Source organism: Chitinophaga sp. 05T412 (assembly GCF_056396465.1).
Genome location: NZ_JBFTLN010000002.1, coordinates 1 through 115343 on the forward strand (window position 1 = coordinate 1; position 115343 = coordinate 115343).

Annotated in this window: 99 protein-coding genes and 3 tRNA genes (1 of these 102 running past the window's edge); 37 read left to right on the plus strand and 65 right to left on the minus strand. The window is 46.3% G+C overall.

The features are described from left to right. Positions 1 to 169: 169 nt before the first annotated feature. Genes AC1DFM_RS03490 through AC1DFM_RS03500 form a run of 3 tightly spaced genes read right to left on the minus strand, consistent with a single transcriptional unit; the run spans position 170 to position 3816 of the window. Complete coding sequence (locus AC1DFM_RS03490) at positions 170 to 1120, minus strand: DUF6607 family protein (protein ID WP_477075336.1); 951 nt, start codon at positions 1118 to 1120, stop codon at positions 170 to 172. Positions 1121 to 1138: 18 nt separating this feature from the next. Then, positions 1139 to 1732, minus strand: a complete 594-nt coding sequence (locus AC1DFM_RS03495) for an HmuY family protein (protein WP_477075337.1) — start codon at positions 1730 to 1732, stop codon at positions 1139 to 1141. A gap of 11 nt (positions 1733 to 1743) precedes the next feature. Beyond that, the gene (locus AC1DFM_RS03500) at positions 1744 to 3816 is read right to left on the minus strand and encodes a TonB-dependent receptor plug domain-containing protein (RefSeq protein ID WP_477075338.1); all 2073 of its coding nucleotides are present in this window, start codon (positions 3814 to 3816) and stop codon (positions 1744 to 1746) included. A gap of 332 nt (positions 3817 to 4148) precedes the next feature. Between AC1DFM_RS03500 and AC1DFM_RS03505 the strand changes: the two genes are divergently transcribed. From AC1DFM_RS03505 to AC1DFM_RS03515, 3 genes are read left to right on the plus strand one after another with little or no spacing between them, the layout of a single operon-like run. Further along, positions 4149 to 5666 (plus strand): sensor histidine kinase, encoded by a 1518-nt coding sequence (locus AC1DFM_RS03505; protein WP_477075339.1) that lies wholly within the window; start codon positions 4149 to 4151, stop codon positions 5664 to 5666. A 2-nt stretch (positions 5667 to 5668) separates the two neighbouring features. Then, complete coding sequence (locus tag AC1DFM_RS03510) at positions 5669 to 6193, plus strand: response regulator transcription factor (protein WP_477075340.1); 525 nt, start codon at positions 5669 to 5671, stop codon at positions 6191 to 6193. Between the two features lie 12 nt (positions 6194 to 6205). After that, entirely contained in the window at positions 6206 to 6727 is a 522-nt protein-coding gene (locus tag AC1DFM_RS03515; RefSeq protein ID WP_477076030.1) for a Crp/Fnr family transcriptional regulator, read from the plus strand. Here the strand turns inward: AC1DFM_RS03515 and AC1DFM_RS03520 are convergent. From AC1DFM_RS03520 to AC1DFM_RS03540, 5 genes are all read right to left on the minus strand, one after another. Continuing rightward, entirely contained in the window at positions 6724 to 7101 is a 378-nt protein-coding gene (locus tag AC1DFM_RS03520; protein WP_477075341.1) for a hypothetical protein, read from the minus strand. The genes AC1DFM_RS03515 and AC1DFM_RS03520 overlap by 4 nt on opposite strands. 9 nt (positions 7102 to 7110) lie before the next feature. Further along, positions 7111 to 7794: a hypothetical protein gene (locus AC1DFM_RS03525; RefSeq protein ID WP_477075342.1), complete on the minus strand. Its 684-nt coding sequence runs from the start codon at positions 7792 to 7794 to the stop codon at positions 7111 to 7113. A 213-nt stretch (positions 7795 to 8007) separates the two neighbouring features. Next, complete coding sequence (locus AC1DFM_RS03530) at positions 8008 to 9450, minus strand: ArnT family glycosyltransferase (protein WP_477075343.1); 1443 nt, start codon at positions 9448 to 9450, stop codon at positions 8008 to 8010. Positions 9451 to 9628: 178 nt separating this feature from the next. Continuing rightward, positions 9629 to 12016: an ABC transporter permease gene (locus AC1DFM_RS03535; protein WP_477075344.1), complete on the minus strand. Its 2388-nt coding sequence runs from the start codon at positions 12014 to 12016 to the stop codon at positions 9629 to 9631. A 147-nt stretch (positions 12017 to 12163) separates the two neighbouring features. Continuing rightward, entirely contained in the window at positions 12164 to 14236 is a 2073-nt protein-coding gene (locus tag AC1DFM_RS03540; RefSeq protein ID WP_477075345.1) for an alpha-N-acetylglucosaminidase, read from the minus strand. 94 nt (positions 14237 to 14330) lie between these two features. Between AC1DFM_RS03540 and AC1DFM_RS03545 the strand changes: the two genes are divergently transcribed. Beyond that, positions 14331 to 16880 carry a cation-translocating P-type ATPase gene (locus AC1DFM_RS03545; RefSeq protein ID WP_477075346.1) on the plus strand — a complete coding sequence of 850 codons (2550 nt, stop codon included), beginning with the start codon at positions 14331 to 14333 and terminating at the stop codon, positions 16878 to 16880. A gap of 27 nt (positions 16881 to 16907) precedes the next feature. Continuing rightward, a complete protein-coding gene (locus tag AC1DFM_RS03550; protein WP_477075347.1) occupies positions 16908 to 17882 on the plus strand; it encodes a 2-hydroxyacid dehydrogenase in 975 nt (324 codons plus the stop codon). Positions 17883 to 17889: 7 nt separating this feature from the next. Here the strand turns inward: AC1DFM_RS03550 and AC1DFM_RS03555 are convergent, their stop codons facing one another. After that, the gene (locus AC1DFM_RS03555) at positions 17890 to 18378 is read right to left on the minus strand and encodes an ABC transporter permease (protein ID WP_477075348.1); all 489 of its coding nucleotides are present in this window, start codon (positions 18376 to 18378) and stop codon (positions 17890 to 17892) included. Then, a complete protein-coding gene (locus AC1DFM_RS03560; RefSeq protein ID WP_477075349.1) occupies positions 18317 to 18658 on the minus strand; it encodes a hypothetical protein in 342 nt (113 codons plus the stop codon). The genes AC1DFM_RS03555 and AC1DFM_RS03560 overlap by 62 nt, the downstream gene beginning before the upstream one ends. A gap of 166 nt (positions 18659 to 18824) precedes the next feature. Between AC1DFM_RS03560 and AC1DFM_RS03565 the strand changes: the two genes are divergently transcribed. Next, positions 18825 to 20081, plus strand: a complete 1257-nt coding sequence (locus AC1DFM_RS03565; protein WP_477075350.1) for an acetyl-CoA C-acetyltransferase — start codon at positions 18825 to 18827, stop codon at positions 20079 to 20081. A 43-nt stretch (positions 20082 to 20124) separates the two neighbouring features. On the opposite strand, the gene AC1DFM_RS03570 is transcribed toward AC1DFM_RS03565, so the two are convergent. The 18 genes from AC1DFM_RS03570 to AC1DFM_RS03655 form a co-directional block, all read right to left on the minus strand. Further along, entirely contained in the window at positions 20125 to 21267 is a 1143-nt protein-coding gene (locus AC1DFM_RS03570; RefSeq protein WP_477075351.1) for a redoxin domain-containing protein, read from the minus strand. A 200-nt stretch (positions 21268 to 21467) separates the two neighbouring features. Next, complete coding sequence (locus tag AC1DFM_RS03575) at positions 21468 to 22031, minus strand: DUF1543 domain-containing protein (protein WP_477075352.1); 564 nt, start codon at positions 22029 to 22031, stop codon at positions 21468 to 21470. A 34-nt stretch (positions 22032 to 22065) separates the two neighbouring features. Then, a complete protein-coding gene (locus AC1DFM_RS03580; RefSeq protein ID WP_477075353.1) occupies positions 22066 to 22614 on the minus strand; it encodes a hypothetical protein in 549 nt (182 codons plus the stop codon). A gap of 3 nt (positions 22615 to 22617) precedes the next feature. Further along, positions 22618 to 25269 (minus strand): GH116 family glycosyl-hydrolase, encoded by a 2652-nt coding sequence (locus AC1DFM_RS03585; RefSeq protein ID WP_477075354.1) that lies wholly within the window; start codon positions 25267 to 25269, stop codon positions 22618 to 22620. A gap of 27 nt (positions 25270 to 25296) precedes the next feature. Then, the gene (locus tag AC1DFM_RS03590) at positions 25297 to 26928 is read right to left on the minus strand and encodes a RagB/SusD family nutrient uptake outer membrane protein (protein WP_477075355.1); all 1632 of its coding nucleotides are present in this window, start codon (positions 26926 to 26928) and stop codon (positions 25297 to 25299) included. A 5-nt stretch (positions 26929 to 26933) separates the two neighbouring features. Then, entirely contained in the window at positions 26934 to 30152 is a 3219-nt protein-coding gene (locus AC1DFM_RS03595; RefSeq protein WP_477075356.1) for a TonB-dependent receptor, read from the minus strand. Between the two features lie 234 nt (positions 30153 to 30386). Then, on the minus strand, positions 30387 to 31412 hold the full coding sequence (locus tag AC1DFM_RS03600; RefSeq protein WP_477075357.1) for a FecR family protein: 1026 nt from the start codon (positions 31410 to 31412) through the stop codon (positions 30387 to 30389). Between the two features lie 66 nt (positions 31413 to 31478). Beyond that, positions 31479 to 32045, minus strand: a complete 567-nt coding sequence (locus tag AC1DFM_RS03605; RefSeq protein WP_477075358.1) for an RNA polymerase sigma-70 factor — start codon at positions 32043 to 32045, stop codon at positions 31479 to 31481. Positions 32046 to 32170: 125 nt separating this feature from the next. After that, positions 32171 to 33271 (minus strand): redoxin domain-containing protein, encoded by a 1101-nt coding sequence (locus AC1DFM_RS03610; protein ID WP_477075359.1) that lies wholly within the window; start codon positions 33269 to 33271, stop codon positions 32171 to 32173. Positions 33272 to 33277: 6 nt separating this feature from the next. Further along, positions 33278 to 34693, minus strand: coding sequence for a RagB/SusD family nutrient uptake outer membrane protein (locus AC1DFM_RS03615; RefSeq protein ID WP_477075360.1), 1416 nt, complete (start codon positions 34691 to 34693; stop codon positions 33278 to 33280). Between the two features lie 11 nt (positions 34694 to 34704). Then, on the minus strand, positions 34705 to 37977 hold the full coding sequence (locus tag AC1DFM_RS03620) for a SusC/RagA family TonB-linked outer membrane protein (RefSeq protein WP_477075361.1): 3273 nt from the start codon (positions 37975 to 37977) through the stop codon (positions 34705 to 34707). A gap of 90 nt (positions 37978 to 38067) precedes the next feature. Further along, positions 38068 to 39201: a FecR family protein gene (locus AC1DFM_RS03625; protein ID WP_477075362.1), complete on the minus strand. Its 1134-nt coding sequence runs from the start codon at positions 39199 to 39201 to the stop codon at positions 38068 to 38070. A gap of 52 nt (positions 39202 to 39253) precedes the next feature. Beyond that, positions 39254 to 39826 (minus strand): sigma-70 family RNA polymerase sigma factor, encoded by a 573-nt coding sequence (locus AC1DFM_RS03630; RefSeq protein ID WP_477075363.1) that lies wholly within the window; start codon positions 39824 to 39826, stop codon positions 39254 to 39256. Between the two features lie 146 nt (positions 39827 to 39972). After that, positions 39973 to 41538: a RagB/SusD family nutrient uptake outer membrane protein gene (locus AC1DFM_RS03635; protein WP_477075364.1), complete on the minus strand. Its 1566-nt coding sequence runs from the start codon at positions 41536 to 41538 to the stop codon at positions 39973 to 39975. Positions 41539 to 41559: 21 nt separating this feature from the next. Beyond that, complete coding sequence (locus tag AC1DFM_RS03640; protein ID WP_477075365.1) at positions 41560 to 44928, minus strand: TonB-dependent receptor; 3369 nt, start codon at positions 44926 to 44928, stop codon at positions 41560 to 41562. A 305-nt stretch (positions 44929 to 45233) separates the two neighbouring features. After that, entirely contained in the window at positions 45234 to 46409 is a 1176-nt protein-coding gene (locus tag AC1DFM_RS03645) for a FecR domain-containing protein (protein WP_477075366.1), read from the minus strand. A 69-nt stretch (positions 46410 to 46478) separates the two neighbouring features. After that, the gene (locus AC1DFM_RS03650; protein ID WP_477075367.1) at positions 46479 to 47069 is read right to left on the minus strand and encodes an RNA polymerase sigma factor; all 591 of its coding nucleotides are present in this window, start codon (positions 47067 to 47069) and stop codon (positions 46479 to 46481) included. Positions 47070 to 47148: 79 nt separating this feature from the next. Continuing rightward, on the minus strand, positions 47149 to 48054 hold the full coding sequence (locus AC1DFM_RS03655; RefSeq protein ID WP_477075368.1) for a YheT family hydrolase: 906 nt from the start codon (positions 48052 to 48054) through the stop codon (positions 47149 to 47151). 104 nt (positions 48055 to 48158) lie between these two features. Here AC1DFM_RS03655 and AC1DFM_RS03660 point away from each other — a divergent pair, with 104 nt between their 5' ends. From AC1DFM_RS03660 to AC1DFM_RS03675, 4 genes are all read left to right on the plus strand, one after another. Further along, positions 48159 to 48980: a helix-turn-helix domain-containing protein gene (locus tag AC1DFM_RS03660; protein ID WP_477075369.1), complete on the plus strand. Its 822-nt coding sequence runs from the start codon at positions 48159 to 48161 to the stop codon at positions 48978 to 48980. A 63-nt stretch (positions 48981 to 49043) separates the two neighbouring features. Continuing rightward, a complete protein-coding gene (locus AC1DFM_RS03665) occupies positions 49044 to 50246 on the plus strand; it encodes an MFS transporter (RefSeq protein ID WP_477075370.1) in 1203 nt (400 codons plus the stop codon). Then, the gene (locus AC1DFM_RS03670; RefSeq protein ID WP_477075371.1) at positions 50243 to 50704 is read left to right on the plus strand and encodes an amidohydrolase family protein; all 462 of its coding nucleotides are present in this window, start codon (positions 50243 to 50245) and stop codon (positions 50702 to 50704) included. The genes AC1DFM_RS03665 and AC1DFM_RS03670 overlap by 4 nt, the downstream gene beginning before the upstream one ends. Further along, positions 50634 to 51317, plus strand: a complete 684-nt coding sequence (locus AC1DFM_RS03675; protein ID WP_477075372.1) for an amidohydrolase family protein — start codon at positions 50634 to 50636, stop codon at positions 51315 to 51317. The genes AC1DFM_RS03670 and AC1DFM_RS03675 overlap by 71 nt, the downstream gene beginning before the upstream one ends. Positions 51318 to 51358: 41 nt before the next feature. On the opposite strand, the gene lepB is transcribed toward AC1DFM_RS03675, so the two are convergent. After that, complete coding sequence (gene lepB / locus AC1DFM_RS03680; protein WP_477075373.1) at positions 51359 to 52549, minus strand: signal peptidase I; 1191 nt, start codon at positions 52547 to 52549, stop codon at positions 51359 to 51361. A 330-nt stretch (positions 52550 to 52879) separates the two neighbouring features. Between lepB and AC1DFM_RS03685 the strand changes: the two genes are divergently transcribed. Beyond that, complete coding sequence (locus AC1DFM_RS03685; protein WP_477075374.1) at positions 52880 to 53857, plus strand: sugar phosphate isomerase/epimerase family protein; 978 nt, start codon at positions 52880 to 52882, stop codon at positions 53855 to 53857. A 103-nt stretch (positions 53858 to 53960) separates the two neighbouring features. After that, on the plus strand, positions 53961 to 55172 hold the full coding sequence (locus tag AC1DFM_RS03690) for a tetratricopeptide repeat protein (protein ID WP_477075375.1): 1212 nt from the start codon (positions 53961 to 53963) through the stop codon (positions 55170 to 55172). A 209-nt stretch (positions 55173 to 55381) separates the two neighbouring features. Here AC1DFM_RS03690 and AC1DFM_RS03695 read toward each other — a convergent pair whose 3' ends face one another. Continuing rightward, positions 55382 to 56053, minus strand: coding sequence for an ankyrin repeat domain-containing protein (locus tag AC1DFM_RS03695; protein ID WP_477075376.1), 672 nt, complete (start codon positions 56051 to 56053; stop codon positions 55382 to 55384). 140 nt (positions 56054 to 56193) lie between these two features. Here AC1DFM_RS03695 and AC1DFM_RS03700 point away from each other — a divergent pair, with 140 nt between their 5' ends. The 7 genes from AC1DFM_RS03700 (at position 56194) to AC1DFM_RS03730 (ending at position 63790) form a co-directional block, all read left to right on the plus strand. Further along, the gene (locus tag AC1DFM_RS03700; RefSeq protein WP_477075377.1) at positions 56194 to 56829 is read left to right on the plus strand and encodes a (2Fe-2S)-binding protein; all 636 of its coding nucleotides are present in this window, start codon (positions 56194 to 56196) and stop codon (positions 56827 to 56829) included. Further along, positions 56826 to 57803: an FAD binding domain-containing protein gene (locus AC1DFM_RS03705; RefSeq protein ID WP_477075378.1), complete on the plus strand. Its 978-nt coding sequence runs from the start codon at positions 56826 to 56828 to the stop codon at positions 57801 to 57803. Before AC1DFM_RS03700 ends, AC1DFM_RS03705 begins: the two co-directional genes overlap by 4 nt. After that, positions 57800 to 60007 carry a xanthine dehydrogenase family protein molybdopterin-binding subunit gene (locus AC1DFM_RS03710; RefSeq protein ID WP_477075379.1) on the plus strand — a complete coding sequence of 736 codons (2208 nt, stop codon included), beginning with the start codon at positions 57800 to 57802 and terminating at the stop codon, positions 60005 to 60007. The genes AC1DFM_RS03705 and AC1DFM_RS03710 overlap by 4 nt, the downstream gene beginning before the upstream one ends. A gap of 27 nt (positions 60008 to 60034) precedes the next feature. Beyond that, positions 60035 to 61171, plus strand: coding sequence for an XdhC family protein (locus tag AC1DFM_RS03715; protein ID WP_477076031.1), 1137 nt, complete (start codon positions 60035 to 60037; stop codon positions 61169 to 61171). Next, positions 61171 to 61764 (plus strand): nucleotidyltransferase family protein, encoded by a 594-nt coding sequence (locus AC1DFM_RS03720; protein ID WP_477075380.1) that lies wholly within the window; start codon positions 61171 to 61173, stop codon positions 61762 to 61764. Before AC1DFM_RS03715 ends, AC1DFM_RS03720 begins: the two co-directional genes overlap by 1 nt. A 321-nt stretch (positions 61765 to 62085) precedes the next feature. Continuing rightward, positions 62086 to 62967, plus strand: coding sequence for a phytanoyl-CoA dioxygenase family protein (locus tag AC1DFM_RS03725; RefSeq protein WP_477075381.1), 882 nt, complete (start codon positions 62086 to 62088; stop codon positions 62965 to 62967). 10 nt (positions 62968 to 62977) lie between these two features. Continuing rightward, the gene (locus AC1DFM_RS03730) at positions 62978 to 63790 is read left to right on the plus strand and encodes an SDR family NAD(P)-dependent oxidoreductase (RefSeq protein ID WP_477075382.1); all 813 of its coding nucleotides are present in this window, start codon (positions 62978 to 62980) and stop codon (positions 63788 to 63790) included. A gap of 51 nt (positions 63791 to 63841) precedes the next feature. On the opposite strand, the gene AC1DFM_RS03735 is transcribed toward AC1DFM_RS03730, so the two are convergent. Further along, positions 63842 to 64621: a DNA-formamidopyrimidine glycosylase family protein gene (locus tag AC1DFM_RS03735; RefSeq protein ID WP_477075383.1), complete on the minus strand. Its 780-nt coding sequence runs from the start codon at positions 64619 to 64621 to the stop codon at positions 63842 to 63844. A gap of 337 nt (positions 64622 to 64958) precedes the next feature. On the opposite strand from AC1DFM_RS03735, the gene AC1DFM_RS03740 reads away from it, so the two are divergent. Further along, entirely contained in the window at positions 64959 to 65708 is a 750-nt protein-coding gene (locus AC1DFM_RS03740; RefSeq protein ID WP_477075384.1) for a murein L,D-transpeptidase catalytic domain family protein, read from the plus strand. Between the two features lies 1 nt (position 65709). Here AC1DFM_RS03740 and AC1DFM_RS03745 read toward each other — a convergent pair whose 3' ends face one another. The 8 genes from AC1DFM_RS03745 to AC1DFM_RS03780 all read right to left on the minus strand — a co-directional run bounded on the left by AC1DFM_RS03745 (position 65710) and on the right by AC1DFM_RS03780 (position 76084). Beyond that, complete coding sequence (locus AC1DFM_RS03745) at positions 65710 to 67272, minus strand: L,D-transpeptidase family protein (RefSeq protein ID WP_477075385.1); 1563 nt, start codon at positions 67270 to 67272, stop codon at positions 65710 to 65712. A 163-nt stretch (positions 67273 to 67435) separates the two neighbouring features. Next, positions 67436 to 68020 carry a hypothetical protein gene (locus AC1DFM_RS03750; RefSeq protein ID WP_477075386.1) on the minus strand — a complete coding sequence of 195 codons (585 nt, stop codon included), beginning with the start codon at positions 68018 to 68020 and terminating at the stop codon, positions 67436 to 67438. Positions 68021 to 68246: 226 nt separating this feature from the next. After that, positions 68247 to 70790 carry a phosphocholine-specific phospholipase C gene (locus tag AC1DFM_RS03755; RefSeq protein ID WP_477075387.1) on the minus strand — a complete coding sequence of 848 codons (2544 nt, stop codon included), beginning with the start codon at positions 70788 to 70790 and terminating at the stop codon, positions 68247 to 68249. A gap of 196 nt (positions 70791 to 70986) precedes the next feature. After that, on the minus strand, positions 70987 to 71409 hold the full coding sequence (locus AC1DFM_RS03760; protein ID WP_477075388.1) for a hypothetical protein: 423 nt from the start codon (positions 71407 to 71409) through the stop codon (positions 70987 to 70989). An 88-nt stretch (positions 71410 to 71497) separates the two neighbouring features. Then, a complete protein-coding gene (locus AC1DFM_RS03765) occupies positions 71498 to 72628 on the minus strand; it encodes a hypothetical protein (RefSeq protein WP_477075389.1) in 1131 nt (376 codons plus the stop codon). Positions 72629 to 72696: 68 nt separating this feature from the next. Then, positions 72697 to 74418 carry a peptidase associated/transthyretin-like domain-containing protein gene (locus tag AC1DFM_RS03770; RefSeq protein WP_477075390.1) on the minus strand — a complete coding sequence of 574 codons (1722 nt, stop codon included), beginning with the start codon at positions 74416 to 74418 and terminating at the stop codon, positions 72697 to 72699. Positions 74419 to 74520: 102 nt separating this feature from the next. After that, the gene (locus AC1DFM_RS03775; RefSeq protein ID WP_477075391.1) at positions 74521 to 75501 is read right to left on the minus strand and encodes a FecR family protein; all 981 of its coding nucleotides are present in this window, start codon (positions 75499 to 75501) and stop codon (positions 74521 to 74523) included. Positions 75502 to 75511: 10 nt separating this feature from the next. After that, positions 75512 to 76084, minus strand: a complete 573-nt coding sequence (locus AC1DFM_RS03780; protein WP_477075392.1) for an RNA polymerase sigma-70 factor — start codon at positions 76082 to 76084, stop codon at positions 75512 to 75514. A gap of 288 nt (positions 76085 to 76372) precedes the next feature. Between AC1DFM_RS03780 and AC1DFM_RS03785 the strand changes: the two genes are divergently transcribed. Beyond that, positions 76373 to 76870, plus strand: coding sequence for an OmpH/Skp family outer membrane protein (locus AC1DFM_RS03785; RefSeq protein WP_477075393.1), 498 nt, complete (start codon positions 76373 to 76375; stop codon positions 76868 to 76870). A gap of 137 nt (positions 76871 to 77007) precedes the next feature. Here AC1DFM_RS03785 and AC1DFM_RS03790 read toward each other — a convergent pair whose 3' ends face one another. Together AC1DFM_RS03790 and AC1DFM_RS03795 are read right to left on the minus strand one after the other, a co-directional pair. Continuing rightward, entirely contained in the window at positions 77008 to 77301 is a 294-nt protein-coding gene (locus tag AC1DFM_RS03790; RefSeq protein WP_291916871.1) for a GNAT family N-acetyltransferase, read from the minus strand. 177 nt (positions 77302 to 77478) lie between these two features. Next, entirely contained in the window at positions 77479 to 78351 is an 873-nt protein-coding gene (locus AC1DFM_RS03795; protein WP_477075394.1) for an SMP-30/gluconolactonase/LRE family protein, read from the minus strand. 115 nt (positions 78352 to 78466) lie between these two features. Between AC1DFM_RS03795 and AC1DFM_RS03800 the strand changes: the two genes are divergently transcribed. Both AC1DFM_RS03800 and AC1DFM_RS03805 read left to right on the plus strand, forming a co-directional pair. Continuing rightward, the gene (locus AC1DFM_RS03800) at positions 78467 to 79447 is read left to right on the plus strand and encodes a DUF2157 domain-containing protein (RefSeq protein ID WP_477075395.1); all 981 of its coding nucleotides are present in this window, start codon (positions 78467 to 78469) and stop codon (positions 79445 to 79447) included. Beyond that, positions 79434 to 80597 (plus strand): hypothetical protein, encoded by a 1164-nt coding sequence (locus AC1DFM_RS03805; RefSeq protein WP_477075396.1) that lies wholly within the window; start codon positions 79434 to 79436, stop codon positions 80595 to 80597. Before AC1DFM_RS03800 ends, AC1DFM_RS03805 begins: the two co-directional genes overlap by 14 nt. 49 nt (positions 80598 to 80646) lie before the next feature. Here the strand turns inward: AC1DFM_RS03805 and AC1DFM_RS03810 are convergent. The 5 genes from AC1DFM_RS03810 to AC1DFM_RS03830 all read right to left on the minus strand — a co-directional run bounded on the left by AC1DFM_RS03810 (position 80647) and on the right by AC1DFM_RS03830 (position 83785). Continuing rightward, a tRNA-Gly gene (locus tag AC1DFM_RS03810) sits at positions 80647 to 80719 on the minus strand. A gap of 64 nt (positions 80720 to 80783) precedes the next feature. After that, positions 80784 to 80859 (minus strand) — tRNA-Gly (locus AC1DFM_RS03815). A gap of 229 nt (positions 80860 to 81088) precedes the next feature. Beyond that, positions 81089 to 82315, minus strand: a complete 1227-nt coding sequence (locus tag AC1DFM_RS03820) for a PepSY-associated TM helix domain-containing protein (RefSeq protein WP_477075397.1) — start codon at positions 82313 to 82315, stop codon at positions 81089 to 81091. A 167-nt stretch (positions 82316 to 82482) separates the two neighbouring features. Continuing rightward, positions 82483 to 82683 carry a hypothetical protein gene (locus AC1DFM_RS03825; RefSeq protein WP_477075398.1) on the minus strand — a complete coding sequence of 67 codons (201 nt, stop codon included), beginning with the start codon at positions 82681 to 82683 and terminating at the stop codon, positions 82483 to 82485. A gap of 82 nt (positions 82684 to 82765) precedes the next feature. Next, the gene (locus tag AC1DFM_RS03830; protein ID WP_477075399.1) at positions 82766 to 83785 is read right to left on the minus strand and encodes a glycosyltransferase family 2 protein; all 1020 of its coding nucleotides are present in this window, start codon (positions 83783 to 83785) and stop codon (positions 82766 to 82768) included. Positions 83786 to 83903: 118 nt separating this feature from the next. Here AC1DFM_RS03830 and AC1DFM_RS03835 point away from each other — a divergent pair, with 118 nt between their 5' ends. Further along, positions 83904 to 85052, plus strand: a complete 1149-nt coding sequence (locus AC1DFM_RS03835) for a sensor histidine kinase (protein ID WP_477075400.1) — start codon at positions 83904 to 83906, stop codon at positions 85050 to 85052. 81 nt (positions 85053 to 85133) lie between these two features. Next, positions 85134 to 85220, plus strand: a tRNA-Leu gene (locus tag AC1DFM_RS03840). A gap of 150 nt (positions 85221 to 85370) precedes the next feature. Here AC1DFM_RS03840 and AC1DFM_RS03845 read toward each other — a convergent pair. Further along, a complete protein-coding gene (locus AC1DFM_RS03845; RefSeq protein WP_477075401.1) occupies positions 85371 to 85976 on the minus strand; it encodes a DUF2335 domain-containing protein in 606 nt (201 codons plus the stop codon). 2 nt (positions 85977 to 85978) lie between these two features. Then, the gene (locus AC1DFM_RS03850; RefSeq protein WP_477075402.1) at positions 85979 to 86227 is read right to left on the minus strand and encodes a hypothetical protein; all 249 of its coding nucleotides are present in this window, start codon (positions 86225 to 86227) and stop codon (positions 85979 to 85981) included. A 370-nt stretch (positions 86228 to 86597) separates the two neighbouring features. On the opposite strand from AC1DFM_RS03850, the gene AC1DFM_RS03855 reads away from it, so the two are divergent. The 4 genes from AC1DFM_RS03855 (at position 86598) to AC1DFM_RS03870 (ending at position 89967) form a co-directional block, all read left to right on the plus strand. Continuing rightward, on the plus strand, positions 86598 to 87845 hold the full coding sequence (locus tag AC1DFM_RS03855) for a DUF2130 domain-containing protein (protein WP_477075403.1): 1248 nt from the start codon (positions 86598 to 86600) through the stop codon (positions 87843 to 87845). 12 nt (positions 87846 to 87857) lie between these two features. Further along, complete coding sequence (locus AC1DFM_RS03860; RefSeq protein WP_477075404.1) at positions 87858 to 88475, plus strand: HAD family hydrolase; 618 nt, start codon at positions 87858 to 87860, stop codon at positions 88473 to 88475. A 206-nt stretch (positions 88476 to 88681) separates the two neighbouring features. Continuing rightward, on the plus strand, positions 88682 to 89317 hold the full coding sequence (locus AC1DFM_RS03865) for a DUF4136 domain-containing protein (RefSeq protein WP_477075405.1): 636 nt from the start codon (positions 88682 to 88684) through the stop codon (positions 89315 to 89317). A 29-nt stretch (positions 89318 to 89346) separates the two neighbouring features. Further along, positions 89347 to 89967, plus strand: coding sequence for an outer membrane beta-barrel protein (locus AC1DFM_RS03870; RefSeq protein WP_477075406.1), 621 nt, complete (start codon positions 89347 to 89349; stop codon positions 89965 to 89967). A 76-nt stretch (positions 89968 to 90043) separates the two neighbouring features. Here the strand turns inward: AC1DFM_RS03870 and AC1DFM_RS03875 are convergent, their stop codons facing one another. Then, positions 90044 to 91060, minus strand: coding sequence for an FAD:protein FMN transferase (locus tag AC1DFM_RS03875; protein WP_477075407.1), 1017 nt, complete (start codon positions 91058 to 91060; stop codon positions 90044 to 90046). Between the two features lie 134 nt (positions 91061 to 91194). Then, on the minus strand, positions 91195 to 92373 hold the full coding sequence (locus AC1DFM_RS03880; RefSeq protein WP_477075408.1) for an acyl-CoA dehydrogenase family protein: 1179 nt from the start codon (positions 92371 to 92373) through the stop codon (positions 91195 to 91197). Positions 92374 to 92713: 340 nt separating this feature from the next. Here AC1DFM_RS03880 and AC1DFM_RS03885 point away from each other — a divergent pair, with 340 nt between their 5' ends. Then, positions 92714 to 92998 carry a YciI family protein gene (locus AC1DFM_RS03885; RefSeq protein ID WP_477075409.1) on the plus strand — a complete coding sequence of 95 codons (285 nt, stop codon included), beginning with the start codon at positions 92714 to 92716 and terminating at the stop codon, positions 92996 to 92998. Between the two features lie 87 nt (positions 92999 to 93085). Here AC1DFM_RS03885 and pyrF read toward each other — a convergent pair whose 3' ends face one another. Beyond that, the gene (pyrF, locus tag AC1DFM_RS03890; RefSeq protein ID WP_477075410.1) at positions 93086 to 93907 is read right to left on the minus strand and encodes an orotidine-5'-phosphate decarboxylase; all 822 of its coding nucleotides are present in this window, start codon (positions 93905 to 93907) and stop codon (positions 93086 to 93088) included. 230 nt (positions 93908 to 94137) lie between these two features. Then, positions 94138 to 95235, minus strand: a complete 1098-nt coding sequence (locus tag AC1DFM_RS03895) for an Mrp/NBP35 family ATP-binding protein (protein ID WP_477075411.1) — start codon at positions 95233 to 95235, stop codon at positions 94138 to 94140. A 174-nt stretch (positions 95236 to 95409) separates the two neighbouring features. Here AC1DFM_RS03895 and AC1DFM_RS03900 point away from each other — a divergent pair, with 174 nt between their 5' ends. Both AC1DFM_RS03900 and AC1DFM_RS03905 read left to right on the plus strand, forming a co-directional pair. Further along, positions 95410 to 96027: a carboxypeptidase-like regulatory domain-containing protein gene (locus AC1DFM_RS03900; RefSeq protein WP_477075412.1), complete on the plus strand. Its 618-nt coding sequence runs from the start codon at positions 95410 to 95412 to the stop codon at positions 96025 to 96027. Positions 96028 to 96094: 67 nt separating this feature from the next. Beyond that, the gene (locus AC1DFM_RS03905; RefSeq protein WP_477075413.1) at positions 96095 to 96982 is read left to right on the plus strand and encodes a 3-hydroxyacyl-CoA dehydrogenase family protein; all 888 of its coding nucleotides are present in this window, start codon (positions 96095 to 96097) and stop codon (positions 96980 to 96982) included. Between the two features lie 105 nt (positions 96983 to 97087). Here the strand turns inward: AC1DFM_RS03905 and AC1DFM_RS03910 are convergent, their stop codons facing one another. Both AC1DFM_RS03910 and ribD read right to left on the minus strand, forming a co-directional pair. Continuing rightward, positions 97088 to 97690: an IMPACT family protein gene (locus AC1DFM_RS03910; protein ID WP_477075414.1), complete on the minus strand. Its 603-nt coding sequence runs from the start codon at positions 97688 to 97690 to the stop codon at positions 97088 to 97090. A 29-nt stretch (positions 97691 to 97719) separates the two neighbouring features. After that, positions 97720 to 98733 (minus strand): bifunctional diaminohydroxyphosphoribosylaminopyrimidine deaminase/5-amino-6-(5-phosphoribosylamino)uracil reductase RibD, encoded by a 1014-nt coding sequence (gene ribD, locus AC1DFM_RS03915; RefSeq protein ID WP_477075415.1) that lies wholly within the window; start codon positions 98731 to 98733, stop codon positions 97720 to 97722. A gap of 135 nt (positions 98734 to 98868) precedes the next feature. Between ribD and prmC the strand changes: the two genes are divergently transcribed. Beyond that, positions 98869 to 99732: a peptide chain release factor N(5)-glutamine methyltransferase gene (gene prmC / locus AC1DFM_RS03920; RefSeq protein ID WP_477075416.1), complete on the plus strand. Its 864-nt coding sequence runs from the start codon at positions 98869 to 98871 to the stop codon at positions 99730 to 99732. Positions 99733 to 99830: 98 nt separating this feature from the next. On the opposite strand, the gene AC1DFM_RS03925 is transcribed toward prmC, so the two are convergent. The 3 genes from AC1DFM_RS03925 to pepT all read right to left on the minus strand — a co-directional run bounded on the left by AC1DFM_RS03925 (position 99831) and on the right by pepT (position 102275). After that, positions 99831 to 100226 carry an ExbD/TolR family protein gene (locus AC1DFM_RS03925; RefSeq protein ID WP_291916927.1) on the minus strand — a complete coding sequence of 132 codons (396 nt, stop codon included), beginning with the start codon at positions 100224 to 100226 and terminating at the stop codon, positions 99831 to 99833. Positions 100227 to 100237: 11 nt separating this feature from the next. Continuing rightward, positions 100238 to 100954: a MotA/TolQ/ExbB proton channel family protein gene (locus AC1DFM_RS03930; RefSeq protein ID WP_477075417.1), complete on the minus strand. Its 717-nt coding sequence runs from the start codon at positions 100952 to 100954 to the stop codon at positions 100238 to 100240. 73 nt (positions 100955 to 101027) lie between these two features. Next, entirely contained in the window at positions 101028 to 102275 is a 1248-nt protein-coding gene (pepT, locus tag AC1DFM_RS03935) for a peptidase T (protein ID WP_477075418.1), read from the minus strand. 195 nt (positions 102276 to 102470) lie between these two features. On the opposite strand from pepT, the gene metE reads away from it, so the two are divergent. Both metE and AC1DFM_RS03945 read left to right on the plus strand, forming a co-directional pair. Further along, on the plus strand, positions 102471 to 104768 hold the full coding sequence (metE, locus tag AC1DFM_RS03940) for a 5-methyltetrahydropteroyltriglutamate--homocysteine S-methyltransferase (protein ID WP_477075419.1): 2298 nt from the start codon (positions 102471 to 102473) through the stop codon (positions 104766 to 104768). 20 nt (positions 104769 to 104788) lie between these two features. Next, positions 104789 to 105010 carry a cysteine-rich CWC family protein gene (locus AC1DFM_RS03945; RefSeq protein ID WP_477075420.1) on the plus strand — a complete coding sequence of 74 codons (222 nt, stop codon included), beginning with the start codon at positions 104789 to 104791 and terminating at the stop codon, positions 105008 to 105010. Between the two features lie 106 nt (positions 105011 to 105116). Here the strand turns inward: AC1DFM_RS03945 and AC1DFM_RS03950 are convergent, their stop codons facing one another. Then, positions 105117 to 105545 carry an FKBP-type peptidyl-prolyl cis-trans isomerase gene (locus tag AC1DFM_RS03950; protein ID WP_477075421.1) on the minus strand — a complete coding sequence of 143 codons (429 nt, stop codon included), beginning with the start codon at positions 105543 to 105545 and terminating at the stop codon, positions 105117 to 105119. Positions 105546 to 105650: 105 nt separating this feature from the next. On the opposite strand from AC1DFM_RS03950, the gene AC1DFM_RS03955 reads away from it, so the two are divergent. Beyond that, positions 105651 to 106817, plus strand: coding sequence for an exo-beta-N-acetylmuramidase NamZ family protein (locus AC1DFM_RS03955; protein WP_477075422.1), 1167 nt, complete (start codon positions 105651 to 105653; stop codon positions 106815 to 106817). A 121-nt stretch (positions 106818 to 106938) separates the two neighbouring features. After that, positions 106939 to 107868 carry a methionyl-tRNA formyltransferase gene (fmt, locus tag AC1DFM_RS03960; protein WP_477075423.1) on the plus strand — a complete coding sequence of 310 codons (930 nt, stop codon included), beginning with the start codon at positions 106939 to 106941 and terminating at the stop codon, positions 107866 to 107868. A gap of 114 nt (positions 107869 to 107982) precedes the next feature. Here fmt and AC1DFM_RS03965 read toward each other — a convergent pair whose 3' ends face one another. From AC1DFM_RS03965 to hemH, 7 genes are all read right to left on the minus strand, one after another. Beyond that, on the minus strand, positions 107983 to 108966 hold the full coding sequence (locus tag AC1DFM_RS03965) for a DPBB and LysM peptidoglycan-binding domain-containing protein (RefSeq protein WP_477075424.1): 984 nt from the start codon (positions 108964 to 108966) through the stop codon (positions 107983 to 107985). Positions 108967 to 109271: 305 nt separating this feature from the next. Further along, entirely contained in the window at positions 109272 to 110681 is a 1410-nt protein-coding gene (locus AC1DFM_RS03970; protein ID WP_477075425.1) for a methyltransferase RsmF C-terminal domain-like protein, read from the minus strand. Between the two features lie 53 nt (positions 110682 to 110734). Further along, the gene (locus AC1DFM_RS03975) at positions 110735 to 112201 is read right to left on the minus strand and encodes an NAD(P)(+) transhydrogenase (Re/Si-specific) subunit beta (protein WP_477075426.1); all 1467 of its coding nucleotides are present in this window, start codon (positions 112199 to 112201) and stop codon (positions 110735 to 110737) included. Between the two features lie 119 nt (positions 112202 to 112320). After that, positions 112321 to 112632, minus strand: a complete 312-nt coding sequence (locus AC1DFM_RS03980) for an NAD(P) transhydrogenase subunit alpha part 2 (protein WP_477075427.1) — start codon at positions 112630 to 112632, stop codon at positions 112321 to 112323. A 34-nt stretch (positions 112633 to 112666) separates the two neighbouring features. Further along, a complete protein-coding gene (locus tag AC1DFM_RS03985; RefSeq protein ID WP_477075428.1) occupies positions 112667 to 113797 on the minus strand; it encodes a Re/Si-specific NAD(P)(+) transhydrogenase subunit alpha in 1131 nt (376 codons plus the stop codon). Between the two features lie 61 nt (positions 113798 to 113858). Then, positions 113859 to 115205 (minus strand): protoporphyrinogen oxidase, encoded by a 1347-nt coding sequence (gene hemG / locus AC1DFM_RS03990; RefSeq protein WP_477075429.1) that lies wholly within the window; start codon positions 115203 to 115205, stop codon positions 113859 to 113861. Between the two features lie 9 nt (positions 115206 to 115214). Continuing rightward, positions 115215 to 115343: the end of a ferrochelatase gene (hemH, locus tag AC1DFM_RS03995; RefSeq protein ID WP_477075430.1), read on the minus strand. 918 nt of this gene lie beyond the right edge of the window; only the last 129 of its 1047 coding nucleotides appear in the window; its start codon lies beyond the right edge, outside the window; it ends in the stop codon at positions 115215 to 115217.

Consider the following 115343-nt stretch of genomic DNA (forward strand, 5'->3'; position numbering starts at 1 on the left):
GGGAAGTGGGAAGTATCAAAAAAATGGACCATGCCCATTAGAAACTGGGGCATGATCCTAAATCAGTTTTTAACTATTTTTGATAAAAGAGTGAGAATCTAACTTTTAATTTGATCCCCCGATTTTTAAGTTTACACACTTAGTGAAATAGTCCCTCTTATCCACTCGTTTATCGTTGTAAACTCAACTCCGTTTTTGTAGCGAACTGTTGTAACGTTACATTAATCTCTTTCTCCAACGCTTCGCCTGTTAACTCCTTGCGGAAAGCTTTCTGCTCCAGCGTCATCATCACTTTATACAGCGGCTCGTTGTTCACTTTGTGTTGCAGGTTAATCACACTGTTAACGCCGTATACCTTATCCCAGCTTTTGCGTACTACTGCCCAGAATGCTTTGTTTTGTTCCCACCATTCTTTCGCTTTTGCACATTTCTTTTCGTCAGTACGGTTATAAGTGTTCAATCCCTTTTCTCCTACCAATACCTGATCTTTTCCGTTGCTGCGGATAATCTTGGCGTTATCCTGCTCATGCACAGATCCCGTAGCGGTAATTTCATAGTGATTAATACGGTGTAGCACATTATAGTCCTTGCGGGTAGTATACTCCCGGCGCGGCAATGGTGCATCGCTGGCGGCTTCCCAATAATGGCGGCCATCTGCATGTACCCAGGAAGCGGAGCCTTCATAACGCGGTTCGTCATCTACCCCATATACTTTTTGTGTCCATTGTCCTTTTACTTGTGCAGCAAGCAACGTCACCTTTTTCCATTCATTGTCCTGTTGATAAGCCAGCAACTGCTGATTTTCATATTGCCAGTCTTCCGTCCAGTGTTTAATCACCATGCTGTCTGCAATCAGCAAATGCTGCAATACAATACGGTTACGGTCTTCCGCCGCCACCGTCACATATTCAACAGCATCGGTAATTTTATGGTATCCTTTGGGTTTATAGCTGGTATCTGCAGGAAATGTTTCGGTGTATTCGAAGGTAACTTCCTGACAGCCGCACATGTTTTTAATAGCCGCTTTATCCTGGGCCAGTTTATCGTTACTTTTTTGCTGGGCGGTAGCGCTCAACGCTAAACAAGTGGCAGCAATGGTTAATCTGGTAATGTGTTTCATGATACTATACTGTTAATACTATTTGAAATTGCGGGAACCGTCGGCCTGGTATACATACCGGAAATTGTAGTAGCGACGTTCGGATTTATCATCTGGCGTGGCAGGTGAATTTTTGTAATAGCTGGTCACTTCCAGTTTGGCGTAATTACCTGCAGCCGTTTTCAGCACAATGATAGCGCCCGTAATTGGCGTGATGATATGGGTATCCATGTTATAGGAATACCAGCCGGTAATGGCTTTGGTGGCGGCCGCATCTGTTTTGTAGCCTGCTGCTGGCGCTTCCAGCAGGTTCTTATATACACCAGTAACCACCTGCCCTTCTCCTTTACCCGGACCGCTGCTGCCGCCGTTGACAATCACCGTGGTAGCCTTAAATCCGATATCCCATTTGGTGGTAGCGGAATCACTGTTAGGAATCACCTTATTCTCTGCCAGGCTATAAAGTGTATACACGTCTTTTCCGGCCGCATCTCCATCTATATTAATTGCCGCTTTCGACTGCAAGGTTACTACCGGCGGCGGCGCAGGCGTGACCTTATCATCTTTACTACAGGACGACAGTACGAAGAAAGACAGTAGCAGGACGCCTGCTGAAAGAAATTGCATTTTCATATAGGTTCTTATTATTTATTGTTAGTGTGAAAAAAATTCCAGGTAACACCCAGCGAATAAATCCGGCCAGGCATGGTAGCAATATGTTGTGCGTCTGTATAATTAAACAAATTTTCCAGGGTGGCTTGTAACCGCAATTGCTTACGGAACAACGTTTTGGCGGCCGCCAGGTTAACGGTAGCGTAGCCGGGCACAAATTCACTTTTCAGATCAGGCGTGTTATTGCCATTCTCATCTGTAAAGCCGTATTTGCTACGGTATAGTACCCTGGCATTGGCATCAATACCCAAACGGGGCTGGATATACGCAATTTTAAAATTGCCCGAATGCGGCGAGCGGTTAAACAATCCAAAGTATTCGCTTTTAGCCAGGGCGCGGGTTTCTCCGGTGCCGGCATCTTTGGTATATACTTCTCCTTTTTTTACTTTTTTAAACAGTTCGTTATCTCTGGACCGGAGATATTGATAACCACCTGATAACTGCCAGTAGCGGCCTATCTGCTGCGATAACAACACTTCCGCACCCGAGGTGGTAATACTTTTCAGGTTCACATAGCTATACACCGCCAGGTCATTGGTTTTTACGGCAATCACCCGGGTATCGATCAGGTTTTTTACATCATTGTAAAAGAAGTTTACTTTAATACCCGTGGCGGAAAACAGCTTCCCTTCTACCCCTATATTATAAGACCAGGAGCTTTCTGCATCCAGGTCGTGCATCTGGGCGGGATCAATTTTCACTTCTTTGATCTGTCCCTGTTGCTGCATTTCTTTCAGGATATCTGCGGCCAGTTTGGTACCTGCTACGGTATAGCCAACAGCGGCATTGTTGAAATGCAAATACAGCTGCCGGAAGTCTGGCGCCCGGTAACCACGGCCCACCGCGCCGAGTATACGCCAGCGGGAGTTGATGTTATAGGACACCGATACTTTAGGACTAAACTGTGAAGGATACTGGTTATGTGTATCAAATCTTCCACCGGCCAGAATATTCCATGCAGCTGATGGTTTCCAATTTTCCTGTAGAAAAATATAACCTGAGTTAAACGCCATCCTCTCGTCATACCGCGTGGCTTCCAGCGATTCATGTACATAGCCGACGCCTCCTGTCAGCTGATGCTGCGCATTCAACTGCCAATCCGCCTGGTATTCCGGCTTCAGGTATTGTTGTTTAAAGAAAGATAAGTCATACACCGATTTATCCTGTTGGTAACGCATCTCTTCATTCGTCGAATACCGGGAGTAATACAGTCGTAATACCTGCTTAAAATCCTTTCCCGGCGTATGGCTTATCTGTGCGGAAGCATTCATATCTTTCTCCTTACCAATATCATCTACGATCCCTTTGGTATCATTAAAGTAGCTATTGTAGCGTTGTTCATAGTACCTGCCGGAAAGCGTGGTATGCCATTTGGGCGACCAGTCGTGCTGCCAGCGCGATTGCGCCGTCACCGTTTTAAAAGGTGATACCGTTGGCGCGGTAGCGCTACCTAACGTATAACCGTCACTGTTATAGGTACTCACGCCGGCGGTAAACGAACCATTCTTATAAGGGATGCGGGTATTGCCATCCAGCGTATACGTATTATTGGAGCCATAGCGCGCGCCAATGCTGGTGAAGCCGTTTTGTTTATTGCTGCTGGTAATAATATTAATCACACCGGCCAGCGCATCACTACCATAGAGAGAAGACACCGGGCCTTTAATAATCTCTATTCTTTCTATATTACTCACTACAATACGCGACAGGTCGAAAGTGCCGGCTGTTCTGCCGATCAGCGGTTCGCCATCCAGCAGAATCAACGTATACTCCGCTTCGAGGCCCTGCATCTGCACACCGGTGCCATGATTCGATGTAATAAACAATCCTGTTTGCTCGGCCAGTACCTGTTGTAATAATACAGCGCCCATCGACTGCAACTGCTGTTTGTTGATGACGGTAACCGGTACAGGTACCTTATCTATTAACTGCTCGTTGCGCGTAGCGGTAACTACTACTTCGGGCAGTATTTTAGTGGTATCTGTTTGGGCAAAAAGAGTCCCTACCCGCATCAAGCAGGCGATCAGGAGTAAATATCTAAACATCTTAAAGCTTATCTGAAATTGTGACGCAAAAGTAAGGGGCCACCCAAAAAAGTCTTTACGAGTTCGGGAAACAAATTTGCGAAATCCGGAAAATTGAACGACCGCTTCACAACACGCAAAAACATTCGGTGAAGCCAAACCGCAGTGTACAAAAAAAATACGCGCCATTCCCCACATCCAAAGTCACCCAAAATGACGGTGTTAATAAAATCATTTTGAGACTGCGCCGGACATTAGGAAACAGTTAACATCCCTTTTTTTGCAACGTGCATATTATTCCAACCGGAATCATTAAATTTATATTGCACCGAAGAAAAGGGTCATATAATGGTATGATTAACACGAATCAAAATAATTATATAGGGTTCGAAGTGCTCTTTAATCATGCCACCATTGGCATCCTGGTAGCCGATAGCCATAGCGACATCGTGATGGCTAACCCCTTCCTTCTTAACCAATTCGGCTACACGAAAGAAGAAATCACTGGCCAGAAAGTCAGCCTCCTGCTGCCTTGCGACGAGAAAGAACACATTGCACTGCGAAAGAATGGCACCAGGTTCCCGGTAGAAATCAGCCATGGCGAACACAACACACCGGAAGGATTGCTAACCATTACTTACGTCATCGATATTTCTGACCGGAAAATCTCTGAACAAACCCGGCAACAGCTCGATCAGCAGAAAAAGGAAGCCGCCATTAAAGATGGTACCCTCCAGCGGATGAACAGCTTCCTGAACAGCCTGTGGAGCAATGCCGGCGCCATGATCATTGTGATCAACCCTGATGGATTTATCAAATGGTTCAACCCCGCCGCCGAAAGAATACTCGGTTACAAAGCCAGCGAAGTGATAGATGTGTGTACCCCCCTCATGCTGCATGACCAACAGGAAGTGGCCCTCCGGGCAGAAGAGTTTTCCCGGCAGCTGCAACAACCGGTAGAACCCGGTATGGAAACACTCATTATCAAAGCGAAACTCAACATACTGAACGAATACGAGTGGAGTTATATCCGGAAAGACGGCACTTCCTTACCTGTATCACTGACGGTATCCGCCATCCGCAACGGCAGCGAAATCACCGGTTACATCGGCGTTGCCATCGACCTGTCACGCATCAAGGAAGCGGAATCTGAACTGCGGATATCCCTGGAAAAAGAAAGAGAACTGAATGAACTGAAATCCAGATTCGTGTCGCTCGCCTCCCACGAATTCCGGACACCCCTCAGCGCCATCCTTTCCTCCGTATACCTGGTGTCCAAGTACGAGGGCACGGAAGATATCCCCAAGCGCAGTAAACACATTCAGCGGATCATATCTTCCGTAAATATGCTGACAGACATCCTGAACGACTTCCTTTCCGTAGGAAAAATAGAAGAAGGGAAAATTCAGGTCCGTTACAGCACTTTTGATACTGCCAAACACGTCGGTAATATTCTCGGTGAAATGGATGGCCTCAAAAAACCTCGACAAAACGTTTATTATGCACACCACGGTACACCACAAACCAACCTGGACCCTACGTTATTGAAACACATTGTGATGAACCTGGTGTCCAATGCCATCAAATTCTCCCCCGAAGGAGGCATCATTTCCATCCGTACACAAGGTACCCATGACTCCTTCCTGCTATCGGTAAAAGACCGGGGAATCGGTATTTCTGCAGAAGACCGTCAACACCTGTTTGAACGCTTCTTCCGTAGCCAGCAGGTGGCCAACATCCAGGGCACCGGCCTTGGTTTACACATTGTAGCCAGGTATGCGGAACTGATGAATGGCACGGTGGCCTGCAACAGTACGCCGGAAAGTGGCACAGAGTTCATCATCTCCCTTCCTCTCCCCCAAAACCAATGAACATGGAAAAAATACTGCTGATAGAGGATAATCCTGCTATCTGTGAAAATGTGGCTGAGATACTGGCGTTAGCAAACTACCAGGTACTCACCGCCGCCAATGGAAAAGAAGGTGTATCTATGGCCCTGGAACACCTTCCGGATCTCATTGTATGCGACATCATGATGCCGGTACTCGATGGATACGGCGTATTGCATATGCTCCATAAAAATAAAGCCTTACAAACCACGCCCTTTATTTTTCTCACGGCCAAAGCAGAAAGAACAGATATGCGGAAAGGCATGGAACTGGGCGCCGATGATTACATCACCAAGCCCTTTGAAGGCACGGAGCTGCTCAGTGCTATTGAAAGTCGCCTTAAACGATGTGCTGAAATAAAACATACCCCTGCCAATGGCCTGCAGGGCTTTAATATGCTGCTGGCAGCCAGCAGTGGCGCCGACCAGCTATCGCTGCTGAAAGAAGACCGCAATACCCATCATTATAAAAAGAAACAAAGTATTTATGCTGCCGGCAACCGCCCGTAATATTTATACTACCTGCTACAGGGAAAAGTAAAAACCTACAAACGCAATGATGAGGGCAAAGAACTGATCATTGGTCTCTATAACGAAGGCGATTTCCTCGGCTATAACACGCTCCTCGAAGGCGGCAACTACCAGGAAAATGCGGAGGCTATGGAAGACACTGCCCTGGCCTTGATTCCCCACCATGATTTCGAACAGCTCATCAGCAGCAACCCGGAAGTCCTGGGAAAATTTATCCGGCTGCTCTCCCGGGAAATGGCAGAAAAAGAACAACAACTGATTGGCCTGGCCTATAATTCGCTGCGCAAAAAAGTAGCGGAAGCATTAATTATGCTGGAGAAAAAATATAATACAGCGGGCAATAAAAATTTTACGATAGATATCAGTCGCGAAAATCTTGCAGCAGTGGCGGGAGTTGCCAAAGAGTCGCTGATACGCACCCTGGGCGATTTCAGGGATGAAAGACTGATTGCATTGAAAGAGGGGCAAATAGCGGCGTTGTCGGTGAAGAAACTTTCCGAAATGATTAATTAATTTTCTTTGGCGATAAATAAGAGGAAGGCAACTTTCACTTTTTCATGACCAGCCATCATACCTTTTACATCATTTTCCAATACAGAAAAAGTATGCGGCGCCGTAACGCCTTCCGGCTGTTGCTCCAGCCAGCTAAGCTGTTCCCCGATCTCATGCCGGAGCAGGATCATCGACTCTTCGCGCGCCAGCATGGTGAGCTGAAACTCTTCCGCCTCTTCTATAAAAGAACGACGGCTGGTTCCCCGCAGCGCGGCGGCCAGGCGATTAATCAGAGAAGCATTGTCTTCCCGCAAGGTTTTCAGTATCCGGATCCATGTCCTGCAAACTTCCTGGTACTCAAGATAGGGTGGATCACGCTGCAGTTCGTAAGACATTTTTGTTCGCTAGTTGTAATAGGTTTGAAGTCCATTTAAATTTTTATCGGATTCCCATCTCTTCAACAACTGGCAAAGGTTTTTCTGTATAAAATATAACTGCTTAATATCTGCCTGCAAAGCGGCCAGTTGCCCGGCCGGTCCTTGTGGAATCGCATATTCTTTTTCCACTACGTCCTCCATCAGATGCACAATGGACTTGCTTTGCAAAACAAATTCCTTTACCAGTTTATATACCTTACTGATATGATCATGTCCCTGTTCGATAAACACATCTCCTTTCTTTGGTTTCAATACCGGTTTTAATTCTTCTTTCAGGTTGCGTAATACAACGCTATGATATACTGATACTTCCCGGTAATAATGGATAAACAGTTCATTAAAATCCTGTAAAACACCCGGGGTAGGGCTGGCCATTTCCTGCATCTTCGTATAAAAATCTTCCATTCTGGCCAGCACCTGCGCGGCCTGTGGGATCGCCCGGTGTGTTATATAATCATCTACATCTTCGGCATGACCTGTATTATAATCTAACACCTTCAACTTCATATCCAGCAGGTTTTTCACCCCCGACTGCCGGTTGTATTGCCTGAAAATATGATTCCCGTATTTGCGTAAATGCTTGATGGGAAAAAAGAGAAAACCTTCGCAAAATTTGCGTTGCCGGGAAGTAGGTGTGAGTCCACTAAACATGAGTTGCATTTTTTATGTGCGGATAAAGAGTATCACCGCCAGTGAACGGTGATACTTTATCAACAGCACATCTCCGTCATTCATTAATTATTTTCTTTGGTGATCCAGGTGGATGTCCAAATGCTACAGTAAAACTACCTCCGTTTGAATTGCTGAACAATGATGGGCGTTATCCGGCCCATTGATGTTGATCATTTTTTGAGATGACCACGGTCATTGCCTGCCCAAAGGCGGATGATAATCCAGGCAGCGGAATACCAGGAACTTCCGCACCACACGGCCTTGTTGCCGTACTACAATAGGCGACAGCTGGGTAACAGAACTGAAATAAGGCGCCAGTTTTTTTACAAATGCCAGTTCGTCAACGGCATCATTTACATCCGTGAGGGAGTTAATAAAGAGGGCATTCCTCCCTTTAAGGGCATTTACATCCGTTCCTATGAAATCAAATTGCAGGGCGTTTTCCCCGATAATATTCCTGGAATACACCATACGTCCCAGGTACAAATTGAGCATGGCACTGGTTTTATAATCATCTGCCGAAAAGATAAAATCGTCGGGATAGGTAGCCGCCAGCTCCTTCACCCCGTCACCTAATCCACGCCAACCTATCATGGTATCATCAGAATGAATAGGGACCGGGTAAAAAAGAACCTCCACTGCCAACGCCAGATGCACCACCAGTGAACAAATCCACTGCCAGCGGATATACCGCATCGTTACCCAGGTGCTGACCCAGATAATCCCTGTGATATAGGCCGGCATCATCCAGTTGATTTTTATCCAGTAAACAGGAGATATTAATAAGAAGATCCAAAAAAGCGGTACAAAGAAACATAACAGGAACAGCTGCGGCGCAGGAATACGGGTGATCCGCCAGGTATATTTACGTGCAAATTTATAGCAGTAATACAGCAGCACGCCTAACAAGACAGGCAACAAAATGGCTGCCTGATGCCCGATCACGCCCAGGAAGTCGAGCGGATGAAACTCCACACCCCCTACTCTTTCGGATGATTGAAAACGGAAAGACGCAAACTGGTTATTCACATTCCAGATCACCACCGGTAAAATTGTCACCCCAAATGCCAGGATACTCGCCAAAAACCAGGGCGACCACAAATACCGCCGGTGCGGCTTACTCAGCAACAGGAACAACACCGCTCCCGCTGGCAGCAGGATAGCCGTATACTTACTATCAAAAGCCAATCCCATGGCAATACCGGCGTATATCCAATATGCTTTACGCGACTCAAATACCGCCCGGTATATCGCTATCAGCGAAATACACCAGAAAAATAATAAGGGAACATCTGGTGTGGATACTAATGATAAGATGGTCACCATCAGCGTGGCATACAGCAGCAACAGGCTATTCCAGGCCCGTGTTGGAGAAAGAAAGCAGCGCGACAACCGGTAAAAAGCCACCAACGTACCCAGGGTAACCAACGTATCCGCCAGCTTGATCACAAATACATGTCGCCCAAACAGGTCGGTAAATGCCCTTAAAATCCATGCAATAGCGGGTGGATGGTCAAAGTAAGAAAGTGCGAAATGCTGCCCATAGAAATAGTAATACGCATCCTGTGGCATCGCGCCCATCACCCCTATAAAAGAAAGCCTTAATAAAATAACTACCGCTATGGCAAATGCCATCCACCTGTGGGTGGTGATATAGGTAAAAAAACGATTCCCCTCCGCTGATTCCCGCATATGTAACGCTGACAGTTCTATAAATGACAGTGCCACCCTTCCCACAATCTCTATGCCGCTTGATAAGCTGACATGCCCTATTTAACCATATTTAACACTGCCATTGCTGCTGCCATCGGCATCAATCTGCTCTTAAACTCTCTACCGGGTTAGCACTGCCTGCCCGTAGTGCTTGTAAACCCACTGTAGCAAAGGCAATCAACAAGGCGCCTATAGCTGCCAGCGCAAACAACAGCCAGCTGACTTGTACATGGTAGGCAAAATCACGCAGCCAACGTTCCAATAAATACCAGGCTACCGGCGTAGCCACCACAATAGATAAAATCACCAGTATGAGGAAATCCTTTGACAACAACGCCACAATACTACCCATGCTGGCACCCAGCACTTTGCGGATACCAATTTCTTTAGTGCGTTGCTCCGTGATATAAATGGTTAATGCCAGTAAGCCCATCACGGAAATAAAAATGGAGATCACGGTAAATACATAAATGATATATCTCACCCGGTTATACCCGCTAAACAATTGTTGAAAATTATCATCCAGGAAAGAATACCGCAAAGGGATTCCCGGTTCCACCGTTCCCCATAACTTTTGAATATCAGCCAGGGTTTTATCCAGGTTGGCCGTATTCACTTTCACCATCAGCGCGCCACCCGACTGATACGAACAATGCGCATTGGAAATGCTGTACAACGTTGGCCGCACATAACTATCAAACCCCTGCACCTGAAAGTCCTTTACTACCCCCACTATTTCATAGGGTACACTATCACATTCGGCATAACTGATCCTTGATCCTATAGGGTCCTTTACTCCCAGTGCTTTAGCGGCCGACTCATTGATAACAGCCGTGTTGTCCTGGTCTTCCGGATGTGCATCACTAAACATTCTGCCCAGCAGTACCTGCATCCCCAGTGTGAGGAAATAATCACTGCTTACCCGTACAGAAGTAAGCATTTTAGGCTCTCCTCCGTAGGTGAAAGTGGTGGAAGAAGTATCTACATGTTCATTACCCGGTACCGCTGTAGTTTTAGATACGTTTTGCACACCAGGAATCAGCAGCAGCCGGGTTCTGGTTCGTGCAAAATTTTCTTCACGGGTAGATTGCATGGCTTCTATCTGCACCACCTGGTTGGGATTGAAACCAATATCACGGTGCTTCATGAAATTCATCTGGTGCGCCATTACCAGCACACTGACAATGAAAAACACCGATACTGCAAACTGCACTACAATCAGCGAATGACTGAAACGCCTGCCGGTAACGCCCATGCTGAAGTTGCCTTTCAGCACACTCACAGCACTCTGCCGTGCAAACATCACCGCCGGATATAAACCGGAAATCAACACAATAGCGATCAACGCTACCCCACATTGCCATAACATATCAAACGACTGCATTTGCCGGAAGAAAGACAACGACAAACCAAAAGTTTTGTTGAACACGGGCAATGTCAGCATACACAATATCGCGGCTAACATCAGTCCTAGCAGGCATTGCAGGGATACCTCTGTCAGAAATTGTGCAAGCACCTGCGAACGACTGGACCCCATCACTTTTCGTACGCCCACTTCCCGTGAACGCTGTAATGTTCTTACCAACGACAGGTTACTCGAATTCAGTGCGCCGCTCAACAACAACAAACCCGCCAGCACGAAAAGAATCATCGTGGTTTTAAAAGAGCTTTTACCAAAGCGGGGGAAGTTGTGAATATTCTTCACTGCATCTATCAGCAAAGACGGCTTATGTCCTGCCTTCAGATATTCCGCGTAAGATTGCGCGCCTGTTTTCTCATGAAAATCGTAGAATGTATGATTTACTTTATCCTCCAGATCAGCCACCGTCATATCCTTACCTAAACGCACATACGAAACATAGGACATATTGCCCCAGCCGTTGAACATCCTGGGATTTCGCATGATGGCGGAAGCTTTGAAATGCGCCGGCGTTTCTGGTATCGCTATAATACCGGTCACCGTAAACGGCACTTCGTTGTACATCATTATCACTTTGCCAATAGGATTGCTCTTCCCAAATAGCTTATGGCTCAATTCCTCCGTAATAAGCGCTGATCCTGGTTGCAGGAAGGCAGTAGCGGCATTGCCGGCTAACAATCGATAGGGAAATACTTGTAAAAACCCACTGTCCGCCATGACCACATCTTTCTGGAATATTTTCTTATCCCCGTAACTCATGAGTGCTTCATAGTTACCGCTTGGCTGTATCCGTGTATACGCCACTATCTCTGACATATGCTCCTGCAGCAACGGCGCCAGTGGTGCCGGTGCCTGATTGTTCGCAAAATTACTCTCCGAGTGCTTAGATATCCGGTAAACCCGTTGCAGAGAAGAATCCCATTGATCATAACTCAATTCATAATTCAGGTAAAGTAAAATAATGAGGAAGCTGGCTAAGCTGATCGCTAAGCCTCCGATGTTAACAAAGGATGTAAATCTGTTTTTCAACAGGCTTCTGAATGCTGTTTTACAATAGTTCCTGAACATTTTCATGGGCGTTTGAAGAATAGAAATAAAAAAAGTGCCGGAATCCGGCACTTCTGATTATCAACACTTTAAGTAAACTAAAAATGAACTTTCATGTCCGCTTTCAATGTATAATGTTCATTTCTGAACAAGACAACGTCCGCTACACTATTGCTCCGCCCATTGTTTCTCCCACTGGAAGAATGCCGGCGCTGGTGTGTTTTTACCTTCCAGTTGATCCGTTAATGCCGCAATATACATTTTCCAGCGAGGCAGGTAATAACTGCGCATCAGTCCACCCCACTCCTTATTGGCATATTCATGCAGGTCGGTATCCGGATTATCGGGGCCCCAGTAAGTGATCTGTGTTTTGGCGTTACGCACCAGCAGTTTCTTTTCTGCCGGTGTTTGCCCTAAGGTCTGCGCTGCATTCACCCAGGTATCCAACCGGAAATGTTTGTTACCACTCAGCAGGAGATCCTGTTGCTGCATCAGCGCCAGGAAACGCGCAGCAATTTGCTTAAACGCTGCAAGGTCTTTTTTCTCAAAAGCGGCTACMATCTCTGCATAAATTTCTTCCCCACGATTGGCATTTACCTGCCGTTGAAAATCGATCGCATCAATTTCGTAGGTAGCGTTATTCTTCATGGCCGGCGCGGCTTTCAGGAAAGTAGCCACCGCGGCTGCAAATGCTTTGGTATCGTAATTACGCTTACGGGTACCCCAGGTAGATACCGGTACATCCTTTAATGTAGGACGCGCACAGAATACAGATTCGTTAGGGCCTTCCTGGTATTGTGGAAAACTGCTGTAAGCAGTAGTCACCAATCCCTGCCAGGCCGTCTGTAATTGCGGATTGTCACTGCCATAACGGTAACGTACATATGATTTTATCCAGTCTTTCACATCTACTTTATCTGCATGCCAGGCCAGTTCCAGGATCAGGTCATAAATAACCGGGTTGTTATGAATACCCTCCGGCATAATGCCCACACCTTTAAACAATGACCCATATGGGCTATGTGCTGCGCGGAATGTCTCATCTGCAAAACGTTGCAGCTTACCATACAATCCCAGCTTTTCACCGAAGTTATTCACACTGCACCAGATGAATGGCGTGCCTTCATATCCCTTGCGGGTTTCCCAGTTGGCCGTATTTTCTCCAAATAATTCCTGTACCAGCACCTTAGACTTATCAAGCCCTGCTAATAACGCTCCTGAAGGGTTTGCCTGCCAACCCTGCAATACCCAGGTGCTACCCGGAAAATGTTGTTGCATGGTTTGCTGAATCACGCCAGCAGCAGCGCTCACATCTACCCCTTTGCTGATACCTCCTTCGTGAAAAGGATCGCCAGCGAAGAAATGGATGTTACTACCGTATAATTTTTTCAACTCTTCATAGTAAATGCCCGCAATTTTGGTGAAGTTGCTGTCGCCGGGAATGAGGAAATCCGGGCGCTGAAAGCCACCCGCCCATTTACCCTGCTCTACTACTTTTATTGGCATCTTTTCTTTCAGATTCACCGGTATCATGCCATAGAAGCCCTGCATGACCGGAGCAATGCCCAGCCCGTTCATGCGCGCCAGTATCTGTTTTTCCAGCGCGGTTTGCTGGTCAATCATTTGTTGCGTTACGGGCCCTCCCCAACCTTCGAGGTTGCCCATGAGCCACCAGGCAGTAAAGCCCGGCCCTGCTACAAAGCGACGCGCCTCTTCAGGGGAGTAGCCCAGGCGTTCCAGTGTATGTTGCCAAACAGCTTCCGTACCCATAGTGGCCAACATTACGTTCACCCCGTTGAGTGCCATCCAGTCCAATTCATGTTCCCAGTCTTTCCAGTTGTAGTAACTCATGGTATAACTGATGGTACAATAGTTCAGCGCATAGCGGTAATCATACGTGGTGTTGATACGTACCGGCTCCTTCACCGCCGGCAATGGTGCTACCGGCGACAAGTTATCTCCCATATGTGACATCGAACGATGGCAGTAGTATTTCAGGTACCAGTTCAGCCCGGCAGCAGCAGCGCTGGGGCTGGAAGCACTAATCTGTACCTGCTTGCCCGGTGTGGTAATTTCAAACTGATCTTTTCCATTTTCAGCTGGTATACTTTTCAACACCAGCGATTTGGCCAGCCAGGGAACACGGCGTTGCGCCAATTGCTGCACAGCGGGAAAATCTTGTGCAAATACACTGGTAGACAGGCATAGGAATAGCCCTGCCAGCAAATTTTTACCTTTCATTTGTTTCACTGTTATGATATAAAGAAGGTAAATGTAATGATCAATTGCCTTAATTCGTAAATTTAGTATCGCACTGGTCTTCAAAACAACTTATATGGCAGGAAATATTAATTTACCAGAACATATTAAGGGACTGAATGATGCGGAAGTAGCCGCCTCCAGAGAAAAATACGGCAGTAATACCCCTCCTGCCCCTACCACCAATCCGCTCTTACATCTGATAAAGGAAATACTGGGAGAACCCATGCTATTATTGCTGATAGCAGTAACTGTTATCTATTTTGTGATGGGGGAACTGGGAGAAGCCTACTTTATGCTGGTAGCTATTGCGCTGGTATCAGGCATCTCCTTTTACCAGGACAGCCGCAGCCGTAAAGCATTGGAAGCCCTGGAAAAAATAAATGAACCACTCAGTAAAGTGATCCGGAATGGCGAACTGAAAAGCATTGCCACCAGCGATATTGTTACCGGCGATATGCTCCTGATATCAGAAGGCAACACCATCAATGCCGATGCCATCATCATACATGCCAACGATTTTTCCGTGAATGAGTCCGCCCTCACCGGCGAAGCCTTTGCTGTTTTTAAACAACCGGATGGAGAAGATAACCGGGTATATAGCGGCACACTGGTGGTATCCGGTCTTGCAATCTGTGAAGTGCAACAGGTAGGCGCCCAAACAAAAATCGGCCAGCTGGGCGCTGCCATCCTCAATATTAAAGAAGAACCAACGCCTTTGCAACAACAGATTGAACAATTTGTGAAATGGATGGCAGTAGCAGGCATTGCCGTTTTTCTGGCGGTGTGGTTGTTTAATTTTATTCGCAGTGGCAGCTTAACCGATAGCCTGCTGAAAGGCTTAACACTGGCGATGTCCATTTTACCGGAAGAAATTCCCGTGGCCTTTGCCACCTTTATGGCGCTGGGTTCCCGGCGACTCATGCAAATGGGCATCATCGTAAAAAAAATCCGCACTGTAGAAGCACTGGGCAGCGCCACTATCATCTGTACAGATAAAACGGGTACCATCACAGAAAATAAAATGAGCCTGCCCGCCATTTATCGCGGGGCAGACCAAACTTTATATGGGGAAGACGAATTGCCGTTGGATGTATTGACCATAGCCATGTGGGCCAGTGAACCGGTTCCTTTTGATCCCATGGAAAAAACACTGCACCGGCTATACGAAAAAATGACTTCCGCGGATGAACGGCCTGACTATAAAATCGTACATGAGTATCCATTAGCAGGCAAACCGCCTATGATGACGCATGTGTATGAAAACAATGCCGGTCATCGCATCGTGGCGGCGAAAGGAGCGCCGGAGGCGATCATCGCCGTTTCTCATCTCCCGGAAAAAACAAAAAACGAGATGATAGAACAGGTGCGTACACTGGCTCAACAAGGTTACCGGGTACTCGGCGTTGCTACATCCGACTTTACCGGCACCCAATATCCCGATACGCAACAGGAACTTCCCTTTTCCTTTGTGGGATTACTGGCCTTTTATGATCCGCCTAAAGCCAACATTAGCGAAGTGTTCAGCAAATTCTATGAAGCAGGCATCGTCGTTAAAATTATTACCGGCGACAATGCCGTTACCACCTGCGCCATTGCACAGCAGGCAGGCCTGAAAAACGCCGGCAAAGCCATTGATGGAGAAGTCCTGATGCAAATGGATGCTGCTCAAATGCAACGGACTTTATTGTCCGTCAATATATTCACCCGCATGTTCCCGGAAGCCAAACTGGCGGCTATCAATGCGCTCAAAGCCGATAAAGAAGTAGTAGCCATGACCGGAGACGGCGTAAACGACGGCCCTGCCCTGAAAGCCGCACACATCGGCATTGCTATGGGCAAAAAAGGTACAGAGATCGCCAAACAGGCGGCTGCATTGATCCTCGTAAATGATGACCTCAGCGGCATGGTAGACGCCATTGCCGTAGGCAGAAGGATTTATACCAATATCAAAAAAGCGGTGCAGTATATCATCTCTATTCATATCCCCATCATCCTCACGGTATCGCTCCCGCTGTTCCTCGGCTGGATATATCCTAATATTTTCACGCCGGTACACGTGATATTCCTGGAGATCATTATGGGCCCCACCTGCTCCATTGTGTATGAAAATGAACCCATGGAAGAAAATGCTATGCGGCAGCCACCACGGCCTATTACACAAACCTTTCTCTCCTTCCGGGAAATGAATATCAGTATCCTGCAGGGACTGCTGATTACTGCCGGTGTACTCAGCGCCTACCAGTGGAGTGTAGCACAGGGTTATGACGAAACACATACCCGCAGTATGGTGTTTACCACATTGGTATTGGCCAATATTTTCCTGACACTGGTGAATCGCTCCTTTTACTACTCTTTCATACACAGCATGCGCAATCACAACAAACTAATGGTAAGCGTTATTATCATTACATTGGCACTGCTGGCGGTCATGCTATACGTCCCGCCTGTGGCACAATTTTTCAGCATCAACGCGCTACAACTACCGCAGTTATTGATATGTGCAGGCATTGGCGCTGTAGCGGTATTATGGTTTGAAGGCTGGAAATGGTGGAAACGAAGCACACGGCCAGCCCGCAAACAACAACGGGAAACACTGTCCGCAGCGGGCGCAGGAAGCATATAATCAACATCTCACAAAAGAAAAACAGACATGAAAGTATTCACAACAAGAGTTATTCCGGAAGAAGGGTTGCTGCTACTGCAGCGTGCAGGCATTACCGTTAAACAGTGGGCTGAAAGAAAAGAACTGACGCTGGAAGATATGATTGCGCAATGCAAAGACCAGGACGCACTACTCTATGCCGGCGGCAGACACATAGATCGCCCTTTTATGGAACATGCCCGGCACCTGAAAGTCATTAGTTTGCTATCAGTAGGCTATGATAATGTAGACCTGAAATCCGCTACAGAATTAGGTATACAGATCACCAATACACCCGGGGTGCTGAGCAATGCCACCGCCGACACCGCCTTTTTATTAATGCAGGCAGTAGCACGGAAAGCATTATATCAACATAAAAGAATATTAAACGGCGACTGGGGATTTTCCACACCTACCGCAAACCTGGGCATTGATATAGAAGGAAAAACGCTGGGCATCTGGGGACTAGGCAATATAGGAACGGTGATGGCTAAACGCTGTAAGGCCGCTTTCGATATGAAAATCATTTACTGCAACCGCCATCGCAATGAAGCGGCCGAAAAAACATTGGGCGCCACCTTTGTTTCTTTTGATGAACTGCTGGCACAAAGCGATGTAATCAGCGTACATACCAGTCTCACGCCGGAAACCAAAGACAAATTTAACCGCGAAGTCTTCCGGAAAATGAAGCCCACCGCTATTTTTATCAACGCCGCCAGAGGAGGTATTCACAACGAAACAGATTTATTGTTTGCTTTACAGGAAGGGCTCATTTGGGGTGCAGGACTGGACGTGACCAATCCTGAACCTATGCAGCCGGATAGTCCCTTGCTGAATATGCCTACAGTAGCCATTTTACCACATATCGGCTCTGCTACTGTGGAAACAAGGAATGCCATGTCGCGCATTGCCGCAGAAAATGTATTAGCTGCTTTAGATGGCCGGCCGGTACCGAATCCGGTGAACCATCTTTATTCGCTTTAACTATTATTCATTCTTCAGACTGAGCACGGGGTTGGCCAAATGCGGCGCGTACGGAATTCACACTGATAGTCAATATCACCATACCGAACGTGATCACCGCAGGCAGCAGGAAGTGGCCCGTCCCCAGCGTTAGCCGGAAAGCAAATTCCTGTAACCAGCTATGCATCACATACCACGTCACCGGAATGGCGATGAACAAAGAGATCAGCATCAGGCGGACAAATTCTTTCATAAACAACCACAGAATAGCGCTTACGCTGGCACCCAATACTTTCCTTACCCCGATCTCCTTTTTGCGCTGCGCCGCCATAAAAGACACCATACCCAACAAGCCAATACAACCCACCAGGATGGCCAGCGAAGAGAAAATACGGATCAGGTTTAACAATACTTCTTCCGCCCGGTACATACTGCGGATATTATCATCCAGGAAGTTATATGACCAGGAGTATGCAGGATACACTTCCTTCCAGGCCGCTTCCATTGCCGGTAACAACCGGCTGGCGCATTTTTGGCGAGAAAATCAGGAAATACTTTTTCCACTGAGGGATGCCCTGAGAATAATCTTCCTTTCCCTCTATTGTCATGGATACAATCCGGAAAATCCGGTCTTTATCCCGGTGAAAATTATCGAAGCTCAAATGATAATACAGCAGACAAAAAATCAACATGGCACCGGTAAATCCAGCGGTCAATCCTATCAGGTTGATGATAGCAAAAGACTTATTATGTTGGATATTTCTCCAGGTGGTTTTAAACCAGTTAACGTGCATCATGCGGTAATGATTTAGAATGTAGCGCAGGCGACATAAAGCAGGCCAATATACAAATCCGCCACCAGCTTAGTTCATTAATTCTTATCCTGTCCACATACGGACAAACAGGTCCATAATTGAACAACGCCTACCGGTTTTTCAGTAACTTTAGTAAAAGCACCTCTCTATGAAAAAAGTCGCTATCATTGGCGGACAACGAATCCCTTTCGTAAAGTCTTTCAAAGAGTATAACCATATCAGTAACCAGGAAATGTTGACCGCCGTTTTAAACGCGCTGGTGAATCGTTACCAGCTGGCGGGCAAACGCCTGGGCGAAGTGGCATTGGGCGCCTTACTCAACCGCTCCACCGAATGGAACTTTGCCCGGGAATGCGTATTAGGCACCGCCCTTGATCCCCATACCCCTGCCTACAATTTACAGCGCGCCTGCGGTACCAGTCTGGATGCTGCTATACAGCTGGGCCTGCGGATCGGATGCGGACAAATAGATACCGGCATCGCCGGCGGCAGTGATACCAACAGCGATATTCCCTTACTGTTTAAACAACAACTGGCCTGGAAACTGACAGACCTGCGTGCCGCTAAAACACTCGGGGCGCGACTGAAAATATTAGCCTCCATCCGTTTCAAAGACCTCTCCCCCGTATATCCTTCTATCGTAGAACCCAGAACAGGTATGTCTATGGGACAACATACCGAGAAAATGGTGGCGGAATGGGGTATCACCCGGGAAGCGCAGGACGCCCTGGCCTATCAGAGTCATATGAACGCCGCCAAAGCTTATGCAGAAGGCTTTTTCAATGACCTGATCTTCGAATTCAAAGGCGTGAAAAAAGATACCATTGTACGTGGAGATACTACGCCGGCTAAACTCGCGGCGCTAAAACCCGCATTTGATCCCAATGGCAACCTTACCGCCGGCAACAGCACGCTATACACCGACGGCGCCTCCGCCTTATTGCTGGCCTCGGAAGAATATGCACAGCAACAAAACTGGCCCGTGATGGCGCATCTCGTAGATGCAGAAACAGCCGCGGTAGATTATGTAAATGGAGAAGGATTACTCATGGCGCCTACTTATGCCGTAGCGCGCATGCTAAAACGCAATCACTTAAAGTTGCAGGACTTTGATGTGTATGAAATTCATGAGGCCTTCTGCGGACAAGTACTCTGTACCCTCAAAGCCTGGGAAGACGCCGCCTACTGCAAAAAATTGGGTTGGGATACACCACTGGGCAGCATCGACCGTAGTAAGCTAAATACCAAAGGCGGCAGTGTGGCTATCGGTCATCCTTTTGCGGCTACCGGTACACGCATTCTCGCACAGGCCGCAAAAATATTACAGGAACGTGGGAGTGGAAGAGCCCTGGTATCTATCTGTACCGCAGGCGGTATGGGTGTGGTGGCTATCGTGGAACGATAATGTTTTATTACGACAGACACCACACCGGAAATGGAAATATAATTTAGTGCAATACTTTTTCCAGCTCTTGTTCCAATGCTTCACCACGCAGGTTGGTAGCAATGATACGTCCTTCAGGATCTAACAGGAAGTTTTGCGGAATAGAATTGATCATATACAATTTTGCGATATCGCTGCTCCAGTATTTCAGGTCACTCACATGATGCCAGGTAAGCCCATCCTTTTCAATAGCAGCGGTCCATTTAGCCTGATCACCGGTTTTGTCGAGGGATACACCCAGGATGTCAAAGTTTTTATCTTTGAAACGGTTGTATGCTTTTACTACATTCGGATTTTCTGCACGGCACGGACCACACCAGCTGGCCCAGAAATCGAGCAGTACATATTTACCGCGCAGGTCAGAAAGTTTCATGGTTTTACCATCAGGACCCGCAGCGGTAAAATCGGGCGCTACCCGGTTAACAGACAGGGCTGCAGAAGCTTTCAGGATAGATGCTGCTTTCTGTCCAACACTGGTGGCGCGTAATGCCGGTGAAAATTTATCGTATATTTTTTGAGTGCCTTCTACATCCTTTACGCGGCCATCCATCGTTTTCAAGAGCGCTACCAGACTCACGTAATAGTCAGCGTGTGCGAGCATGAATTTCTCCTGAGTTGCGTGCTGCTCATCCATCAGTTTTTGAAACATCGTGCTCAAAACATAGTAGCCGGTGGTATCTCTGGGCACCGCCATCATCATGTGCTGAAATTCCGTACGCAGCGAGTCTATCGCCTTGGTTTGTGGTGCTACCAAAGCGTTCAGCTCATCCTGTTGCTTTGTAAAAACAGAACCTTTAATTTCCGCGCCATCCAGCAGGTTGTTAGTACCGGCGGTTTTCTGCGTGAATTTCATTTTATCTGTTGGGGTAATATACAGCAAGCGGTGGCCAATGTGCTTAGGCTCATTCTTCAGGCGGATACTCAACATGGCTTCTGCGGTATCCTTCACTTCATAATTCAGCGTAAACGCTCCTTTTTCCACCAATGCGGAGTCTAAAGGATTAAAGCCATAACCGGCCGATTTAAGCAGATAGATATATTCGTTGTTGAAATCAGCAGGCACTTTACCTGATATGGTAGCCTTTTTTTGTGCAAATGCACCAGAAACAGCCAGGGTGACCAGGCCGCTAAGGAGAACTCTTTTCATTTGTGGTTGGTTGGTTTTGGCCGAAAGTAGAAAAAGGGGGGCAACGCTTCAACCGCTTAATGACAGGCGGTTGTACCGGCGTACCGCCGGAATTACGAATTACGGATTCCGAATTACGGATTTGTGGGGAGATATCAGCGAATATTATCACTCGCGTTTACCATCTCCCCACAAATCCGTAATTCGGAATTCGTAATTTTCTAAATCTTACTAAGCTGAAAATACCCAAGATGTAATTCATCTTCTCCGACATTCACAGCCGGGGTTATCTCCAACGTATATCGTTCTTTCAGCTGCGCTGGCAAAATATCTTTTACCACATAAACATCATCCACATCTACCCCATATTTATCATCTACATGGGAAGTGGCGGTTCCAAAAGTAGTATGCTTAAAAAAAACTGTTTCTTTAGATGCACGAATGGCTATACCAATATCCTTTTGTACACTGAGCATTTTATAATGAAACTCTTCCATTTCATTAGGTTTATAACCTCCCAGGTTCAAAAAGAATAATTGCATATCCTGCTGTGTCGTTGCCGTTGCCGGCTTCTCTACCACCCGGATCTGATGCCCGTCTACCATAGTCACTTCTCTCCAGCCATCAATATGTAATTTTCCTTTTGCTTCCGGCCAAAACGCCAGCATATCAGGAATCAGGTCTCTCAGTTGACTGCCAATACCAAAAAAAACATCGTGTTGCTCGGTGTGACGCCCTTCAGGCGTACATCCCAGCAGCAACATAAATAATTTTAACTCCGCCATGATAATAGATTATGGGGCGGAAGTTAGCATTATTTTACTTTGCTTGCATCGCGGCCCGCATCGTCTGTTCCTTATCGGCACTCCAGTATTTACAATCCAGATTAATGAACACAGATGAATAAGCCAGCGTAGTATTGGTTTTCAATACTACCACTTTAAACAAACCGGCAGTTTTATCCATCTTCGCAAAAACCGAATCATGTAATAAGGTTTGCACCGACTGTCCCTTAAAAATCTGTTGCAAGGTATCCCGGTAACCAGTAGCACCCGGCACAAATGATAACTCCTTATCCAGGTAAAGGATAGGGCTTACATGCGTGCCTTTATTCAGTTGCTGAATGGTGTAATCGGCCACCTCCGGCAATGCCGCGTTGGTATTGATATACACCATCCCCGGAGCCGACTGAAACGGAAATGCCTTATCGGCAATAATAATCCAGTTACGGTGCCCCAGCAACGGCAACACGCTATCCAGCTGGGTTTGCCAGGAGGCAGCAGCGGCAGGAGTCGATGCCGGCGTATTTCCCGGCTTGCAGGAAAACAAACATAAAACGGCAACGGCTATCTGAAGTAATGATTTCATGGGTCAGGCAATTGTAATTTGAAGTGATTGTCCCGCTTGTACACGCACAGGAGCAGATAATTGTATGGTCACCCATCCGTTTTCTTCTGTAAAGGTGACAGGGGTTTTCTGACCAGCCACACTCACCTTCTTCGCTCCGGTATGTGCAAAGCGCAACGTTTGGAGCGACAAGCTACCATACTTTAACAACAGGGTATGATGACCATTCTTTTGCGTATAAGTACCCCATCCTTCTGCAGTCACAAAAGGTGATTTGAAATTTTCTTTATTCATGGCAGGTGCAAAAGCAATGTATCCTTTAGGGCCATGGTATTGGAAACCGGTAGCCGTTACAAAGGTGCCATAGCTGGCCATTGCACGTGCATAGTGATCACTGCACTCTATCTCATTAAATGGATTGCGTTTAAACGCATGGTAACGATCGTGTACTGCACGTGTGAGGGTCAGCGCTTCCTCCGTCATTCCTTCCGCCATCATATGCGACGCCACCTGATGCTCAAAGCCCGTCATGCATTCATTGAAGTAGCCGAGCTGCCACGCATCTTTCACGCCGAAAGGATATTGCTCGTTATGTGGGTTGGTGTTCAGAATCATACCACCTTCACCTGCCAGCGCATAAGGACGGCCACCGGGATGTGCCGCGATGTACGGACCTACATCCGCTTTGTAGTTGTATTTGTACAACGCCTTTAATGCTGACATTGTTTTTGCTTTATCAATCACGCGGTCCATGCCCACCTGGAATGCCCAGCTCTGGCCATATACCTGATCAATATGACAAGTGTTATAAGAACCAATCACAGAACGTCCTTTTACTTTGTCCGGCTGATGAATAAAGTATTCGCCGTTGAACAGCTGGGATTCCATATTGCGCTTTCCCTTCTCCACATAATCATTACACATGGCGGCAAACTCGGTATCCTTCACTTCCGTAGCCATGAGGGCAGCGGCTTTTACGGCGGCAATGCACAAGCCTACAATCCATGCAATTTCTCCATCCCAAACGGCATCGAGGGTATTTTCCATCGGCGTATCTTCCATACCATCACCGTTGCGGTCCTGGTGAATAATAAACAGCGATGCTTTTTTAATATTCACCCAGTTGCCTTCCAGGAAGCTGCGGTCCTTACTCATCTGGTGCTCACGGTAAATGCGTAATACGGTACCGGCTTGTCCGTCAATAGCAGGGCGCCTTTCCGCTTCTCCTCTGAAAAGTATACCGCCATCTGCCATGAGTCCGATGCCCAGATCCACCCGCTGCCGGGTATCTCTTTCCAGTGCAGGGAAGATGCGGCCCACCGCCTGTGCATATTGCCATACGTGTGTACAGGTGCCTTCACAGGCGCCCACGCCTTCCCAGGCATAGAAGCGGCCGTTGCGGAAACGATGTGCGGTAGTAGTAGCCAGTGTGGAGATATTCATAAAAGTACGCTCCATAAACCACCATGGCAATGTAGCATCGTACCAGGTATCTTTCCACAAACGGCTTTCACGGTATAAGCGGGCATAGTTCTTCTGCACATAGCTCATTACTGCGGCGGCATCGCTGAAGTGATTGGTATAATAACGGCCGGTATCTTTTACCTGGGTAAACCAGAGATTTGGCGTATACCAGCTGATGGCGAAATCATTTCGTATAGACTTTCCCGGTAGTATCTTATTTTGAATGGCCACGCTACCGGTTAGTTTCTCATGAATGGGCTTCACTACCGGTTTTGCTGAGGTAGCTTTAAAATCAGCGGCTGATAATTCACCTTGTGGCAACAGCGGATTCACTTGTACGTTTGTACCAAAGGCGGCCAGGCAAAGGTTACCATAGTCGTATAATTTGCTGAACTCCTCATTGCTGCCATTTTTCACACGCACGGTGGCATGTACGCCTTGCCAGCCTTTTTCTTTCACCACGGTATTGGTGCGCTCATGATCAGCGCCGGCGCTATAGATAGCTGCTTTATTTTCCAGCCAACCCAACACGGTAGCGGTAACCGGTGTAGTACCTTTGTTAATAATTTTGTAAGATAGGATAGTCACTGGCAAACCAGAGTCATCTTCATTTAACGGAATGAACGGAGAAAAGGCTTCCAGCGTTACTTCTACAGGCAACGCCGGATCTGTATACCGGATCAGGGCCATCGGATAAGTAGCTTCAAAGGTTATTTCCGGCCAGCTTGCCTCATCAAATTTGCGTATAATCGTTTGATTGTTGTAAGTCAGCTGCAGCGCAAATCCCTGATCTAACGGACGAATGTTCTTTGCCGGCTCAATATAACAGGCTCCATCGCGGGAACGAACTTTCTTGCCACCATTGAGTACGTCGGCATGGAAATCAACCGTTTTAGGTTCTATACCTTCCTGGTTTCTGTTGAAAATATCCCATAGCCATAAACGCCCGTCGCCGCCCAGATATAGCGTACCGCACATAATACCACCTACCGGCATTCCGATATATTGCAGTTCGTTTTTGCTTTTGCGATAAGTGGTAACAGTCCCCCGTTCATATAACGACGCTATCCAGGCAGCATCCGGCTGACGGGTGGTCAGCAGATAATGAGGGGTGTCCGCAATAGCGCGCCCCACTACCGGAAGACGTACTGTCAATGCGCCGGCCATCGTTAATCCAATGTTTCGTAAGAATTTTCTCCGTTCAATTCCCATAGATGTAGTTTTAAATTTGGGCTGTTTCTATTTCCAGGCACTTGTTTGTACCAGGTTTTTGTTTTTATCAATAGCTTCCTGTGGAATAGGCCAGGTATAATGCTTTGCCGGATTAAACGTTCTGTCCTGTGCTTTGAATGCCGGTTGTGTCCAGTCGCCAATAGGCGCTTTCTCGTTCTGGTTAATACCATAAGCCGGTTTATTCAATACGGTTTCAGCTGTCTTCCAACGTAAAATATCGAAATACCTTTTATGCTCCGCCACAAACTCATGACGGCGCTCTTCTCTGATTTTATCACGCATCGCCAGCTGATTGCCCAGCAAGGCATCTACGCCAGGCAAGCCCGCACGGGCACGCACCTGATTCATGGCGGTCACAATCAGCTGATTACCCGGGTCATATTCGTTCAACGCTTCTGCCAGTATCAACAATGTTTCTGCATAACGATATAAAGGAAAATTCATGTAAGCATGTTCCGGATTTGGATTATCCGGCTCTGCAAATTTCAGATACATAAAACCAGTTAAGCCACCGCCTTCATTGTTCATCTTTTCCGGCTTATTATAGGCAGGATGTGGCTCGTAAGGCGCATAACTACCATTAGGACGTAAACAAGGTACTCCCGGTAGCAGGAACGTCTTTTTCAGGCGGCTGTCGCGGTTTTCCCAGGGATTGTTTTTGTCGTACTTCGCAGATGTTTGTATGCTCTTACCATCTGTGCATTCATATGAATCCACGAGATCGCGGGTGGGGCAAAAACTGGCCCAGCCTTCACCGGTAATAGAGCAACCGGTAGGCAATGCCAGCACCGGCAACATATTGGTAATTTCATTCTGAATATACTGGAACGCCAGGATCACTTCCTTATTGGCATTGTTGGCTTCATGTGTAAACAGATAGGAATAATCTTTTTCAAGATCATAGGCGCCGGTATTGACCACATCCTGGGCCGATTTGGCGGCTTCTTTCCATAACAAAGGATCATTTACTCCTCCGTGAAACTGTTTATAACTGGCCATATAGAGATACACGTTGGCCCGCAGCATCATAGCTGCTGCTTTATTAATACGCCCGGTATTAGCACCAGTATAAGTATCTGGTAAGAAGGAAATGGCACTGTCTACATTGGTGACTACGTAATCCAACACGTCCTGCTTAGGACTTTTAGCCACATTCGCATTTTCCAGTGTCAGCGGTTTTTCTTTGATCAGTGGAATATCGCCATACAGCTGTGTMATACGGAAATAGCGCAAAGCCAGTATAAAGCGGGCTTCACCCAGGTATTGCTTTTTCTTAGCCGGATCAATGGTCATTTTGGAAAGCTGATCGATGGCTGTTAAAGCGCGACTGATATAATCATACCGCCATTCTTCTTTAATATAGGCATCTGTGGCCGCCTGGCTACCCTGGCAAATGTATCCCATTCCTCCCTCGCCCCAGGCGTTGGTCATTACAGAATTATCACTGCTGCAATCACGCCAGAAATCACGGCTATCAGGCAATGCAGCGTATAACGCATTCACGCCCTGTTCCGCATCCGTGGCGGTTTTCCAGAAGGCGTCTGATGTAGCACTGGCCAAAGGCGACCGGTCCAAAAACTTAGAACAACTTTGCAGCGTGGCTGCTATTACTAATATAAATAAGCAAATCTTTTTCATAATCATCAGAATTTTAAATTCACACCAAATGCCCATGTTTTCGACAACGGATAGTATCCACCTTCCGGATCAAATCCTTTGTAGCCGCTGAAAGTCGCGAGGTTCTGACCAGAAACAAATACCCGCAGGTATTTTATCCGCAGCCGGTTCAATACTTCCTTTGGCAGGGTATAACCCAGCTGTACATTCTGTAATTTCAGGAAGTCTGATTTGCGCAGCCAATAGTTAGAATACTTCGTATCATTGGAAGTATACTGAATAGACAAGCGCGGATAACTGGCATTGGGATTGTCTGGCCGCCAGGCGTCCTGGTGCATGGGGCGGGCATTCTGCGATAAATAAAAAGCCCAGCCTTCAAAGCCACTCATATAGCGGTAAGTGTTCAACATACCGTACATATTTGCGGAAAAATCAAAGTCTCTCCAGCCCAGGTTGAGATTCAACGCATACATCACCGGCACTTTGGTATTCAGTATTACACGGTCGTTACCATCAATGATATTATCGCCATTCTGATCTTTGTATTTAATATTTCCGGGGAAAACATTCGGTCCCTGGTTAGGGCTCTTTGCAATTTCATCTGCACTCTGGAACAAGCCAATAGCCTGTAAACCATAAGGCAACTGGTACTGACCATTTTCTGCGGTGTAAGTATCGTTATCAATCCACGGGCCGGTTCCCGCCAGGTTAGTAATTTGATTTTTAGAGAAGCTCACATTAGCCGTCACGCCCCAGCTAAAGTCGCCTTGTCTGTCTTTGTAAAATACAGAAGCATCTAATCCGCGGTTGCGCATAGCCAGCAGATTGGTATATGGCGCATTCATACCAAACTCCAGTGATACCGGTGCACGATACAAAATTTTATCGCGGTTATTGATAAAGTAATCTACCGTGAATCCTACTTTATTTTCCAGGAAACTGGCGTCCAAACCTATGTTGCCCAGTTTGGCTTCTTCCCAGGAAAGATTTTTATTTACCGCAGTATCCACAAAAGCACCCGGTACAATGGCATTATTGAATCCATAAATATTAGGCACAAAGTTGAGGATAGATGCGGTAGCATAGCTGCCCACTTTTTCTGCATCTCCCAACACGCCCCAGGAAGCCCTTAATTTCAATTCTGTGATCCAGTTAAAACGATCAGCGATGAAGTCTTCGCGATGAATATTCCATCCGGCAGAAAACGAAGGGAAAACGCCCCAGCGATGCCCGGGTGCAAACCGGGAAGATCCATCTCCACGCATGTTGGCTTCCACCAGGTATTTGCCGTCGTAATCGTAGTTGATACGGCCAAACACTGATTGTATGGCCACATCGTTGGCAGTACCGCCATTCTGTTTATTCAGCGTCCCCATGTCGAGTACATCAATTCCCGCGAAGGGCATTCCATCTCTGGATGCATAAAAATTACTGCTGTTATATAATTCCTGCGAATAACCCAGCAACCCTTTAAAGTGATGGCGTCCCAGGCTGTAAGCATAATCTGTAGTGAATTGCAGCGTATTACGATAACTGGAATTAGTGCTGTTCTTTAAACTGTTCACCTGATTTTTAGTAGCCGCAATATTGCCATTATCATCATACAGGTAGTAGGTATTTAAGCGGCTGGATATCCAGTCGTCATAACTATACTTTGCATAATTACCTGTAATATTCCAGTTCTTCAGCGGAGTATAAGTAATGCCGAAGATGGCCATCAACTCTTTCACTTTMGTTTTATTGATGCCTCCTTCATTTACGCCGGCAATAGGATTCCCGGCCATAGAGGAGCCAATACCATATTGTCCGGTAGCAGATGTAATGGGAGAAATGGGAGAAATGCGCGCCGCCTGCGTTTGCCAGTTGTCGGTGCCTCCCTGTGGTGTTGTAAGCTGTGTTTCGGTGTATTGAATATTCGTAGATACGGAGAGGTTATCCCGCAGTTTGATGGAGAGATCCGGTCTAACTGTATAGCGGCGGTAATCATTGTTCGGCAATGTGCCATCCTGGTAATCATAAGAACCTGATACGCGATAGCTGATGTTATCCTTTTGTCCGGAGATAGATGCGTAGTTGTTGTTGATCAGCGTATTTTTTTTGTAGATGTCTTTATACCACCTGTTATCCGGCAGCTTCCCCGATTTCAAATCGTCTTGTCCTTTTTGTCCGTATACAGGTGCTTTCCCATCATTCACCATGGCTTCATCCCACAGTTTCATATAATCCGCCGCGCCTACAAAATCGAGGCGAAATTGTGGTTGCTGTACACCCACGCTGGAAGAGATATCTATCACCGGTTCTTTGCTGGCGCCACCTTTCTTGGTGGTAATCAGGATCACGCCATTCGCGGCGCGTGATCCGTAGATTGCCGCGCTGGCAGCATCTTTCAGCACAGATACGTTAGCAATATCATTAGGATTAAGGGTATAGATATTACCAGGAATACCGTCTATCAACACCAGTACGCCGGAACTGCTACCGATGGTAGATGTTCCCCGGATATTGATAGCCGCACCGGAACCTACGGCGCCAGTGCTTTTGCTGATATTTAATCCCGGTACTGTTCCTGCCAGCAACTCCTGTGTATTGGTCACTGGTCTGGATTTGAAGGCCTGCGCTACATTCACGGTACCTACGGAGCCGGTCAGGTTGGCTTTTTTCTGGGTACCATAAGCCACTACCACCAGCTCATCCAGTTTACTGGTAGATGTTTGTAATACGATGTTTATGGTGGTACGTTGATTCACAGATATCTCCTGTGGCGTAAACCCTATCAGGGAAAATGTTAGCACCGCATCATCCGGGGTACTCAGACTGTAGCTCCCTTTCTCATCGGTGAGTGCGCCTTTACCGGTGTTTTTATTGAGTATGGTTACACCCGGTAGCGGCAATCCCTGTCCATCGGTTACCTTGCCGGATACCGTGATTACTCCTTGCTGCTGCGGCCCCGGCTCTATGAGTACCAAACCGGATGGCCGTATTTCAAAGCCGAAGCCGGTACCGGCCAACACGGTCCGGAGTACGTCTTCCAGCGAAGCGTCCTTTACTTTTAAACTCACCGTTTTATTTTCCGGCAGCTTATTATCATTATAAAACAACCGGTAATCCGACTGTGTCATGATCAGTTGTAATACCTCCTTAAGGGATGCATTCTTCACATTCACATTTAATTTCTTTTGCGAGAAGGCAACTGATGCATGCACCTGCAGCAGGGCAGCAATCATCAATACTGCTGTAATTTTCATAATTCGCAAACACTTGCGGAAACAATGGTGGTATAATACCCTTTGTTTCCTGTGGTCATTTTTCATAAGTTTGTATTGAATTGTGGAGGCAATAGACGCCCTCTCCTTACAAGCAAGGAACGTCTGTTTCTGATAAACAATTTTCGGGGGGGAATGGCGCAATCATTCTCCCCTTTTTATTGTACGGTGTTGGTTATACTAGTGGCATGACATACCTGATTTTGGTGGTGAAACTTATTTGCTGCTAATCTTTAATACACTGCTGGCCTGATCATAACGGTAAATAAACTGTCCGGAAGTACGGCTTAACACCTCCATTACTTCCTGAATTTTTTCTCCCTTTATACTTCCTGTAAATTCAAGTTTTTTCAGTCGTGGTTGTTCAAATACAACAGTGATATTATACCACCTCTCCAGCCGGGTAGCCAGACTGGCAAAGGATTCCCTGTTAAAAGAAAGGGTATTATCTTTCCATACAATCTCTTTAACGTCTTCTTTTTTATTACTCCAGAGTGGCTGCCAGGTGGAGGTAAATCCATTCCCCGGCTGACGGGTCAGTATCAGCTTCTGTCCCGGCTTCAGTAACGCCTGCCTTGGTTTGGCATCTTCCTGAAATTGTAATTGCACGCTGCCGCTGATCAACGCGGTTTCCACTATTGCTTCATCGGTATAAGCGCGCAAATTAAAGGAGGTGCCCAATACCTTTACGGTAGCACCTTTTACCTTTACTTCAAATGGTACGTTGGCCTGTTGGGCTACATCGAAATAGGCTTCGCCTTCCAGCCGCAATAAACGGTCATGGACACCGTAGTTGTCGTCGTACACCAGTTTGCTCCCCGCATTCAGCCATACTACGGAGCCATCCGGCAATCTTACCTGGCTACGGGTACCACGGTTAGCCACCACTTCATGCAGGGCAACCTGTTGCTGATGGGTATAAAATAACCACACACTTCCAATAGCTGCCAGCAACAGGAATCCTGCTGCCCAGGCAAAGCGGCTGCGCCAACGCCTGACAGGAGTGACTACCGGCGCAGGGGTGATTTCAGGCAGCCGCTGCTCCAGCATAGCCAGTAAACGTTGTTGTTCTTCCGCGCTCACAATAGGCACTTCCTGATGCCATACCCGCTCCAGCGCATTCACGGTAGGGGTTATCTCCGGGTGCGCGGCAGACAAGGCGTCCAGCTCCGCGAGTTCTTCCGGAGTGGCTTCACCATTTAGTTTGCGTGCGGTTAATATCCAGTATCGTTCAATGGGCATTGATAATTACTTCGTCTTAATCATAAGACAAAACAACCGGAACAATCACCTAAAGGAAATAGAAAATTATTTTACAAGATGTGCATCCACTGCCGCATGAATCCGCTGAAAGGCAATAGCCAGCTGGCTATCAATGGTGCGGACAGAAATACTGAGGATCGCCGCTATTTCTTTATATTTCAAACGTTCCTCTTTGGCCAGCTTAAAGATTAGCCGGCATTTGGAGGGTAATTTATCAATGGCTTCCTGCATGGCCTGTGTCATTTCACCGGCAATCAGCTGTTGCTCCGGGTTAATAGTCCCCAGTGGTTCCAGCAATACTTCCATTTCTTCAAAAGCATAAAAAGTAATCCGGTCCCGCTTCTGCAGGTAATTCATACAGGCATTCCGTACACTGGTAAAAAGATATACGCGGAGATTATCGATTCTAAGGAGTTCCGACCGGTTACTCCACAATGCCGCGAAAATATCCGCTACAATGTCTTCCGCTGCGAGGGAGTCTTTCACAAAAGAATGCGCAAACTTCGATAACCCCGGCATTAAATGCAGGTATAACGCCTTGAAAGCATTACTATCATTGTTCAATGCAATATTTTCCTGCCAGGTGTTGATCATAACGAGCGTGACAGGCAATATAGGTAACCTTTAGGCAGATTGTACCTACTTGTTAAACCAGCGTCACGAAATGTGAAGAAATCATCACCGCATAAAAAAAGCGGCGTTCTGTGAAAGAACGCCGCCGGAATAAGGACAAAACATTATAATATTTCTTTCAACTTTTCTTCTAACGCCGCTCCCCTCAAATCTCTACCGACAATCTTCCCACTGGGATCAACGAGGAAATTGGTAGGCACTGCACTTACCCCGTACAATTTTGCAGCAGGGTTTTTCCAACCGCTCAAATCTGAAACGTGTGTCCAGGTGAGATGATCTTTATCAATAGCTGCTTTCCATTTCTCTACATTGTCATCCAGTGATACCCCCAGCACCGTAAATCCTTTGGCTTTATATGCTTCAAAAGCTTTGACCACATTAGGGTTTTCAGCGCGACAAGGACCGCACCAGCTCGCCCAGAAATCGATCAGTACATATTTACCTTTGAAATCTGCCAGTGACACCGTTTTGCCATTGACATCCTTCATTGAAAAAGCCGGCGCCGTTTTTCCTTCTGCGGTTTTGGCAGCTACGGCCAGGAAGGCCTGAATGTTTTCACCAAACAAAGATGCTTTTGCTACAGGTCCCATCTTATCATACCATTCCTTTGCTTCTTTATCTCTGCCGGGACCGCTGTGAAAACGCCCCACCAGGTAAGCTTCCAGCACAGTGTTATGCTTAGTATCCAGGTAATATTTTACAATACTATCTCCTGTTGCATCTAATGCCCTGAAGCCAGCATTTACTTTTGCCACCGTTATTGAGTCAGGCTTGCCGCCATTGGCTTTCCGGGAAGCATCGTACATTTCGTTCAACTGCGTAGCCACAGGAAACAATGTTTTCAAGGCACCATCAAATGCGCCCCAGTCCTGTTGTGCCGCCCCGGCAGTTACCACGGCGTTTCCCAGTTGCATATCTGCGGACACGATAGTGGCTACTTTATCTTTCTCCAGCATCACGGAAAGATAAGAGGAACTGCCGGCAGTATGCAGGAAATATAAGTTGGTGCCAGTAGTTTTCACAGAAAAGGAAAACTGCCCGTTTTTAATTTCGGCCGAATCTTTCACTTCTTTCTGATGGTAATCATAGCTTATATACACTTTGCTATTTTCGCCATTTTGAATGGTTCCCCGGATCACGGACTGTGCCTGGGTTACGGCAGATAAAGATAAAAGCGCCGCAGTTGCGGTCATTAGTTTTTTCATATGCGGTTAGTTTGTGTAACCAGCGTTCTGCTGGATAGCTGTATTGGTGTTTAATTCGTATTGAGGTACTGGCCAGAGGATGGCAGTGGATTTCCAGGTAGGTTTTACCCCCCGCAATACTTCATCTGCCTTATTGGTGCGGATCAGGTCAAACCAGCGGTGTCCCCATTCTGCAAATAGTTCTATTCTCCGTTCCTGCGCAATGGCTTTGAGTAAAGCATCTTTGGCAATCGCCGGCGACAATAACGGCAGCCCTGCACGGGAGCGGATACTATCCACATCTGCAATAGCAGGTGTCAGGTTACCAAGTTGTGCATTGGCTTCTGCACGGATCAGGTATTGCTCCCCTAACCGGAATACAATTTCATACTCTGTGGCGTTTGCCGGCACCGTAGAGCTACCCACCCTTACTTTATATTTAGCGGGATACTGATACGTTTTACCATTGTATTTTTTGATGCCTACCCAATTGGCCAGACGTTTGTCGGTTGCTTCAAAAGCGGCGGACAATACGGAATCCAGGGCGTACTTCGGAGCAGAAGAACTACTCGTATCCGGAATAAACATATTACCGGTAAAAGTATTGACGCCACGATTGAGTACCGGCATCAGCTCCCAGATAGCTTCCCCACTTTCTTTCAGAAATACATTATTCAGATCTGCTACTAATGTATACGGCCCTGCAATGACTTCTCCTGCCTTCGCTGCAGCTTCCGTATATTTACCCCGGTACAGATAAGCTCGTGCCAGCAAAGCAGATGCTGTAAAGCGGTTCGGTCTTACTTTGCCGGTAGTTGGATAGGATGCTTGCAACAAACCTTCCGCCAACTTGAGGTTGGCGATAATAGTATCATATACTACAGCCACTTCTGCGCGTGGCAGGTTACTGTTCATCTGATAATCCGTCGCTTCCGTTAAAGGAATTTTACCATACAGATTGGTCAGCTGGAAATAGATGAATGCGCGCAGGAAATACGCCTCTCCGAGCAATTGGGCATTCATCCCCGCACTAACACCGTTAGGCGCCTGCAGGCCCTTCAAAATAGCATTTACACGGTATAGCGACGCATACCCATACTGCCATAAATATTCTGCCGCTGAATACGACTGAAAAGTTATCTGGTTAGTAAAGAACTCCTGGTCGGCGCCACTAAAACTGTATATTTCATCTGCCAATAAGCCACTATACACACTCAAGGTACCATTGGCAATACGGGCAGCATTTGTCCCCATCATATCCTGATACACACCGGATACCGCCGCCAGGGCATTCGCATCGTTTGCAAATAAACGATCTGCCGGCACCACATCTTTTGGAGGATCAGCGTCCAGAAATTTCTTGCAGGACACCATTGTTACACAACATAATAGCAATACTATGAGCAGGCTGTTCTTTTTCGTATATACGTTCACGTTTTGCATCTTTTAATCATTTACAAGGATAACTGAATACCGGCAGTATACATTTTTAACGGTGGCTGGAAAATGCCCTGTGTTTCCGGATCAAAGCCCAGGTAGTTGGTAATGGTGAGCAGATTTTGCCCCTGCAGATAAATACGGCAGTTACTCAACTTTAACTTCGACATCCACGCCGATGGCATATTATACGCCAGGTACACATTTTTCAGACGGATAAACGAAGCATCCCCCCAGGCTTGGGTAGAGTTCATATAGTTGTACCATACCGACGAATAAGTAGTGGCACGGGGAACATTAGTGGCATCTCCCGCCTTCTTCCACCGGTCCAGCGCTATCACATCAAAATTGCTCATAGCACCGATATTACTCCACGCATTGTTCAGATAATTAAATCCGGATTGTTTACTATACTGGAAAAACACATCCAGTTGCCAGTTCTTGTACCGCAGCGTATTTTGTAACCCTCCATAGTATGCGGGTGTTCTGGTACCCAGTACTATCCGCTTATTGAAGTCCATACTGGTAAACTGCGGTATACCTGTTTTATCATCCAGTCCTGTAAATTCATATCCTTTTGACACCTGCAAAGGTTGACCTATAGCATAGTTATAGCGATAGGAAGAACTTTCCAGTCCGGGGTAACTCACCAGCTTATTTTGTGGAATAGTGAGATTAAAGGAAGTAGTCCATTTAAATGATTTATGGGATAAATTAGTGGTACTTACTTCAAATTCCCAGCCCTGATTACGTGTTACGGCAGGTAAATTATATTGCACGGAAGTGAACCCGGTAGAAAATGGCAGGTTATAGCCCACCAACTGGTTGGTGGTTCGGTTACTGTAAAAATTGATATTGACCAGCAGCTTATCCTGCAGAAAACCTGTTTCCAGTGCTACATCAGTTTTCGCAACTTTTTCCCAACCAAAAGTTGAATTCGCCAGCCGGGAAGGCGCCAGCGTGCTCACACCATTATAACTGTTGCCAGTCACCGTCCAGCTGGACATATAACCATAGTCGCCAATCATATCATTACCAGTAGTGCCATAACTGGATCTCAGCTTACCAAAACTCAAAAATGGCAAATGGTCTTTTACAAATGATTCTTCACTGAAGATCCAGGCCGCTCCCAATGCGCCAAAATTGCCATAGCGGTTTTCCGGTGCAAAACGGGAAGAACCATCCCGCCGCGCCGTGGCATTCACTACATACTTACCCTGCAGATTATAAGTCAACCGGCCGAAAAAAGATTGATAGCGATAATCATTATACCCGGCATTGGGATTGCCATAAGAGGAAGAAGCCACCAGCGAAGTAGCCCCCTGCATAGACCCCATCGTTTCCTCAGAAGAATAACCTGTGGCCGTGATGTAGTAACCATCAGAAGTACGTTTCTGCCACGTGGCGCCTACCAATGCTTTCAGGCTACCGCTCCCCAGCTTAAGCTGATAATCCACCTGTGGTTCAATGATAAACCCTTTACGCTGCGTGTTCCCAAAAGTGGCAGAAGATTGTTTATAGTAGCGGGGGTCCAGAGAAGATAATGGATTCGCCAGGTATTGGTCCATGCTATTCTGGTTATATCCCAGGTTCACTTTTGCCTGCAGGTTATCCAGGATGGCATAACGCATGGTAACATTGCTGTTCAGGTAAGCCGCCTTATTATTATAGCGTTGCAACAAATTCGCCGCCGGATTACTTCCCATATCCCAGTTCATTTTTCCGTCTGCCTTATATAATGGAAAATTGGGAGGCAGGTTGTATATAGTTGACAAATCGCCGGAAAAATTTTTATCATCATCATTCGTGTAATTTGCCGCGAAAGCAAGATTGAATTTTGAATTCTCTGAAGTGAAATCGTAAGACGCATTGAATGCGATGCGCTGATCACGGCCGTTTCCCGGATTCACGGTAGTTTCCTTATAATAGCTGCTACCCAGCATAAAACGATTTTTACTATCGCCACCACTTAACGTCACCTGTGCATTGGAAACATGCGCAGTTCCTCCTATCAAATATTTTTGCCAATCGGTATAGGCGTGCTGGTCATAAGTAACCAGATCAGGCGCGTTGGCGGCGGTGGGTTGGATATTATCGTTGGCAAAAGCCTCTTTTCTGAGTGCAAGATATTGATCGGTATTCAGCATATTCAGCATGTGCGTTACTTTTCCAGCACCTGCATACACATTGGCATTCACCGCCAGCTTGCCATTTCGTTTAGCCTTCTTTGTGGTAATAAGAATAACACCATTCGCACCTTTTGAACCATAGATAGCAGTGGCATCTCCATCTTTCAAAATTTCTATGCTGGCAATATCATCCGGACTGATACTGTTGAGCGGGCTCCTGGAGCCTTGTACCGGCGTACCCAGCGCATCAAACTGATTCAGCGGTACAGAGAAAAAAGGTACCCCATCTACAATATATAAAGGCTCATTACGGGTTACATACGGACTATTTTCCCCAATGGAATTCTGCCCACGGATTTGCACCGCCACATTAGCACCCGCTTTTCCGCTGGTAGCCGTAATCATCAGCCCCGGCGCCCGGCCTTGCATAGCCAGCAACGGATTACCTACGGGTTGTTCTTCAAACACGGCACTGTTAATACGACTAATAGCACCAGTATTATAACGCTTGGTAGTAGTACCATATCCCATGATCACTGTTTCATCCAGCACACTGGCAGCACGCGATAATTTTATATGAATCACTGGTCTTTTACCAATGGCAATATGTTGTGGTACGCAGCCCAGGTAGGTAACATCCAGTGCAGCATCTTCCGAAATACCTGCCAATACATATTCACCCTGTGATCCGGTACTGGTGCCTGCATTACTGTTGCTTACCTTGATAGTAACACCCGGCAACGGCGTACCTTCTGTGTCTGTTACAGTACCAGATAAACTAAAAGCAGCAGCATTCGCCTGGTTATCTGCTACTTTCCTGTTTAATACAATCACCTGGTTTCTCCTGATTTCATAGCTGATGTTCCTGTTGGCGAGTACATAATTCAATACTTCTTCCAGTGTACCATTCTTAAAATCAAGTGTTACTTTCTCCTGGTCATCCAGCAACCGGCTATCGTAAAAAACGGTGAGCCCTGTTTGGTTTTTGATTGTTTTAAAAATGCTTTCTAAAGTCAGCTGTTGTCCTGAAACATGGACCCTTCTTACTTTTCCGCCCGTTTGTGCATATACAACGGTGCATACTAAAACGGAAAGCAGTGCAGTGATACTACCAACTGCCAACGACTGCCGGAGCCTTCTCCGCAGTGAGTTTCTTCCCATAAAATAGATTTTGGTTTAATCCGAAATAATCAACATCGGATTAACTACAAATGAACAGATGCTTCGGGTGAACGGTAGTAACAAACTTTTTTAAGGCAAGCTAAAATGTAACTGGTTGCCGTTAAAATAATAGCGTAGGTGTGTAGATGTTTGCAGGTCCTGTAAAAATTCCGGCAACTTATTTTTCTCTACCATGCCGGTAACCGATGTATTGGCCACCGCTGGCTGATCAAATACTATTTTTATATCAAACCATCTTTGCAGTAATGGCTGCATCTCCAATAAAGTAGTATGATGAAAATAAACGATTCCCTTCATCCAGCTCAATACTTCTCCTTCATCGAATCCCTGCACGGTCAATGGACTTTCGCCATGATATACGGACTCCGTACCAGGTTTTAAGGGTACCTTTTTATTGCCAGCGCCCATTACAATCACAGCGCCTTCCACCAGCGAAGTAGTTTCGCGGGTGCTGTAGGTGTTAATATTAAAAGCCGTACCCAACACCTGTATCGTCGTGTGCGGCGTATGTACGATGAATGGCAGGTCGCTGTTTTTAGCGACCTTAAAATAAGCTTCCCCTTCGATATATACTTCCCGCTGACGCCCGGAAAAAGCAAAAGGGAAACGCAACCGCGTAGCGGCATTCAGCCATACTTCTGTACCATCTGACAACGTAAGCTGGTAATCTGCGGCTGCAGGTACCAACAGCGTATTCATAGCGTCATTACCACTGCCGGTATAGGCAAGTCCATGCTCACTATTTTGTAACTGCACACCACCGGATTGTAATTGCTGAATAGCGCTATCGCCGGTTAATGCAAGGGCTGTTTGTCCGGCTATCAACAGTTGTACCGCCTGCGGTTTCGCCGGCGTATACTGATGGGCCAATGGCGCCACCACCCGCGCCGGCTTCAACAGCTGATAAAGCCCCGTTGCCACCAGCAACAACAATACCGCCGCTGCCATACGGATCAACCACCGATAACGGTGCCGTAAGTTATCCGATGCCCTGGCTACCGGTGCCGCAACTGTTTCCTGCACCGCGTGTAGCCGCGCTAACTCCTCCACAGGGTCCAGCTCAAATGCAAAAGTAGTAGCATCCAATACCACCGATTCCTCCTGTAGAGACGCCCACATCTCCCGCGCAGCGGCATCTGTAGCCAACAGGTGGGCCAGCTCCTCCGAATCAGATTCGGACAAGGTGCCGGTAAGTTGTTCCATGAACAAAATCCGTATGTGTTCGCTACTCGTGGCCATTACAGTTATACTACAATTAAAAGGTGCTATCGGGTGAATCCGTCCCACTAATTTTTATCCTCTCCCGCAAAAATCTCAATGCCAGCTTCAAATGTGTTTTCAACGAATTAACAGAAATACCCATATCATCCGCTGCATCCTGATACTTTTTTTGTTGCAGATATACCAAACGAAAAGCTTGTTGCCGTTGTACCGGTAACTCACTTATTACATTTATTACCTGCTGATATATTCCGGGAGAGCGGGTTTCCGGAATCATATCCCGCTCCAGTTGCAGTCCATACGCTTCCAGCTCCCGTTGTTGATAGGCTTGCTTCTTCAGTAAGTTAAGGCATCGGTGTTGCACTGCACGGAAAAGATATCCCTTTATTTCCCCATGCAACTGCCGGTACAACTGCTTATCCCACATTTCCAGGAAAAATTGCTGCACCAGGTCCTTGGCCTGCTGTTCATCCTGTAAAAGAAAATACGCATTCGTACATAGCATCCGGTAATACTTCAGGAAAATAGCGTCATACGCTGATTTATCCCCTGTATTTAACTGCTGTAACAATAATATGTCCTGCTGCTCCTCCATGACTGGCTCCACATCCTGAGTACACTGGTTGGTTGGTTTTGCGGGATAAATGTAGTAAAAAAGGAATCAGGTAGTAGCTACCTGATATAAAAAAGACCTGTCAACACGTGACAGGTCTTTTAATTGTCTGGTAAACAATCAATGTAGCGTTAATTGTTTTATTGGGTTGACCACTCCTTATTCTGCTTCAGCTTTGTATTCTCCAGCTCCAGTTGAGGAATAGGTAATACTTCATTTCTGCCCGGCACAAAATTCCGTTTAGGCAGGATAGGCGCAAAAGCGGCGGCAGCGCGGCCTGTTCTCACCAGGTCAAAGAAACGATGTCCTTCTCCGGCCAGCTCCAGTCTTCTTTCCAGGAATATGTTATCAAAGGTGGCAGGAATAGGCCCTAATCCTACACGCGCTCTTACGGCACTCAGCAACGCATAGGCACGCGTGCCCGCGCCGCTGCCTTCTCCGGCATTTACACGGGCTTCTGCTTCCATCAGATAAGTATCTGCCAAACGGATTTCATATAGGTTTTGTGGAAAGTTCAGCACCATGTCACCACCACCGGTAGAAGCATTGGATGCTCTGCCGGCAAACTTATTCAGGAAGTACCCCGTGTTGTCAAAGCTGGGGTCATAAGTTACTTTCTTCGCTTTAACAAGGCTATCCATATCCAATACGGTGGCCGCAAAACGTGGATCATAATGAATGGCGGCATACAACTCTTTACTTACCAGCAGGAAGCCCCATCCCGAAACGTAATCAGGCGCATCTGATGCTGTTTTGACATAGGATCTTGGACCACACAGGATATTCAGCATATTACCTTCGGTTTTCGGTACACCATCTCCCCAGTTACCGCCGGAAATAGAAGTATAGGAAACCTCGAAAATAGATTCGCTGTTGAATTTGCTGGCGTCATCTGATTTCCAGAGCGATGCAAAATCTTTCAACAGATTATAGTTATACTTTGCACTGGGCTGTCCGGGTGTTTCACCATTTACTTCTTTCAATTCAGCAGCTGCGGCTGTCCATTTCTTTTCGTATAAATATACCTTGCCCAGCAACGCATGCGCAACACCTTTACCAACACGACCAGCTTCTCCTATACGTGGTGGCACATCCGGTAAATTGCTTTCTGCAATCGCATCTTTTAAATCCTGTTCAATTTGTTTGTATACGGCTTCCGGTGCTACCTGCAATACATTATACATCTGATCTGCCGGTACCGGCTCTGTAAACAACGGGAGATCTTTAAAAAGTCGCACCAGGTCAAAATAAAAATGTGCACGCAATATCTTCGTTTCCGCTACATATCTTTTCTTCAGGTTGTCATCCATCGTTACACCCGGTAACTTGCTCAGCAGCGTGTTGGCACGGAATATACCAGCAAATCCTTTCTTCCATAATTCCTCCTGTGCCCCAAATGCCGGTGTTAGTGTAAAACGGGTTAACACCTGGAGTACATTGATATCCGTAGCACCACCACCACCTGTCCAATGGTCATCAGACATGGCATCCATAGCGCCTACTTTGGTAGTATAGTTACCCGCCTGCCAGCCTACTACATCGTATACCGCTACCAGTCCGTTAAAAGCTTCCTGCTGGTTTTTATAATAGTTGGATTCCAGGAAACTTCCTTTGGGTGATACATCCAGGAATTTATTGCTGCATGCGCCCAATAACTGCATGCCGGCGACAACTGCCACTATATATTTAAAGTTTCTTTTTTTCATTTTTGATCAGCTTTAAAATTATCAGAAAGTAACATTCAAACCACCCATGAAGGAACGCGCCTGTGGATAGATACCACGGTCGATGCTCAACGCATCAGTACCACCAATCTCCGGATCATAACCGGTGTATTTGGTAATGGTCAACAGGTTTTCGCTCATCACGTACACCCGTATTTTCTGTAAGCCTATTTTTTTAGTCACCCTGCCTGGCAGTGAGTAACCAATCTGCAGGGTTTTAATTCTGAAGTAACTGCCGTCTTCCAGGTAGTAAGCGGAAGCCCTGGTATAGTTGTGATTTTTATCTTCTATACTCAGGCGGGGTATGGTATTGCTGGTACCTTCACCGGTCCAGCGATCCAATATTTTGGTTTGCCAGTTGGCAGTAGAGATATCGAGACGACGTAAGCCCTGGAAAATTTTATTGCCGCCGGCACCCTGTCCGAATACAATCACATCAAACCCTTCGTAAGCAGCGCTGATGGTAGCGCCATAGGTCCACGTAGGTGTTGGATTGCCGATAAATTTACGGTCCTTGTCTGTAATGGTTCCGTCGCCATCCAGATCCGCCCAGCGGAAATCACCCGGCTTGGCGTCTGGTTGAATTTTTCCACCGCTTTTATTTACCCAGGCATCTACCTCTCCCTGATTCTGGAAAATACCTAACGACTGATAACCGTAAAAAGAGTTGAATGCTTCCCCAATTTTCGTCTTCACAATATCATTCATCCCCTGGAAATTAAGGATCTTATCATTCAGCGACTCTACCCCATTGCCGAGGAAAGTAACCTTATTCTTCAGGTGAGATACGTTTGCATTGGCAGAGAAATCCACTTCACCCAATTTTGCACGATAACCTAACTCCAGTTCCAGACCACGGTTCTCCATACTACCCACGTTGGCCGCAGGATTATCAATAGCACCTATGTACAAAGGAATACGGGGTTTCATCAGGATGTCTTTGGTCTTTTTATTAAACCAGTCGAATCCAACAGTAATATTGCGAAGTACCGTAGCTTCAAAACCAATATTGGTCTGACTGGTAGATTCCCATTTCAGATTCGGATTGGAAGGGGCATTGGGACTATATCCAACTGCATATAAAGGCTTACCATCTACTCCAATAAAAGTATAGTTTCTGCCACTACCAATAGTTGCCAGAAAAGCACCATCACCAATATCATCACTACCCACGGTGCCATAACCGCCACGGAACTTCAGAAAGTCTACTACTTTATTTTCCGGCCAGAACGCTTCTTTGGAAGCTACCCAACCAACGGAGTACGAAGGGAAAATACCATAGCGGTTATTGGCACCGAAGCGGGAAGATCCGTCCCGGCGTACAATCGCTTCTGCCAGATATTTTTCACCGTAGTTATAGTTTAATCTGCCGAAAATGGAAGATACTTTATGTTCTGTTCCCTCACTACCATCAGAAATGCGGTTCGTTGCAGCCGCCTTAAAGTTCAGGGATGCATCTGCAAATGTTTCTGCAGGAATATCGTAGAACGTTACGTTAATAGATTTAGAGCGGTTCTCCATGTAAGCACCCTGGCCTGCAAGTAAAGTAACATTATGTAAGCCAAAGTTTTTGGTATAGGAAACGGTATTCTCCAGGTTAAAATTATAGTTCTGATTTTGCCCGCGCTTAAAGTTGGTGCGCGGTGTAATGCTGGAAGTATTCAGGTAAGAAATAGGGGTAAATGTTTCATCTCCATAGAAAGATAATTTTGCACCAATAGTAGAACGGAATCTCAAGCCTTTAACGGGCTCCATTTCCAGGTAAGTATTACCTACCACATTGTGTGACCAGTTATAATTGCCCAAACGGGTAGAAATATAAGCCAGTGGATTGGCAATTTCCTGTGTTACAATATCGGAGATACCATAGAAACCTCCCTGTGCATCTTTCCTGGCACCCAGATTTTTATACTTGGTCAACGCTGCTTCCGCCGGATCAGTTACAATAGCAGGGGTAATAGGATCAAGGTTGATAGCTGAACTTAATGGTCCGCCAAATTCATTGTTGGTATTACCAATGCCGATTGTTTTTTCATAAGAATATCCCACATTTTCACCCCAGGTCAACCATGGCGTAATTTTATGCGTGGTATTCACACGGAAGTTAGCACGCTCATATTTGGAAATGGCAGTAGCCACAATACCTTCCTGCTTCAGGTAGCCGAAGGAAGTATAGAAAGTAGATTTTTCGCTACCACCACTGATGCTTAATTCGTGATTCTGACGGGTAGCATTATTATTAAAAATCTGTGCCTGCCAGTCAGTGCCTTTACCAAATGATTTAGGATCCGCAAACACTGGCATAGCACCGTCATTGGTGAGTGCTTCGTTTCTTAACGTAGCATATTGTGTAGCATCCAGCAGCTTCAGTTTATGCGCCGGAGCAGAGGTACCATAATAGCCATTATAGTTCACGGTAATCTTTCCTGCTTTCCCTTTCTTGGTAGTTACCAGGATAACGCCGGCGGCTGCACGCGCACCGTAAATAGCCTGCGAAGCTGCATCCTTCAATACTTCCACGGATTCTATATCGTATTGATTCAAATAACTGATGCCACCATTATCTACTACTACACCATCTACTACCCACAATGGATTATTATTATTGAAAGAAGTGATGCCTCTTACCCGCACGGCTGCATTAGATCCTGGCTGGCCGGAACTGGCGGCAATCGTTAACCCCGAAGTACGGCCCTGTAATACCTGCTCAATGCGGGTTACAGGTTGTGATTCTATATCCGCTGCACGAACGCTGGAGATAGCACCGGTTACCACGCTTTTCTTCTGAACACCATAACCTACTACCACAGTTTCTGTCAGCGCAGTATTAGCAGGCTTCAGCTGAATATGCAACGGACTGCCGGAAACAGACACCGTTCGGGTATCATAACCGATAAAAGATACCTGCAATACACTTTTACTGTTAGGTACTCTGAGGCTAAACTTTCCCTCGGGGTCTGCGGCGGTACCAGCACCTGTATTTTGTATCCGGATGGTAGCACCGGGAACAGGCTCTCCGGCTTCATTCACCACTCTGCCAGTTACAACAATACTGGAATCCGCAGTACCTTTCTCCGCATAAACATTCACCAGCGTGATACGGTTGCCCTCTACCACATAAGCCAGGGGCTTATTTCTCAGGCAAACGTCTAATGCTTCTTTTACCGATACGTTGGTAACGTCTACATTCACATTCGTGAAAGAAGATAACAATGCTTCATCATACACCATGGAGATCCCTGCTTGTCGAGCCACTTCCTTCAGTACTTTCTTTAATGGAGCATTTTTTTCTGAGAGAGTGATCTGCTGCGACAATCCTTTTGCGCTGATATGCAGGCAAGCTGTGAGTAGCAAAAAGGCGGTCATTTTCATAACGCAGAACATTTTGGTTGATAGTAATTTCCGGGTACAGGAAATTATACCACATAAGTTTAATTGCATACTTTTGTAGTGTTTGGGAATTCTTGTAAAATAGTTCTTCGATTAAGGGATTGATTTTCAAGGGATGCCCAGATATATACCGGCAGTGTTGCGAGCACTTCCGGTTTTTTTTGGACATACGTTCCCTGACTAGCTAGTCTCGGTTGTTGCCATCTTGTTTAAAATTTATCAGTTTTAATAAATAATACGTGGTGCCGCAACGTGGAAGCAGCAATTCTCTAAGCTTTCATCTTATTTTATCTAATAACAGTTAGTTTTCTTCCTTCAAGTTTAAATTTAGCGCCACTGCTACCCAACAGGGCCAACATCTCCGATAACGGCAGATTTCTGTTAAGCCGGCCACCGAAAAGTCTGTTGTCAGCAGTTTTTGTATCTACTTCAATATCATACCAACGGGCTAACTGCCGCAGGATAACATTTATATTGGCATTATCAAATTCAAAGAAACCAGTTTTCCAGGCTACTACTTCCTGTACATCCGCACTACGTACCAGCATCACGCCGGTAGTATTATCAACAGCTGCCTGCTGTCCGGGCTTCAGGTATTTTTCCACACTACCCTGCTTCACTTTTACCGCGCCACTCACCAGTGTTGTACGCTGCTCGTCTTCATCATCATAAGCCATAATATCAAAGCCGGTACCTAATACCTCTACTTCCATACTATTCACTTTCACAATAAAAGGCTGTCTGGCATTTTTCTTTACTTCAAAATATCCCTGTCCCTGCATTTCTACAGTACGGTTATCCCCGTTAAAAGCAGTAGGATAACGCAGGCTGGAAGCGGAGTTCAACCATACCTGTGTACCGTCTGGCAGTACAACCGTAAACTGACCACCACGAGGCACCTTTAATGTATTGTAACCAATAGCGGTCTTATCGCCTCCGGTAGCATATTGCAATTCGCCATTCTTCTGCTCTACCTTGGTGCTTCCTTGCTGTATCACCTGGTTGCCGGCACTATCCAATGTTACTACCGAGCCATCTGCCAGTGTTAATACCGCTTTATTAGAACCCGGCTTCACGTCTGCTGCTTTTATGGCCAATCCTACCGGCGCAGCGGGTTGATGCCATTGATAAAACAAGGTGGTACCTGTTGCCAGCAACAAGGCAATGGAAGCTGCGGCTACCCATTTCCACCGTTGTGTGGTGCGCATACGCACAACTTTATTCTGTCCGATAGAAGCCAGCAGCCTGGTTTCTATCCGGTTACTGATTTCTTCCGGCACAGCCGGATGCGCATTCATCACCCGCTCAAAATCTTCCTGCATCGCTGCCAGCAATGGTTTGTGCGCGTCAGAAGAAAGCAGCCACCTATATAAAACAGCTATCTCCTCCGGACTACATTGCCCGTCAAGGTATTTTTTTATGAGTGCTTCTTCCGGTTGATGCATACTGGTAACACAGGCCATTTACCTACAGGCCCTGTATATAATATCCGGAAATAAAGAAAGAGGGTACCCCTGTGGAAAAATATTTTTTTAAACGATGGCAGTGAGGAGAAAGGTGGCCACCAGAATATCACCATGACGGAAGATATAATCCTGTATAAACCGCATACTGAGTACCATATGTTTCTTAACGGTATCGCGGGAAATGCCCAGTATAGCAGCCGCTTCATCGTAGGTTTTGCCTTCCTGGCGACAAAGCCGGAATACATTTAAACGCTGACTCGTCATCTGACTCAGCGCCTCCTGCAACAGCCGCTCATACTCTCTCGCCCGGATGGTGAGGTCTGTTAGTCCCGCATCCTGGTGAGCCAGCTGCAGCAACAACTGCTCCCGCATTTGTTCATCGGTAGATAATTTGGCGATAGTTTTGAAAACATGATTACGGGCAATCCGGTACAGGTAGCCGCTGAAAGAAAGCTGTGGATTAATACGATCCCGGATCTCCCAGATTTTAAGGAATACATCATGAACAAGGTCCTCCGCCAGGGAAGGCACTTTGCAAAAGCGTAACAGATAGATATAGAGCGAAGAATGGTAGTGCCGGTAAATACTGGAAAAAGCCAATTCATCACCTCCTATCATCCGCCGCAACACCTCTTCTTCTGATGGCATTCGCTCCATTGAGTATAACAAGTTTTAAATGATGCACACCGTTCGGATGTAAACTATAAAAAAGTAATAATAATAGCAATACCCCAAATTATCCCTGCTGAATAAAGGCCAATGCCCGCTTCTCTGACCAGTAAAATTCTTCTCCAAACTGCACAAAACCAACGTGTCCGCCCTGCTGCGGCGTTTCCAAAAAAACATACGGACTAGCCGCCGCCACCTCATACGGATAACATGCCGCCCCCAGAAAAGGATCATCCTTGGCATTAATGACTAACACGGGTATACGAATATCAGGCAAAAACGACCGGGAACTACATTGCTCCCAATAAGTCAGGGCATCCTTAAAGCCATGCATAGGCGCGGTATAACGATCATCAAACTGCCGGAACGACTTCACCCCTTCATACCCGTCCATACGAATGCTGCCGGGAAACTGCTGTTCCTTGGCCTGCAACTTATTCCCCAGCTCCCGGATAAACCGCTGCATGTATATAATGTTATGCGGCTTCTCTAACTCCACCGCACCACTTTGCAGGTYACAGGGTACCGAGATAGCCACCGCCGATTTAATGATCTCCGCTGCAGCTGCTCCCTGCTCTCCCAGGTATTTCAACGTTACATTCCCTCCCAGAGAAAACCCTACGAGGTGTATGGCCTTATATTTATTCAACGATACCAAATGCGCAATCACGGTTTGCAGATCTCCCGTTTCGCCACTATGATAAAAACGGAGCTGTTTGTTGGGCGTTCCTCCACAGCCGCGGAAATTCATAGATACGGTATCAAACCCGGCGCCATTAAAAATATGTACCATCCCCAGCACATACTTACGCGTGGAACTGCCTTCCAAACCATGTAAAATCACTACAATACGATCATGCCCCTGCTCACTGAAATCMAGATCCAGGAAGTCATTATCTGGCGTAGAAATCTGCTCCCGGCGGTATACCGCCGGTTTAATATTGCGAAACAAAGAAGGATAAATCGTCAGCATATGACGATTTTGTAAAAGAAAAGGCGCCCGGTAGTCCGAGTGGTGAATCAATGGCATAAATGCGAAATTACGAATTCGTAGTCCTTAATCCGTAATTTTACACCATGTCACTGCCTACCTTCGGTATTGAAAAGATTTTTAATCTTCCCTACAGAAAGGAAGATTTCAAAATCGTGCACCATACGCCCATCAATATGCCGGTGATACCGGAAGCGCATAAACATGATTTCTTCCTGCTGCTGATGATTTCTCATGGCAGCGGTACCCATACCATCGACTTCAAAGATTATAAAGTCAGCAACAGCACCGTGTTTTTTCTGGCACCCGGACAGGCACATCAATGGCATCTTTCTAAAAATACCAGTGGCTACCAGGTAATGTTTTCTGCCGCGTTTATGCTGCAAAAAGGTCCATTATGGCCTTTCTTCACGCCCGCCGCTGTTCCGGTATTAAAACTAAATCCTGCACAGTACGAACAGCTGACCGGCGAACTACAACTCATGGAAAAGGAAACCGCCGCCAATATCATCCAACACCGGCTACAGATTGTGCTACTGTTGCTGCAGCGCTGGTATGTAGCCACTCACCCCGAAGAAGTAGCCGCAGCGGCCAACCACCTCATTAACCGCTTCCTGTTACTACTGGAAGAACAGTATTCCCAATATCATGAGGTCAACCACTATGCCGCTCAACTGCATGTAACTGCCAGCTACCTGAATCAGGTATGTAAAAAAGGCTCCGATAAAACAGCCGGTGAATATATACGCGAACGATTACTGCTGGAAGCCAAACGTATGCTCACCCTCACGGGCATGGACGTAAAAGAAGTGGCCTACACCCTGGGGTTCAATGATACCTCCTATTTCTCCCGCTTCTTTAAAAAATATACCGGCGCTTCACCGCTGGATTTTCGCCGGAAGTCATAAAATGTACCCGCACTTTTATAACCTGTACCATTTTCCGCCCCGCTCGCCCGGTACCTTTGCGGTATGGAACAAGTGTTAATAAGAAAGGTCCGTCAACCCGGATCTGCAGTGAACAATAGTTTAGTAATACTGATGGCCGTTACCTGCGGCCTGGTGGTAGCTAACATCTATTACAATCAGCCTTTGCTGTTGCAAATGGCGGCTTCTTTCGGCGTTAATGATCAACAAATAAGCTGGATTGCCACCATCACACAGGTGGGATATACCCTGGGATTGTTGTTTGTAGTACCATTGGGAGATAAAACGGAACGTAAAAAACTCATCCTCGTAAAGCTCGCGGGGGCCGCCTTCTTCATGGGCGTTGCAGCGATGGCTACTCATTACTGGACGATGTTAATCGCCAGTTTATTGATCGGCTTTTTCTCTGCCGTACCACAGTTACTCTTACCCATGGCCGCTACCCTGGCTCCTGATGCCACCCGTGGTAAAATTGTGGGTAAGGTGATGAGTGGTTTGTTGATAGGTATCCTCCTGTCCCGTACGCTGAGCGGCTTTATAGGCGCCCATTTCGGATGGCAGGCAGTATTTTATGCCGGTGCAGTGGCCATGGTAATATTATGGGTAGTGCTGGCGCTGAAACTACCGGAAAATCCACCTTCCTTTGAAGGCAGTTATGGTAGCCTTATGCGCTCATTGGGTACTTTATCGAAAGAACTACCTACGCTGCGCCAATCCGCCTTCATCGGCTTCTTCATGTTTGGTGCCTTCAGCATCTTCTGGACTACGCTGGTATTTTTACTGGAAGGCGCTCCTTTCTTTTATAAAAGTGATATGGTAGGTCTCTTCGGACTTATTGGTGCCTGTGGCGCTTTAGCAGCACCACTCGCTGGTAAATCAGCCGATACCAAAGGACCGGACTTTACCATCCGCCTGGGTATTATCGGCGCCCTGCTGGCATTCATCATCATGGGATTTTCTGCCGGTTCATTGATCGGCTTAATCATTGGCGTGATCCTCCTGGATATTGGTATGCAAATCACACATATATCCAACCAGTCGAAAATATTCGCCCTGCGGCCGGAAGCCCGCAGCCGCCTGAATACCATCTATATTTCCAGCTCCTTTGCCGGCGGATCAATCGGATCACTGCTGGGCGCACAAGCCTGGAACTATTGGCACTGGATCGGCGTTACAGCCGTAGGTGCATTGTTCATTACCTGCGCGGCCATCATTCATCTCAAAAAACAGCCAACAACATCACTATGAAAAAAATATCACTCTCCTTCCTGGCGCTCTTTTGCGGCCTCGCTGCATTCAGCCAGCAAAAACAGGCCGACCTGCTGATTAAGTCAGTCCGGATCATTGATGTAAAAACCGGCCATATCACCGCCAACCAGGCCATCGCGGTACGCCACGACAGTATCATTGCCGTGATGGACAACCAACAGGCAAAGCAATACCATGCCACCGAAACAGTAGATGGCCACAACAAATACGCCATGCCCGGATTATGGGATATGCACATGCACTTCGGCGGCGGCGATACCCTGCGCGAAGAAAATAAAAACTTCCTGCCTTTGTATCTTGCTAATGGCATTACTACTATCCGCGATTGTTCAGCAGACATCAGTCAGGATGTATTACAATGGCGCGATGAAGTCAATAAAGGACAGTGGCGAAATAAAAGGTGCTGCCATCAATCAGTATATCCTGAAAAATTTTGATACAGCGGCCGCCATGAAAACATATCGCTACATGGCAGAAAAAGGCACCTATCTAACGCCAACGCTTACACTGGGACAGATACTCGCCTACTTCGACCAGGACAACCACGCACATGACCCTTACCTGCAGTACATCGGAAAGGGCCTGCAACGCACTTATGAGTGGCGTGTAAAAAGAGCAGCTGCCGATGATAGCGCCGCTATTGTACGCCGTAAAATGATGTACGAAACAGCATCGTCTATTTTGCCGTTGCTGCAAAAAGCAGGCATAAAACTAATGGCGGGTACTGATGCCGGTTATCTCAATTCATTTGATTTCCCGGGCATCGGCTTACACCAGGAATTGGCGCTGATGGTGAAGTTTGGCCTTACGCCGCTGCAGGCATTACAGGCTTCGGTGATTAACTCTCCTGTCTTCCTGCATAAAACCAACTATGGCGCCATTGCCCCCGGCAAAAAGGCAGATATACTATTACTGGATGCCAATCCGGTAGCAGATATCCACAACACGCAGAAAATCTATGCGTTGGTGGTAAAAGGTAAATTACTGGATAGAGCAGCGCTGGATCAGCTGCTGCAGGAAGTAAAAGAGAAAACGGCTTTGACTAAATAATATACCGTGCAGATGTTGTTTCCATCGAACAACATCTGCATTTATTTTATCACCGAAAATAACCTACTCCAGCGGATACGCTTTTTTTCTATACTCATCCACACCAACCACGCCTTCCCTACAATATGATCTTCCGGAACAAAGCCCCAGAAGCGGGAATCCGTAGATTCATTCCGGTTATCACCCATCATCCAATAGTAATTCATTTTAAACGTATAGGTAGTAGTTTCCTCACCGTTGATGTATATTTTATTACTACTGTCTGTTCTCAGGGTATTATGTTCATACGTGGTAATAATACGGCGATACAGCGGCAACGTAAGCGTATCCAGTTTCACGGTGGCGCCTTTTTTAGGAATATATAAAGGACCGAAGCAGTCTTCATTCCATTCGTAATGCTGTACATCAAAAGGAAATACGCGGTTATCCCCAAATGCATCGTATGTTTTGCGTTTTATAATAGCGCCTCTAGCCCGAAGTGTATCTATAGCGGGCAAACTAAGATTATAGACGAACGTGGTCGAATCTCTGGTAGGACGCAATATATGATCTGTGCCCAGTATGTTTTCCAGTAAACTGTCAATCGGTTTATGATTGGGCATCGTTACATAATACCTGGCCTCAAAATTATGCGGCACCAGCCCCGGCGCACTATTAATATAAACAACGCCATCGATGATCAGCACCGTATCGCCGCTTACTGCCACACATCGCTTAATCCAGTTCTCCCGTTTATCTACCGGCCGCGTTATCGGCGGCGGATAATTCTTGCGCACATACTCATATCCGAGGGAATGTACCTGCATATAATAGTCTTCATCTTCTCCTGCAAGGTTTTTTAACACACTATCTCCACAGGGATAATTAAACACAATCACATCATTCCGCTGAATGCTGCTAAATCCCGGCAGTCGCTTATAAGGCCAGCTGACCGCGGTGGAAAAGGGTTTCACATTTTTGGTAAAGGGCATGGTATGATGCGTGAAAGGCCATGCCAGCGGGGTATTAGGGATTCGTGGGCCGTAACTGATTTTGCTAACAAAAATAAAATCGTTCACCAACAGCGTCTTTTCCATGGAACCGCTGGGGATAACAAATGCCTCGAAAATAAAAGTGCGGATGAGGGTAGCAGCAACCACCGCAAAAAGAACTGCCTCTATCCATTCCCTTACTTTAGATTTCTTCCGGACGCCTTCTTCTGCCTGCCTTACATTGCTGAAAAAAAAACTCATTTGGACGCGGTTTTTGGATAAGTAACTACTAAACAATTTAATAAATTAAACGCATATTTCTCCAAAAATTACATAAACAAAAACCGCTGCAACCATGACGCAGTAAGGATTTACCTAAACCAACACCTATCCTGCATCGGGGGCTAAAAGGCATTTTATACGTATACCCGGTCAGGTTAGAACAGCTGATGTTATTTCAACCCTTCGGGTAAAAAAGTACCAGCCTTATTTTCTTTTTTAAAATTTTTGAACAAGATGCAATCGTTTTGCTAAATTGCTGCACATAATCATCCGATTATATATTCATCCACGTTAAAAAATATTATCCGCATGAATACTTCCAGACGTTCATTTATTCAGCAAACAGGACTCTTAGTTGCCGGCTTGATGTTGCCCGGTGGCCTCTCTGCCATGACCGGCAACAAAGCCCTTCCTAAAAAAATAGGTCTGCAATTATATACCCTCCGCGACGAACTGGCCAAAGATGTGAAAGGCACCCTCGCAAAAGTGGCTAAGATTGGCTACAATGAAGTAGAAACATTCTACGGCTATGAAGGCGCCGCCGATAAAGGAGCATTCTGGGGTCTCAAACCCAAGGCATTAAGTGCGTTGTTAAAACAGCACCAGCTCACTACCCCGTCTGGCCACTATCAGCTCAACGATTACCTGACCCGTGGTAATGGTGACGCTGCCGCATTACAGCCACAAATTGACCTCGCTGCTGCCCTTGGCCAGCAATATTTCATTGTACCAGTATTACCACTCTCCCTCTGGGATAAAAAACTGGGTGCAGATGATTATAAATATATGGCCGCCCAGTTGAATAAAGCCGGCGAAATATGTAAAAAACACAACCTGCGCATTGGCTACCACAACCACTATTGGGAATTCAAGAAGCTGGCAGATACCGATAGCACCGGCTATGATATTATGCTGAAAGAAACTGATCCTTCCCTCGTTTCCTTTGAACTGGATCTTTTCTGGGCCGTAAAATCAGGCCGCGATCCCATTACCCTCTTCAAAGAAGCCCCTGGCAGATTCGTAGCCTGGCACGTAAAAGACATGGATAAAAACAATACTGCCAGTCTTACCGCCGCCGGCACCGAAAACAAAACCTCCATGGAACTCCTCTCCGGCGTCACCTTTGCAGAAGTAGGTACCGGTAGCATCGACTTCCACAAAATATTTGCCCAGGCAAAACTGGCAGGCGTAAAACACCTGTTTGTTGAACAGGACAAAATCACCATTGAGCCATTCCAGAGCATTACCACCAGCTATAAGTATGTGAAGAATGTGCTGATGAAATAACGTAAATATTGTCTGAGGACAGGATTAGACTGCCTCAGACAATATTCGCTCCTTTTTGCTCCTTTATCCGAAATAGGTAATTTTGCGCAAAAGCAAGTTACATATGGCGATGCATGAAGTAGAATCATTAGTGGAGCTATCCGTTTATAGCCTGGACAAAAGCCAGGAAGAAGGACTGGATCACAGAAGTTTCTTTTACAACCTCTATAAATTACAAAACCAGTTCGACACCGGCTTTACCCACTTCCGGGTAATGGATATCCTGGTGAAGCACCGTTTCGTTTACACCTTTCCCATCAGCGCCCACCCCGCCTATGCCACACATCAGGCATGGTTTGACGCACTGGCCACCAGTCAGAAATTCAGCTTTATCTACGAGCAACCCACAGCAGAATGGGATGCAGAAAGTAACCCTGTTGCCGGTTACGCCAACTACGACTTAACCACACAAACATATATCTTATACTGCGACGCAGGCTCCGCTCTCTGGGCTGCCATGGTAGCCAATAACACCATTACCGGCGAAGACGCCGTTGCGCCAGCATCCATGGATACCTTCCTGATGGCACTGGAAATTTGTGAAATAGCCGGTGAACAAAAAGATAAAGCAGTCCTTTCGTTTTGGTATCTGCTGCTGCCTTTTATGGTCATGCAGGCCGAACAGGAAGGAGAAACTATCCACTACAAAGCCCTGGAAGCCATACTGGACCTGGTAGTAGCCAATGATGCCATTGAGGCAGAAGGATTACCTCCCGCAGATGAACTGCCGGTAGGTGGTGAACTGGGCAAATTCTGCCAGTGGTGGTACGCACCGGCTGCAGATAAAATGAAAGCGACTGAATCACCGGAAGAAGAAGTGGACCTGGAAAAAATTCCATTTACGGAAAATGTGGAAAAAAGCGCAGCCTGGTACGAACAGCAAGTAGTACAGATATTACAGGAAGCCAATGAAGTAATCAGTCACATGGAAGATCATGGTGCAGATGAAACCGGCCAACAACAAGTATTCAACCGCCTGCAGGAAGGATTGCAATATGCGGATAAAGGCCTGGAATTATCCCCTGCCGAACCCGGCCTGCTGATGAATAAAGGCTCTATCCTGATGCTGCTGGAACAATACGAAACTGCCCTTGCTATATATGATAAAGCGCTCGCTATTGCACCGGAAAACCCATATGTACACCTCAATCGTGCGGTACTGTTTTATCATATGGAACAAATCCCTGCTGCCATCGCCTCCTTCGAAAAGCTACTGCAGCTCGATCCGGGCAATGAATTTGCCCAACAATGGCTGGGACATCTGAAGAGCCTTTAGCTTTTAGCAAAATGCAGAGAAGAACATATAACATCATCTTCGCTGCATTTTGCTAACAGCTAAAGGCTAACAGCTAACAGCTAATAAAAAGCCCTCCGCGATAACGCGGAGGGCTATTACGTAGCTCCCGACTCCACAAGCCCCTAACCACGCTCACTACTACGGTACGATGCACACTATCGTATCTTTATTCGGCTTAAATTGAGTATTTATTTTGCGCCTGCCTGTTGCAGGATATTCATCATTTCTTTATATCCTCTTTTCCTGGCATGTTGCAATGCCGTTACGCCATCATGATCCGCAATATTCAGATCCACGCCGGCAGCAATCAGCATCTTCACCACCTGCTGCTGTATTGTGCCACCATCGCCTAAAATAACGGCTTCTAATAAGGCGGTCCATCCCAGCCGGTTAATATGATTCACCGGAAAAGTTTTATCCGCCAGCAAAAGCCGGATCACGTCGATATGTCCCCGCTCACAAGCCGGTATCAGGGCGGAGCCACCATAACGGTTATACACCATATAGTCAGCGCCCGCAGCCATACACAATTTCACGATATCCGCATATCCTTCTGCACCAGCATATAAGAAAGGAGAATTCAGCATCTTATCCTGTGCATTTACACTGGCGCCGGCAGCAATCAACAACCGCGCTGCCGCTGTATGATGATGATAAGTAGCCACCATCAATKGCGTACGCCCGTCTGCATCTTTCGCTTCCAATACAACCGGTGTTAATACCATATGTTGCAGCGCAGCAGTATCATTCTCCGCCGCAGCTTTGAAAAGGTTACTATCACTCAAAATCACCTCCTTATTTTTTTGCGCGCAGGCTGGAATACCCAGCCAAAGCACCGCCAGTATTAAGATGTATCGCATTAATTCGCCCGCTGTTGATCACACAAAAGTAAGCAACCCCTACTACGCAAAATGGTGCAGATCCGGGATAAAACAGGACTAATTAAAACTGATAATGCCAATAATTTTTCCTATCTTATTAGTGATTAATAAAGACTCAAATGGCTGCTGAAAACGACCCACAATCTTCTTCGCACAAAAAGGATAAACAGGAAGCGCGCCGCGACTTTCTCAAGCAATCATCTGCCATGATGGCCCTCGCCCTCACCCCGCCACTGGTGATGAAAGCCGCACAACATGATGAAGCCATTGCCGGCATCTTCGAGAAGATGCCCGTTAACATGGACATCAATGGAAAAAAAATGCAGCTGTCGGTGGAACCACGTACCACCCTGCTCGACTTACTGCGGGAACAACTGCATCTCACCGGCACCAAAAAAGGTTGCGATCATGGCCAATGCGGCGCCTGCACCGTGCATATAGATGGCCGTCGTATTAACGCCTGTTTAACCCTTGCTGTGATGCAGGAAGGGAAGAAAATCACTACCATCGAAGGACTCGCCAACGGTGATCAGTTACATCCGGTACAGGAAGCCTTTATTAAACACGATGGCTTTCAATGCGGTTACTGCACACCCGGACAAATCATGTCGGCGGTTGCCTGTCTGCGGGAAGGCCATGCCAACTCCCCGGAACAAATACGCGAATTCATGAGCGGAAATATCTGTCGCTGCGGTGCTTACGATAACATAGTACATGCCATCACTGATGTAAAAAATGGAGGAAAAACAGTATGAACCCATTCTCCTATGTCAGGCCCACCAGCCTGAAAGCCGCTATTGAGGCTGTAGCTAAAAACAATGCCCGTTTTATTGCCGGCGGTACCAACCTGCTGGATCTCATGAAAAACGGGGTCATCATACCGGAAAAGCTGGTAGATATTAATCGCCTTCCACTAAAAGATATACAACTGAATAACGGGGTATTACACATCGGCGCCCTGGTGCTTAACAGCGATCTTGCGGCGCATGATTTGGTAAAAACAAATCATCCGTTGCTGTCGCAGGCCTTGCTGGCAGGGGCTTCTCAGCAGCTGCGCAATATGGCGACCGTAGGTGGTAATATGATGCAACGCACCCGCTGCTCTTACTTTTACGATACCACCATGCCCTGTAATAAACGCAGTCCCAACAGCGGCTGCGGCGCCCTCGGTGGCATCAACCGCATGCATGCTATTTTTGGCGCCAACGACAGCTGCATCGCCGTACATCCCAGCGATATGTGCGTAGCACTCGCAGCCCTGGATGCTACCGTGCTGGTAAGCGGTCCTAAAGGCAACCGCCGCATGCCATTCACCGACTTCCACCGGCTGCCAGGCCATACACCACAGCTGGATAATAACCTCGGCAAAAACGAACTGATTACTGCCGTGGAAATCCCTGCCAACAACTTTACTAAAAATGTGTACTACCTGAAAGTACGCGATCGTGCGTCCTATGCATTTGCACTGGTATCAGTAGCTGCAGCACTGGAAATCCGCGACGGTATAATTCACCAGGCCCGCCTCGCCATGGGCGGCGTGGCACATAAACCCTGGCGCTTACCCGATGCCGAAAAAGCATTGACAGGCAAGGCACCCACGGCAGAAAATTTCCGCATAGCGGCGAACATCGCTACACAATCTGCCAAAACATACCAACATAACGCCTTTAAACCGGCCCTCGCCGCCAACAGTATTCAAACTGCCTTACTAAAAGCCGCTACCGTATGAGAAAACAACAAACAGGACAATCTATGGATCGCGTAGATGGCCGGCTAAAAGTAACCGGCGGCGCAAAATATTTCGCGGACTATCACGTAGAGGATCTGCTATATGCAGCTTTGGTTTGCAGTCCGATCAGTAGTGGCACCATCAAAAGTATTGACACCACCAAAGCCCTGCGGGCACCCGGTGTGGCGGATATCGTGTCGCACCTGAATACACCGCGGGTACCCGCTTATCAATCGGCCAAAGCCGGCGATAAAAACGGCCTGCAGATATTTAAAGATGATCGCATCTATTCCAATGGTCAGCCGGTAGCCATTGTAGTAGCCAATACACTGGAACGTGCCGTGTATGCGGCTACGTTAGTATCCGTACAGTACAACCAGGAAACACATTATACCGACATGAATGCCAGCATAGGCAAAGCCTTTCAGAACAACCGGATGAAAGACTATCTCCGCGGAGAAGCCGGTGCATGGGAAAAAGCCGCCGTTACCCACAGCGCTACCTATACCCTTCCGCTGGAAGTGCATAACCCCATGGAACTGGCAGGCATCATCGCGCACTGGACAACACCGGATACCCTCACCCTCTGGGCAAAAACACAAGGGGTAAAAAGCGTACAGGAAACTATCCAGGAACTCTTCCAGCTACCGGAACAAAATATCACCGTACACTCCCAATTTGTAGGCGGCGGTTTCGGTATGGCGTTACGCATCTGGCCCATGGAAATAGCGACCATATTGGCGGCAAAAAAAATACGACGACCGGTAAAATTGGTGATTACCCGCGAGCAGATGTTTACCCTCGTTGGCTATCGGCCCAATGCCACCCAGCAACTCAGCATAGGCGCTACTGCCGAAGGAAAGCTGACCGGCATCACACATCAGGCTGTAGCCATTACTTCTCCCTACGAAGATTTTACAGAAGGCATTGTGGCCATGAGTAAATTCATGTATGCCTGTCCTAATGTAGATACCAAATACCAGCTGGTGCCACTCAATATGAGTACACCCGTGTGGATGCGCGGCCCCGGCGAAGCTACCGGCTCCTTTGCGCTGGAATCAGCCATGGATGAGTTAGCGCACAAATTAAAAATAGATCCGTTACAACTCCGGATACTCAATCATGCCGATACTGATCCGGAAAGAAATCTGCCTTTTTCGAGTAAGTATTTGAAAGAAGCATACGCATTGGGGGCAGAAAAAATAGGATGGTCCGCCAGGAAACCTATGCCACGCAGCACGGAAGAAAATGGGATGTTGGTTGGCTACGGCATGAGTAGTGGCACCTTTGGCGCTTACCGTGGGAAAGCTACGGTATCTGCTACACTAAAATCAGATGGCTCCCTGATACTGCAAAGTGCTGCGGCGGATATTGGTCCAGGCACCGCCACCGCCATGGTACAAATTGCGGCCGACGTAACCGGTATGGCTCCTGAAAAAATAACATTCATGCTGGGAGAATCCACCTATCCTTATGCACCCGAGCAAGGCGGCTCCTCCACCGTATCTACCGTAGGCAGTGCTGTAACCGACGCCTGTAAAGCATTACAGCAGCAGCTGGGTGCTATGGCCATTGCACATATACCTGCGTTTAAAGGGAGTACACCGGAAACAATTATTTATGAAGATGGATACCTCCTCCCTCCAAACCGGGAAAACAAAACTGCGCCCGAAGCACTCCTGCAACAACAGCAGCTGCCGGAAGTAAAAGTAACGGTCACCTCACAGGGCGGCCCGGAAAGAAAAAAATATTCCATGTATTCTTTTTCTGTGCACTTCGCCAAAGTGCTGGTACATCCGGCTACCGGCGTGGTGCGCATCCAACATATTGTAAGCGTAGCTGATGCCGGCACCATCGTGAATACCAAAACAGCCCGCAGCCAGATGATTGGCGGCGTAGTAGGCGGCATCGGCATGGCACTAACGGAAGAGGCTATACTGGATCATCGCTTCGGCAGATTCGTGAATAACAACCTGGCCGATTACCACGTAGCGGTAAACGCAGATACGCCACCTACCGATGTGTATTTCATCAACAAAAAAGATCCCTATATCAACCCCATGGGTTCCAAAGGGATGGGAGAAATAGCGTTGATAGGCTTTGCTGCGGCCATTTCTAACGCCGTATTCAATGCTACCGGTAAGCGGGTACGTGACTTACCTATTACACCGGATAAAGTGTTGAATACGCCGGTAACTGTTTAAACACACGATATKAAAGAACTGAACGATATCGTTAAAGCATACCATACGGCCTGCCGCGAAGGGCTCCAAACAGCCCTGGCTACCGTAGTGCATGTGGAAGGCTCCGCCTACCGCCAGCCTGGCGCACGTATGTTGGTAACAGAAAACGGGGTGCTCACCGGCGCCATCAGCGGCGGCTGCCTGGAAGGCGATGCCCTCCGGAAAGCACAACTCGTGATGCTGCAGCAACAACCCATGCTCGTCACCTACGATACCAATGATGATGACGATGCCAAACTGGGCGTAGGCCTGGGCTGCAACGGCATCATACATATACTCCTGGAACCGGTCAACGCTGATGATCCACTCAACCCCATTGCACTACTGCAGGAAATTACCCGTCACCGGGCACCCGCTGTGCTGGTGACGCTGTTTACGCTGCGCAATCGCAAAGCGCCACAACCGGGTACCTGCCTGGTACTCACGGCCAATGGATTAATGCAGCACCACATCCCCGATGGCCACCTGCAAAACGCACTCACCGCTGATGCACATGCGGCACTTCAAACACAAAGTAGCTGCACCAAAACATACCTATCTACCGGCAACGACTATACGGCACATACCGCCTATCTGCCACCAGCGCCACAATTACTGATTGCCGGCGCCGGAAACGACGTGATACCACTGGTGAAAATGGCCGCTATACTCGGCTGGCAAACCATTGTGGCAGACGGTCGCCCCGGATACGCCACTGCTGGCCGCTTTCCGGAAGCAGCACAACTGATTACCGCCAAACCTGCGCAGGTACTCTCCCAGGTAGCTACAGACCCGCACACCGCCGTCGTACTCATGACACATAATTACAACTACGACCTGGCACTGCTGGCACAACTGCTGCCGCTCCCCCTGCACTACATCGGCGTATTGGGACCCGCTAAAAAACTGCAACGCATGCTCGATGAACTGACAGAAAATAACATAACCGTTTCCCGGCAACAACGGTCACGCATACACGGCCCCGCAGGCCTCGACCTCGGCGCCGAAACAGCTGAAGAAATTGCCTTGTCTGTTATCAGCGAAATAAAATCCGTGCTGTCAGCCACCGCAGCGACTTCCCTGCGGGAAAAAACAACCACCATCCACGCACGCGAACAACAAATCATCCTTCAACAACAACTATAATGGAAACAACCGGTATCATCATCCTCGCCGCTGGCGCCTCTAAAAGATTGGGAACACCCAAACAACAACTGCCTTTCCAGAATAAAAGCCTGCTCCAAAATGTAGTACACGTTGCCGGCCAGTCGGGCGCCACACCTGCCGTAGTGGTACTTGGCGCTTTCGCTACCCAGGTAAAGCAACAACTCATTTCAGAAATGGTACATACCGTGGTAAATCCCCACTGGCCCACCGGTATGGGTGGTTCTATCAAAACAGGCCTGCAATACCTCCTGCAACTATCGCCACACATCAGCAACGCCCTATTGTTGCTATGCGATCAGCCATTCATTACCACCGCCCTGCTGGAAGAAATGTTTGCCCTTAAAAACACGACAGGCAAACCCATGGTGGCCTGCACCTACGGCAATACCATTGGCACTCCTGCCCTATTTCATAAAACCATCTTTCCACAATTGCTGTCGCTCACCGGCCAGGAAGGCGCCAAAAAAATACTGCTGCAACATCCCGAACAGGTAGCTACCATCGACTTCCCACAGGGAGCCATCGATATCGATACCTCCGGCGATTACGAGCAATTACTCACAAAAGTATAAGCAGAATATTATCTTTGGGAAATAACATCCAGACAATCAGTGTTATCCGGGCAAGACAAAAAAAATTTTGCCGTTAAAAGTATATCCGTATATTTGTCTACAGAATTGGTAGACTAATAAAAAACATATAAATCATGAACACCAATCATTCCAACCAGCATCCCGATCAGCGAACGATGGTCGCTTTACAGTTACGTGTAGCCGCCTACACCCGTTGTTGTTGTTAATGCCCCACTCCCGCCTGCGGTCACCCCACCAATGCCGCAACAGCACTTGATATTACCAACTGTTTCTTTACTGTCATCTCAAAATTTTTCCGTCATGGAAACGAACAACCAACCCATTTTCCACCTCAATGAGGGGATCACCAACACGCATCTGGCTTATTTCCATAAACATGGTATTATCCAGTTTAAAAGCTTCCTGGATAAAGCTAAATTAGCGCATATCCTCTCAGAAGTAGAACAGGTACAGGAATTACTACTTCGCAACAACATTCAGAAAGTCAATGGCATCCCTTTGAAATTCGGTACAGACGTAGACGGAAGTCCGCTGATACAACGCATTGCCTTTGCCTCTCACTATAGCAATACCTTACGCGCTTTGCTGAAAGACCAACGCCTGGAATCTCTCGTCCGCTTACTCGGGCCATACGACGGCAGAATAGGCGAAAATGAAAAAGATGGACTGGTCATCAATCACTATGTCAATGCCGCAGAAAGTCAGTTCAAACAACTGGGCTGGCATACCGACAGCCCGCGGGATCTCTTCCTCGGAACACGCATTCTTCCTATGCTGAATGTAGGTATTCACCTCGACGACTGCCMATTGGAAAATGGTGGTCTGCGGGTACTTCCGGGCACACACGAACAAGGGCTGCTCAAATTATTATTCCGGAAAAAATATTTCATCGATAATAATCCGGATAAAAAAGAAGTAGGCTTTGATATTGAAGCAGGCGATTTAACCGTGCATGATGGCCGGTTGTGGCACCGTGTACAGCAATCCCCCTTTACCGGCGAAAAGAGCCGCAGACGGGTGATGTACATCCCCATTATCACTGGCGCCTATCAGCCTAAAACGGCCAATAGCCCTACCCCTTTTTATCACAAACTGGCACACCTATACGGTAACAAGCCGCAATGGGCACACGCGAAAGTCCATACGGAAACACTTAGCCGCGTAAACACACCAACGCTCTAAAAAAATAACTATGTCATACGCACTCATCACCGGCGCTGCTAAAGGAATCGGAAAAGCCATTGCCGCGCAACTGGCAGAAAGAAACTACCAATTATTACTGGTGGATCTGGACGCTGCTGCACTCACTACTACCGCTACAGAATTGTCGGCACAGTATCACGTCAACGTACACACGCTACACCAGGATCTCTCGCATCCTGATGCATTGAAGAACGTCACGGCCTGGACCAGCGCCTGGCACGATGAATTACAGGTAGTGGTGAATAACGCCGGCTATGGCATCAATGGTGCATTTGAACAACTGACACTGGCGGAACAATTCAATATCATCGACGTAAATATCAAAGCACAGGTGGGCTTATCATATGCCTACATACCTGTGCTGCGGAAATTTCCAAAAGCATACCTGCTGAACCTCGCCAGTACTACGGCTTATCAAACCGTGCCTTATCTGAATATCTACGCGGCTACCAAAGCCTTTGCGCTGTCGTTTACCCGTGGATTACGGCATGAGCTGAAACATTCACCAATATCTGTCAGCGCCCTCAGTCCGGGTAGCACAGATACGGATTTTGTGAACCGGGCCCGCATGGGCGACTATACCCGCAGCATCGCCCATCGCTTTAACATGACAGCGGAGTCGGTGGCTAAAATAGCGGTAGACGGACTTTTCAAAGGAAAAGCAGAAATTGTTCCCGGCTTCTCCAATAAACTAAATGCATGGTTGCCTAAATTTTTTCCTAAAGCATTCGTGGAGAAAATTGCTGCCGGCATCTATGCCCCTAAAGAAAAAACAACCGCTGCCATCGCATTAACAACATGATTGTCTTCCTATAAAAAAACCGGCATCACTGTAAGTGATGCCGGTTCTCATTTATTTATACAACACCTGCTCATCGGTGTAATACGTTTTTCTTCCTCCACCGGTATCTTTCAATATCTCCGCACCACCAGGGCTTTCCTTCAGCTTGGAAGAATGCACCAGCATAAAATCCCGGACCTCTCCGTTAATGATATCAGGATTACTTTTCAGGATCTTCTTCTCCGCACCCTCCAGGATTTTTCTGATCGATTTAAATAATGCCTTCACCGCTGCCGCTGGAATTTTATTACATACAGAAAAAGGAGAAATACGGGCATCCCATAAAATATCGTCCGCATACGCATTACCGATACCCAATACATTATGCTGATCCAGCAGGTACTTTTTAATGGTCACTTTCTTTTTACCCAGCTGCGTTTCCAGGTAGCTTTCCGTAAACTCCTTCGACATCGCATCCGGCGCCGTTTTTTCTTCCGGGTCCAGGAAAACATTGGCTGCTGCCTGGAAATCTGTCAGCGTCAAACCGGTACCATCTCCAAACAACAATTCCACAATGGCATATTTCTCTGTATTTTTCTTTTGGAAGATGTATAACTTACCATGGAGCATTAAATGCATACCTAATACATGCCCATTTTTAAACTCAAAATGCAATTCTTTTCCCACCCTTCGTATATGCTCCAACGTTTGTCCTTCCAGCGCGGCTTGCAGCGCCTCCGGCGTAGTATGTAGTTTTTTGGCGTTCACCACCGTCAGCGACTTCAACTTTTTATGCAATAGCGCTTTTTCCAGGTTATGGCGAAAAGCCTGCAGATCAGGTAACTCAGGCATAATAATATCTTTTGTGAAAAATTAACAATAATGGCGCAAATAATAAAGGGCCGGCATAGTAACCGACCCATTTTTTATGGCAGTTTTTTTCCTCTTACAAAACAGTAGTCCAAAGATAAAATCCACAGCATAGCTGGCTTTGCTGATATTGTCCATTCATTAACAGATGTTTGCCACTTATACATATTTTTCATGTATGTGAACAGGTTGTTAAAAATAAGCAAACAGCGGACTCAGGCTAGCTTTTCACACACTTTTTACGCCACAAAAACGTTAATTTCGTCGACTATGCCTTTGCAATAATTTTTTACACACCAAAAAATATTACGGCGTGAACATGAATTGGAAGAAAGCGATTAAACCGTTAATTTTTATTGTCACAATTTGCAGTTTTGCATTTTTATTTACCTCTCTTACTGCTGAAAATCCCGGCGCAAAGCCACAACCCATTGGAACAGTTGTTAAAGCTGATTCCGTTAGGGAAGTAAGCCTGTACGACAACATGCGGCTCGACTCCGTAGGCCTCTCCCGGGAAGCCTTCGACAAAGCATTGATGGGCTATGAGCACCTGGAGGAAACTGGCCGGATTAAAAACCCGGATGTCATTTCCATCATCGACTTTTCCCTGCCCAGTACCAAAAAACGTTTATTTGTAATAGATCTTAAAAACAGACTGTTACTTTTCAACACACTGGTGTCACATGGCCGGAATTCGGGGAAAGATATTGCCAATGCCTTCTCTAACAAAATGAATAGTTTTAAAAGTAGTTTAGGCTTCTATATCACCGGCGATACTTACACCGGAGAACACGGCTACTCCCTGCGTTTGGAAGGCGAAGAAGCAGGCATCAACGACAACGCCCTCAGCAGAGGCATTGTGATGCACAGCGCGGACTATGTCAACGAAAGCCTCGCAAAAGCGCAAGGCTACATTGGCCGCAGCCTGGGTTGTCCGGCTATTCCGCAAAACATTCACCGCAAAGTGATTGAACGCATCAGAAACGGCACCTGTCTGTTTTTGTACAGTCCGGATAAATACTATTCTTTACATACAAAGATCCTGGGCAGAGACAGCACCGCATCCTGATTTATTTAAAGAGCTTTTCTTTAAAAACAGCATCGTGCCCATATACATCGGGCGCGAAGTATAATTGCCCATCTGTACTCCAGGCGGTAAAGTAAGTAATGATCACCGGCACCGGATGCTTTACCACCACAAATTTCTGCTTGCCGCTATTCATGGCGCTATCTATTTTTCCGTTGGTCCATTGGGGTGAGTCTTCCAGTACAAACTGCGCCATTTTCACCGGATCTTTCAGCCGGATACAACCATGGCTGTAAGCGCGGTTATCGCGGTTAAAGAGCCCCTTTTCGGGGGTATCATGGAAGTAGATGTGATAACTGTTCGGAAACAGGAATTTTACCCGTCCCAATGCGTTATGCGCACCAGGCAGTTGCCGGATCACTGGCAGTCCATTAGCCGTTCCCGTTACCTCCATATGCTTCGAGGCCAGGTAATGCTTATTCCTGGCGATGGCCGGCAATATTTCCTTCCGCACTATACTACGGGGAATATTCCAGTAAGGACTAAATACCACCTGGTTCAATTCGCCTGAAAACATGGTGGTGCTATGCCCTTCTTTCCCTACCACAATATCCATATCAAACAAATGCTGCGAACCATTGGTCACGTGAAGCCGGAACGCCGGAATATTTACGATGATCAGCTTTCCCGCTGGTGTTTCCGGTATCCACTTCATCCGCTCCATATTGACGAGCAGTTGTTGCAAACGCGCTTCAGCGGGAACATTCAGTGCATGGATAACAGTATCGTTTAACACGCCATTTTGCGTATAGCCGTTGCTGTTACGGAAGCGGTTAACAGCTGCCTCCAGTTCTTCTGTAAACAAGGCGCTACTATCGTTCGTTTTCAATTCACCGGTAATAAACAGTCGTTTTTTTATGGGTATAATTTCGGGAGATGACTGACCTTTCTTCAATCCCTTCTTCACTTCGGAGACCGGCGCCCATCCACCGTTACGGACATATTCCCTGTAAGTCTGGAGCGGGTCTTTCATCACTGCTATCGCCGGAAACAGGCGGCTGCTGGCTTGCAGCATAGAATCAGCCAGCACCATCACCGGATAACGTTGCGTGGGAATCATGTATTCCAGCTGCGCAATACTGCCATTTTTTTCCCGAAAGTAGTTAATCAGCCGCCAGGTTAACTGTAACTCCATACTGACCATCTGCCGATCCGACGCCTTGATGTTCAGACTATCTTCTTCCATTAAATCATCCAGCCGCCGGTCCAGCGATTTATTACTGATGCTGTCTTTACTGTAATTGTATAAACTGCGGAAAGCGGCGGCCTGCTCTACCGGTCCATGACTATCGAGCCAGGCGAATTCAAAATTGCGGGCATTGTAAAAACTACGCATACGCGCAGCCAGCGTATCATCCAGCTTTTGCGCGGCAATAAATTGCTCCACAGCCGTACTGTCCAGAAATAAATCATTGTAAGCGTTTTCCAGCGTAATGCTGGTGTTACGTGGGCTGATAGTACTACTACCGGAGTTAACAGGGGAAGAAGGGCCACCACAGCCCCACAGCACACCAATCACCAACATCATCCATAATAACCTTGTCATACCTGTCTTATATCAAAAGAAGCGCCGGATAACAACCAGCCCTCCGGCTGTGTTAGAAAACTGATAACGTGGTCCATAAGGAACAAACTGTGCATATAGGGCAACAAAAAGCCCCCCGCGATAACACGGGGGGCATACGCTATCGTTGTGAATCATTAAAAAACTAGTCTTTTAAACCCAGGTATTTCTGCACAGATTTATAATCCTTCCAGTTTACCGCACTGCTGCTACGGGCTGTAACACCGCCTGGTACAAGCACATACCGGTATTGATACACCTTAACATTATCACCGTTGAGGCCAGTACCTAAATCCTGATTAGAAGTCAAGCCAATTGTTCCTACAAATGCAGCAAAATTAATATACACCCCTGGCTCAACATAAGGAATAGGCACAATGAAGGGATCAGTTGCAACGTCGAGGTTCAGATACACATATACCAGCCCTTTAGAAAGAATATCTGCGGTGAGCTTCGGCGCAGGAATGCTTCCCCGGAAGGCTACTGTATCACCGGTAACCGAATCTTTCACCGGAGCAAAGTTCACATCCACCCAGGCGGAATAAATGATATTGGCGACACCGGTATCTCCCTTGTCCCCTTTAGCACCATTGGTGCCGTTTGTACCATTCCCACCGGCGGCTCCGGCAGGACCAGCAGGGCCCTGAGCACCATCTTTAGAACATGCGGCAAAAGCTAATATGGCAGCCAACATAAATAGATAAGGCAAGCGACAGTGATTGCGTTTCATAAAGAAAGAGATTTTGGGTGATTTAATATGATTAATCAATTGAGGTAAAACGAGGCAACCGGGATCAATAACACTATAGTCAATATACGAAAAAACAAATAACAAAAATCCGATAATTTAGTTCAATTGGTTATTCATCAGCAGCTAACTTTTGGCAAAAAAAAATGCAGCGAAGATCACATGATATGATCTCCGCTGCATTTTGCTAACAGCTAAATGCTAATAGCTAAATAGCAGCTCTTCCCATTACCGGGTCACTAAAACTTTCCTTACCTGTTTCTACTCTGCCGGCATACCGTTGTTCAAAAGAACCACTGCCAGCTACCTTCAGAGAGAAGTCGTACCAACCATGACTTTTAGCAAGGTCAATCACCAGCGTGGCCTCTGTATGCGGCGCCACTGTTTTCTTCAGTGTTCCTTTATAGTAGCCCATATCTTCAATACTGATATTGGCAGCTTTGCTACCACGGTTAATCAGTTTCAATTCCACGCTGCCGGTGAGTTTTTTGCTGTTTGTCAAACTACGCTGATAGCCACATTGTATTTCTACCTGTGGATCATTCACATCGCCTTTAAACTCCCTGTAGAAACCATTAGGCCCATAGGCGCGGAGATGATAGTGTGCGTCTTCAAAAGAGGCCAGCGGCCAGGTATCTTTCAGTTTATCTGCCGGCTTCACGGCGTAAGACCAGGTCCTTACGGCTTCCATGGTCTGGGTGTCTTCCTGCAGGTACTTTCCGGGGGCATACACGTTAAATGGTGCACCAGCTGCCTGGTTGCCAAATACTTTATTGCCTGCTTCAAAACTCATTTCAAAGGACTTCCGGTCTGCACTTAGCTTTCCACCCACATACAATTCATAAGGCAGTGCATTGGCTACACGCACCCCTTTTTCCTGCTGCGCCATCCAGGTAGATCCGGCAGGGTCGGTATTGATCTTCTCAATTTCTTCAGCGGTCAGCACTTTAAAGCCATCCGGCAGTTTCTTGAATTTGGCGTTGTATACCATTTCAATAAACTCATTTCTTTCCGGGAAAGGCACGGTGATTTTCTCTCCATTGAATGGACGGAATACAGAGGTTAAGTCGCTGCATACCGTACGACGCCATTCGGAAATATTCGTTTCTTTAATCGCTTTGCCTTTATGCTGCAGGAATTTCTCCATCAGCTGCAAAATAGAGGTGTGGTCACATACCTGTGAGTTCACATAGCCACCTCTGCTCCAGGGCGAAGCAATCACCAACGGCACCCGGTAACCCAATCCTATCGGGCTTTCGTGGATCTCATCGGCATTCAGGTATTTCTTGGCCTGCTCTTCTTCTCTGGTTACATATTCAATACCTGTATCAATTCCTGCGGATACCTTACCTGTACCGGGTTTATGCGGTGCGGTGAAAGGTGGTACGTGGTCGAAATAACCATCATTTTCATCATAACAGAGAATGAAAATGGTTTTCTTCCACACTTCTTCCTTGTTAGTCAGTATATCCATTACTTCAGACACATACCAGGCGCCATACCACGGCGATCCCGGATGATCCGAAAACTCACCAGGGGCTACCAGCCAGGAAATGGTAGGTAACGTCCCTTCATTTACATCCGTTCTGAACTGGTGTAAGATATCACCTTTAGGCACCTGTACGGTTCTTTCGGTGGCGCCGTCTTTATAAGTCAGCGTCTCCAGCTCATGATAATTCGGGTCTGCGATATTACTTGTAAATGCTTTGTTGTGGAGGTTTTGCGCACGTTGCGATAATTTCGCAAAATTAGCAGCGTTAAATTGTGCAGCATCGCTCTTTGTTTTCTCCAGCGATGCCTTCAGATGCTCCAGTTTTTTCTGCACTTTTTCCTTCTCCTTAGCCACCGTAGTAGCGGCTAAAACTGCTTCCAGGTCGGTGATCTCTGCAGGCATCTCCTTTAATCTTCTTTGCAGGTATCCTATATGCCCTGCTGCAAAACGTACGTTGAAAGCAGCAAACCACTCTATGGGATTATCTGTGAAGTTAGCCAGCATGCCATCTTTCTCACCTTCTAATCCGGCTGCACTGATTTCATTCTGGTATATTTTCCAGGAAACACCATTGTCTTCCAAACGCTCCGGGAACGCGGTCCAATGGGCTTCTCTGCCATAGTCTACATCTTCATTCCATACGTTGGCTTTGGAACTGGCATTTTGTTCGTCACGCAAGGTGCCTGTCCATAGGTAAAGACGGTTAGGTGTGGTACCGGTGAGAGAAGAACAGAAGTTCTGGTCACATACGGTAAACGCATCTGCCAGTGAATAGTAAAACGGAATATCCTCGCGGTTGTAATAGCCCAGTGTCAGTGGCATTGGCGCCCAGTCTTTATTACCGGATTGTTTTACCAGCAGCCACTTATCATACTTACCATGATTGCGGGCTTCTACCTGATTCCCCCATGAATGCGGCAGACTGCTCATCCAGGTAGCTTTGGTGTCTTTCAGGTTGAGGCGGAAGGGGGCAAAGGTTTCGCCTTTAGCGTTGCTTTGCAGCCAAACCAGGTTCTTATTGGGCAGTTGAATGGCCCGTGGATCATTATATCCACGAACACCCCGCAAAGAGCCATAACAGTGGTCAAACGAACGGTTTTCCTGCATCAACACCACAATATGCTCTGCATCCAGGAAAGTAGTACCAGGCTTGGGATCAATGGCCATTGCCCGCTGAATAGAAGCTGGCAGGGCGCTGAATACGCCGGCAGCCCCCGATAATAAGGCCGCCTTTTTAATAAAATCTCTTCTGTTCTCCATTAATAGTTGATTTTTTCATGTACACTGACAAATAGGATTGCCGCGAAAAGCGGAAAATAATAAAAATCTCCGGCCAGTCATAACGAACTGTGAAGAATGGTAGTTATGTTATTGTTACTGGTGCACATGAAAAAAGGCTCCACCGCTAAAAGCGGGGAGCCTCTGTATATGTATGTTGAGAAATGGTAAAGCTGATTTAGTTATTTACAACAGAAGGAATCAGTACAATCTTGATGGCCACTGTACCAGTAGGCGCTGCGGAAGCTGCTCCATCAATTCCCTTGATCTGCACAAATACCTGCTGGTCATTATGCAATACATTATAAGACTGTTTTGCAAAAACTTCCGGCAACATTTCGAATTCAGTCGGAGCCGCACCACCGGTACCATAACGTCCCATTGATACTATTACGCCATCAGACCGGGTAAAACCCTTCAACTCTGGTACTGAAATCGCCAAATTATAAGTCTGATCAGTGTTGTCATACACCCAGGCATTCGGAGCTACATTATCAATATAAATTGTTTTATTAGGTATCACAACCTCATTTGTAGTTTTGGTGCACCCTGTAAAAACGAAGACCAGCAGCACCAATGGAAGGTATAACCATGTTTTCATATGAGATGATTTTGTGATGATTAACCAAATACAATGCCATAATAGCAAACAGTCCGATATTTCACCTGTTGAGGTCGTGAATCGTATCCTACAATCTTACCTGCACACCGCCTGATGCACCAACATAGATAGCATGGAAACGATTGTAGCGTACATTTTCTGACCAGATGTAATGCCCCACAAGGTCTTGTCCCAAACCATCTTCTGTTTCCAGGTAGTTGAAGGTGGGACCCGCAAACACTTCAAACCGGCCAAAACTATAAGCAGCATAAGCACCCAACGACTGGCGATTGTAGTATGCGGCGCCCTTTAAATTTGTTATAAAGGTATTCGTCGCTTCTACATTTACTCTAAAATGAGGGAAAAGCTGTGGTGAATGCGCACCAATGCCGGCTTTTACTGCATATAACGGGTCTGGATTATTCTTCAGGTTATATCCTACTCCCAGGATACCATACAGGACACGGCCACCTGATTTAAAAGCAGCTATCATAGTAGCCGATTCATCGATAGACAGGCTTACCTGTTTTTCTCCTCCCTTTACAATATTGATGACGCCAATAGGACATTCGTTGCTGTCTGCCACGTTGATAAATCCTACCTGCACTCCTCTTACTTTTTTAGCCACATTAATGAATCCACCGATCTGTGTATGTACGTCTGTAGCCTTATTCATAAAGCCGGCAATCTGTATCTCTGCTTTGCCTGAAAAATTGCCAAATCCTGCCACCTGCGCCTGTGTATTACTACGGGCGGTGTTCATAAAACCAGCGATCTGTGTACCGTCTGCATCACCATTCACATAGTTCGCATAACCTGCGGCCTGAAAGCCTTTCATGCTGCCGTCCAGGTTCATAAATCCAGCCACCTGTGATCCGCTGGTATTATTTTTTACCCGATTCATAAATCCCGCGAATTGCGCACTGCGGGTGGCACTGCCAATATGATTGGAGAACCCTGCTATCTGCAGGCGGGTAGCGCTGTCTTTAATAATATTGGAGATACCGGCAACGGCTACTCCTGTTTCTGATTTAGAAACACCGGCAATAACATTTAAAGAGAAATGATTCGTGTAAGCGGCTGCATTTTTACCGTTACTGCTCAACGGATAAACAAGTCCGATATGTGCGGGTGCAGTCTGCGAAAACGCGTTATTAGCATAGGTTATGACAGTAATAATGATGGCAATAATCCGATAGTTGATGTTGTTTGTTCTCATGGTGCGTAATTATTTCGTATAGTATTACGACACGTTAAGAAACATCTACCCCTACGCAAAAATGAAAATTAAAAAATACTGATACCTGCCTGCCAACCCAGCCAGCCCTTGGTATCGCCTATATTAAAGGATGGATAATGCGCGCCATAGTCAATATAACGGCGTGCCGGATTTATCTTATTCTCGGGATCGGGCGTCGATATAGAAAATGCCGGACCCGCAAATATGGTGATATGCTTGTTCAATATTACATTGAGAGAAGGTTGCAAACGAAATATCTTCATACTGTGATCCCAGGTACCTTCATACGTATTTTGCCCGGTAGCTTCTACCATTATTGACCACACTTTATTAAACGGAATGATCTTTCCTATACCGTATCCAATAGACCATGCGCTATTATTTTCTCCCGTGCCAAACCCTCCTGTTAAAATGCTGTATAACTCCGTACGGCCAGCCTTCCAGGCAATATTGTAAGGCAATATATCTGTACTGAACACCACTATTTTTTTATATCCTTTGCGTACAAAATTGAAAAGACCAATGCTATATCCTGTGGTGGTATCTGCAATATTCACTAAACCTATCTGCACACCATCCAGTCGTTTGGCATAGTTAAAAATCGAGGATAACTGCAGCCCCTTCACCGTACCATGACTGATATTTCCTATTTCGGAAATTTGTGCACCGGATACATCCTTTTTGGCGTAATTAAGAATGCCACTCGCCTGCAAACCTTCAATATTTCCTCCTGCATAAGCCACTGCACCACTCAACTGCAAACCGCCTACATCTCCACGAACAGAGGACACTATTCCCGCTAACTGCGCACCATTTACATTACCATATACCTGACCTACGGCACCACTCGTCTGCATTCCTTTCAAACTCCCTTCGGTCACATTACTCACACCTGCTATTTGTATACCTATCATGGAATCCAACACGTTGTTGTGTACCCCCGCAATCTGCGCCCCACGTGTTTTTCCGCCCACTATGTTTACCACACCAGCAATCTGACAACTCTGCATGTCATTTTTCACAATGTTGAACACGGTCCCCATTTCAAATCCATCTACACCGGCAGCATAACCACCCAATACGTTGACAGAAAACTTATTGACTACCTGTCCGCTCATACGGCCGTGGGTACCCAAGCCAGGTGCCAGTGATACCTGGTAAGGCTTATCAGCAAAGAAAGAACCGATATTTAAGCTGGTTAATTTCTGCCGGGAGGATAAAAATATTTTTGCAAACCAGGTTTTCTCTACCTGTGCATGCCCGGTAATATCTACTGTTTTCAGCTGATAAGTAGTGGGAGAAATACTAACGGCTACTTCCTGATCCTGGCCGTTAAGCAATAGCAAAGAGGTATCTGCATACAGGTCCTTACTAACGCTGATGGCTGCGGTAGGATATCTATCCTTTAACCGCAGCCTGAAATAACCATCGTTATTTGTGAGTGTAGATATGAGTTGCTGTCGTTCATAGACGCTGGCATTCGGTAGCCGTTGTCCCGTTTTTCCATCMGAGACAAACCCCGTAATCACGTAATACGATTGTGTGGAGTTTTTCTTTAGCAGGATAATATAATTACCGGATTCTTTATATTGATATTCTCCGGAAAACAACATATCCAATATCTGCCGGACTGTTTTGCGTTTTGCCGATATCGTGACCAGGCTGTCCTGTGGAAGAATCGTTGTTAAATACGAGAAATAAAAACCTCCTTGTTTACTGATAGATGTAAGTACGGTGGAAAGTGGCTGCTGGTTTGCTTCTATACTCACTGTTTTGTTCAACAGATTTTGTGCAGCTACCGACATCGAAAAAATACATCCTAAAAATAAAGCTAACAAATGCTTAGATAGTAACATACGGAACGAAGGCTATTATTTCAATATTATTTGTGATCCACTTTTCTCCACATTGATCTCATAAGTAAGCCCGATTACCTGTAAAGTACTATCCAGCGAACTGTTTGTAAAGGTAGAATTAATCTGCAAATCCCGTTTCTTATTATCCCCAATCACAATGTCCACACCGTATGCCTCATTTAATATCTCCACCAGTTTCCAGAGCGGGGTATTATTACATACAAACGTTTTTGTGCGATAATAATTATACAACTCGTCCGTATTATTCTGCTTGCTGGGAGCGGTCTGATCTGGCGTGATCACCGCTTTCTCATGCTGCCGGAGCTGTACACTGTTGTTGTTTTTGGTCACTTCCACCGCACCGCTTTCTACAATCACTTCCGTTTTACCATTCACACTCTTTACGTTGAAAGAGGTGCCCAGCACTTTTACGGTGACATCATTTACCTTGAGTATAAAAGGTTTCCCCGGGTCCTGTGCTACATTAAAAAATGCTTCACCATCCAGTTTTACCTGGCGTTCTTTCTTGAAAATAGCGGCATACTCAATAGTAGATTGTTTATTCAGCGTTACCTGTGATCCGTCTGGTAATGTTTCCAGTTTTATCTGCTCACCGGAGCTCACGATCATAGGTGTTGCATGTTTGTTCGACAGGTACCAGAACCCCGCAGCGCCGAGCAGCACTATAAATATGGCGGCTATACGCAAAATGGGTTTCCAGTTGATACCGGTATCCAGCTGCACAATGCGGGTAGTATGTTCGTTGGTGCCTACCCGTTGCTGAAAGCGGGTCCACGCCTCATTTTCATTCACGGTGCTTACCGCAGCGAGTTTCTTACTTTCTGTCCAGATAAGGCGAAAATGCTCAAAATAGCGCTGGTGGTCCTCTTTTTCCGTGAGCCATGCAGCTACGGCTGCTTTCTCAGCAGGACTGGTAATATCCAGCAGATATTTTACCAGGAGGTCATCGTTTATATGCTCAGATTGTTTTTTCACTTATGCACTTTTACAGGTGGAGCAAAATTAATAACAAGGGCAGAAAATCTACCAGGTTGAGTCGTAACAAGCGCAAAGCTTTGCCCATCTGATTTTCCACAGTTTTTATAGAGATATCAAGTCGATCCGCTATTTCCTGATACTTCAATTCTTCGAAGCGACTCAGTTGAAAAACGGTACGACATTTTTCTGGTAATGCCATCAATGCTGCCTCCAGTTTCTCTTCCAGTTCACGTAACATTACTTTGCCGGATGCATTGCCGGTACTTTGGTCATTGCTCATCTGATATTTGGTATGTGCCTGGTGTGTGGCTTTCACTTTCTGATGTCGCATGTAATTAATGCATTCATGGTATACGGCCCTGTAAAGGTATCCTGAAACAGATTGCTTTATTGTGATGTTACCTGATTTCTCCCATAATTTGCAAAAGACATTCTGCACCATTTCCTCCGCCATTACTTCATCTTTTAATAAAGTACAGGCATAGGAATGCAAGCCTTTAAAATGCGTTTTAAAAACCTGTTCAAAAGTTAATGAGTTTTCGATCTCCGGTACTGCAGTACCCGGACTTGTAAATTCCATGCTTAGGGTTTGATATCTAACGTCAAATATAATTCCTTCTGCCAATTGAACTGATTTATTATACGACACCATGAGGAAGGTATACCCCTACGGGAAAGGATAGTTTTTTGGGAATTTGCTGAAAAAGAACGGTTAATGCCCGCTTCCGGGGCGCCGGAAGCCCTTGATTTAACTGATAGTCAATCGTTTGACTAATCCTTAAACTTTTCTAGTCACTTTAACATTACATTATATTCGTTTTAAAGAATATTTCACAACTGGACGATTAATATTGTAAAAATTATCCCGATGAAATTTATCTGTACACTTTGCCTGCTGCTGTTTGGAAGCACTGTCCTTTTCGCCCAATCCAAAACGGGTTACATTAATTTTCAACAAATGATTGGTCTGATGCCGGAAAGTAAACTGGCCAATGACACCCTGAATGTACTCCAGGACAAACTGAACCAGGAAGGCCAACAACTACTGGATGAATACACTAAAAAGGTGAAGGAGCTGGACAGCGTAGGGAATATGAGTCCTGCTATGGTAGACGTAAAAAGCGCAGAACTCAAATCTGCACAGGCCAGTATACAGCGTTACAGACAAATGTCAGAACAAACAATGTCTGCCCGGGAACAGCAATTACTGACGCCGATATTAGATAAAGCTAAAAAGATATTAAAGGCGGTAGCTAACGAGAAAGGCTACACGCTAGTGATTGATAACTCCAGAGACGCGGTATTGGTATCCGCAGAATCCGACGACCTGATGCCGGCAGTGAAAGTGAAGATGGGCATCAAATAACAGGCATTTGGCTATTTAGTTATTTAGTTATTTGTCCGGTATAAATATTTGATGTCACTTCCGCCATTCTAATTGATAGCAGTGTTTATGGCCGGCAAATAATTAAATAACTAAATGTCAAATGTGGTTGTAAAGAACTATATGTGTAAACCGTGCGCCAGCAATGTTTTCCACTGCGGGTTGCTCCGTACAAATTCAGCTACTTTCTTGCTGGAAGGCACCATGCGAATATTCTGCGCAGAAATTTCTTCCATTACTTTTCCTAACATCATTGGTAATACTCCCTGCTTTTCCAATACAGGCGGCACTTCTGCACCCGTCAGGAAGATACGGCTACCATTTTTCTCATAAATCACTTTAGCCATTTGTCCGGCGATATGCGCCTCAAACTGTCTGGCTTCCTTGTTGTCAATAATTTTAAAATCCTTCATGATCATAATTATTTTTACACGATGTTACTAGTAGTGGTATACTAAGGAAAAGTACCTTTAGCAAAAGAGGAAGTTGATAGATAGCATGGTATTAAAATACCCTAAAAAAGTTCATTCCGCCTGCAAATATACTAATATTTTAGCAGAAAACCGTGAAACATCAATATGTAGAAATAATTAATACTTAAAGTAGTTGGCAGGTAAGCCTTTAACAGGCAGCTTAACGTGAAACACACTACCACTCAATGGAAATTCACTTATTTCTGCTGCACTCATATGCTCCCGCGCGGTAGTAATCAATAACTCATCCATCTCAGCCCCTCCGAAAGCACAGGAAGAAACATGCGGCGCCGGCACCAGCACCTTCCCCAATAACTCCCCCGTTTCAGGCTCCCAGCAGTATACACCGGCACCCCCCCATTGCGCAATCCACAACCTGCCACGACTATCCATCGCCATGCCATCCGGGCAACCTAAGCCCTCCGGAATTTGAATAGCGATGCGCCTAAAGGCAATGTTACCCGTGGCAGCATCATAACTGAATTCCTGCACGGTTCGGGTATGCGTGTCGTTATAATACATCTTATCGTTCTTCCATATCAGCCCATTGGAAATGGTGACTCCTGCCAGTTTTACAACCGGTGCCTCCCGACCGGTAATGCAATATAAAGTTCCGGTACCCTCATCGGCAGGCATCTGCATAGTGCCTATCCATAAGCGCCCCAATGGATCACATTTACCATCGTTACATCGCATATTGTCCCGTTGATCCAGTACCGCCAGTAATGGCCCTATACCTTTCTCCGCAGAAAAGAAAGCCACCCCGTGTTTCATCCCTACCAGCAATTCATTACGCCCTGCTACAGGTATGAGCGTAGTTACATAAGTATCCACCTCAAACGCCTGCTGCCGGCCACTCTCATCTCTTATATAGATGATATGCCCCAGTATATCTACCCAGCACCAACTGTTTCTTTCCGGCCACCAACAAGGTCCCTCGCCTAACTCACTTGTCAAGCGCGAAAACAACACTGGTTCATATATCTCCATAATACGTTTTTTATAATTGATGCCTCGCAACCAACGCCCAATATATACTTTTGTGCGCTGATATTGTATATTGCAACCTTAATCATTGTTAATTTCCAGTTCTTTAACTCCTGCTATGGACATAAAAGTTTTCGAGCAACTTCACCAGGAAGGGCTAATAAGTGATCCCACCCTTACCACGGTAAAAAATGCGGAGCAACAACGACTGTTCTCTCTCCATTGKGAAATCAAAACCCTGTTATACCTGGGTGTATTGCTGCTCAGCGGCGGCCTCGGTATTCTGATTTATAAAAACATTGATACCATTGGGCACCAGGTTATTCTGCTGATCATCGGCGTCATTTGTGCGGGTTGTTTCAGCTATTGTATCCGTCAGAAAAAACCTTTTTCGTGGCAACAGGTTCCCTCTCCCAACGCTTTTTTCGATTATGCGTTACTGTTAGGTTGTCTTACGTTCGTCACCTTTATTGGTTATCTGCAATTCCAATACACGGCTTTCGGCACCGCCTATGGTCTGGCTACGTTTATCCCGCTGGCAGTACTCTCCGTCAGCGCCTACTACTTCGATCATCTCGGCGTATTATCGATGGCCATTACCAACCTCGCCGCCTGGATGGGCATTGCCCTCACACCGGCACAAATATTAACTGCCAACGATTTTAGCAATGACCGTATCGTATACACCAGTGTTGTATTAGGTATTATCCTGTTAATACTGGCGCTGATATCTTCCAAAAAAAATCTAAAAAAACATTTTGCCTTTACTTATCAGAACTTCGGTGCGCATATTTTTTACATTGCCTGCATAGCCGGTATTTGCATCTTTGACTCGGCTCACATCTGGTGGTTCCTGTTTATGTGTGTCATCGCGACCTACATTTATCTATCGGCTTTCCGGGAACGTTCTTTTTATTTTGTACTTATCACTGTACTTTATATCTACCTGGCTTTTAGCATTGTATTCTTCCGCTTTCTACACAAAACCTCGAATATTGAAGACGTGTATACTGCCTTCTTCTACGTGATAGGCTCTGCTATCGGCGTGATTTTACTATTGATTAACCTCAACAAAAGAATTAAAAATGCTGGCGTATAAATATCAAACACTCGACAATCTTCATATACAGGAAGAAGCAGCGAAGGCATTGCGGAAAGACTGTATCGACGCTCCCACCTACAAAGCCATTGAAGCTGCGCACCCGGTAAACTTTTACACGCCTAATCCGGTAATAAAAATCGGGCTGTTCATACTCACCCTGGTGATTGTATCTTTTTCACTGGGCCTGCTTGCCTTAATGACATTGGATCTCCAGCATACTGAAAAAGTGATCAGAACCCTCTGCATTTTAGTAGGACTGGGTTGTTATGCCGCCCTCGAATTATTTATTGCCGGCAAAAAATTATTCCGGGCCGGGCTGGATGATGCGCTGCTCTGGTGCGCTACCGGTCTGTTGATCTCCAGCCTCACCATCTCCGATGATCCAAGTGGTATTACCTTGTGCGGCGCTACCTTAATAGTTACCCTCCTGGCTACCTTACGTTTTGCGGATATGGTGATGGCTGGCATCGCCTTCCTTTCCTTTTTGGGATTGACTTTCAGCCTCCTGATTAAAATGGGGCCCATGGCTAAAACCGTGGTTCCTTTTGTTATCATGGCGCTTTCATTGCTCATTTATTTTATAGTGAGAAGAGGCATGCGGCAACACCTGCTCCGTCACTACAATCATTGCCTGACGGTGGTGGCTGTACTCGCCTTACTCACTTTTTACCTCGCCGGCAATTACTTTGTTGTCAGGGAAGTAAGTAATACGATGTTTGACCTGCAGTTACAAGAAGGACAATCGATACCCGGTGCGGCATTCTTCTGGACTTGCACCATCATTATTCCTCTTGTTTATGGCTACCTGGGTATTCGTAAGAAAGATGCCATTCTCCTACGTACAGGATTGGTGTTGCTGGCCGCTATTGTATTCACAGTACGGTATTATCATCATGTAATGCCGCTGGAAGCAGCCATGGTAGTAGGCGGACTGATACTCACCGTAGGCGCCTGGGCGTTGATCCGTTACCTGCAAACACCCCGCCATGGCTTCACTTATGTAGAAGCAGACGAACCTTCGCTGGCAGATAAATTAAAACTGGAATCATTGATCATTGCGCAAACCTATGTTCCCGGTGCACCTAAGCCCGATATGGATTTCGGTGGAGGCAGTGGTGGCGGCGGTGGTGCCAGTGGTGGTTATTGATAGTAAGGGCATAAAAAAAGCCTGACTGAATAATCAGTCAGGCTTAAAGAGCGAAAGACCGGGCTCGAACCGGCCACCCCGACCTTGGCAAGGTCGTGCTCTACCAAATGAGCTACTTTCGCAGAGGTATTAAGAACTTTGGGAGGATATTACTTCACATGTAGTGCATGCTTTTGTATCCTTTACTGGAGCGAAAGACCGGGCTCGAACCKGCCACCCCGACCTTGGCAAGGTCGTGCTCTACCAAATGAGCTACTTTCGCAGGTATTAAAAACTTTGTTAGTTTAAAGAACTCTTCCCTTCGATGTGCATTCTTTCGTTTGCTTTGCCCCGTGGCGTTTTCGTTGGGATTGCAAAGATAGGAAACGGACTGAAAACACAAAATTTTTTTTCGAACTTTTCTAAAAAAAATTTGCACGAATATATGCATCAACTTACTGAAACACAGATGGGTAAAGCTTTTCGACAGAAAAAATAGTAATACTTTTTATTTACAATGCATCTGTAACTGCTACAGTACGAACCATTAAAGGCTTCTTTTTCGACTTTTTCTGCTTGCCCCACCACACATAAAAACCCGTTACCGGCAACGAAGCACAAATGAAACTGATGATGAACGCAATTATTTTTCCTGCTATACCACCTATCGCTCCCACATGAATATCGTAGTTCATTTCTATTAACCGCTCGCCCCTGTTTTTATGACTATCATTGCGCCTGCTCAATTGTTGGGCAGTGTATTGGTCAAACTGTAACTCGTCTGCGCCAAAATAGGTTTCTTTACTCTTATAACCACCAATTACATTCACACCTTTTTCCCCGCTGGCGGGGTAAATGAAGATACGGCGCGAACCTTTCAATACCGGCAATGCTTTCTCAAAAGCTATATCCAAGGGGTTACCAGTAAGCGTGGCTGTACCTTTCACCGACTCATGCAAAGACCTGTCCGGCGGCGTAGTGCTACCCGCAGCCACTACATACACAGTAGCCTGAAACCACGTAAATGCCCATACCATGCCGGTTAGCGACAACACCAACGCCAATGTAAGCGCATAAAAGCCCAGTACATTATGCAGGTCATAATTCACTCTTTTAAACCCTGCCTTCCATTTAATTTTAAAGCTCTTATCCCGGTTTCCCTTATTCCATTTCTTAGGCCACCACATGATCAACCCGGTGATCAGCAGGATCACAAAAATGAAAACGCTCCAGCCTACAATAGGCTGTCCATAAGGCGTATTCAACAATAAACTCCAGTGAATAGATTTGATAATAGAGAAGAAATTATGCTTATAGTCGATGATGCCCGTTACCGCTCCGCTATAGGGATTGATCATGACAGATTCATAATACTCCACGCCGCCAAAATAGGTGAGCGCTGTATCATTGCCTTTATAAGTCATAAACTCCCAGGCCCGGTCCGGCGCAGGATAAGTAGTAATATTCAATAATGGTTTCTCCGGTCCCAGTACAGCCTCCGCCTTCTTTTTCAGCTCGCTGACCGGCAGCACAGCCCGGTTTTCGGGCGTCACAAATAGTTGCTTACGGTAGTAATAGTTGTTGATCTCCTGTTGAAAAACAAACAAACATCCGGTGATACTCACTATCAGCACAACAATGCCAGACCCCAGGCCCAGCCAGAGGTGCAATTTTTCTACGATGACCCTGAACAGCGATTTATGCTGCTTCTTTTTTAACTTATCCGTTCGCTTAAACATACTGTACCATCGGAGAACAAATCTCCAGGCTACAAAGTTGGCCGTAAAGCGCGAGGATCTCTAATCGTATCCGGAATTTGATTTACGCAAACCGGAAAGTTGGGGCAGAAAAAAGCCTCCTCCGGAAAAACCGGAGGAGGCCTGGATAATTATGTGAAAGCAGTTGCTTACTTATATTTTGGATTGTACAGCGAGCTTCCCTGCACTTTTACATCTGGTTTACCAGCATATCTATGCGCATAAAGGCCATAGCTGAGTCCCAGGATGAAAGCCACCATGCAAAATAACTGCACGTAAAACATCCAGCGGGAGCGGGAAACCTTATCTAAGGTAATATCGTATTTATTTTCTACTGTATTCTGTTCCATAATCAGTTTATTTCCGCTGCAAACCTACATAATATTTTGAAATTTTCGAAGTTATTTGAGAGAGAAAGAAAACTTTCGCGGTCTAAATAAGCTCAGAGAATTTCTTATGTTTTAAAAAATAATAGCGCCAGATCATGATCCCGTGGAATACCCCTGTCATTTTCATCAGCTTCATTTTTGGCAGATCATCCGTCCCCACATATTTACGGCGCCAGCGATAATAATCCTTATAAGCCCTGTAAATAGCCGCCATATCCTTTGGCTTACCTGCTACCAGGCTTTTAACACCCGCCAGGATATCCAGGAAAAAGCGCTGTACCAGTACAATCCAGCGGTCTTCGTTATGCAGGTTTTTCCACAGCATCATTAGGTTATTCCGGAAGTTCAGGTATAACTTACGGGGATTCCCCTGTGGTAAACTACCTCCGCCCACATGAAACACTACCGAAGCCGGACAATAACAAATCCGGTATCCGGCGCGCTGTAAACGCCAGCAGAGGTCTACTTCTTCCATATGTGCAAAAAAATCGCGGTCAAAACCACCTACCTGATGAAAACAGGCCGAGCGGATAAACAATGCCGCCCCGGTGGCCCAAAAAACGTCCTGTACATCATCATACTGCGCCAGATCCTTTTCCACGGTATACAGCACCCGTCCCCGGCAAAACGTATAGCCCAGGATATCCATCCAGCCACCCGCCGCCCCGGCATACTCAAACTCGTCCGGCTGGTGGTATGCCCTCAGTTTAGGCTGACAAGCCGCAATACGCGCATCCTGCTGCATCAGGGCCACTACCGGCTCAATCCATCCCGCTTCTACTTCCACATCCTGGTTCAGCAACACGTAAATATCGGCCTGCACCTCCCGTAAGGCATCATTATACCCGCCGGCAAAGCCGTCGTTACGGGCATTCCGGACAATCCGGATCTGCGGGTAATGCGTTGCCACAAAATCCACGCTGTCATCTGTAGAGGCATTGTCTGCCAGTACCAGCTGCAGATTGCCGTAAGTAGAACGGCAAACAGACGGCAGGAACTTCTCCAGAAAAGACTTTCCATTCCAATTTAAAATAACAACTGCTACTGATGGCAATACGGACAATGGATCTTACGTTTATGCGTGAACAATTATTTTTGAGATGCAAATATGCAACAAACGATGCTAATATTTGCCAATCATTACAGAATCAGGGAAGCCAAATATGGCTTAAATTAGAAGTATGTTTAAACAGTATATCGGATGGAAGTTTGTACTGGCCTCCATAGCAGTGCTCATTATTGGGACCACTATATGGTTTGTAAGTAATTTATCGAAGAATATCCAGGAAGAAGAACGAAAGAAAGTAGCCACCTGGGTGGAAGCCAACCGGGAACTGTTGCGCTCTGATACCGACGCCAACCTCAACCTGGCCATCGGCATTGTCACCAACAATACCACCATCCCCCTGATCCTCACCGATGAGGAAGGCCACATACTCGATAGCCGTAACCTCGACTCCCTGCGCATTGCACAGGACCCGAATTACCTCTCCGGGCAACTGCGGGCTTTCAAAAAACAACATCCCCCCTTCATCATGGAGGTAGATGCCAAACAAAAAATGTATAACTACATTTATTACGGCGACTCCCTCATTCTCCGGCAAGTCCGATACTATCCTTACATTCAGCTGTTTGTCGTCACCCTCTTTATTGCCATCGTACTCTTTGCCCTTTCCAGCACCAACCGCGCCACCCAAAACCAGGTGTGGGTAGGGCTGGCCAAAGAAACCGCCCACCAGCTGGGCACCCCGCTCTCCTCTATGGAGGCCTGGCTCGAAATCCTCCGGGAAAATGAAGCCAATACCACCATCGTTGCAGAACTATCGAAAGATGTAGACCGCCTCAAACTCATTACAGATCGCTTCTCTAAAATAGGCAGCGTTCCCAAACTGGAGGAAACAAACATCGTGGCTCAGATAGAAAACATGACCAACTACATCCGGAAAAGAGCGCCACAAAAGGTGCAGCTAACCGTTCACAACGCCGACGAAGAACTCCCTGCCATGATATCGCCCCCACTTTTCGACTGGGTAGTGGAAAATTTATTAAAAAATGCACTGGACGCAATGGAAGGTAAAGGGAAAATCGATATCACCATAGAAAATCACGCTACCTACATCACCGTAGACATAGCAGATACCGGAAAAGGTATCCCCAAAATGAGCTTCGAAAAAGTGTTCAAACCCGGATTCAGCACCAAGAAGCGCGGATGGGGCCTCGGACTTTCACTGGCCAAACGAATCATTGAAGAATACCACCGGGGACGCCTATATGTAAGAGCGTCTGAAATCAATAAAGGCACCACTTTCAGGATACTGTTGAGAAAATAATTGACCTTTTTGAGAAAATATGAATAAATAAATTTGCTTATTTTAAAAAAGCCATTATTTTTGCACCCCATTCTACCAGATGCGAAGGTGGCGAAATTGGTAGACGCGCTACTTTGAGGTGGTAGTGCTCGAAAGGGCTTGGGAGTTCGAATCTCCTCCTTCGCACCAAAATTAAAAACACTGCAGTAATCACTGCAGTGTTTTTTTTGCTACATAGTACAATCCTTTACATCCCTAAAAATAAAAAGCCTCACACTTGCAAGGCCCTTTACCGATCAGGGACACCCCAATCCAGTACTTCAATCATGAAAAAGATATTTAGCGGCCCGTGCTTTCAAGTGTCAAATCCTGAGGCTTGCTTATTTCCTTTGACTTTTCCTCTCCTTTGGAAGCCTTGCCTGTAACAAAAACCGAAACAAGTCCGGTAATTCCTCCAATACCGATTATTCCTCCCGCCCAATCATGTCCCTGTAGAATACATGTTAGACTGGCAGCAATTGCACCAAGCCCAATTAGCAAGCCAAACCACTGACCACGTTCAATCTGTGCCACTTTCCCAACCACCAACTTTGCTTCCATTACATGTCTATGCTTCTGTTGCTCTTCAGTCATAGCCATAATTCTATCAGCTCCATTGGGAATCAACCTGGCATATTCCTCCAGTTGTCTGGGGCTTGGCAACGGGCCTGAATGTAATTCTTTATAAGTCGTAATTCTTTCAATTAAGCGCCTCTTTTGGGCTGGAGGCAAACTTTCCAAACTATCATAAACCTCTGGATCTTCTTTTTCCAAGGCCTGCTCTATTTGTTGGATGGCTGTTTTAGCATCATTACAATCCTTTGGACTATCTTCCTTTAACTTCTTTGCCTCGACCTCTCCAACAATCTCTTTTCCGTTATTTTGCTTGTGTGCAGGAACAGTCATACTTACTTTCGATATGGTGAATTAAACAATTCCATACCCTCTTCCATTTTAGCTATGTTATCCCTTAACCCATCCCCTACTTCACGCCAGTCCGAAAGATTAGCCCTGGCATCATCTGCAGCTGTGCCAAGCTTTACTTCTATATTCTCTCCTGCGATATTCAAGGCAGATCTCATTCCATTCAGAAAATTCTTGACTGATTTACCATTGTTATAATTATTCCGATCAAAAAAAACATGAAAGGACCACATAAAATTTTGTTTTAGGATTTAAAACTTGATTTAAGAACAATTTACGAGATTCCCTGACCAGATTTATACGTCCCCACTACTGTTAAAAAGGATTAACATCTTCTCCCTCCATCCTTAACAATTTCCTAATCCCCCCTTAACACCTACCTAACAATCATATCAGAACTTACATATACCCTTACATAATTACATTACTACCCTTGGAAGCCTTGCCTGTTGTTTGTTCTACTAATGTTGATTAATGAGGAAGGAAGCTGAAACTCCTTCCTTTTTTTATTCCGGCCGCCAATCCCMTATCTTTACGGAATATTTTTTAGGGAATACTATGGGAACATCAATCACCTGCCCCAGTTGCAAACACCAGTTTGTCATGGAGGATGCGTTTGCTGCGGATATCGAGAAGGAAATGAGAGGAAAAATGGAAGACGAATGGCGCCGGCGCCTAAAGTCGCTCCAGGACGAGAAAGATACCCTTCTCTCAGAAAAAAATAAAATGGCGCAGGAACGCCGCCAAATTGAAACACTCCGGCAACAACAGGACGAAGAAGTTAATAAACGCGTACTCACGGAAAAAAAACGTCTCCAGGACTCCCTGGAGCAGGAACTGCGTAAATCCATTACTGCCGATCTGGATAACCAGATGTCCGTGCTGCGCGAAGCCAACCAGGAACAGGAAGAAAAACTCAAAGAAGCCCGTAAACAGGAACTGGAATTCCTCCGCAAAGAACAAGACCTGAACAACCGCGAACAGGAATTGGAAATCAGTCTCCAAAAGAAATTACTGGAAGCCCGCTCCGAGCTGGCCGATAAAATACGTAAAGAGGAAGCAGAACGCAACAGCCTCAGAGATACAGAACACCAGCTGCGCCTGAAAGAACTGGAAAAGCAACTGGAAGATCAACGCCGTCTCGCAGAAGAGATGAAACGCAGAGCAGAACAAGGTTCTACACAGCTGCAGGGAGAAGTACAGGAACTGGTGCTGGAAGAAATGCTGCGCACCAACTTCCCCTTCGATGAAGTAACACCGGTAGGGAAAGGCGTACGTGGCGCCGATTGTATACAATTGGTCCGTAACCAATACGGACAGGAATGCGGCCGCATCATCTATGAAAGCAAACGTACCAAAGAATTTATCAAAGACTGGGTAGAAAAGCTGAAAGCTGATATGCGCAGCCAGGGCGTTGATGTAGCCATACTCGTTACCCAAACCATGCCGAAAGATATGGAACGCTTCGGTGAAAAAGATGGCATCTGGATCTGTACATTCGCCGAAGTAAAAGCCCTCGCCTACGTACTCCGCGATGGTATTGTCAAAATCTCCGGCAAACTGCGCTCTCAGGAAAACAAAGGTGACAAAATGCACATGCTCTATGAATACCTGACCAGTGGCGAGTTTGCAGAACAATGGAAAGCCATCCGGGAAGGATTTATGTCCATGAAATTATCCATACAACGTGAACGTGATACCATGGAAAAACTGTGGAAATCACGCGAAAAACAACTGGAAAAAGTACTACTCAACGCAGCGCATATACGGGGATCTATTGAAGGCATTGCCGGCAACGACTCTGTAGATCTGCAACTGCTCGAAGATGCGGCGGATGACCTGTTAGACTAAATTTCTTTCCCTATGTCAGCAACTATTAACACCATCATTTTTGATCTGGGCGCTGTACTGATCGACTGGAATCCGCGGCACCTGTATCGAAAAATTTTTTCTTCGGAAGAAGAAATGGAAATATTTCTCCGCGATATCTGCACCTCTGAATGGAATGAAACACAGGATGAAGGCCGGTCTCTCGCGGCCGGCACCGATCTGTTGGTAGCGAAATTTCCGCAACACGAAAATAATATCCGCGCCTACTACGGCAGGTGGACCGAAATGCTCAACGGAGAAATTGAAGGCACAAAAGATATTTTGCAACAATTAAAAGCAAGCGGAAAATATAAATTATACGCACTCACTAACTGGTCTGATGAAACCTATCCCATTGCATTGAATATATACCCTTCGCTGCATTGGTTTGATGGTGTGGTAGTATCTGGTCGCGAAAAAATGCGGAAGCCAGACCCAGCCTTCTTTCAGTTATTATTAAACAAATATCATGTAACAGCAGCCAATGCTTTATTCATTGATGACAACGAGCGGAATGTATTGGCAGCACGCGCATTTGGCATCGATAGTATCTTGTTTGAAAATCCACATCAGTTAAAAATTGAATTAGAAAATAGATCTATTAGTATTTAATCCATTTTATTATTAATTGAATTTGTTAGCCCTTCTCCCACTTTAGGATTTCCTTAACACTGCACTGGTAAACTTCCTGTAACAATCAACTATCTAACACGTTCTAGAGAGGAACACGGAAACATGATTGTCAGGAATACCAACCTGTTGTATTTCATCATCGTTAACCCTGTGAGAAATTATTTTTTAAATTAATACGCTAGGACATGAAAAAAACATTGTTTTTATTCAGTGCCGCTGCCGCAGTGGTAGCGATGGTTTCATTCAGCAGCTGTCGGAAAGATCCTTTGAAAGACATGACCAATGAGGAGTCCAGGATCTACATCACTAATCACGACAGCACCGCCAATTTCACCTCTTATTCAACTTTTAGCATAGTAGACTCTGTGGCTGTATTAACGTTAAACAGTGATACTGCCAAAAAAGCATTAACAGACTACGATAAGAAATTAATTGCATCTGTTACCGCTGCGATGAAGCAACGCGGTTATCAATTGGTGCCGAGAGCCGCCAAACCTGATCTGGCAGTGAATCTTACCCGTATCGACAATTCCTACTCCAGCATCTCCTGGAATCCAGGATGGTGGGGCGGTGGTGGCTACTGGGACCCTGGCTATTGGGGATTCCCAGGCGGCGGCTGGTACTGGCCTTCCTACTATACCGTATACCGGGTAAACGAAAAACAGGTAGCTATTGACCTCTTCGACCTCAAAAATCCGAAAAACGATAAGTTCACAGCAGTATGGAACTCATTGTGGCGCGGCTCAGGCGTATGGAACATTGATAACATTGATTCCATGGTGCAGGCATCTTTTGCCCAATCCGCTTACCTGACTAAATAATTGATTTGAACTTTTTAAATGACAGGAAGATGAAAAAGATTATAAACTGGATATTGATTTTTGCAGGATGTTTTGCAGCGCAGACAGTATCTGCACAGGTTCGTCCACCGTTGTCAGTGGATATCAACTATTCCATCGCACAGCCGTTGGGCTCCATGAAAGATTATACCGATAAAACCAGCTTCCGTGGATGGAGTGCAGGATTGCAATATTCGTTGAATGGTCAATGGTCCGTAGGGCTTCGCTCCGGATTCCAGGACTTCTATCAACGACTGCCACGCGCGGTATATCCCGATAAAACCGGCGATGTATCTGCGGTACAGTCACGTACGCTGCAGGTAATTCCTATTCAGGCTACCGTGAGCTACGCATTTACTAAACCTGAATCTGCTGTGATTCCATACGCTACTTTAGGTGTGGGTACTGCAAATATGAATTATGAAAAATACTGGGGTGAGTTTGTGGAGAAGAATAACAGCTGGCAGTTCCTCGTAAGCCCCGAAATAGGCATCAATGTGCCTTTCGGCAAGGCTTCCCCGGTGATGTTTAATGCAAATGTGCGCTACAACTATGCGCCATATAAATATGCTGATATTACCAATTTCAACACCATACAGGGAAATATTGGGTTTAAGTTCCATTTGAACTAAAACCTTTTTTGTCCATATTCTAAGGAAGAAAGCGTGAATGTGCATCCCATCCGTCTTATGGCGGATGGGATTTTTTTTAAAATTCCATGTATTGCTTAAATCCTTCGCTGAAAGCCTCTTTAATAGTCCCGTCTTTATCTTTATAAATGTAAATCGCCTCCAGCCCATATTCCGGATGTTGCGTTATAAAAGCTAATCCCTTCTCCACGCCCATTAAAATAAGCGGATTATCAAAAGCATCTGCTGTAAAACAATCCTTTGCAATGACGGTAACGCTGATAATATTGTTGTGCAATGCAATGCCTGTTAACGGATGAATGGTATGTGCAAAACGGGTACGTCCCTGGTCAAAAAAACGGCGATAATTTCCACTGGTGGCAATACCTTTATCCGGTAACCGCACCAATCCCTGTACCGGCTCATAGGTGGTATCTCCCGGCGATGGCCGCTCTATTCCGATACTCCATACCTTGTGCTGATGATTGTGGCCCTGTGCACACAACTCCCCTCCCACATCTACCAAATAATTTTCAATCCCCCTGGATGCCAGAAAATGGCCCAATACATCCACCGTATATCCCTGTGCAATGCCATTACAGTCTATTTGCACCCCTTTTTTCACCGTATATAACCGATCTCCTTTCACCCGGAGATAACGGGAACCTATATACGCCATGGCTGCCTTAATGCTATCTGTAGGAGGTATACCTTTAAAAGAAGGCTTGCTAACGCCAAATCCCCACAGATACACCAGTGGCTTCACCGTAATATCAAATAATCCATTGGTGGCTTTATTGGTAAACAATGCTTTTTTTACCACGGCCTGCATATGTTCATCCATCTGTACGTCGCCGGTTTCATTGAAACGATTGATCACAGACCCCGGCTTATATAAGGAAAGTGATTGATCAATGACCCGAAAAACAGAGTCTATCTGTGGTTGCAGCGTACTGGTATCGGCCGATAAATATTTTACAATGTAGTAGGTTCCCTGCGCTTTACCCTCACAAGCCACCAGCTTTAATGCCGGCACCTGCTGCGCTTTTGCCGCAGTGCCCCATAGCAGAAAAGCTGCTAATAGTAATCTGTTCATCTTAATTTTATTCATCTGAAAAAGCTGAAAGCATAAAGCCGAAAGCAAAAAGCTATTATAGCGAATAATAATAAAAAAATCGCTTTTATTATCCGCTATAATAGCTTTTTGCTTTCGGCTTTATGCCTTATGCTTTATTTAAATGCGTCTAATCCCGTTACATCCATACCCGTTATCAGCAGGTGTATTTCATGCGTGCCTTCATAAGTCATCACACTTTCCAGGTTCATCATATGCCGCATCACAGAAAACTCACCGGTAATGCCCATGCCTCCTAAGATGGTGCGCGCATTGCGGGCAATGTTAGCCGCTACTTCGCAGGAATTACGTTTAGCCATGGATATTTGCGCAGGAGTAGCTTTGCCCTCATTTTTCAGCACGCCCAGACGCCAGTTCAGCAATTGTGCCTTGGTTATTTCGGTAATCATCTCCGCCAGCTTTTTCTGTGTAAGCTGAAAACCACCAATAGGACGTCCAAACTGAATACGCTCCTTTGCATAACGAAGGGCCGTATCATAGCAATCCATCGCAGCACCGAGGGCGCCCCAGGCAATACCATAACGGGCAGAAGAAAGGCAGGTTAACGGGCCTTTTAATCCTTTCGCCTCCGGCAATATATTTTCTTTCGGTACACGTACATTATCAAATACCAGCTCGCCGGTAGCACTGGCGCGTAAACTCCATTTTCCTTTTGTTTCGGGCGTGGTAAAACCAGGCATCCCTCTTTCTACAATGATACCGCGGATAACACCAGCTTCATCTTTCGCCCATACTACCGCAATGTCAGCAAATGGCGCATTGGAGATCCACATCTTTGCGCCGTTGAGGATCACATGATCTCCATCTTCCCGGAAGTTGGTAATCATGCCGGCAGGGTTAGAACCGTGATCCGGCTCAGTAAGACCAAAGCAGCCCATAAATTCTCCTGTGGCCAGCTTAGGAAGATATTTCCGTTTCTGTGCTTCACTACCAAACATAAAGATGGGATACATCACCAGCGAGCCCTGTACAGAGGCAGTCGAACGAATACCACTGTCGCCGCGCTCCAACTCCTGCATCATCAGTCCGTAGGAAATATAGTCCATTCCACCACCACCATAAGTAACCGGGATCGTAGGACCAAAACAGCCCAGTTCTCCCAATCCACTGATAATCTGCGACGGGAAGGTGGCCCGCTGACAATAATCTTCGATGATGGGGGATATCTCCTTCTTCACCCATTGTCTTACCGCATCACGGGCCAAAAGGTGTTCTTCATTCAACAGTGCGTCTACATTAAAGTAATCAGGCGATTGAAACAGATCTTGTTGCATTAACTACAGGTTTATTACCGAATATAAGCAATTCGGAATTACGAATCAGTAATTGCAGGGGAAGGCGGAAAAATGACCTGACAACCTGCTACGACTGCACAAATAATGCATAATCCTGCAAAATCTTCGCTGTTGTAAGCGGGTTATTTCGCAGCAAGTTAGTACCTTACAATCAAATCAGAGAGCTATGGCAAGCAAAGTTATACCTGCGCTTTTGCTATTGGGATTTTTAGTCATTGTGATGTTATCATTTCACCCCACACCATTACAATCTGTTGCACTCCGTGTGCTGCCCCCAAAAGTCAAATCTGTCGCAACTCCGGAATTAAAAAAGTACTGGATGGTTTTTCTGAAAAAAGGCCCCCAACGTAACCAGGATTCACTGGTAGCCGCAAAAATCCAGCAAGACCATCTTTCCAACATCAACAAAATGGCCGAAGCAGGCAAACTGTTGGTAGCAGGCCCTTTTGGCAATGATGAAGACCTCCGCGGTATTTTTATTATGAATTGTAAAGACAGCCTCGAAGTAGTATCACTGGTGAATACAGATCCGGCTGTAATAGCCGGCAGGCTGATATTTGAGGTTAAACCGTGGTGGACAGTAAAAAACACGGTGTTTAAATAGCTATCGGCTTTTAGAAAAAAATGCAGCGGAGAACATAATGTCCCCCGCTGCATTTTTTTCTAAAAGCTGATAGCTAACTGCTAGAAACTAAACAGCTGCTGCAATCTTATTCAGGTACCCTGCCATTTCCTGTTGATATTTCAGGGCTTCATTTCTGGCATCGGTCGCAAAATCTTCTCCGTTACCTGCATAAATAATAGCGCGACTGGCATTTACCAGCAGTCCGCAATCCTTATTCATGGCTTGAGTGGAAATTTCCTCCAGGCTGCCTCCCTGTGCACCTACACCAGGTACCAGGAAGAAATGATGAGGCACCAGTTTGCGGATATATCCAAGTTGTGTTGACTGGGTAGCACCTATCACAAACATCAGGTTATCTGGTGTACCCCATTCCATACCTGCCTTCAGTACTTTTTCAAAGAGAAATTCATCACCTACCTGCTGCATCTGAAAGTCCTGGCTACCTTCATTGGAGGTGAGTCCAAGCATAATAGCCCATTTTTCAGGAAACTGCAGGAATGGTTCCACACTGTCTTTTCCCATATAAGGCGCTACAGTAACTGAATCGAACTTATAAGTATCGAAAAAAGTTTTAGCGTATTGGGTAGAAGTATTACCAATATCGCCGCGCTTTGCGTCCGCAATAGTGAAAATACCGGAAGGGATATACTCGATGGTACGTTGTAAACTTTCCCAGCCACGGATTCCCATACTTTCGTAAAAGGCCGTATTAATTTTGTAGGCTACGCAAAGGTCTTTGGTAGCATCAATAATCGCCTTATTAAAGGCAAACACCGGATCTGCATGTGAAAGCAGGTGTTTTGGAATCTTTTGTATGTCTGTATCCAGTCCTACGCATAAGTATGACTGCTTTTCCTTAATCAGATTCACCAATTCCTGTCGATTCATAGTCGGTTAATTTGGGGCGCAAAGTTAAGTAAAACTTAAGTATTGGCGCTGCTTAAAACATATTATGATTACCCGTTATGGCGGTAATTAAAGATAATCTTTTTCATGAAAGCAAAAAGCATAAAGCGGAAAGCAAAAAGCTATTGTGGCGAAGATAGTAGCGGAACATATCCTGGCTCCGTTTAAATATTCGCTACAATAGCTTTTTGCTTTCCGCTTTATGCTTTCTGCTAAACAATAATATCTACAATCTTAGTTGGCGCTATATTGGCGTTACGCATGGCAATGGAACGGGCGGCGGCGCCGGCAACATCCAGGAATGCTTTGCGGGTCAGCTTTTCATCACCAGCCATTGCAGGCACCCCATCATCACCACCTTCGCGGATGCTTTGTACCAGCGGTATTTGGCCGAGGAATGGTATTTCCAGCTCTTCAGCCAAGCGTTTACCACCTTCTTTACCGAAAATATAATATTTGTTTTCCGGCAACTCTGCTGGGGTGAAATAGGCCATATTTTCCACTAAACCGATAATAGGCACATTAATTTGTTGTCCCTGGAACATGGAGATACCTTTTTTCGCATCTGCCAGTGCCACATCCTGTGGCGTGGTAACAATCACCGCACCGGTAATAGGCACGGTTTGCACCAATGTCAGGTGAATATCGCCGGTGCCGGGAGGCATGTCAATGATCAGATAATCCAGTTCATCCCAGTATACGTCAGTAATAAATTGTTTAAGTGCGCTGCTGGCCATAGGTCCACGCCATACAACTGCCTGTCTTTCATCGATTAACAAGCCAATAGACATTACCTTGATGCCAAATTTTTCAATCGGCTGAATCATGCCTTTGCCGTTTACGTCTACCATCATTGGTCTTTCGCCACGTACACCAAACATGATAGGAACAGAAGGACCGTAAATGTCCGCGTCCATCAGTCCCACCTTAGCGCCATCTCTACCCAATGCCAGCGCCAGATTGGCCGCCACAGTAGATTTACCCACGCCTCCTTTACCGGAAGCCACCACAATAATATTTTTCACATTGGACAATACACCTTGCCCACTGGCTCTCTTGGTGTTCACGTTGGCCGTCATCACCACCTCTACCTGCGCCTCTTTGCTCACCATCATATGAATGGCATTTACACACGCATTCCGGATCAGGTCCTTTAACGGGCAGGCCGGTGTGGTTAATATGACGGTAAACTTTACTTTATTGCCATCAATTTCTATATCTTTTACCATGTTCAGCGTAACGAGATCCTTCCCCAGATCTGGTTCCTCTACGTTGCTCAGGGCCTTTAAAACCTGCTCTTTCGTGATCATAAATTGTTGTTAATTTTGAATCCAGACAGCAAAGTTAACCCAATTGAGATTTAATTTACAATTTCTCTGGGCAGCTGATCAACTGCATGGAAACACGTAATTAAATTTTTATATCTTAGGGCCGGCATGCATCAGAAAAGATCCTACATACTGTCACTTATTATTGTTTTCCTTTTGTCTCCCTTCCTACTGAGAGCACAGATTGCGGAATTCAGAGACAGCGTTATTCAGATTTCAGGTATTACCATGACGGCGGACAGCCTCCGGGCCATCCCTGCTGTAAGCATATTGGTGAAAGGCCAGGGACGGGGTACTATCTCCAACCGGTCAGGTATATTTTCTATCGTTGTGTTTAAAGGCGATACCCTCTCCTTCAGCGCAGTGGGCTTCAAACATAAAAATTACCGGGTACCACCAGATATCAAGGGGAACAGTTTCTCCCTGATACAGCTGATGGTAGAAGATACCACCTATCTCCCGGTAACTATTATCAAACCTTATCTTTCCAGAGAAGAATTTGAAAGGGCTTTCGCCAACGCAGACATCCCCGATGATGCCTACGAAGTAGCCCGAAAAAACACCAATAACGCCAGGCTCCGCGCCATGGCCCGCTTTATCCCTGTTGATGGACGGGAAGGCGTAAATCAATACTTCAACAAACAGGCGCAAAACCTTTACTACGCAGGCCAGCCACCACCACAAAATATCTTTAATCCACTGGCATGGGCCCAGTTCATACAAGCCTGGAAACGTGGCGACTTTAAACGAAAGGATGATAGTTACGGCAACTAGATAACTAGTTTGTAACGGGTAATTCTTTAAATTAGTGCCCGATTCATTTCAGACAAATCACTACACCATGCAAAAAATTGCGGTCATCGGCGCCGGTACCATGGGAAATGGTATTGCGCATGTATTTGCTCAACACGGCTATGCCGTTACTTTAGTAGACGTATCAGCTCCTGCACTGGACAAGGCATTACAAACCATTACGAAAAACCTCGACAGACAAGTTGCCAAAGGCACTATCACAGAGGAAGTAAAAACACAAACCATCAGCAATATTTCCCTGCAAACGGATCTGCCTACTGGTGTGAAAGATGTTTCCCTCGTAGTAGAAGCAGCAACTGAAAATATTTCACTGAAACTGAAAATATTCCAGGACCTCGATCAACATGCCCCGGCAGATGCCATCCTCGCTACCAACACATCTTCCATTTCTATTACTAAAATTGCCGCCGTCACCAAACGGCCAACAAAAGTAATAGGCATGCACTTCATGAATCCCGTACCAGTGATGAAACTGGTGGAAATCATTAATGGCTATGCTACCGATAAAGCGGTTACTGATACCATTGTAGCGCTTTCGGAAAAACTGGAAAAAGTACCCTGCGTTGTAAATGACTACCCTGGCTTTATCGCAAACCGCATCCTCATGCCAATGATCAACGAAGCCATCTGCTCCCTGTTTGAAGGAGTAGCTGGTGTAGCAGAAATTGATACTGTCATGAAATTAGGTATGGCACACCCTATGGGACCATTACAGCTGGCGGATTTCATCGGACTGGATGTTTGTCTTTCTATCCTGCAGGTATTGCACGATGGATTTGGCAATCCTAAATATGCCCCCTGCCCGCTGCTGGTGAATATGGTAACTGCAGGCTATCTCGGCGTGAAAAGTGGAGAAGGATTTTATAAATATACTGCGGGTAGCAAAGACCTGGTAGTTAGCGAAAGATTTTCTTAAGAGCTGAAAGCATAAAGCGTAAAGCAAAAAGCTATTGAAGCGTATGATCATGGCGGATATTAATTCGCTTTAATCATACGCTTCAATAGCTTTTTGCTTTACGCTTTATGCTTTCGCCTTCTTAATAACAAGACCATAAATATCCCCCAACCGCAAGAGACATAGTTCTTCGCCAGATTTGGGTATGCMGATTTCCATCTCACAAAATAATTGTAATTCCTGGGAAATAACGGTGCAGTTATTTTGTTTTACTACCATCATCACATCGTTCATGATAGTATAATCAAAGCTGAGATGATATTTGCTTTCTATATTTTTCTGGATCACCGGAATCAGCTGCAATACCATGGCAGCGCTCATCTTGTATGCATTAATTAAACCGGGTACCCCCAGGAGACTACCGCCAAAATAGCGCACTACTACAATCAGTACATCCGTAATTTGCTTGCTGTCTATTTGTCCGAGAATAGGTTTGCCGGCAGAACCGGAAGGCTCCCCGTCATCAGCGGCGCGGAACTGAAGGCCGGCCGTACCCAGGCGATACGCATAGCAATGATGCGTGGCTTTGGGATGTTCCTTCTTTACTTCTCCGAGGGCTTCTTTTACCTCCTCAGGGGTTTTAACAGGAAAGGCATACGCGAGAAATTTGCTGCCCCTGTCTTTAAATTCTGCTACTCCTGTTTTATCAATTGTAAAATAAACCTCCATCAATATCATTTAAACGCGTACTCAAAAAACTACGCCCGATTATAAAAATCAATATTATCACCATTTACCAGCATCGTATCTATATGTGCAGCATTGGTAAGCATGGGTGCCATCCGTCCATTTGCCAGTGTAACCATTCCCGTTATAACACGGGCTTCATCCCATAATCCGCTGTCGATAAATTGCTGTAATAAATGAGGTCCCCCTTCCACCAAAATGCTCTGTATTTGCCGTTTATGCAGCTGTTTCAGCAATGCCGGCAACATATCTGTAAAATCCAGCTGCATGGTTTCTGTAAGTCCGTGTGTTTCCGCAGGACCAGCTGTCAGGAAGATGGTAGGAATGCTACCGTCCCACAGGTGATGGGTACGTGGCACTTTTCCTTCCCGGTCAATCACCAGGCGTACCGGATCTTTGCCGGTCCACAGCCGGTTATTGAGGCGGGGATTATCCAGTACTGCGGTCCGGGTTCCTACCAAAATACCCATTTCCTCGCTGCGCCACTTGTGCACCAGCCGATCACTATATGGATTCGAAATCTTTACCGGCGCGCCATCCGCGGCTGCCATGATACCATTGCGTCCCTGCGCCCACTTCAGTACAATATAAGGGCGTTGTTGTTCATGAAACGTAAAAAAACGGCGGTTCAGCTGCCGGCATTCGGCTTCCAGCATACCTGTTTGCACTGTAATACCCGCTTTTTGCAACTTCTCAATGCCTTTCCCTGCCACAGCAGAAAAGGTATCTATACAACCAATCACTACTTCCTTAATACCCTGCGATACGATCAAATCTGCGCAGGGAGGGGTTTTCCCATGGTGTGCACAAGGCTCCAGGCTTACATACATAGTGGCCAGGGGAATGAGCGACCGGTCTTCCGGCACTACGCTGTTCACACAATTCACCTCTGCATGAGCCTGCCCATATTGTTGATGATAGCCTTCTCCGATGATACGTCCCTGGTGCACCAATACCGCACCCACCATTGGATTTGGAGCTACCTGTCCTGCTCCCATTAGGGCAAGTTCCAGGCAACGTTGCATAAAAAATTCATTGAACGTGCTATTCATAATACCGGCCGATGTAATATTTTTGCAAATGTATTCGTTTTTAGCCAGTGGAGAATGCCACTTCCCCAGGTTTGCATTTTCCCTCTTACATTCCTTAAATTTTATATATTGACTATACAAACGGCCTTTACCTATATTACAGGTGCCATCAGTGAACTATATGATGAGCGGGAAGCCGCCAACATTGCGCATATCATCATGGAGCACCTGACGGGAATGAGCAAACTGGATCGCATGGTACACAAAACAAAGATCCTTTCTCCCGATCAGAATCAACGACTAAAATTAGCCATAGAAGCATTACAACGTCACGAGCCGGTACAATACATTACGGGCACCGGCTGGTTTTACGGCATGGAACTGCTTGTGAATAAAAATGTACTGATTCCACGTCCCGAAACAGAAGAGCTGGTAGAATGGATGGTACAGGATGCTGCACACCGGCATCGCCTGCATCTGCTGGATATTGGTACTGGTAGCGGATGTATCCCGCTGGCACTGAAAAAATCATTGCCGGATGCGGTAGTAACCGCGGTAGACGTGAGCGAAGGCGCATTGGAAGTAGCCCGCAGCAACGCTGCCCGTCAGCGGCTGGAGGTCAGCTTCCTGCAGCTGGATGCGCTGGACCCCGCACAGGTAGCCACTCTGCCGGAATCAGATATGATTGTCAGCAATCCCCCCTATATCACGCAAAGCGAACAAAAAACCATGCAGGAGCTGGTATGGGGCTTTGAGCCTTCCCTCGCCCTCTTTGTACCAGACAACGATGCGCTGTTGTTTTACCGCCATATCTCCATCATGGCTAAAAATAAGCTCATTCCCGGAGGCGCCCTTTATTTCGAAATCAATGAAGCTCTGGGCAAGGAAGTGGTAACTCTGATGGAATCACTGGGCTTTGTGGATGTGGTGTTGAAGCAGGATATGTTCGGGAAAGATAGAATGGTGCGGGGAAGCATAAAGCAAAAGGCATAAAGCAAAAAGCTATTGAGGCGATTGATCAAAGCGAATTAATATCCGCAATGGTCAATCGCCTCAATAGCTTTTTGCTTTATGCTTTCTGCCTTATGCTATTATTTATGCGCGGTGGCCAACACCACCTTCGCGCCCATTTCTCTCGCTACTTCCATTACATTCACCACATCTTCCACTGGTACAGATTTCTCTGCATTAATCACAATGGTAGGATCTACCTTTTCATTGCCAATAGAAGGCGCCAGGGCCTGTTTCAGGTTATCAAACGGTACTTTGTTGGTACCTACAAAAAACTCCCGTTTTTCATTGATACTTACTACCACCGTTTGCTTGGCTTTGGTGTTGCTCTTCGCTTTGGGCAACAGCAGTTTAATAACATTCGGATTAGCCAGTGTGGAAACAATCAGAAAAAACAACAGCAGAATGAACAAGATGTCATTCAACGCCGAGTTGTGCATTTCCACCTGCCTTTTATTTCGCCTGCGTAAATTCATGATGGATGTTTTTAGCGGGTGGGTTCCTGCAAGATATCGATGAATTCAGCAGAAGCGCCTTCCATCTTATTTACTACCTTATCAATTTGTGCATTCAGGTAACTGTAGCCGATAAATGCCACAATACCGATAATTAACCCTGATGCAGAGGTGATCATCTTTACATAGATACCGCCCGCAATAGTTCCCAGTGTAATATCTGAAGTAATAGAGATGTTGAAAAAGGTTTGGATCATCCCCGCAATAGTACCCAGGAATCCGAACATCGGTGCAATACCTGCAATAATAGACAGGATCACCAGGTTCTTTTCCATCCGGTAAATTTCCAGTTTACCCACATTTTCCATGGATTTCTCTATATTATCGATCGGCTTGCCGATACGTTGTACCCCTTTCTCAATCATACGAGCAATAGGTCCTGCCGTATTTTTAGCCAATGAACGCGCTGACTGCATATTACCGGTGGTGATCTGATCACGGATCATCGGCATAAAGTTATCAGGCAGTTTACCCGCTTTGGCAATAGTGATGGCCCGCTCCACAAAAACATATACTGCTATCAGCGACAAGATGCCCAGGGGGATCATCAGCACACCACCTTTCATCAGCATATCAATCAAATGAATCTCCGGAGGAGGCGCGGTAGCAGCGGAAATACCCTGTGCAACGGTATCTGCTTTGGGACGTAATAAAGAATCCTGTAATAATGTAATTAAACCTAACAACATGAACTATATTTTAACGGGTGCGTGAGTAGAACACTACTATAAACGGTTAAAGTAATAAAATATTTGGTAAAAGTTACGCCTTCTCCTCCCAAAGCTGTGCCAGATATACTATTGTTTGCACCGCTTTCTGCATATCCTGTATGCTCACATATTCATGTTTACTATGTAAGGCCATCTCCCCGGTAAAAATATTCGGGCAGGGTAATCCCATAAAAGACAAACGGGAACCATCTGTACCGCCGCGGATGCTCATTCTAAGCGGCTGTACGCCAGCACGACGAATCGCTTCCGCCGCATATGCCGTTACCTCCGGATGATGCACCAACACCTCTTTCATATTACGATACTGCTCAGTCACCTTCAGCGTGGCCTTTGCGCCATGATATTTATCCAGCACCTTTTCCATGATACGACGCAGATAGGTTTCATGCGCCTCCAGGTGGGCCGTTTCAAAGTCACGGATAATAAAGTCGATCTCCGTTTTCTCTACATTCCCCTGTACACGTACCGGATGGATAAACCCTTCCCTATCGTCGGTGGTTTCAGGCGACAGGCTATCTTTCGGTAACGCATCTACGATTTCAGCCGCAATCTTGATCGCGCTGATCAGCTTATCCTTCGCTGCACCCGGGTGCGCACTCACACCGTATACAGTGATCCTGGCGCCATCAGCAGAAAAGTTCTCATCTTCCAATGAGCCCAGCTCCCCACCATCCATGGTATAGCCAAAATTGGCGGCCAGTTTTTTCATATTCACTTTTTCTACCCCACGTCCTACTTCCTCATCAGGTGTAAACAAAATACGGATAGCGCCATGTTTTACTTCAGGATGGGTCATCAGGAAATGAGCTGCATCCATAATTTCAGCTACACCGGCTTTATCGTCTGCCCCCAGTAACGTAGTACCACTGGCGGTAATAATATCATCTCCCTTCTTGCTGGCCAGATAAGGATGCTCTTTGGCGCTAATCACTACTGTTTCATCATCCGGCAGGGCAATATCGCCACCATCATACTGCTGGTGCACAATGGGCTTCACCCCGGTGCCACTGCTGTCGGGCGACGTATCCACGTGAGAACAAAAGCAAATCACTGGTACCTGCTTATCGGTGTTGGCAGGGATAGTAGCATATACATAGCCATGCTCGTCCAGCTCCGCATCTGTAATGCCCATCTCCTGTAATTCCTGTACCAGCAGGCGTGATAAATCCTTTTGCTTTTCCGTTGTAGGAAAAGTGTTGCTCATCGGATCTGACTGCGTATCTATTTGTGCATAGCGCATGAAGCGCTTGTCGACTGTATATGAGTAATTTGTAAACATATTGCAAACCTAAGGAAAAACACCTATACACCCCCTTCCGTAAATTATTCTGTTTTACCACCACTCACAATATCCAAAAAAGTAATTTATTCTGTTTAAGTATCTTTTTTTAAGACAAAAATCTAAATATTCACAATAACTACGAACAAACAAACAATAATAATACGTTTGCAAAGAATAAAATACATCCTATATATGCTCACCAATATTGCGGGCTACCCTAGAATAGGCAGCCAACGGGAACTGAAAAAAGCATGCGAAAATTACTGGGCCGGAAAAATCTCACTGGAAAGACTGGAGCTAACGGCCAGGCAGCTACGAAAAGAAAACTGGACATTACTACAGGAAGCCGGTATTGACCTGATTCCTTCCAACGACTTCTCGTATTACGACCAGGTACTCGATATGAGTATGGCTGTGGGCGTGATTCCGTCGCGTTTTCAGGCATTACGACAAACATTCGCTAACCCTAACTGCCCGGAGCTGTATTTCGCGCTGGCAAGAGGGTATCAGAAAAATAATTTTGATATCACCGCCCTGGAAATGACCAAATGGTTTGATACCAACTACCATTACCTGGTGCCGGAATTTGAATCCAACCAGCAATATTCCCTGCACAACCCTAAATGTGTACAGGAATTTAAAGAAGCGCTCAGCCACGGCATTACCACCAAACCTGTGCTGGTAGGACCTGTTACGTTTATCCTGAGTGGTAAAATAAAAGACGCCGCGTTAAGCCAATCGGCTTTACTGGAAAAGCTGCTGCCGGTATATATCCAACTCCTCACGGCTTTACAAGAAGCCGGCGCTACCTGGGTACAACTCGATGAGCCCTCCCTGGTAACCGATCTGGAGCCAGCTGTCAAAGCATTATACAACACCGCTTATACCGCTATCAGCAACGCATTACCTGATTTAAAAATACTTCTCGCCACTTACTTTGGTGGGCTGGAAGATAATACAGGCCTGGCTTTGCAACTCCCGGTATCCGCATTACATATTGATCTGGTACGGGCGCCGGAACAACTGGATGCAGTACTGGCGGACCTGCCGGCAGACAAACTGCTGTCTCTCGGGGTAGTAGATGGACGCAATATCTGGAAAAACGACTACACCGCTTCCCTCGCACTCATCCGCAAAGCTATTACCCATATCGGTGAAGACCGCCTGCTGCTGGGCACTTCCTGCTCGTTGCTGCATGTGCCATACGACCTGGATGCGGAAACTGCTCTGTCTCCGGAAATTAAACAATGGATGGCCTTTGCCAAACAAAAAGTGGACGAAGTAGTAGCATTGAACCTGATCATTGCAGGTAATACTTCCTTACTGGCAGACAATGAAAAGGCCATGAACAGCCGCAAAACCTCCGCCAGCATACATCTTCCTGCAGTAAAAGAAAGAATCAAACAGGTAACTACCGCCGATACCCAGCGCCATAGCACGTTTGCACATCGACAGCTATTACAGCATGCCGTACTGCAATTGCCCCTGTTCCCTACCACCACCATAGGCTCTTTCCCGCAAACAACGGAGATCAGGCAGCTGCGCGCCGATCTGAAAAAGGGCGTGATTTCACCCGAAACCTATGACGCAGAAATTCGTACTGCCATTACCGACACCATCTACCGTCAGGAAAACCTGGGACTGGATGTACTTGTTCATGGCGAGTTTGAGCGGAACGACATGGTGGAATATTTTGGAGAACAACTCGATGGATTCACCTTCACCCAAAATGGATGGGTACAGAGCTATGGCACGCGTTGCGTAAAGCCACCGGTTATTTTCGGAGATGTGCAACGTCCGCAGCCAATGACGGTAGCCTGGAGCCGCTATGCACAATCGCTCACCAACAAGCCGGTGAAAGGCATGCTCACAGGCCCTATCACAATTCTGCAATGGTCTTTTGTACGAAATGATCAATCCCGCATGGATACTGCGTTTCAGCTGGCACTCGCCATCCGCGATGAAGTAAAGGATCTGGAAGATGCCGGTATTACAGTGATACAGGTAGATGAACCTGCCCTGCGCGAAGGCCTTCCACTCCGCAAAGCACCGCGTGCTGCCTATCTGGAAGACGCTGTGAAAGCCTTCCGCCTGGCGGTATGCACGGTTGATGATGCCACACAGGTACATACGCATATGTGTTACGCAGAATTCAATGATATCATAGAACACATTGCTGCGATGGACGCAGATGTGATCACTATCGAAACTTCCCGCTCCCAGATGGAACTGCTGGAAGCCTTTGCACACTTCCGTTATCCGAATGAAACAGGGCCGGGCGTATACGATATCCACTCACCTAGAGTACCAACGGTAAGCGAAATGGAAGCATTACTGGAAAAAGCAGCGCAATTATTGCCTGCCCGTAATATCTGGGTAAACCCCGACTGCGGCCTGAAAACACGCAAATGGGCGGAAACTGAAGCGGCGCTCCGCAATATGGTGACTGCAGCTAAAAATGCGAGGATAAAGCAGACGGTGAGTTGCTAAATCCTTCGTACTTTCATGATATGGCATGTCATGAAACCGTTACCTGTCCGCGCTGTCAGCGTCCATTTGAATGCCGTGTAGGCACCATTTTACGCTGTCAGTGTCAGGACATTAGCTTATCGGAGGAAGAACGACACTTCATCCAACAGCAGTATAGTGGTTGTCTTTGTATTGATTGTTTACGTGAGCTGAAATCCGGCTTTCCGGAACCTCCAGCTCCTTTGGAGAAAGATCATATATAGCCATTAGCGGTTAACTTTAAACAAAAATGCAGCGGAGAACATGTTACATGTTAATCTCCGCTGCATTTTACTAAAAGCTAACAGCCAATGGCTAATAGCTAAAACATTATACGATTTCTACCAGCTCCAGGTCAAATACCAGATCTTCACCAGCCAAAGCGTGGTTAGCATCCAGGGTAATGAACTCTTCGCCAATAGCAGCAACTTTCACCTGAAATACCTGGCCCTGAGGATTGCTCATCTGCAATTCCATGCCTACTTCCGGATTCAGATCAGCTGGGATATTCGCTTTAGGAAAATCCATGATCATTTCATCGCTCTTAGGACCATATGCCTGATCAACAGGGATATGAATGGTTTTCTTGTCGCCAACTTTCATGTCCAGCACACCATTCTCAAATCCTTTGATAACCATACCGGCACCTACCTTGAATTCGAGCGGTGGTCTACCCTCTGATGAATCAAAGGTAGTCCCGTTCGTTAAACGGCCATGGTAATGCACCTTCACTGTATCCCCGTTTTTAACAGCTTGCATAAAAATTAATTGTTTAGTGTTAATAAATTACGCGCAAGATACAAAAAGCTGCTATAATCCGCGTTTTTTGATGCAGCCAATAAAGCTTTGCTGTATCTTAACGGTATGAACCGTATATTACTTATTTGCATCCTCCTGGTGGGATGCTTTATGGAAACCTCCGCACAATACGCGGATCTCGTACTGCCAGGCGCCACACAAACCACCCGCTATCTGCCATTGCTGAAAAATAAACGGGTAGCGATGATGGTGAATCAAACCGCTACTATCGGGAAAAGCCACCTGGTAGACTCCCTGCTGAAGCTCCATGTAAAAATTCAGAAAATCTTCAGCCCGGAACATGGCTTCAGAGGCAATGCCGGCCATGGCGAAACCGTAGCCAACAGCATCGATTCTGCTACTGGTATTCCCATTGTATCGCTCTACGGCAAACACCGCAAAGCCACCGCAGCAGACCTGAAAGATGTAGATATCCTCCTCTTCGATATACAGGATGTAGGTACCCGCTTCTTTACGTACATTTCCTCATTGCAGGAACTCATGGAATCCGCTGCTGAAAACAACAAAACCCTCGTTATACTGGACCGCCCCAACCCCAACGGGGATTATGTAGACGGCCCCATCCTCGATACCGCTTTTCGCTCTTTTATCGGCATGCAGCCTATCCCCATTGTGCATGGCATGACGGTAGGCGAATATGCCCGCATGCTCAACGGAGAACACATGCTCAGCAAAGGCGTACAATGCAACATTAAAGTGATTCCCTGCGAAAACTACAGCCATCAAACGTTTTATCGCGTTCCCATTAAGCCGTCTCCGAATTTGCCCAATATGGCCGCTATCAACCTCTATTCATCGCTCTGCTTTTTTGAAGGAACCGTGCTTAGTCTGGGACGTGGCACCGACAAGCCTTTCCAGGTATACGGCTCCCCGTTGTTTCCCAAACAAGGCTTTTCTTTTACACCACGTGCCAGCGCTACCAATCCAACACCGGTACTTAAAGATCAGCTCTGCTACGGCTACGACCTGAGCAATGCTCCCGAAACCGTGCCTCATAAAGGCCGCAAAATCGAATTAAAATGGCTGTTAGATGCTTACAAAACATTCCCGGATAAAGACAAATTCTTTATTCCCTTCTTCTCTAAAGTAGCCGGCAATACACAACTACAACAACAAATTGTGAAAGGCCTATCAGAAGAAGATATCCGCAAAAGCTGGGAACCCGGTTTAGCGAAGTTTAAAGCAATACGGGCAAAGTACCTGTTATACTAGCTTTTAGCAATTAGCCATTAGCTTTTAGCAAAATGCAGCGGAGAGGAATATATAACGTCTTCTTCGCTGCATTTTGCTAAAAGCTAATGGCTAATTACTAAATGCTTTATTTTTGCTCTCTATGAGTAAAGATCTCCGTATAATTTTTATGGGTACGCCAGATTTCGCAGTGGCGTCTCTCGATATATTAGTACAACACGGCTTTAACATTGTTGCGGTAATCACTGCGCCTGATAAGCCTGCTGGCCGCGGGTTACAGCTGCAGGAAAGCGCCGTGAAACAATATGCAGTGAGCAAAGGACTGCCGGTGTTACAACCGGAAAAGTTGAAGAACCCTGATTTCATTGCTGCTTTAAAGGATTTGAAAGCGGATCTGCAGGTAGTAGTGGCATTTCGTATGTTGCCGGAAATGGTGTGGAATATGCCACCAGAAGGCACTATCAACGTTCATGCATCGCTGTTGCCGCATTACCGTGGTGCGGCTCCTATTAACTGGGCCATCATCAACGGCGAAAAGGAATCTGGCGTAACGACCTTTAAACTCCAGCACGAAATTGATACCGGCGACATCCTGTTCAGCGACAAAGTAGCCATCCGCGAAGATGAAACTGCCGGCGAATTACACGATGCACTCATGCACACCGGTGCTACCTTGCTGTTAAAAACAGTACAAGCCATTGCAGCAGGTAATGCCGTAGGAACTCCACAGGCCGATATCCCCGCCGCCGATATTAAACATGCACCTAAAATATTCAAAGAAACCTGCCAAATCAACTGGCAACAACCACTGGATAAGATCTATAACCATGTAAGAGGATTAAGCCCTTATCCCGCTGCCTGGACCGTTTTTCAAGGTAAAACCCTGAAGATATACAAGGCGCACAAAGAATTGACCACACCTTCCAAAGCACCAGGAGAATTTGATACTGATCAGAAAACCTATGTAAAAATTGCTGCCCCTGACGGGTATTTATACCTCGATGAAATACAGCTGGAAGGCAAGAAGAAAATGGATATTGAAGCATTCCTCCGGGGATATCGCTTTCAATAAAAGGGAAGGATTTTTTGCTGGTGATTTAGCAAGATGATAAAAAGAGAAAGGGAGATAATAGTCGGATATCCGCTACTATCTCCCTTTCCCTTTTTATCCTTTCCGGAAAGCTACTTAGTTCTCATAACTCAACTCGCAATAGAAGCGTGTTTCATTATTACCAAGGGCCTGCATGGCACTGTCGCTCAGCTTGATAATGAGGCCTGCATTGGCTTTCATTTGCGGAATAACATCCAGTACTTTAGCATATACCGCTTTACCGTTTAATGGGTTGGTCACTTTAATGATGGTACCGCGGGGAGCCGTATTATGCAGCGCATAATATTTTCCTACCGCATTGCTCTTAAACCAGGTGCCAGGGCCTTTCTCAGAACTTGCCTTTTTACCGTTATTGGTTTGCTCTGCGTACAGTTGCTCAAAGTCGGCGCTGCTGTTAGCGGCGGCTGGTCTGGCTGGAGGAGGAGCCGGTGCTGCAACGGTTTCTTCTACCGGGGCTGGCGCTGCTTCTTTCTCTTTCTCTTTCTCTTTTTCCTTCTCCTTACCTTTCTTCACCGTTTCTTTTATAGGTGCTGGCGCCGGTGTAGYGGCTGTTTCCACAGGCTCAGCTACTGGTTCCTTCACTTTCTCCACTTTAGGCGCAACTTCTGCTCCTGCGCCACCTGCTTTGATAAAGCCGATGATCACATAACTATCTTTCTTCAATCCATCGCCGGAAAAACTGTTCCATTGACGAATGTTATCCAGTGGTACTTTGTTATAGTTTACACTTACCCGGTATAAAGTTTCTTTATCGGTTACTTTATGATACACCGGTTTTCCGCTGGCATCCGCTTTCTGCGAAAAGTTAGCCGCAGTCAAGGGAATATGCAAATTATGTCCCAGCTGTAATCCTTGCTCCATGGATACTTTATTGGCAGCAGCTATTTCTTTGGGGGGTATACCATATGCACGGCTGAGGCTATAAAAATTTTCTCCTTTCTTCACCACATGGGATATGTAAAGGGCGGGGGAAGTACCTTGCACCTGCAGCGTGTCCTGCGCCTGCAACGCTCCTGCACTAAAACCAAACAAGACGATTGATAGAATCGATTTTACCATACTAACTCTGTTTATGATTGATAATCTGCCTGCTGCTCCGGATATTTCTGCTCTCGTATGTAGTACCCAACGACAACCTAATTATACCATTGCAGCACCAAAAAATCTGTTTTTTTTATTTGCTATTTCGGGCAACGAATATATGCGTTAAAATTGACAATTCTATTTAATAAACCAAACGAAAAAATCTGCCTTTTGTTGTGGTCAGCTGCGAGGATCATTTCTCTCTAACATTCCCCGCAAACACCTGTTGGCATTGTATTTCAAGTTGGCAATAATGGGAGATAAATAGCAGTACCTTATTTTTACAATCCCGTAATTTCTTTCAGGATACGTAATTCTTTCGGGTAGTAATTATTCATACGGTTAGGTAAAAATTTGGCCCAACCAAGATTCATTCCTTCATACTGCACCAGCGCCCAGCCTCTCGCGGCTGTAGTAACACCAGGGTCCTCTTTACGCAGGTACTGTAATGCCTGCTGCAAGTTAAGGTCTACCACCGGTATCTGATCTGCTATCAGCATACTCGCCGCCAGCTGATGATCAGGAATCAATTCTTTCTGTCCGGGTTGCCCCGCTTTAACACCCGCTTTGCGAATATACAATTGTTGCTGCAACAATGGCATTTCAGCAGCTAATAAAGGCGGTAATATTAACACTTCCTCCTGATGCAGGAAATATTCATAGTTGGCAGGTACTTTTAACCAGGGCATCATTACCTCGCGCTGCCGTGCTGTTAAGGCAGTTTTCTTTTGCTCCTTCTCCTTGCCTTTACGCACAGACTCCCCGCTACGCTTGCGGAAACAGGCAATGAAAAAGCCTTCTCCTTTCAACCTGTCGGGGTAAAAACGATAGCCGGTGCAATTTCGTTTAGTCGTTACCGTTGGTACTATTCCCCATTGTTCTTCCAGCGGGATGGTGATATTCTCCAGCTCAAAATGGTCTGCCAGCCAATCCAGGATCACCTCATCTTCTTCTGCAGAAAAAGAGCAGGTAGAATAAATCACTACACCGTCCTCCTTCACAGCGGGCAACACATCGGCCAGAATACGCTGCTGTCGCTGGCTACAAAGCGTTACATTTTCCGGCGACCATTCCGATACCAGCTCCGGATCACGCCGAAACAAGCCAGAACCCGAACACGGCGCATCTACCACTACCAGGTCGAAGTAGCCTGGCAGCCGGGAAAAGTCACGCGGGTCGTTATTCGTCACCACCACATTAGCGGCGCCCCACTTAGTAAGGTTATCTGCCAGCAAAGCAGCACGCGCTTTAATCACCTCATTGGCCACCAGCAAGCTATCGGAACTGATTACCGATTGCAGCAACGTAGACTTCCCTCCCGGCGCTGCACACAAATCCAGCACCTTCAAAGAAGCCGATACATCTACGGTAGCACGCACCGCCTGCTCCAGGAACATAGAAGAGGCCTCCTGCACGTAATACGCACCCGCATGGAAAAATGGATCAAAAGTGAAAGACGGCCTGRCAGGTAAATAGTATCCCTCACTACTCCAGGGCACTTTATTCACACCGGCGACAGACAAGGATTGTAGCACCTGCTGTGCTTTTTCCGGCGAAGTAATTTTGTTGGGATTCAACCGCAGGGATGTAATTTTTTCTGCGGCGACATGTACGCGTTCAAATGTTTCCCGGTTATAACCCGGAAGTCCTGCTAATGAATCAAGCAGCGCAGCTGGTAAATGACTGGACAAAGGAAGTTTTTTCGCAAAAATAATGAAAATGCGGATTTTCTATTTGTATAGCATTATACTTCTTTAATGGCGGCTAATAAATCCTGCAATACCTTCTTGGCATCGCCAAACAGCATGGAGGTTTTAGGTTGGAAGAACAAGTCGTTTTCTATACCGGCATATCCTGGTTTCATACTGCGTTTATTCACGATCACTACTTTCGCATTTTCCACTTCCAGTATAGGCATGCCATAAATAGGGCTGGTAGGATCGTTCTTTGCGGCTGGATTTACCACATCATTAGCCCCGAGGATCAGGACCGCATCCGTAGTGGAAAATTCTGCGTTAGCATCTTCCATCTCCAACAATTTCTCATAAGGTACATCTGCCTCCGCCAGCAATACGTTCATATGCCCAGGCATACGGCCTGCCACCGGATGAATGGCATATTTCACTTCCACTCCTTTTTCTTCCAGCATTTTTTCCAATTCATGACAAACATGCTGGGCCTGCGCTACCGCCAATCCATATCCAGGTACAATAATTACTTTATTGGCGTAGGCCATCACTACCGCCGCATCACTTAAACTGATTTCTTTATAGTTGCCCTGCTCTTTTCCACCAGCCGCCACGGCACCGGCGCCACCACCGAAGGAACCAATCAATACATTCTTCAGCGAACGATTCATCGCCTTACACATCAGGATAGTCAGGATAGTACCGGCGGAACCTACGAGTATCCCACCCGTAAGCATCACCGGATTGCTATACAGAAATCCTCCACAGGCAGCAGCTACGCCCGTAAAGGAATTGAGTAAAGAGATTACGACCGGCATATCGGCACCACCAATGGGGAGTACAAACAATACACCGTAGAACAGTGCCAGCAGGAAAATAATATAAAAAACCAGTATACCAGTGCCGGGCGACACGGCAAATATCAATAACAACCAAACAGACAATCCCACTATTAAGGCCAGCACACCCAAATTCACCAGATGTTGTCCCTGGAAAGAAAAATCTTTCACTTTGCCCGCCAGCTTGCCCCAGGCAATGATGCTGCCCGCGCAGGATACGGCGCCAATCACCAGGCTGAGTAATATAATCAGTACCGTGCCCCTGGAAGCAGATGATTCCAGCAATTGCAATACCAGGTGATCATCAGAAACAGGTGCATATAAATTGCGGATCAGTGCATGAATATGATTAAATTCTACGATAGAAATTAAGGCGGCGCAAGCGCCTCCCATACCATTGAACATGCTCACCATTTCCGGCATGGCAGTCATCTTTACTTTTTTAGCAGATAACACACCAATCACCCCTCCAATCAGCAATCCGGAGAATATCCAGCCATAATTATGTAGTGGCGCATCATTTACCCTGTAGAGAAAGATAGTACCCACAATCGCCAGCGACATCCCTCCAGCCGCTATCAGATTGCCTTTACGGGCAGTATCCGGTTTGCTTAACATCTTTAGTCCGAGGATAAAAGTAACAGAGCCGATCAGGTAAATAATTGATAAAATGCTGGATCCCATATTGATTTTTTTAGCTGTTAGTCATTAGCTTTTAGCTGTTAGCAAATGCAGCGGAGATTAACGTATTATCTTCTTCGCTGCATTTGCTAACAGCTAAAAGCTAATGGCTAATGGCTGGTTCATTTCTTTTTGCCTTTAAACATCTCCAGCATACGGTCTGTTACCACAAAACCACCCACTACGTTAATGGTGCCCAATATAACTGCCAGAAAGCCGATGATCAACGCCACATAATTATCCGGCTCTGCTTTCCCCATGACAATAATAGCTCCTATGATTACCACACCATGGATAGCGTTGGCGCCACTCATCAGCGGCGTATGTAGTACAGACGGCACTCTTGAAATAACTTCCACTCCCAGGAAAATGGAGAGGATAACAATGTAGATCAGGTCAATATGCTGGTGAAGAAAAGCAAAAATATATTCCATGTTGAACGGGTATTTTACAATCTAATGAGGGCTGTTAAGCCGGCTGCATCATGCTTTTCACACGATCATTCACAATTTCACCATTGTGTGTAATACAGGCACCACGTACGATGTCATCTTCAAAATCCAGGTGCAGGGCGCCTTCCCTGGTTAGGATCAGTTTCAAAAAATTAAATACATTCTTTGCATACAACTTGCTGGCATCAGCTGGCATGGTAGCTGGCAGATTGGAATTACCGATAATGGTAACGCCGTTATATGGTACAGTTTCATTGTTCTTTGTTTGACTGGTATTACCTCCAGTGGCAGCTGCCAGGTCTACAATCACAGCGCCGGCCCGCATACGGTCCAGCATCTCATTGCCGACCAGTATAGGAGCTGTTTTGCCGGGGATTTGCGCCGTGGTAATCACAATATCTGCTTTGGCAATACTTTCTGCAATCCGTTGTTGCTGTTTTTGTTTGTAGTCGTCCGTTTGCTCTACCGCATAACCACCAGCAGAAGAGGCATCCGCAGCTCCCTCCACCTCCACAAATTTCGCCCCCAGACTCATCACTTCCTCTTTCACTGCAGGACGGGTATCAAACACTTCCACCACTGCCCCCAAACGACGGGCGGTAGCGATGGCCTGTAATCCGGCCACGCCTGCTCCCAGTATCAGCACTTTCGCCGGCGCAATACTGCCTGCGGCGGTCATTAACATGGGAAAATAACGCCCATAGCTATACGCTGCCAGTAATACTGCCTTATAACCGGCAATATTGGCCTGGGAACTCAATACATCCATGGATTGTGCACGCGTAGTGCGGGGAATAGTATCTAAGCTGAAAGAAGTAATGTTGCGGGAAGCCCAGTATTCCACCTCGTTTACACGATAAAGCGGTTGCAGAATACCTACTATGATTTTACCTGCCGGTATCTGATCTGTCTGCTCCCGGGAAGGAGGCTGTAATGTAAAAATGATGTCTGCACCGGAAAGAATGTCTGCTGCCGTTTTAATCAATGCTCCCGCCTGCATATAGGCGTCGTCGTTATAGCTGGCACTGTTGCCGGCTCCCTGCTCCACCCACACGGTGACCGACATTTGCTGCAGTTGTTTTACTACTTCAGGGACAAGAGACACCCTGGTTTCGCCGTTTTTTTCTTTTAAAATTCCTGCAATCATCTGGTGGAAATTTATAATGGAATTTAAAGAAAAAACGCCAACAACGAACTATTTTCCGGAATTAATTTTTAGCGAGAGCAGCTGCGAAAGTAGCTGCATGTTGCAGCAAAGCCGGGATAGCTACACCCCGTATGTAATTTCCCTGGATAGATATACCCGGATATTGTTTTTCAAAATTGGCAACAGCGTTCCGCAACTTTGCATGCCCTACATTCAATTGCGGAATAGCTTTAGGCCAGGTGCTAAACCGCTGCATCACCGGAGGAGCCGTTAAATGCAGTATCGTCGTAATTTCTTTGATCACCTGCTGCTGCCATGCATCAGGACTCAGCTGATCAAACAGCTGTTCCTGCCTGGCGCCGCCCAGAAACACCGTAAACAATATTTTCCCAGCTGGCGCTTTCTCCGGGAAAATAGCGGAGTTGCAGATAGCACCCAGGAAGTGCTTGTTTTCTGCATGCGGCACCAAAAAGCCGAAGCCTTCCAGCGGCTGAGGCAATGCAGTCGCCTCAAAACCCAGGTGTAATACGCCCATGCGGGGATAAGGCACCTCCCGCAACAGTGCGGCAGTAGTAGTATCGAGAGAAGTGATGATATCGGCGGTACGATAAGCTGGCGTTGTAATCACCACCCTGGCGGCCGCAAAACTGGCAGATACGCCGTTTTCCACCGCACTGACTATATAGCCGTCATTGGACGGACTAATAGCGGTAATAGTGCAATTAAAACGAACCGGTGTGGTAAGCAACTGTGTTAAGCGGTTCGTGAGTAGCTGGTTACCTCCTTTGAAGCTGATGATTTTGCGGCCTCCCATAGCGGCTTTATTCTTCATCAATCCTTTGGTAACGCTGCCGTATTCCTGCTCCCAGCGTGGCAATGCAGGTAATACTTCGCCAATACTCATGCGGTCAGGATGACCTGCATAAATACCGGATAATACCGGATCAAATACATAATCCGCAATTTCTTTATTAAATCTTCTGCTCACAAAATCAGTCACACTCTCCTCTCCCGCTACCGGTGCCGCTTTCCGGAAACTCTCCGTAAACAGGCGCCATTTGCTGCGGCGACTCAGATAATCCGAAGCCATGATTTTGAAAGGATGTGGAGAAACACCATGCAGTTGATTGTTCCTCACCAGGAAACGATGTTTGCTGGCGGCACTGGCTTCCAGTATATCCGCTTCCAGCCCCAGTTCCTTAAAGAATGCCAATACTTCGGGAGTAGCAGCAATGGTATTGGCGCCGGCGTCCAGCTCAAATCCATCTTCCCGGAAAGAATGCATCACACCACCCGAATGATCCGCTGCTTCCAGCACCAGATAAGGTACCTGCAACTTTTGCAATTCATATGCAATACTCAGCCCGGCGATACCGGCGCCAATGATCAAAACGGGTTGTTCAGACATATGGAAAGATTAAACTACTTGTTCTTTGGCAATGATTTCCGTGCAATATTTTACTACCGCCTTCACCCACATCGGATGTATATTCAGACAGGGGATCATCGTAAACGCTTCGCCTCCGCTGCTCAGGAAGGAATGCTT

Bases quoted from the DNA above. Each gene is read 5' to 3' on its own strand.
- AC1DFM_RS03620 (WP_477075361.1), bottom strand. From the start codon at position 37,977: ATGGGAAGAAACTCACTGCGGAGAAGGCTCCGGCAGTCGTTGGCAGTT.
- AC1DFM_RS03545 (WP_477075346.1), top strand. From the start codon at position 14,331: ATGGCAGGAAATATTAATTTACCAGAACATATTAAGGGACTGAATGAT.
- AC1DFM_RS03510 (WP_477075340.1), top strand. From the start codon at position 5,669: ATGGAAAAAATACTGCTGATAGAGGATAATCCTGCTATCTGTGAAAAT.
- AC1DFM_RS03825 (WP_477075398.1), bottom strand. From the start codon at position 82,683: ATGGAACAGAATACAGTAGAAAATAAATACGATATTACCTTAGATAAG.
- AC1DFM_RS03575 (WP_477075352.1), bottom strand. From the start codon at position 22,031: ATGGCGGAGTTAAAATTATTTATGTTGCTGCTGGGATGTACGCCTGAA.
- AC1DFM_RS03685 (WP_477075374.1), top strand. From the start codon at position 52,880: ATGAATACTTCCAGACGTTCATTTATTCAGCAAACAGGACTCTTAGTT.
- fmt (WP_477075423.1), top strand. From the start codon at position 106,939: ATGAGTAAAGATCTCCGTATAATTTTTATGGGTACGCCAGATTTCGCA.
- AC1DFM_RS03855 (WP_477075403.1), top strand. From the start codon at position 86,598: ATGGAGGATGCGTTTGCTGCGGATATCGAGAAGGAAATGAGAGGAAAA.
- AC1DFM_RS03565 (WP_477075350.1), top strand. From the start codon at position 18,825: ATGAAAAAAGTCGCTATCATTGGCGGACAACGAATCCCTTTCGTAAAG.
- AC1DFM_RS03615 (WP_477075360.1), bottom strand. From the start codon at position 34,693: ATGCAAAACGTGAACGTATATACGAAAAAGAACAGCCTGCTCATAGTA.
- AC1DFM_RS03665 (WP_477075370.1), top strand. From the start codon at position 49,044: ATGGAACAAGTGTTAATAAGAAAGGTCCGTCAACCCGGATCTGCAGTG.
- AC1DFM_RS03790 (WP_291916871.1), bottom strand. From the start codon at position 77,301: ATGAAGGATTTTAAAATTATTGACAACAAGGAAGCCAGACAGTTTGAG.
- AC1DFM_RS03765 (WP_477075389.1), bottom strand. From the start codon at position 72,628: ATGAGAACAAACAACATCAACTATCGGATTATTGCCATCATTATTACT.
- AC1DFM_RS03705 (WP_477075378.1), top strand. From the start codon at position 56,826: ATGAACCCATTCTCCTATGTCAGGCCCACCAGCCTGAAAGCCGCTATT.
- AC1DFM_RS03980 (WP_477075427.1), bottom strand. From the start codon at position 112,632: ATGGAATATATTTTTGCTTTTCTTCACCAGCATATTGACCTGATCTAC.
- metE (WP_477075419.1), top strand. From the start codon at position 102,471: ATGCTCACCAATATTGCGGGCTACCCTAGAATAGGCAGCCAACGGGAA.
- hemG (WP_477075429.1), bottom strand. From the start codon at position 115,205: ATGTCTGAACAACCCGTTTTGATCATTGGCGCCGGTATCGCCGGGCTG.
- AC1DFM_RS03875 (WP_477075407.1), bottom strand. From the start codon at position 91,060: ATGAACAGATTACTATTAGCAGCTTTTCTGCTATGGGGCACTGCGGCA.
- AC1DFM_RS03495 (WP_477075337.1), bottom strand. From the start codon at position 1,732: ATGAAAATGCAATTTCTTTCAGCAGGCGTCCTGCTACTGTCTTTCTTC.
- AC1DFM_RS03625 (WP_477075362.1), bottom strand. From the start codon at position 39,201: ATGGAACAACTTACCGGCACCTTGTCCGAATCTGATTCGGAGGAGCTG.
- AC1DFM_RS03930 (WP_477075417.1), bottom strand. From the start codon at position 100,954: ATGTTGTTAGGTTTAATTACATTATTACAGGATTCTTTATTACGTCCC.
- AC1DFM_RS03530 (WP_477075343.1), bottom strand. From the start codon at position 9,450: ATGGCATTTGCCATAGCGGTAGTTATTTTATTAAGGCTTTCTTTTATA.
- AC1DFM_RS03870 (WP_477075406.1), top strand. From the start codon at position 89,347: ATGAAAAAGATTATAAACTGGATATTGATTTTTGCAGGATGTTTTGCA.
- AC1DFM_RS03700 (WP_477075377.1), top strand. From the start codon at position 56,194: ATGGCTGCTGAAAACGACCCACAATCTTCTTCGCACAAAAAGGATAAA.
- AC1DFM_RS03885 (WP_477075409.1), top strand. From the start codon at position 92,714: ATGGTTTTTCTGAAAAAAGGCCCCCAACGTAACCAGGATTCACTGGTA.
- AC1DFM_RS03560 (WP_477075349.1), bottom strand. From the start codon at position 18,658: ATGATGCACGTTAACTGGTTTAAAACCACCTGGAGAAATATCCAACAT.
- AC1DFM_RS03925 (WP_291916927.1), bottom strand. From the start codon at position 100,226: ATGAATTTACGCAGGCGAAATAAAAGGCAGGTGGAAATGCACAACTCG.
- AC1DFM_RS03760 (WP_477075388.1), bottom strand. From the start codon at position 71,409: ATGAAAACATGGTTATACCTTCCATTGGTGCTGCTGGTCTTCGTTTTT.
- AC1DFM_RS03610 (WP_477075359.1), bottom strand. From the start codon at position 33,271: ATGAAAAAACTAATGACCGCAACTGCGGCGCTTTTATCTTTATCTGCC.
- AC1DFM_RS03535 (WP_477075344.1), bottom strand. From the start codon at position 12,016: ATGTTCAGGAACTATTGTAAAACAGCATTCAGAAGCCTGTTGAAAAAC.
- AC1DFM_RS03580 (WP_477075353.1), bottom strand. From the start codon at position 22,614: ATGAAATCATTACTTCAGATAGCCGTTGCCGTTTTATGTTTGTTTTCC.
- AC1DFM_RS03710 (WP_477075379.1), top strand. From the start codon at position 57,800: ATGAGAAAACAACAAACAGGACAATCTATGGATCGCGTAGATGGCCGG.
- AC1DFM_RS03720 (WP_477075380.1), top strand. From the start codon at position 61,171: ATGGAAACAACCGGTATCATCATCCTCGCCGCTGGCGCCTCTAAAAGA.
- AC1DFM_RS03525 (WP_477075342.1), bottom strand. From the start codon at position 7,794: ATGTTTAGTGGACTCACACCTACTTCCCGGCAACGCAAATTTTGCGAA.
- AC1DFM_RS03795 (WP_477075394.1), bottom strand. From the start codon at position 78,351: ATGGAGATATATGAACCAGTGTTGTTTTCGCGCTTGACAAGTGAGTTA.
- AC1DFM_RS03500 (WP_477075338.1), bottom strand. From the start codon at position 3,816: ATGTTTAGATATTTACTCCTGATCGCCTGCTTGATGCGGGTAGGGACT.
- AC1DFM_RS03635 (WP_477075364.1), bottom strand. From the start codon at position 41,538: ATGAAAAAAAGAAACTTTAAATATATAGTGGCAGTTGTCGCCGGCATG.
- pyrF (WP_477075410.1), bottom strand. From the start codon at position 93,907: ATGAATCGACAGGAATTGGTGAATCTGATTAAGGAAAAGCAGTCATAC.
- AC1DFM_RS03640 (WP_477075365.1), bottom strand. From the start codon at position 44,928: ATGAAAATGACCGCCTTTTTGCTACTCACAGCTTGCCTGCATATCAGC.
- AC1DFM_RS03785 (WP_477075393.1), top strand. From the start codon at position 76,373: ATGAAATTTATCTGTACACTTTGCCTGCTGCTGTTTGGAAGCACTGTC.
- AC1DFM_RS03880 (WP_477075408.1), bottom strand. From the start codon at position 92,373: ATGCAACAAGATCTGTTTCAATCGCCTGATTACTTTAATGTAGACGCA.
- AC1DFM_RS03820 (WP_477075397.1), bottom strand. From the start codon at position 82,315: ATGTTTAAGCGAACGGATAAGTTAAAAAAGAAGCAGCATAAATCGCTG.
- AC1DFM_RS03660 (WP_477075369.1), top strand. From the start codon at position 48,159: ATGTCACTGCCTACCTTCGGTATTGAAAAGATTTTTAATCTTCCCTAC.
- AC1DFM_RS03520 (WP_477075341.1), bottom strand. From the start codon at position 7,101: ATGTCTTACGAACTGCAGCGTGATCCACCCTATCTTGAGTACCAGGAA.
- AC1DFM_RS03670 (WP_477075371.1), top strand. From the start codon at position 50,243: ATGAAAAAAATATCACTCTCCTTCCTGGCGCTCTTTTGCGGCCTCGCT.
- AC1DFM_RS03850 (WP_477075402.1), bottom strand. From the start codon at position 86,227: ATGTGGTCCTTTCATGTTTTTTTTGATCGGAATAATTATAACAATGGT.
- AC1DFM_RS03690 (WP_477075375.1), top strand. From the start codon at position 53,961: ATGGCGATGCATGAAGTAGAATCATTAGTGGAGCTATCCGTTTATAGC.
- AC1DFM_RS03745 (WP_477075385.1), bottom strand. From the start codon at position 67,272: ATGACAAGGTTATTATGGATGATGTTGGTGATTGGTGTGCTGTGGGGC.
- AC1DFM_RS03860 (WP_477075404.1), top strand. From the start codon at position 87,858: ATGTCAGCAACTATTAACACCATCATTTTTGATCTGGGCGCTGTACTG.
- AC1DFM_RS03730 (WP_477075382.1), top strand. From the start codon at position 62,978: ATGTCATACGCACTCATCACCGGCGCTGCTAAAGGAATCGGAAAAGCC.
- AC1DFM_RS03645 (WP_477075366.1), bottom strand. From the start codon at position 46,409: ATGGCCTGTGTTACCAGTATGCATCAACCGGAAGAAGCACTCATAAAA.
- AC1DFM_RS03650 (WP_477075367.1), bottom strand. From the start codon at position 47,069: ATGGAGCGAATGCCATCAGAAGAAGAGGTGTTGCGGCGGATGATAGGA.
- AC1DFM_RS03750 (WP_477075386.1), bottom strand. From the start codon at position 68,020: ATGAAACGCAATCACTGTCGCTTGCCTTATCTATTTATGTTGGCTGCC.
- AC1DFM_RS03845 (WP_477075401.1), bottom strand. From the start codon at position 85,976: ATGACTGTTCCTGCACACAAGCAAAATAACGGAAAAGAGATTGTTGGA.
- AC1DFM_RS03945 (WP_477075420.1), top strand. From the start codon at position 104,789: ATGGCATGTCATGAAACCGTTACCTGTCCGCGCTGTCAGCGTCCATTT.
- AC1DFM_RS03895 (WP_477075411.1), bottom strand. From the start codon at position 95,235: ATGATCACGAAAGAGCAGGTTTTAAAGGCCCTGAGCAACGTAGAGGAA.
- AC1DFM_RS03905 (WP_477075413.1), top strand. From the start codon at position 96,095: ATGCAAAAAATTGCGGTCATCGGCGCCGGTACCATGGGAAATGGTATT.
- AC1DFM_RS03835 (WP_477075400.1), top strand. From the start codon at position 83,904: ATGTTTAAACAGTATATCGGATGGAAGTTTGTACTGGCCTCCATAGCA.
- AC1DFM_RS03985 (WP_477075428.1), bottom strand. From the start codon at position 113,797: ATGATTGCAGGAATTTTAAAAGAAAAAAACGGCGAAACCAGGGTGTCT.
- AC1DFM_RS03865 (WP_477075405.1), top strand. From the start codon at position 88,682: ATGAAAAAAACATTGTTTTTATTCAGTGCCGCTGCCGCAGTGGTAGCG.
- AC1DFM_RS03550 (WP_477075347.1), top strand. From the start codon at position 16,908: ATGAAAGTATTCACAACAAGAGTTATTCCGGAAGAAGGGTTGCTGCTA.
- lepB (WP_477075373.1), bottom strand. From the start codon at position 52,549: ATGAGTTTTTTTTTCAGCAATGTAAGGCAGGCAGAAGAAGGCGTCCGG.
- AC1DFM_RS03600 (WP_477075357.1), bottom strand. From the start codon at position 31,412: ATGCCCATTGAACGATACTGGATATTAACCGCACGCAAACTAAATGGT.
- AC1DFM_RS03490 (WP_477075336.1), bottom strand. From the start codon at position 1,120: ATGAAACACATTACCAGATTAACCATTGCTGCCACTTGTTTAGCGTTG.
- AC1DFM_RS03755 (WP_477075387.1), bottom strand. From the start codon at position 70,790: ATGGAGAACAGAAGAGATTTTATTAAAAAGGCGGCCTTATTATCGGGG.
- AC1DFM_RS03975 (WP_477075426.1), bottom strand. From the start codon at position 112,201: ATGGGATCCAGCATTTTATCAATTATTTACCTGATCGGCTCTGTTACT.
- AC1DFM_RS03955 (WP_477075422.1), top strand. From the start codon at position 105,651: ATGAACCGTATATTACTTATTTGCATCCTCCTGGTGGGATGCTTTATG.
- AC1DFM_RS03505 (WP_477075339.1), top strand. From the start codon at position 4,149: ATGATTAACACGAATCAAAATAATTATATAGGGTTCGAAGTGCTCTTT.
- AC1DFM_RS03805 (WP_477075396.1), top strand. From the start codon at position 79,434: ATGCTGGCGTATAAATATCAAACACTCGACAATCTTCATATACAGGAA.
- ribD (WP_477075415.1), bottom strand. From the start codon at position 98,733: ATGCAACGTTGCCTGGAACTTGCCCTAATGGGAGCAGGACAGGTAGCT.
- AC1DFM_RS03780 (WP_477075392.1), bottom strand. From the start codon at position 76,084: ATGGAATTTACAAGTCCGGGTACTGCAGTACCGGAGATCGAAAACTCA.
- AC1DFM_RS03735 (WP_477075383.1), bottom strand. From the start codon at position 64,621: ATGCCTGAGTTACCTGATCTGCAGGCTTTTCGCCATAACCTGGAAAAA.
- AC1DFM_RS03570 (WP_477075351.1), bottom strand. From the start codon at position 21,267: ATGAAAAGAGTTCTCCTTAGCGGCCTGGTCACCCTGGCTGTTTCTGGT.
- AC1DFM_RS03675 (WP_477075372.1), top strand. From the start codon at position 50,634: ATGAAGTCAATAAAGGACAGTGGCGAAATAAAAGGTGCTGCCATCAAT.
- AC1DFM_RS03585 (WP_477075354.1), bottom strand. From the start codon at position 25,269: ATGGGAATTGAACGGAGAAAATTCTTACGAAACATTGGATTAACGATG.
- pepT (WP_477075418.1), bottom strand. From the start codon at position 102,275: ATGTTTACAAATTACTCATATACAGTCGACAAGCGCTTCATGCGCTAT.
- AC1DFM_RS03950 (WP_477075421.1), bottom strand. From the start codon at position 105,545: ATGCAAGCTGTTAAAAACGGGGATACAGTGAAGGTGCATTACCATGGC.
- AC1DFM_RS03740 (WP_477075384.1), top strand. From the start codon at position 64,959: ATGAATTGGAAGAAAGCGATTAAACCGTTAATTTTTATTGTCACAATT.